103 protein-coding genes and 1 pseudogene (1 of these 104 cut by a window edge) are annotated in these 114,307 nt (G+C 72.9%); 27 read left to right on the plus strand and 77 right to left on the minus strand.

Annotated features, from left to right (window positions below; all coding sequences use genetic code 11):
* Positions 1-154: 154 nt before the first annotated feature.
* The 16 genes from cobA to argC form a co-directional block, all read right to left on the minus strand.
* Positions 155-1,471: a uroporphyrinogen-III C-methyltransferase gene (gene cobA, locus ACIBH3_RS19550; RefSeq protein ID WP_396313254.1), complete on the minus strand. Its 1,317-nt coding sequence runs from the start codon at positions 1,469-1,471 to the stop codon at positions 155-157.
* 97 nt (positions 1,472-1,568) lie between these two features.
* Positions 1,569-5,345, minus strand: a complete 3,777-nt coding sequence (gene cobT, locus ACIBH3_RS19555; protein ID WP_396313255.1) for a nicotinate-nucleotide--dimethylbenzimidazole phosphoribosyltransferase — start codon at positions 5,343-5,345, stop codon at positions 1,569-1,571.
* 499 nt (positions 5,346-5,844) lie between these two features.
* Positions 5,845-7,119 (minus strand): precorrin-6y C5,15-methyltransferase (decarboxylating) subunit CbiE, encoded by a 1,275-nt coding sequence (gene cbiE / locus ACIBH3_RS19560; protein ID WP_396313256.1) that lies wholly within the window; start codon positions 7,117-7,119, stop codon positions 5,845-5,847.
* A 199-nt stretch (positions 7,120-7,318) separates the two neighbouring features.
* Positions 7,319-7,978 (minus strand): GNAT family N-acetyltransferase, encoded by a 660-nt coding sequence (locus ACIBH3_RS19565; protein ID WP_396313257.1) that lies wholly within the window; start codon positions 7,976-7,978, stop codon positions 7,319-7,321.
* Positions 7,979-8,177: 199 nt separating this feature from the next.
* On the minus strand, positions 8,178-9,008 hold the full coding sequence (locus ACIBH3_RS19570) for a MetQ/NlpA family ABC transporter substrate-binding protein (RefSeq protein WP_396313258.1): 831 nt from the start codon (positions 9,006-9,008) through the stop codon (positions 8,178-8,180).
* Between the two features lie 57 nt (positions 9,009-9,065).
* Positions 9,066-9,800, minus strand: coding sequence for a methionine ABC transporter permease (locus ACIBH3_RS19575; protein ID WP_396313259.1), 735 nt, complete (start codon positions 9,798-9,800; stop codon positions 9,066-9,068).
* A complete protein-coding gene (locus tag ACIBH3_RS19580) occupies positions 9,797-10,831 on the minus strand; it encodes a methionine ABC transporter ATP-binding protein (RefSeq protein ID WP_396313260.1) in 1,035 nt (344 codons plus the stop codon). Before ACIBH3_RS19580 ends, ACIBH3_RS19575 begins: the two co-directional genes overlap by 4 nt.
* A 589-nt stretch (positions 10,832-11,420) precedes the next feature.
* On the minus strand, positions 11,421-11,921 hold the full coding sequence (locus ACIBH3_RS19585) for a GNAT family N-acetyltransferase (RefSeq protein ID WP_396313261.1): 501 nt from the start codon (positions 11,919-11,921) through the stop codon (positions 11,421-11,423).
* Positions 11,922-12,202: 281 nt separating this feature from the next.
* Positions 12,203-12,709: a sigma-70 family RNA polymerase sigma factor gene (locus ACIBH3_RS19590; RefSeq protein WP_396313262.1), complete on the minus strand. Its 507-nt coding sequence runs from the start codon at positions 12,707-12,709 to the stop codon at positions 12,203-12,205.
* Positions 12,710-12,826: 117 nt separating this feature from the next.
* The gene (gene argH / locus ACIBH3_RS19595; RefSeq protein WP_396313263.1) at positions 12,827-14,251 is read right to left on the minus strand and encodes an argininosuccinate lyase; all 1,425 of its coding nucleotides are present in this window, start codon (positions 14,249-14,251) and stop codon (positions 12,827-12,829) included.
* A 77-nt stretch (positions 14,252-14,328) separates the two neighbouring features.
* A complete protein-coding gene (locus tag ACIBH3_RS19600; protein WP_396313264.1) occupies positions 14,329-15,522 on the minus strand; it encodes an argininosuccinate synthase in 1,194 nt (397 codons plus the stop codon).
* A gap of 262 nt (positions 15,523-15,784) precedes the next feature.
* Complete coding sequence (locus ACIBH3_RS19605) at positions 15,785-16,330, minus strand: arginine repressor (protein WP_396313265.1); 546 nt, start codon at positions 16,328-16,330, stop codon at positions 15,785-15,787.
* A gap of 17 nt (positions 16,331-16,347) precedes the next feature.
* Entirely contained in the window at positions 16,348-17,562 is a 1,215-nt protein-coding gene (locus ACIBH3_RS19610) for an acetylornithine transaminase (protein WP_396313266.1), read from the minus strand.
* On the minus strand, positions 17,559-18,434 hold the full coding sequence (gene argB, locus ACIBH3_RS19615; protein WP_396313409.1) for an acetylglutamate kinase: 876 nt from the start codon (positions 18,432-18,434) through the stop codon (positions 17,559-17,561). The genes ACIBH3_RS19610 and argB overlap by 4 nt, the downstream gene beginning before the upstream one ends.
* A gap of 71 nt (positions 18,435-18,505) precedes the next feature.
* Entirely contained in the window at positions 18,506-19,660 is a 1,155-nt protein-coding gene (argJ, locus tag ACIBH3_RS19620; protein ID WP_396313410.1) for a bifunctional glutamate N-acetyltransferase/amino-acid acetyltransferase ArgJ, read from the minus strand.
* 14 nt (positions 19,661-19,674) lie between these two features.
* The gene (gene argC, locus ACIBH3_RS19625) at positions 19,675-20,703 is read right to left on the minus strand and encodes an N-acetyl-gamma-glutamyl-phosphate reductase (RefSeq protein ID WP_396313267.1); all 1,029 of its coding nucleotides are present in this window, start codon (positions 20,701-20,703) and stop codon (positions 19,675-19,677) included.
* Between the two features lie 324 nt (positions 20,704-21,027).
* Between argC and ACIBH3_RS19630 the strand changes: the two genes are divergently transcribed.
* The 3 genes from ACIBH3_RS19630 to ACIBH3_RS19640 all read left to right on the plus strand — a co-directional run bounded on the left by ACIBH3_RS19630 (position 21,028) and on the right by ACIBH3_RS19640 (position 23,723).
* Complete coding sequence (locus ACIBH3_RS19630; protein WP_396313268.1) at positions 21,028-22,251, plus strand: beta-ketoacyl-[acyl-carrier-protein] synthase family protein; 1,224 nt, start codon at positions 21,028-21,030, stop codon at positions 22,249-22,251.
* Positions 22,252-22,371: 120 nt separating this feature from the next.
* Positions 22,372-23,175: an alpha/beta fold hydrolase gene (locus ACIBH3_RS19635; protein ID WP_396313269.1), complete on the plus strand. Its 804-nt coding sequence runs from the start codon at positions 22,372-22,374 to the stop codon at positions 23,173-23,175.
* A 173-nt stretch (positions 23,176-23,348) separates the two neighbouring features.
* Positions 23,349-23,723 carry a VOC family protein gene (locus ACIBH3_RS19640; RefSeq protein ID WP_396313270.1) on the plus strand — a complete coding sequence of 125 codons (375 nt, stop codon included), beginning with the start codon at positions 23,349-23,351 and terminating at the stop codon, positions 23,721-23,723.
* Positions 23,724-23,775: 52 nt separating this feature from the next.
* Here ACIBH3_RS19640 and ACIBH3_RS19645 read toward each other — a convergent pair whose 3' ends face one another.
* The 4 genes from ACIBH3_RS19645 to ACIBH3_RS19660 form a co-directional block, all read right to left on the minus strand.
* Entirely contained in the window at positions 23,776-24,975 is a 1,200-nt protein-coding gene (locus ACIBH3_RS19645) for a methyltransferase (RefSeq protein ID WP_396313271.1), read from the minus strand.
* Between the two features lie 133 nt (positions 24,976-25,108).
* Positions 25,109-25,513 (minus strand): SHOCT domain-containing protein, encoded by a 405-nt coding sequence (locus ACIBH3_RS19650; protein ID WP_396313272.1) that lies wholly within the window; start codon positions 25,511-25,513, stop codon positions 25,109-25,111.
* A 163-nt stretch (positions 25,514-25,676) separates the two neighbouring features.
* Positions 25,677-26,186: an FBP domain-containing protein gene (locus ACIBH3_RS19655; protein WP_396313273.1), complete on the minus strand. Its 510-nt coding sequence runs from the start codon at positions 26,184-26,186 to the stop codon at positions 25,677-25,679.
* A gap of 126 nt (positions 26,187-26,312) precedes the next feature.
* Positions 26,313-27,200 carry an SAM-dependent methyltransferase gene (locus ACIBH3_RS19660; protein WP_396313274.1) on the minus strand — a complete coding sequence of 296 codons (888 nt, stop codon included), beginning with the start codon at positions 27,198-27,200 and terminating at the stop codon, positions 26,313-26,315.
* A 176-nt stretch (positions 27,201-27,376) separates the two neighbouring features.
* Between ACIBH3_RS19660 and ACIBH3_RS19665 the strand changes: the two genes are divergently transcribed.
* Complete coding sequence (locus tag ACIBH3_RS19665) at positions 27,377-28,294, plus strand: polysaccharide deacetylase family protein (RefSeq protein WP_396313275.1); 918 nt, start codon at positions 27,377-27,379, stop codon at positions 28,292-28,294.
* A gap of 67 nt (positions 28,295-28,361) precedes the next feature.
* Here ACIBH3_RS19665 and ACIBH3_RS19670 read toward each other — a convergent pair whose 3' ends face one another.
* The gene (locus ACIBH3_RS19670; protein ID WP_396313276.1) at positions 28,362-29,180 is read right to left on the minus strand and encodes an SDR family NAD(P)-dependent oxidoreductase; all 819 of its coding nucleotides are present in this window, start codon (positions 29,178-29,180) and stop codon (positions 28,362-28,364) included.
* 269 nt (positions 29,181-29,449) lie between these two features.
* Between ACIBH3_RS19670 and ACIBH3_RS19675 the strand changes: the two genes are divergently transcribed.
* The 6 genes from ACIBH3_RS19675 to ACIBH3_RS19700 all read left to right on the plus strand — a co-directional run bounded on the left by ACIBH3_RS19675 (position 29,450) and on the right by ACIBH3_RS19700 (position 33,627).
* Complete coding sequence (locus tag ACIBH3_RS19675; protein WP_396313277.1) at positions 29,450-30,319, plus strand: 3-hydroxybutyryl-CoA dehydrogenase; 870 nt, start codon at positions 29,450-29,452, stop codon at positions 30,317-30,319.
* Between the two features lie 154 nt (positions 30,320-30,473).
* On the plus strand, positions 30,474-31,145 hold the full coding sequence (locus ACIBH3_RS19680) for an HAD family hydrolase (RefSeq protein ID WP_396313278.1): 672 nt from the start codon (positions 30,474-30,476) through the stop codon (positions 31,143-31,145).
* Between the two features lie 45 nt (positions 31,146-31,190).
* On the plus strand, positions 31,191-32,375 hold the full coding sequence (locus tag ACIBH3_RS19685) for a helix-turn-helix domain-containing protein (RefSeq protein ID WP_396313279.1): 1,185 nt from the start codon (positions 31,191-31,193) through the stop codon (positions 32,373-32,375).
* Between the two features lie 265 nt (positions 32,376-32,640).
* Complete coding sequence (locus ACIBH3_RS19690; RefSeq protein WP_396313280.1) at positions 32,641-32,886, plus strand: hypothetical protein; 246 nt, start codon at positions 32,641-32,643, stop codon at positions 32,884-32,886.
* A 23-nt stretch (positions 32,887-32,909) separates the two neighbouring features.
* Complete coding sequence (locus tag ACIBH3_RS19695; RefSeq protein WP_396313281.1) at positions 32,910-33,248, plus strand: hypothetical protein; 339 nt, start codon at positions 32,910-32,912, stop codon at positions 33,246-33,248.
* 157 nt (positions 33,249-33,405) lie between these two features.
* On the plus strand, positions 33,406-33,627 hold the full coding sequence (locus ACIBH3_RS19700) for a hypothetical protein (RefSeq protein ID WP_396313282.1): 222 nt from the start codon (positions 33,406-33,408) through the stop codon (positions 33,625-33,627).
* Positions 33,628-34,177: 550 nt separating this feature from the next.
* On the opposite strand, the gene ACIBH3_RS19705 is transcribed toward ACIBH3_RS19700, so the two are convergent.
* The 9 genes from ACIBH3_RS19705 to infC all read right to left on the minus strand — a co-directional run bounded on the left by ACIBH3_RS19705 (position 34,178) and on the right by infC (position 43,839).
* The gene (locus ACIBH3_RS19705) at positions 34,178-34,909 is read right to left on the minus strand and encodes a hypothetical protein (protein WP_396313283.1); all 732 of its coding nucleotides are present in this window, start codon (positions 34,907-34,909) and stop codon (positions 34,178-34,180) included.
* A 98-nt stretch (positions 34,910-35,007) separates the two neighbouring features.
* Complete coding sequence (locus ACIBH3_RS19710) at positions 35,008-35,856, minus strand: chitosanase (protein WP_396313411.1); 849 nt, start codon at positions 35,854-35,856, stop codon at positions 35,008-35,010.
* A 364-nt stretch (positions 35,857-36,220) separates the two neighbouring features.
* Positions 36,221-38,740 carry a phenylalanine--tRNA ligase subunit beta gene (gene pheT, locus ACIBH3_RS19715; protein ID WP_396313284.1) on the minus strand — a complete coding sequence of 840 codons (2,520 nt, stop codon included), beginning with the start codon at positions 38,738-38,740 and terminating at the stop codon, positions 36,221-36,223.
* Positions 38,740-39,861 carry a phenylalanine--tRNA ligase subunit alpha gene (pheS, locus tag ACIBH3_RS19720; RefSeq protein ID WP_396313285.1) on the minus strand — a complete coding sequence of 374 codons (1,122 nt, stop codon included), beginning with the start codon at positions 39,859-39,861 and terminating at the stop codon, positions 38,740-38,742. The genes pheT and pheS overlap by 1 nt, the downstream gene beginning before the upstream one ends.
* Positions 39,862-40,135: 274 nt before the next feature.
* Complete coding sequence (locus tag ACIBH3_RS19725) at positions 40,136-41,239, minus strand: ATP-binding protein (protein WP_396313286.1); 1,104 nt, start codon at positions 41,237-41,239, stop codon at positions 40,136-40,138.
* A gap of 60 nt (positions 41,240-41,299) precedes the next feature.
* Positions 41,300-42,166, minus strand: coding sequence for a TrmH family RNA methyltransferase (locus ACIBH3_RS19730; RefSeq protein WP_396313287.1), 867 nt, complete (start codon positions 42,164-42,166; stop codon positions 41,300-41,302).
* Positions 42,167-42,272: 106 nt separating this feature from the next.
* On the minus strand, positions 42,273-42,668 hold the full coding sequence (gene rplT / locus ACIBH3_RS19735) for a 50S ribosomal protein L20 (protein ID WP_396313288.1): 396 nt from the start codon (positions 42,666-42,668) through the stop codon (positions 42,273-42,275).
* Between the two features lie 104 nt (positions 42,669-42,772).
* Positions 42,773-42,967 (minus strand): 50S ribosomal protein L35, encoded by a 195-nt coding sequence (gene rpmI / locus ACIBH3_RS19740; RefSeq protein ID WP_360264568.1) that lies wholly within the window; start codon positions 42,965-42,967, stop codon positions 42,773-42,775.
* Positions 42,968-43,107: 140 nt separating this feature from the next.
* Positions 43,108-43,839, minus strand: a complete 732-nt coding sequence (infC, locus tag ACIBH3_RS19745; protein WP_396313412.1) for a translation initiation factor IF-3 — start codon at positions 43,837-43,839, stop codon at positions 43,108-43,110.
* Between the two features lie 488 nt (positions 43,840-44,327).
* Here infC and ACIBH3_RS19750 point away from each other — a divergent pair, with 488 nt between their 5' ends.
* Positions 44,328-44,705 (plus strand): DUF1844 domain-containing protein, encoded by a 378-nt coding sequence (locus ACIBH3_RS19750; protein ID WP_396313289.1) that lies wholly within the window; start codon positions 44,328-44,330, stop codon positions 44,703-44,705.
* A gap of 58 nt (positions 44,706-44,763) precedes the next feature.
* On the opposite strand, the gene ACIBH3_RS19755 is transcribed toward ACIBH3_RS19750, so the two are convergent.
* The gene (locus ACIBH3_RS19755; protein ID WP_396313290.1) at positions 44,764-45,555 is read right to left on the minus strand and encodes an SseB family protein; all 792 of its coding nucleotides are present in this window, start codon (positions 45,553-45,555) and stop codon (positions 44,764-44,766) included.
* Between the two features lie 140 nt (positions 45,556-45,695).
* On the opposite strand from ACIBH3_RS19755, the gene ACIBH3_RS19760 reads away from it, so the two are divergent.
* From ACIBH3_RS19760 to ACIBH3_RS19770, 3 genes are all read left to right on the plus strand, one after another.
* On the plus strand, positions 45,696-46,724 hold the full coding sequence (locus tag ACIBH3_RS19760) for a serine hydrolase (protein ID WP_396313291.1): 1,029 nt from the start codon (positions 45,696-45,698) through the stop codon (positions 46,722-46,724).
* 49 nt (positions 46,725-46,773) lie between these two features.
* On the plus strand, positions 46,774-48,021 hold the full coding sequence (locus ACIBH3_RS19765; protein ID WP_396313292.1) for an amino acid deaminase/aldolase: 1,248 nt from the start codon (positions 46,774-46,776) through the stop codon (positions 48,019-48,021).
* 181 nt (positions 48,022-48,202) lie between these two features.
* Positions 48,203-49,165, plus strand: a complete 963-nt coding sequence (locus ACIBH3_RS19770; RefSeq protein WP_396313293.1) for a lytic polysaccharide monooxygenase — start codon at positions 48,203-48,205, stop codon at positions 49,163-49,165.
* Between the two features lie 109 nt (positions 49,166-49,274).
* On the opposite strand, the gene ACIBH3_RS19775 is transcribed toward ACIBH3_RS19770, so the two are convergent.
* From ACIBH3_RS19775 to ACIBH3_RS19785, 3 genes are all read right to left on the minus strand, one after another.
* On the minus strand, positions 49,275-50,441 hold the full coding sequence (locus ACIBH3_RS19775) for a DUF2510 domain-containing protein (protein ID WP_396313294.1): 1,167 nt from the start codon (positions 50,439-50,441) through the stop codon (positions 49,275-49,277).
* Positions 50,442-50,550: 109 nt separating this feature from the next.
* Positions 50,551-51,336 (minus strand): 3-oxoacyl-ACP reductase, encoded by a 786-nt coding sequence (locus tag ACIBH3_RS19780; RefSeq protein ID WP_396313295.1) that lies wholly within the window; start codon positions 51,334-51,336, stop codon positions 50,551-50,553.
* Positions 51,337-51,446: 110 nt separating this feature from the next.
* Positions 51,447-52,832: a glutamine synthetase family protein gene (locus ACIBH3_RS19785; protein WP_396313296.1), complete on the minus strand. Its 1,386-nt coding sequence runs from the start codon at positions 52,830-52,832 to the stop codon at positions 51,447-51,449.
* A gap of 154 nt (positions 52,833-52,986) precedes the next feature.
* Here ACIBH3_RS19785 and ACIBH3_RS19790 point away from each other — a divergent pair, with 154 nt between their 5' ends.
* Positions 52,987-53,724 (plus strand): gamma-glutamyl-gamma-aminobutyrate hydrolase family protein, encoded by a 738-nt coding sequence (locus tag ACIBH3_RS19790; protein WP_396313297.1) that lies wholly within the window; start codon positions 52,987-52,989, stop codon positions 53,722-53,724.
* 124 nt (positions 53,725-53,848) lie between these two features.
* On the opposite strand, the gene ACIBH3_RS19795 is transcribed toward ACIBH3_RS19790, so the two are convergent.
* From ACIBH3_RS19795 to chrA, 3 genes are all read right to left on the minus strand, one after another.
* A complete protein-coding gene (locus tag ACIBH3_RS19795; RefSeq protein WP_396313298.1) occupies positions 53,849-54,712 on the minus strand; it encodes a GDSL-type esterase/lipase family protein in 864 nt (287 codons plus the stop codon).
* Between the two features lie 86 nt (positions 54,713-54,798).
* The gene (locus ACIBH3_RS19800) at positions 54,799-55,062 is read right to left on the minus strand and encodes a hypothetical protein (protein WP_396313299.1); all 264 of its coding nucleotides are present in this window, start codon (positions 55,060-55,062) and stop codon (positions 54,799-54,801) included.
* Positions 55,063-55,194: 132 nt separating this feature from the next.
* A complete protein-coding gene (chrA, locus tag ACIBH3_RS19805; RefSeq protein WP_396313300.1) occupies positions 55,195-56,376 on the minus strand; it encodes a chromate efflux transporter in 1,182 nt (393 codons plus the stop codon).
* Positions 56,377-56,695: 319 nt separating this feature from the next.
* On the opposite strand from chrA, the gene ACIBH3_RS19810 reads away from it, so the two are divergent.
* A complete protein-coding gene (locus ACIBH3_RS19810) occupies positions 56,696-57,739 on the plus strand; it encodes a cation diffusion facilitator family transporter (protein ID WP_396313301.1) in 1,044 nt (347 codons plus the stop codon).
* A 109-nt stretch (positions 57,740-57,848) separates the two neighbouring features.
* Positions 57,849-58,748, plus strand: a complete 900-nt coding sequence (locus tag ACIBH3_RS19815) for a 5'-3' exonuclease H3TH domain-containing protein (protein ID WP_396313413.1) — start codon at positions 57,849-57,851, stop codon at positions 58,746-58,748.
* Between the two features lie 75 nt (positions 58,749-58,823).
* Here ACIBH3_RS19815 and ACIBH3_RS19820 read toward each other — a convergent pair whose 3' ends face one another.
* On the minus strand, positions 58,824-61,682 hold the full coding sequence (locus tag ACIBH3_RS19820) for a DEAD/DEAH box helicase (RefSeq protein WP_396313302.1): 2,859 nt from the start codon (positions 61,680-61,682) through the stop codon (positions 58,824-58,826).
* 407 nt (positions 61,683-62,089) lie between these two features.
* Between ACIBH3_RS19820 and ACIBH3_RS19825 the strand changes: the two genes are divergently transcribed.
* From ACIBH3_RS19825 to ACIBH3_RS19840, 4 genes are all read left to right on the plus strand, one after another.
* Positions 62,090-62,464 carry a hypothetical protein gene (locus ACIBH3_RS19825; RefSeq protein ID WP_396313303.1) on the plus strand — a complete coding sequence of 125 codons (375 nt, stop codon included), beginning with the start codon at positions 62,090-62,092 and terminating at the stop codon, positions 62,462-62,464.
* A gap of 30 nt (positions 62,465-62,494) precedes the next feature.
* Positions 62,495-62,842, plus strand: coding sequence for an ArsR/SmtB family transcription factor (locus ACIBH3_RS19830; protein WP_396313304.1), 348 nt, complete (start codon positions 62,495-62,497; stop codon positions 62,840-62,842).
* 119 nt (positions 62,843-62,961) lie between these two features.
* Positions 62,962-65,043 (plus strand): prolyl oligopeptidase family serine peptidase, encoded by a 2,082-nt coding sequence (locus ACIBH3_RS19835; RefSeq protein WP_396313305.1) that lies wholly within the window; start codon positions 62,962-62,964, stop codon positions 65,041-65,043.
* 312 nt (positions 65,044-65,355) lie between these two features.
* Positions 65,356-67,728, plus strand: coding sequence for an immune inhibitor A domain-containing protein (locus ACIBH3_RS19840; RefSeq protein WP_396313306.1), 2,373 nt, complete (start codon positions 65,356-65,358; stop codon positions 67,726-67,728).
* A gap of 269 nt (positions 67,729-67,997) precedes the next feature.
* On the opposite strand, the gene ACIBH3_RS19845 is transcribed toward ACIBH3_RS19840, so the two are convergent.
* Positions 67,998-68,651 carry a TetR/AcrR family transcriptional regulator gene (locus tag ACIBH3_RS19845; RefSeq protein ID WP_396313307.1) on the minus strand — a complete coding sequence of 218 codons (654 nt, stop codon included), beginning with the start codon at positions 68,649-68,651 and terminating at the stop codon, positions 67,998-68,000.
* A 94-nt stretch (positions 68,652-68,745) separates the two neighbouring features.
* On the opposite strand from ACIBH3_RS19845, the gene ACIBH3_RS19850 reads away from it, so the two are divergent.
* Positions 68,746-70,308: an FAD-dependent monooxygenase gene (locus ACIBH3_RS19850; RefSeq protein ID WP_396313308.1), complete on the plus strand. Its 1,563-nt coding sequence runs from the start codon at positions 68,746-68,748 to the stop codon at positions 70,306-70,308.
* 202 nt (positions 70,309-70,510) lie between these two features.
* Here ACIBH3_RS19850 and ACIBH3_RS19855 read toward each other — a convergent pair whose 3' ends face one another.
* From ACIBH3_RS19855 to ACIBH3_RS19880, 6 genes are all read right to left on the minus strand, one after another.
* Complete coding sequence (locus tag ACIBH3_RS19855; RefSeq protein WP_396313309.1) at positions 70,511-72,901, minus strand: collagenase; 2,391 nt, start codon at positions 72,899-72,901, stop codon at positions 70,511-70,513.
* 110 nt (positions 72,902-73,011) lie between these two features.
* Positions 73,012-74,022: an ABC transporter ATP-binding protein gene (locus ACIBH3_RS19860; RefSeq protein ID WP_396313414.1), complete on the minus strand. Its 1,011-nt coding sequence runs from the start codon at positions 74,020-74,022 to the stop codon at positions 73,012-73,014.
* Positions 73,983-74,990, minus strand: coding sequence for an ABC transporter ATP-binding protein (locus tag ACIBH3_RS19865; protein ID WP_396313310.1), 1,008 nt, complete (start codon positions 74,988-74,990; stop codon positions 73,983-73,985). Before ACIBH3_RS19865 ends, ACIBH3_RS19860 begins: the two co-directional genes overlap by 40 nt.
* A 3-nt stretch (positions 74,991-74,993) precedes the next feature.
* The gene (locus ACIBH3_RS19870; RefSeq protein WP_396313311.1) at positions 74,994-75,980 is read right to left on the minus strand and encodes an ABC transporter permease; all 987 of its coding nucleotides are present in this window, start codon (positions 75,978-75,980) and stop codon (positions 74,994-74,996) included.
* Complete coding sequence (locus ACIBH3_RS19875) at positions 75,977-76,963, minus strand: ABC transporter permease (RefSeq protein ID WP_396313312.1); 987 nt, start codon at positions 76,961-76,963, stop codon at positions 75,977-75,979. The genes ACIBH3_RS19870 and ACIBH3_RS19875 overlap by 4 nt, the downstream gene beginning before the upstream one ends.
* A 34-nt stretch (positions 76,964-76,997) precedes the next feature.
* Positions 76,998-78,746, minus strand: coding sequence for an ABC transporter substrate-binding protein (locus tag ACIBH3_RS19880; protein ID WP_396313313.1), 1,749 nt, complete (start codon positions 78,744-78,746; stop codon positions 76,998-77,000).
* A gap of 342 nt (positions 78,747-79,088) precedes the next feature.
* Between ACIBH3_RS19880 and ACIBH3_RS19885 the strand changes: the two genes are divergently transcribed.
* Positions 79,089-80,492 (plus strand): aminopeptidase P family protein, encoded by a 1,404-nt coding sequence (locus tag ACIBH3_RS19885; protein WP_396313415.1) that lies wholly within the window; start codon positions 79,089-79,091, stop codon positions 80,490-80,492.
* A gap of 107 nt (positions 80,493-80,599) precedes the next feature.
* On the opposite strand, the gene ACIBH3_RS19890 is transcribed toward ACIBH3_RS19885, so the two are convergent.
* Together ACIBH3_RS19890 and ACIBH3_RS19895 are read right to left on the minus strand one after the other, a co-directional pair.
* Positions 80,600-81,232 (minus strand): response regulator, encoded by a 633-nt coding sequence (locus ACIBH3_RS19890; protein ID WP_396313314.1) that lies wholly within the window; start codon positions 81,230-81,232, stop codon positions 80,600-80,602.
* A complete protein-coding gene (locus ACIBH3_RS19895; protein WP_396313315.1) occupies positions 81,229-82,461 on the minus strand; it encodes a sensor histidine kinase in 1,233 nt (410 codons plus the stop codon). Before ACIBH3_RS19895 ends, ACIBH3_RS19890 begins: the two co-directional genes overlap by 4 nt.
* A 213-nt stretch (positions 82,462-82,674) precedes the next feature.
* On the opposite strand from ACIBH3_RS19895, the gene ACIBH3_RS19900 reads away from it, so the two are divergent.
* Positions 82,675-83,748: an FtsX-like permease family protein gene (locus tag ACIBH3_RS19900; protein WP_396313316.1), complete on the plus strand. Its 1,074-nt coding sequence runs from the start codon at positions 82,675-82,677 to the stop codon at positions 83,746-83,748.
* Positions 83,745-84,446, plus strand: a complete 702-nt coding sequence (locus tag ACIBH3_RS19905; RefSeq protein WP_396313317.1) for an ABC transporter ATP-binding protein — start codon at positions 83,745-83,747, stop codon at positions 84,444-84,446. The genes ACIBH3_RS19900 and ACIBH3_RS19905 overlap by 4 nt, the downstream gene beginning before the upstream one ends.
* A 14-nt stretch (positions 84,447-84,460) precedes the next feature.
* Here ACIBH3_RS19905 and ACIBH3_RS19910 read toward each other — a convergent pair whose 3' ends face one another.
* From ACIBH3_RS19910 to ACIBH3_RS19920, 3 genes are all read right to left on the minus strand, one after another.
* On the minus strand, positions 84,461-85,057 hold the full coding sequence (locus ACIBH3_RS19910; protein WP_396313318.1) for a Uma2 family endonuclease: 597 nt from the start codon (positions 85,055-85,057) through the stop codon (positions 84,461-84,463).
* A gap of 111 nt (positions 85,058-85,168) precedes the next feature.
* On the minus strand, positions 85,169-85,882 hold the full coding sequence (locus ACIBH3_RS19915) for a GntR family transcriptional regulator (RefSeq protein WP_396313319.1): 714 nt from the start codon (positions 85,880-85,882) through the stop codon (positions 85,169-85,171).
* 195 nt (positions 85,883-86,077) lie between these two features.
* Positions 86,078-86,959 (minus strand): NAD(P)-dependent oxidoreductase, encoded by an 882-nt coding sequence (locus tag ACIBH3_RS19920; RefSeq protein ID WP_396313320.1) that lies wholly within the window; start codon positions 86,957-86,959, stop codon positions 86,078-86,080.
* Between the two features lie 96 nt (positions 86,960-87,055).
* Here ACIBH3_RS19920 and ACIBH3_RS19925 point away from each other — a divergent pair, with 96 nt between their 5' ends.
* Positions 87,056-87,667 carry a TetR/AcrR family transcriptional regulator gene (locus ACIBH3_RS19925; protein WP_396313321.1) on the plus strand — a complete coding sequence of 204 codons (612 nt, stop codon included), beginning with the start codon at positions 87,056-87,058 and terminating at the stop codon, positions 87,665-87,667.
* 118 nt (positions 87,668-87,785) lie between these two features.
* Here the strand turns inward: ACIBH3_RS19925 and ACIBH3_RS19930 are convergent, their stop codons facing one another.
* The 24 genes and pseudogenes from ACIBH3_RS19930 to arc all read right to left on the minus strand — a co-directional run bounded on the left by ACIBH3_RS19930 (position 87,786) and on the right by arc (position 111,485).
* Entirely contained in the window at positions 87,786-88,790 is a 1,005-nt protein-coding gene (locus ACIBH3_RS19930; protein ID WP_396313322.1) for an ornithine cyclodeaminase family protein, read from the minus strand.
* A gap of 148 nt (positions 88,791-88,938) precedes the next feature.
* Positions 88,939-89,982, minus strand: a complete 1,044-nt coding sequence (locus ACIBH3_RS19935; RefSeq protein WP_396313323.1) for a proline racemase family protein — start codon at positions 89,980-89,982, stop codon at positions 88,939-88,941.
* On the minus strand, positions 89,979-91,352 hold the full coding sequence (locus ACIBH3_RS19940) for an aldehyde dehydrogenase family protein (protein WP_396313324.1): 1,374 nt from the start codon (positions 91,350-91,352) through the stop codon (positions 89,979-89,981). Before ACIBH3_RS19940 ends, ACIBH3_RS19935 begins: the two co-directional genes overlap by 4 nt.
* 95 nt (positions 91,353-91,447) lie before the next feature.
* Positions 91,448-92,449 (minus strand): proline racemase family protein, encoded by a 1,002-nt coding sequence (locus tag ACIBH3_RS19945; protein ID WP_396313325.1) that lies wholly within the window; start codon positions 92,447-92,449, stop codon positions 91,448-91,450.
* Between the two features lie 90 nt (positions 92,450-92,539).
* Entirely contained in the window at positions 92,540-93,403 is an 864-nt protein-coding gene (locus ACIBH3_RS19950; protein WP_396313416.1) for a dihydrodipicolinate synthase family protein, read from the minus strand.
* 154 nt (positions 93,404-93,557) lie between these two features.
* The gene (locus ACIBH3_RS19955) at positions 93,558-95,015 is read right to left on the minus strand and encodes an FAD-dependent oxidoreductase (RefSeq protein ID WP_396313326.1); all 1,458 of its coding nucleotides are present in this window, start codon (positions 95,013-95,015) and stop codon (positions 93,558-93,560) included.
* On the minus strand, positions 94,996-95,310 hold the full coding sequence (locus ACIBH3_RS19960; protein ID WP_396313327.1) for a (2Fe-2S)-binding protein: 315 nt from the start codon (positions 95,308-95,310) through the stop codon (positions 94,996-94,998). The genes ACIBH3_RS19955 and ACIBH3_RS19960 overlap by 20 nt, the downstream gene beginning before the upstream one ends.
* A 107-nt stretch (positions 95,311-95,417) precedes the next feature.
* The gene (locus ACIBH3_RS19965; RefSeq protein WP_396313328.1) at positions 95,418-96,575 is read right to left on the minus strand and encodes an NAD(P)/FAD-dependent oxidoreductase; all 1,158 of its coding nucleotides are present in this window, start codon (positions 96,573-96,575) and stop codon (positions 95,418-95,420) included.
* 130 nt (positions 96,576-96,705) lie between these two features.
* Positions 96,706-97,584, minus strand: a complete 879-nt coding sequence (gene tatC / locus ACIBH3_RS19970; protein ID WP_396313417.1) for a twin-arginine translocase subunit TatC — start codon at positions 97,582-97,584, stop codon at positions 96,706-96,708.
* A gap of 116 nt (positions 97,585-97,700) precedes the next feature.
* The gene (gene tatA / locus ACIBH3_RS19975) at positions 97,701-97,982 is read right to left on the minus strand and encodes a Sec-independent protein translocase subunit TatA (protein ID WP_396313329.1); all 282 of its coding nucleotides are present in this window, start codon (positions 97,980-97,982) and stop codon (positions 97,701-97,703) included.
* A 334-nt stretch (positions 97,983-98,316) separates the two neighbouring features.
* Positions 98,317-98,493: a hypothetical protein gene (locus ACIBH3_RS19980; RefSeq protein ID WP_396313330.1), complete on the minus strand. Its 177-nt coding sequence runs from the start codon at positions 98,491-98,493 to the stop codon at positions 98,317-98,319.
* 108 nt (positions 98,494-98,601) lie between these two features.
* Positions 98,602-98,832: a hypothetical protein gene (locus tag ACIBH3_RS19985; protein ID WP_396313331.1), complete on the minus strand. Its 231-nt coding sequence runs from the start codon at positions 98,830-98,832 to the stop codon at positions 98,602-98,604.
* Between the two features lie 3 nt (positions 98,833-98,835).
* Positions 98,836-99,792 carry a helix-turn-helix transcriptional regulator gene (locus ACIBH3_RS19990; RefSeq protein WP_396313332.1) on the minus strand — a complete coding sequence of 319 codons (957 nt, stop codon included), beginning with the start codon at positions 99,790-99,792 and terminating at the stop codon, positions 98,836-98,838.
* The gene (locus ACIBH3_RS19995; RefSeq protein ID WP_396313333.1) at positions 99,789-100,784 is read right to left on the minus strand and encodes a helix-turn-helix transcriptional regulator; all 996 of its coding nucleotides are present in this window, start codon (positions 100,782-100,784) and stop codon (positions 99,789-99,791) included. Before ACIBH3_RS19995 ends, ACIBH3_RS19990 begins: the two co-directional genes overlap by 4 nt.
* 190 nt (positions 100,785-100,974) lie before the next feature.
* Positions 100,975-101,340 (minus strand): FKBP-type peptidyl-prolyl cis-trans isomerase, encoded by a 366-nt coding sequence (locus tag ACIBH3_RS20000; RefSeq protein WP_396313334.1) that lies wholly within the window; start codon positions 101,338-101,340, stop codon positions 100,975-100,977.
* 161 nt (positions 101,341-101,501) lie between these two features.
* Entirely contained in the window at positions 101,502-102,812 is a 1,311-nt protein-coding gene (locus ACIBH3_RS20005; RefSeq protein ID WP_396313335.1) for an FKBP-type peptidyl-prolyl cis-trans isomerase, read from the minus strand.
* A 186-nt stretch (positions 102,813-102,998) separates the two neighbouring features.
* On the minus strand, positions 102,999-103,982 hold the full coding sequence (locus ACIBH3_RS20010; RefSeq protein WP_396313336.1) for an FKBP-type peptidyl-prolyl cis-trans isomerase: 984 nt from the start codon (positions 103,980-103,982) through the stop codon (positions 102,999-103,001).
* Positions 103,983-104,190: 208 nt separating this feature from the next.
* On the minus strand, positions 104,191-105,552 hold the full coding sequence (gene pafA / locus ACIBH3_RS20015) for a Pup--protein ligase (protein WP_396313337.1): 1,362 nt from the start codon (positions 105,550-105,552) through the stop codon (positions 104,191-104,193).
* 153 nt (positions 105,553-105,705) lie between these two features.
* Positions 105,706-106,461 (minus strand): proteasome subunit alpha, encoded by a 756-nt coding sequence (gene prcA / locus ACIBH3_RS20020; protein ID WP_396313418.1) that lies wholly within the window; start codon positions 106,459-106,461, stop codon positions 105,706-105,708.
* Between the two features lie 82 nt (positions 106,462-106,543).
* A complete protein-coding gene (gene prcB, locus ACIBH3_RS20025; RefSeq protein WP_396313419.1) occupies positions 106,544-107,341 on the minus strand; it encodes a proteasome subunit beta in 798 nt (265 codons plus the stop codon).
* Positions 107,338-107,415: pseudogene (locus ACIBH3_RS20030) on the minus strand (recombination endonuclease VII); the annotation flags it as partial. The pseudogene ACIBH3_RS20030 and the gene prcB, both read right to left, overlap by 4 nt.
* Positions 107,416-107,608: 193 nt before the next feature.
* Entirely contained in the window at positions 107,609-107,827 is a 219-nt protein-coding gene (locus ACIBH3_RS20035; protein WP_396313338.1) for a ubiquitin-like protein Pup, read from the minus strand.
* A gap of 172 nt (positions 107,828-107,999) precedes the next feature.
* Positions 108,000-109,511, minus strand: coding sequence for a depupylase/deamidase Dop (gene dop, locus ACIBH3_RS20040; RefSeq protein ID WP_396313339.1), 1,512 nt, complete (start codon positions 109,509-109,511; stop codon positions 108,000-108,002).
* Positions 109,512-109,718: 207 nt separating this feature from the next.
* On the minus strand, positions 109,719-111,485 hold the full coding sequence (gene arc / locus ACIBH3_RS20045) for a proteasome ATPase (protein ID WP_396313340.1): 1,767 nt from the start codon (positions 111,483-111,485) through the stop codon (positions 109,719-109,721).
* 282 nt (positions 111,486-111,767) lie between these two features.
* Here arc and ACIBH3_RS20050 point away from each other — a divergent pair, with 282 nt between their 5' ends.
* Complete coding sequence (locus ACIBH3_RS20050; RefSeq protein ID WP_396313341.1) at positions 111,768-112,070, plus strand: ferredoxin; 303 nt, start codon at positions 111,768-111,770, stop codon at positions 112,068-112,070.
* A 63-nt stretch (positions 112,071-112,133) separates the two neighbouring features.
* Here the strand turns inward: ACIBH3_RS20050 and ACIBH3_RS20055 are convergent, their stop codons facing one another.
* The 3 genes from ACIBH3_RS20055 to ACIBH3_RS20065 all read right to left on the minus strand — a co-directional run.
* Entirely contained in the window at positions 112,134-112,772 is a 639-nt protein-coding gene (locus ACIBH3_RS20055; RefSeq protein WP_396313342.1) for a hypothetical protein, read from the minus strand.
* 228 nt (positions 112,773-113,000) lie between these two features.
* On the minus strand, positions 113,001-113,957 hold the full coding sequence (locus tag ACIBH3_RS20060; protein ID WP_396313343.1) for a tRNA (adenine-N1)-methyltransferase: 957 nt from the start codon (positions 113,955-113,957) through the stop codon (positions 113,001-113,003).
* Between the two features lie 72 nt (positions 113,958-114,029).
* Positions 114,030-114,307: the end of a site-2 protease family protein gene (locus ACIBH3_RS20065; protein WP_396313420.1), read on the minus strand. 952 nt of this gene lie beyond the right edge of the window; only the last 278 of its 1,230 coding nucleotides appear in the window; the start codon falls outside the window, past its right edge; the stop codon is at positions 114,030-114,032.

Genomic DNA, 114,307 nt, shown 5'->3' on the forward strand with positions numbered 1-114,307 from the left:
TCCCGCGGGGTGGGGCTACTCATTGCGCCGCGCGCTCCGCTCCCGGGGGGGGGGGGGGGTTGGGGGGGGGCTTTCTTGGCCGCGGCCCCCCCGCCCCCCCCCCCACCCGCGGGCCTGCCCGGGGCTCCTCGTGGCGCCCCGGGCGGGTGCCGGTTCAGGCCCGGAAGGCCTCGGCGAGCACGTGGACGACCTCGCCGACCACGATCACGGCCGGCGGGCGGACCTGCTCGGCGGCGACGGTGTCCGCCACCGTGGCGAGGGTGGCGTCGATCCGGCGCTGGGCGGCGGTGGTGCCCTCCTGGATGACGGCGACCGGGGTGTCGGCCGGGCGGCCGCACTCCACCAGCTTCGCCGCGATCGAGCCGATCTTGTCGACGGCCATCAGCAGCACCAGCGTGCCGCTCATCCTGGCCGCGGCCTCCCAGTTCACCAGCGACCGCGGGTCGCCCGGGCCGACGTGGCCGGAGATCACGGTGAACTCGTGCGTCATACCGCGGTGGGTGACCGGGACGCCGGCCGAGGCCGGGACGCTGATGGAGCTGGAGATGCCGGGCACCACCGTGACCGGCAGACCGGCCTCGGCGCAGGCGAGCAGCTCCTCGCCGCCGCGCCCGAAGACGTACGGGTCGCCGCCCTTGAGGCGGACCACGAACTTGCCGGCCTTGGCGTGCTCGATCAGCGTCCGGTTGATCGCCTCCTGGGCCATGAAGCGCCCGTACGGGATCTTGGAGGCGTCGATCACCTCGACATGCGGGGGCAGCTCGGCGAGCAGCTCGCGCGGGGCGAGGCGGTCGGCGACCACCACGTCCGCGTCGGCCAGCAGCCGGCGGCCGCGCACGGTGATCAGGTCCGGATCGCCCGGGCCGCCGCCGACCAGCGCGACGCCGGCGCCGTGCGCGCGGTACTGGCGGGCGGCGAGGGAGCCGTCGCGCAGCGCGCCGACGATGCTGTCGCGCAGGCGGGCGGAGTGGCGCGGGTCCCCGGTGAGGACGGCGACGGTGGTGCCGCCGTCGTGGCCGCTGGCCGGCGTCCAGGCGGTGGCGGCGGCCGCGTCGTCGCTGCGGGAGCAGAAGACGCGTTCGCGCTCGGCCTCGGCGCTGACGGCGATGTTCACGGCCGGGTCGTCGGTGGCGACCAGGACGTACCAGGTGTCCGCGAGGTCTCCCTCGGCGTACGGGCGGGCGTGCCAGGTGATCTCACCCGCGTCCGCCATCGCCTGCACGGCCGGGGTGGTGGCGGGCGATATCAGCTGGATGTCCGCCCCGGTGGCGATCAGCGCGGGCAGTCGGCGCTGGGCGACCTGGCCGCCACCGACCACGACGACGCGCCGGCCGTCGAGCAGCAGGCCGACGGGGTACGGGGTGCGGCCCTCGGTGCTGGGGTGGGGGTGGGGGCCGTCCGGCCCGCCGGCGGGCGGGTTGGGCCCCTCCTGCCCGTTGGCGGGCGAGGAGGGCGGGGTGGGCGCGGTCATGGCTGCGGGCTCCTGAGTGGGGAGATGGTGCGGGTGCGGATGCAGCCCCCGGCACCCGGCGCGCCCTCGGGCCGGGTAGCGGGGGCTGCGTCTGGCGTCAGGACTTCTCGGTGACCCCGGCGGAGTCGAAGGTGGCTACATCGTGCATCGACCGGGCCGCACTCTGCACCAGCGGGAGGGCCAGCAGAGCGCCGGTGCCCTCGCCGAGCCGCAGATCGAGGTCGATCAGCGGACGCAGGCCGAGCTTGGCCAGCGCGACCTGGTGGCCGGGCTCGGCCGAGCGGTGGCCGGCGATGCAGGCGGCGAGCACCTCGGGCGCGATCGCCTTGGCGGCGAGGGCGGCCGAGCCCGCGATCACACCGTCCAGGATGACCGGGGTGCGCAGCGAGGCGGCGCCGAGCAGGAAGCCGGCGATGGCCGCGTGCTCCAGGCCGCCGACGGCCGCGAGGACGCCGATCGGATCCGCCGGGTCGGGCTGGTGCAGGGCCAGTGCCGCCCGGACGACCTCGACCTTGCGGGCGTGGGTCTCGTCGTCGATGCCGGTGCCGCGGCCGGTGACCTCGGCCGGGTCGACGCCCGCGAAGACGGCGATCAGCGCGGCGGACGGGGTGGTGTTGGCGATGCCCATGTCGCCCGTGATCAGCACCTTGTTGCCGGCCGCGACCAGGTCGCGGGCGGTCTCGATGCCGACCTCGATCGCCTTGAGCGCCTCCTCCCGGCTCATCGCCGGGCCCTGGGTCATGTCGTCGGTGCCCGGCTTGACCTTGCGGGGCAGCAGGCCGGTGGTCCGGCCGGACTGGATGGCCTGGGGCAGCTCGGAGGCGACGCCGACGTCCACCACGACGACCTCGGTGCCGATCTGGGTGGCGAAGGAGTTGATCACCGCTCCCCCGGCCAGGAAGTTGCCGACCATCTGGGCGGTGACCTCCTGCGGCCACGGGGTGACGCCCTGGGCGTGCACACCGTGGTCGCCGGCGAAGATCGCCACACAGCCGGGCTCCGGGATCGGCGGCGGGCACTTGCGCGACAGGCCACAGAGCTGGGCGGAGATGATCTCCAGCATGCCGAGCGAGCCGGCCGGCTTGGTCATCCGCTTCTGGCGTTCCCACGCCTTGCCCAGCGCCTTGGCGTCCAGCGGGCGGATGCCGCGCAGGGTCTCGGCGAGCAGGCTGTGCGGCTCCTCGCCGGGCAGCGCGCGGTTGCCGTACTGCTCCTCGTGGACGACCCAGGACAGCGGGCGCTTCTTCGCCCAGCCCTGCTGCTGGAGCTCGGGCTCCTCGGGGAAGGAGTCGACGTACCCGACGCAGAGGTACGCCACCACCTCCAGGTGCTCGGGCAGACCGAGCTCGCGGACCATCTCGTCGTCGTCGAAGAAGCTGACCCAGCCCACGCCCAGGCCCTCGGCCCGGGCCGCCAGCCAGAGGTTCTCGACGGCCAGCGCGGCGGAGTACGGGGCCATCTGCGGCTGGGTGTGCCGGCCCAGGGTGTGCCGGCCGCCGCGGGTACGGTCGGCGGTCACGACGATGTTCACCGGCGTTTCGAGGATGGCCTCGATCTTGATTTCCTTGAACTGCTTGGCCCGGCCCTTGGGCAGCGACTCGGCGAACGCCACCCGCTGGCGCTCCGCCAGCTCGTGCATCCGGCGGCGGGTCTTGGCCGAGCGGATGACCACGAAGTCCCAGGGCTGGGAGTAGCCGACGCTGGGGGCGGTGTGGGCCGCCTCCAGGACTCGGATCAGCACCTCGTGCGGGATCGGGTCGGGGCGGAAGCCGTTGCGGATGTCGCGGCGCTCGCGGATCACCTGGTGGACGGCATCGCGGCCGGCCTCGTCGTAGCCGGGGGCGGCCGGCGGGCGGGGCTCGGCGGGCTCCTCGGCGACGACGGGCTCCTCGGCCTCGGCGGCCCCGTCAGCCGCGGCGGGCCCGGGCTCCGCGGCCTCGGCGGCGATCTCCGCGGGGGCATCCGTCCCGGCGGGCTCGGGGTCGGCGGCAGGGCTGGGCTCGCCGGCGGCCGGCTCCGGGGCGTCGGACGCGTCGGCGGACGCGCCTGCCTCGGGAGCGGGCTCGCCCTCGGGCGCGGCGGTGGCCGCATCGGGCTGCCCGGGCTCGGTCACGGCGTCGGTGGCGGCCGGCGGCTGCTCCTCCTGGACGGGCATGGGCTGCCCGGAGGGCATGTCACCGGTGCCGGCCGCGGTCGGGGAGGTGGCGGGCTCGGCGGTGACCGGCTCGGCGGTGACCGGAGTGCTCTGGTCGGTGGGCTCGGACGTGGTCTTCTCCTCTGCGACCGGCTCCACGACGGGCTCGGCAACCGGCTCGGCGTGCTCGGCGCCGGCGTCGGCGGCCGGGGCCGGCTCGGCGGGCACCTCCTGCTGCTCCGGAGCCGGCGCCGGCTGCTCGGCGGGCACCTCGGCGGGAGCCTGCACGGACGCCTCGGCGGGCTCCGTGGACTCGGCGGACTCGGCAGGCGCTATCGGCACGGACTGTGCCTGGGCCCCGTCGGCCTCCACGGCGGGCAGACCGTGCGGGGCGGGCGCGGCGAGGAACGCCGCGATCCGCCGGGGCTGGGCGGGCGCAGCCGCCGGGGCCTCGGCGGCCGACTCGGTCTCGGCCTGCGGAGCGTCGGCGAGCGGCTCGGCGGCCGGCTCCACCTGGGCGGCCTGGTCGACGGCTGCAACGGCCTCGGCAACCGGCTCAGCCGGCGTCTCGGCGGCAGCCGGCGTCTCGGGCGCCACGGGCTCGGCGGCCAGGCCGGCGGCCTCCGGAGCGAGCTGGACGTCCTGCGGCTGCTCCGGCAGCGCGGCCGGCTCCACCGCGACCTGCGACGGCTCCACGGCAGCCGGCACCTCGGTGGCCTGTGCCTCGACCTGTACCTCGGCGACCTGCACCTCGGCGACCGGCGCCGGCGTCTCCGCCAGGACGGGTGCGGGCGCGACCACCTGCGGCTCGGGCTGCGGGACGACCCGCACGCCGTGCGCGGGCGTGCCGCCCACCGACGGCCCGCGGTCGGCGAGCGAGCGCACCGGCACATGGCCGGTCATCAGCGACGGGTCGGGGATCGGCGGGCCCGCGTGCAGCGGCCGCCGGGGCTGCTGAGCAGCCGTCAGCTGGTCCTGGGCCTGCGGCTGGGCGGGCGCGGCGGCCGGCTCCGTGACGACCGGGGCGGCGGCCTGCACCGGCACCTCGACGCCCTGCGCCACCGATTCGGCGCCGGGCACGCCGGTCTGCGCGTCGGCGGCCGACGGGTTCAGCGGCGGCCAGGACGGCTCGACGGGCGTGCCCGGAGCCGGCTGCGCGGCCTGCTCGTCGGCGTCGCGCAGGACGACGGTGTCCGTCACTCCCGGGACCCCGACGGGGAGCGACTGCTCGGGCGGCGCGCCGAGGACGACGGGCTCGCTCCAGGAGCCCTGCGGGCCGGGCATCAGCAACAGGTCGTCCTCGTCATCGAGCTGGTCCTCGGAATCCGGCTGGTCGAGGAAGGTGAACGCGGGGCGCGGCGCGGCGGCCTCGGCCGTCCATCCCTCGGTGCCCGGCATCCCGACACCGGGCATCCCGGCACCCGGCGCGGCGGCGGCCAGCGGGACCACACCCTGGACGGCGCTCTGCGGAGCGGCCGCCTGGCCGGGGATGGCCACCGCGGGCTCCGCCGGACCCGACGGACCCTCACCGGGCGCCCCTGCCAGCGGTGCACCGAGGCCCGCGGCGCCCGGCACCGGAGCGCCCTGGGCCGGGAATCCCTGCGCCGGGATGCCCTGCACCGCAACGCCCTGCAGCGGGGCGACGGGTACCGCGACACCCTCCGGCCGGCCGAGCGCGTCGGACCCGCCGAGCAGGTGCTCCGGCAGTCCCTCGCTGGGGACGTGGCCGCCATCGGTCATGTCAAAGCTCCTTCCAGGCCGCTGCCGCGCCCTTGGCGACGCGATCACCGACCGCAGCGCCCATCCGCCCACGGGCCGGGCCTGGTTCCGGCCCGCCCCTCAACCACGCACGGCCGCCGCGCCGAAGCGCTGCGGCCGTAGTCCTCCGGCGCGCTGCGGCACCCCGGCCTGCGCACCACCCGTCAGGAGTGGTCCGCCATCTGAAATAACGACAACCTCGGGGAACCGGCACGACCGCACCGGACCCTACGGCATTCTCCCGGTCCGGCATGCGGCCCGTCGAATTGCCCACACTCCGAGCAACAGTGGCTCGCATCACGTCAAAAAGGCGACAAACACACCAGATCGGGCATAGGTCGCCGACAGCCGCAGCCAACCAGGACGTCACACTACCGGCCTGAGGCGGTCCGCTCTCGAATCGGTGTCCGGATGCGACCGGGATCACCGCCACCGGCGCGCAGGCCTCCTGTGCGCCCCCCGAGCGGGAGACGACACCCGCTCAGGGGGCCGGCTCTCCCCAGAGCAGCACCGCCTGCGTCCCCGGGCCGAAGCCGAGCCCGGGAGCCGCGGCGGACGCAGGGCCGGCGGCCGGGCGGAGCGGGGTCTCCTGGAGCAGCGCGCCGTCCGCGCGGTAGCCGGCCGCGGTGATCGCCTGCTGGACGGCCTCCGCCTCGGCGAGCGAGCGGGCGACGGCCACCAGGCGCTCGGGGCGGCGCGCCAGCACCGCGCGCACCACCTCGGGCCCGCCGGACTCCACCACCGCGGCGTCCGGCTCCGGCAGCCCACCGAGCACCTCGGGCCCGCCACCGTGGACGGTCTCCACCTCCACCCCGTACCGGCGGGCGTTGACCGCGATCTGCGCGCAGGCGGAGCGGTCCGCCTCCACGGCCACCACGGCCGCGCCGAAGCGTGCCGCCTCCACCGCGATCGCTCCGCTGCCTGCGCCGACCGACCAGACCAGATCACCCGGGCGTGCGCCCAAACGGGCCAGTATCAGCGCACGGACGTGCGGGGGCAGCGCATCCGGCGCACTCGCGCCCGCTCCCGAGCGCCCGGCGCCCGCGTACGCCTCCGCAGGCAGCGCCCAGCCGCGCTCCGCGCCGGGGTATCCCACCGGCCGACCGGCCAGCCAGCCGGCCGCCTCGCCGACGACGGTGCCGGATTGCGGGCCGTTGCCGCCGATCACCAGCACCACGCTCGGGTCCCGCCAGAGGTGGTCGGCGACCCGGTCGGAGGTGAGCACGGTGACGTCCTCCTCGGGCGTGCCCAGTGCCTCGCACACCACGAACGTCCGGTGCACCCCGCGCAGCATCAGGGCCAGCTCGCCGGGCCCGGCGCCGGGCGCGGTGAGCACCGCGACCTTGGGGTGGGCGCGGCAGATGTTGGCCGCCCGGCGCAGCCGGCCGCCGTGGGCGCTCACCACCTGGGCGTCCTCCCAGGGCATCCCGGCGCGGGCGAACGCGGCGGCCACCGAGGAGACGGCGGGCAGCACCTCCAGTTCGAGCCCGTACTCGGGCCGGCGCAGGGTGCGGACCACACCGAAGAAGCCGGGGTCGCCCTCGGCGACCACCACGGCCGCGCCGCGGTGCTCCGCGATCCGGCGGGCCGCCAGCTGGATGCTGCCCAGGGCGAGCCGCTGCGCGCCGGCCGGGACCGGCAGCGCCTTGAGCTGGTAGGGCGCCCCGGCGACCAGTGTCGCCGCCGCGAGGGCCGCGCTGGCGGCCTCGGTCAGCGGCGTGCCGTCCCACCCGATGACCGTGATCCGGTCAGCCATCTGCGGCTGTTCCCCCTCGTCTGCGCGGCTCGTCTGTCCTGCTCATGGCTCTGCTGGTGGCTCTACTCGTACGGGCTGGCCCGCAGGCGCACACCGCCGGCTGCGCCGCCGGTGACAGGAGCTGAGGCTACCCGGTACGGCCGACCACGTGCCGACATCCCGTACACCTGTACGGCGCGTCGGTACGTCCTGCGGGATCTCAGTCCCGCAGGACGTACCGCTCGCCGGCCCAGACCGGGTCCGGCGCCGGCTCCATGTCCTCGGGCAGCAGGCTCCACAGGATGAGGTCGCTGCGGCTCTCGCCGGCCGGGCGGCGGCCCTGGAGCGGGCCGGGGCCGGGGGTCGCCGCCTCGATGTCGCGCACTATCCAGGCGCTGCGCAGCACGCCCTCGCTGATGCAGCCGATCTTCTGCGCCACCTGTTGGGCGGCGGTGTTGCCGGCCGCCGTACGGAGCTCCAGGCGCAGGAAGCCGCGGTCCTCGAAGAGCCACTGGGCGACGCCGAGGACGGCCTCGGGCGCGTAGCCCTCACCGCGGGCCCAGGGTGCGATCACGTAGCAGATCTCGGTGGAGAGCAGCCGCCAGTCGGTGTTGCGCAGTTCGACCACGCCGACCACCCGCCGGGTGAGGTGCTCGGTGACGGTGAAGGCGATGCCGTACCCCTGGGCGCGGTGGGCGGGCGCCCGGGTGCGGGACCACTCCACGGCGTGCGCCTCGGTGAAGGGCTGGGGGACGTCCGTCCAGGCGTGGACGAGTTCGTCGGCCATCATGGCGACCAGGCCGGGGGCGTCGTCGTCCGCAAGGGGGCGCAGCAGCAGCCGTTCGGTGCTGATGGCGGTCTCGGGGAAGCTCGCTGCCATGCCGTCTCTCCTCGCCGGGTCGTGGACACACCGTACGCCCCGGCGGCGCTGGGGTGTCTCGCGGTGCACGGACCGCACGACGGTACGTCAGAACACCACGCTGCGGGCCCGCACACCTGATACTGCCCGACCGGGCCCCCGCCGCGGTGCGGTGGGGGCCCGGTCGGGCGGCTGCGGGAGCGTCAGGGGGTCCGGCCGGTCAGAAGGCCGGGACGACCGAGCCCTTGAAGGTGTCGTTGATGTACTTCTTCACCTCGTCGGAGTGCAGCAGCTCGGCGAGCTTCTTCACCCGGGCGTCACTCTCCTTGCCCTTCTTCACGGCGAGGATGTTGGCGTACGGGTTGCCCTCGGCCTTCTCCAGCAGGATGGCGTCGGTGGCGGGCTTGAGGCCGGAGTCCAGGGCGTAGTTGCCGTTGATGACGGCGGCGTTGACGTCGTCGAGCGAGCGGGGCAGCTGGGCGGCGTCCAGCTCCTTCCACTTCAGGTTCTTCGGGTTGCCGGTGATGTCGGCCGGGGTGGCGCCGGTGCCGACGCCCGCCTTGAGGGTGATGAGGTTGTTGTCGGCGAGCAGCTTGAGCGCGCGGCCCTCGTTGGTGGCGTCGTTGGGGATGCCGACGGTGGCGCCGTCCGGAAGCTCGGTGGCGGCCTTGACCTTCTTGGAATACAGGCCCAGCGGCTCCAGGTGGACCGTCTCGACGGAGACGATGTCCGTGCCGTGCTTCTTGTTGAAGTCCTCCAGGTACGGCACATGCTGGAAGTAGTTGGCGTCGGCCGAACCGTCCTGCACCGAGGTGTTGGGGGTCACGTAGTCGGTGACCTCCTTGATGGTGAGCTTGAGCCCGGCCTTCTCCGCGAGGTTGTCCTTGACGAACTTGAGGATCTCGGCGTGCGGGGTGGGGCTGGCGACGACGGTCAGCGGCGCGTTCGGGTCCGAGGACCCGGCGGAGCCGGTGCTACTGCCGCAGGCGGCGACCGACAGGGCCAGGCCGGCGGTGGCGAGGACGCTGGTGAACTTCAGGGCGTTGCGCACGAAGAGTGCCTTTCTGCGTGGTGCGGGGAGCCGCGTCCAGGGTCGGACGGCGGGAGGTCAGTGGGCGACGAGGTCCTCGTCGGGGGTGGCCGGCGCGCCGGCGCGCGGGCGCAGCAGCCGGGTGCGGCCGGTGCGGCCACGGTGGGAGAGACGGCGGACGGCGAGGTCGCCGAGCAGCTGGACGAGGGTGACGATCACCACCAGCTCCGCGACGATGACCCACATGAAGGCGGTCTCGAAGCGGTAGTAGCCGTAGTTGATGGCCAGCGTGCCCAGGCCTCCGCCGCCGACCACACCGGCCATCGCGGAGTAGCCGATCAGCGCGATCACCGTGGTGGTGAAGGAGGCGGTCAGCGCGGGCAGCGCCTCGGGCAGCAGTGCCTTGCGGACGACGGTCCAGGTGCTGCCCCCCATCGCCTGGACGGCCTCGACCAGGCCGCGGTCCACCTCGCGCACGGAGGTCTCGACCAGGCGGGCGAAGAACGGGATCGCGCCGATGGTCAGCGGGACGGTGGCGGCCTCCCAGCCGATGGAGGTGCCGACCAGCCACTTGGTGAAGGAGAACAGCGCGATCATCAGGATGATGAACGGCAGCGAGCGGGCCACGTTCACGATCGCGCCGAGCACCTTGTTGACCGTCGGGTTCTGCAGCAGGCCGCCCTTGCCGGTGAGCACCAGCAGGACGCCGAGCGGCAGGCCCAGCAGGACGGTGCCGACGGAGGCGATGCCGACCATCTGGAGGGTCTCCCAGGTGGCGGGCCACATCAGGTCCTGCATCTGGTCCCAGGTCATGCCACCGCTCCGTTCACCGCGTCCAGCACGTCCACCTGAAGGCCCTGTTCGCGCAGGAACCCGATCGGCACCACGTTGTCCTGGTGGCTGCCGGAGAGTTCGACCCGCATCCGGCCGACCATCCGGCCGGCGATGGTCTCGACCGCCGCACCGAGGATGTTGATGTCGATCTGATAGGTACGGGCGAGCTGGGAGACGAAGGGCTGGGCGGAGGTGTCGCCCTGGAAGGTGATCTCCAGTACGGTCCGGCCGACGTGGCCGGAGGCGAACTCGCTGAGCGGGAAGAGTTCGCGGGCCAGCTCGGAGCCGGGCTCGGCGAGCAGGTCGGTGAGCGCGCCGGACTCCACCACCCGGCCGCCGCGCATCAGCGCGGCGGAATCGCAGACGCTCTTGATGACGTCCATCTCGTGGGTGATCAGCAGGACGGTCAGGCCGAGCCGCTCGTTGAGTTCGCGCAGCAGCTTGAGGATGGAGCGGGTGGTCTCCGGGTCGAGGGCGGAGGTCGCCTCGTCGGAGAGCAGCACCTTGGGGTCGCCGGCCAGGGCGCGGGCGATGCCCACGCGCTGCTTCTGGCCGCCGGAGAGCTGGCCGGGGTAGGCGCGGGCCTTGTCACTGAGGCCGACCAGGTCGAGCAGTTCGGCGGCCTTGCGGCGGCGGTCCTGGCGGTCCAGGCCGATGATCTCCAGCGGGAGTTCGACGTTCTCCTGCACGGTGCGCGAGGAGAGCAGGTTGAAGTGCTGGAAGACCATGCCGATCCGGCGGCGGGCCTCGCGCAGTTCGCGGCCGGCCCGGTGCTCCTGGCCGGCGAGGGCGGTGAGGTCCAGACCGTCCACCGTGACGCTGCCGGAGCTGGGACGCTCCAGCATGTTCACGCAGCGGATGAGGGTGCTCTTGCCGGCGCCGCTGGTGCCGACGACTCCGTACACCTCGCCCTCGCGGACGTGCAGGTCGACGCCGGCGAGGGCGGTCACCTCGCGGCCTCGGGGACCAGTGGCCCGATAGACCTTCGTGAGGTCCGTGGTGGTGATCACAGCTGCTTCCGTGGGTCGGGGGCGGGCGTCGTCGTACCGCCGGCCGGGTCACGGTCGGCGGTGGACGGCGGAACGCCGCGATTGGGGGGCACCCCCGGCCCGGTGGGTGGGCGCGGAGGGTGGGTTCGGACCTGCCATCCCCTGATCGTGGCCGCGCGGCGACCGGGCCGCGCGCAGGCGTGGCCCTTACGAGTCAGGCGTGGCCCTCACGGGCCGTCGGTGGGATTCCCGGGCCCGGTGGCGGGCAGACGGGGAGGGTGGCAGGGCAGCACTGCGCCGTTGGCGGCAGTGGCCGGGGTTCTCGCTTCGGGGCGCGAGGAGGGGACGGTGGCCCTCAGCAGTGACACATTCGACGACACATGGCACGCTCACCTGCCGGCATGGTGCCGGTGGGGGTCCAGTTCGTCGTCGCAGTCATGAGAGCCAGTAAATCAGATCGTCCGCATAGGTCCCAATGATCAGGACGAGCAGTCCGGAATGCGGACACGACCCGGTGGTACCAAGGCCGGGGCGCCCGTCACCGCGGTCGATCGGCAGTGGCGGGCGCCCCGGGAGAGCGTCGGGCGGGCTCGTCGGAGCCCGCGGGAGGTCAGGCGGAGGCCGCCAGTTCGACCTGGGCCGGCTTCTCCAGGGTGACCAGGCTCAGCTGCCGGCTGACCGGCTCGACGGACGTCTGCCGGTAGCCCTGGCGCGCGTACAGCCGCAGGTTGCCCAGACTGCGGTGGCCCGTCAAGAGGCTGAACGCCGTGACCGGGCCCTGCTCCAGCAGCCGGCGCTCCATCGCCTCCAGCAGCCGCCCGCCCAGGCCGTGCCGCTGCATCCGCGGGTGCACCACCAGACGCCCTATCCGGGCGAGACCGGCCTCGTCCACGCGGCCGCGCACCGTGCCGACCACCTCCTCGCCCAGCCGGGCCACCAGGACGTGCCGGTCGGCGAGCTCCGCGCGCAGGCTCTCCAGGGACTGGGTCAGCGGCTCGATGCCCCAGTCGCCGTACAGCTCGGCCTCGCTCTGGTACCCGAGGTACTGGAGCTTGAGGATCTGCTCCGCGTCGTCGTCGCCCGCCACCGAGATGATCACGCTCATGCCCATGTGCTGGGGCCTCCCCATCGTTGTGCCCGGCGCGCAAGGTGAGGGTCTCGCACCGGATGCCCTACCGGAGATCAGCCCGGCCGGGGATCGGCCCTGACCGGGGTAGCGCAAGAACGTACCAGCCCGGTGGGCGGGGCCGGGCCCTGGACACCGCGCCGCGCCCGGGCCGGGCCCGGCGGTCCTCGGTGTGCGGGCGTCGCCGCCGTCGAGAGCTACGTTCGCCAGCGCTCTACCCCGGCGTCAGCTGCTCTCAACCTTCCCGGCGCCGGACGTGTCGAGGGTCACGCGCGCTGACCGTGCAGCAGGGTGCGCAGGCAGGACAGGCAGCGCGAGCGGGTCGGGCCGATCGAGCCGCGCGGCAGGCCGAGCCGGGCGGCCAGCTGCCGGTAGCTCAGCTCGGGGCACTCGGCGAGGACGGTGAGCAGCTCGGGGCAGCGGCCGGGCAGCGCGGCGACGGCCGCGGCGACCGCCCTGCGGCGCTGGGCGGCGAGCACCTGGTCCTCGGCGGACGGAGCGTGGGCCTCCCGCCGCCCGGATGGTCGCAGGCCCGCGGGCACCGGATCGGACGGGAGCCCGGGGCCGGCGAGGCGGCGGAACTCCTGGAGGGTCAGCGCGCGCAGCCAGGACGCGGCGTCCCTGGGCACGCCCCGGCCGGCGGCGCGCTCGTACAGCCGCAGCCAGACGCTCTGCTCCAGGTCGCGGACGTCCAGCCGGTGACGGTGCGCCAGGGCGGTGGCGAGCGCGGCGAAGGCGGGGCGCAGCTCGCTGACGGACAGTCGGTGGGGCACACCTCTTCTACGCGGCGGACGGCCCGCCGGACACGCCCGGCCACTCGTACGGGCGACGAGGGGCGCGACGGCTGACCGTCGCGCCCCTCCACCTCGCCGGCAGCGTGCGCCGACGCGTCAGCCCTGCGTCCACTCCTGCTGGAGCGCCAGGTCGGCCTTCAGCTCGGCGAGCTGGGCGGCGACGGCGGAGGGCGCGGTGCCGCCCCGGCCGCTGCGGGAGGCGATCGAGCCGTGCACGCTGAGCACCGAGCGCACCTCGGGCGTCAGGTGCCCGGAGATCTCGGCGAACTGCTGGTCCGTCAGGTCGGACAGCTCGATGCCCAGGCCCTCGCAGACCTTGACGCAGGCGCCCGCGACCTCGTGCGCGACCCGGAACGGCACGCCCTGCCTGACCAGCCACTCGGCGATGTCGGTGGCGAGCGAGAAGCCGGCCGGGGCCAGCTCCTCCAGCCGCTCGCGGTGGACGGTGAGGGTGGCCATCATGCCGGTGAGGGCGGGCAGCAGCACCTCAAGGGTGTCGCAGGAGTCGAAGACCGGCTCCTTGTCCTCCTGGAGGTCCCGGTTGTAGGCGAGCGGCAGGGCCTTGAGGGTGGCCAGCAGACCGGTGAGGTTGCCGATCAGACGGCCGGACTTGCCCCGGGCGAGCTCGGCGATGTCCGGGTTCTTCTTCTGCGGCATGATCGAGGAGCCCGTGGAGAAGGCGTCGTGCAGCGTGATGAAGCCGAACTCCTTGGTGTTCCAGATGATCACCTCCTCGGCGATCCGGGAGAGGTTGATCCCGATCATCGCCGTCACGAAGGCGAACTCGGCGACGAAGTCGCGCGAGGCGGTGCCGTCGATCGAGTTGCCGACCGAGCCGCGCTCGAAGCCCAGGTCGGCGGCGACCGCCTCCGGGTCCAGCCCCAGCGACGAGCCGGCCAGCGCACCGGAGCCGTACGGGGAGACGGCGGTGCGGGTGTCCCACTGGCGCAGCCGCTCGGCGTCCCGGGACAGCGCCTGGACGTGTGCGAGGACGTGGTGCGCGAACAGGACGGGCTGCGCGTGCTGGAGGTGGGTGCGGCCCGGCATGGCGGTGTCCGGGTGCGCCTCGGCGAGGCCGACCAGCGCGTGCTGGAAGTCCAGCAGCAGCCGGCCGATGATCTTCGCGTGGTCGCGCAGGTACATCCGGAACAGCGTGGCAATCTGGTCGTTGCGCGAGCGCCCGGCGCGCAGCTTGCCGCCGAGGTCCGGGCCGAGCCGCTCCAGCAGGCCGCGCTCCAGGGCGGTATGCACGTCCTCGTCGGCGACGGTGCCGGTGAAGGCGCCGGATGCGACGTCGGCGAGCAGCTGGTCGAGGCCGCCGAGCATGCCGCTCAGCTCCTCGTCGCTGAGCAGGCCGGCCTTGTGCAGGACCCTGGCGTGCGCCTTGGAGCCGGCGATGTCGTAGGGCGCCAGGCGCCAGTCGAAGTGCACGGAGGCGGAGAGCCTCGCCAGCGCCTCGGAGGGGCCGTCGGCGAAGCGTGCGCCCCAGAGGCGGACGTCGGCGTTCTGGTCGGACGGCATCGCGGTGGCTCCTTGCTGCTGCGGGTAGGGGGCGAGCCCCGGCCGTGGGGAGGACGGCCGGGGCTCAGAGGGGTGGCTCAGGCCAGGTCGCGCCGGGCGGCGATCTTCGACGAGAGCCCGAAGATCTCGATGAAGCCCTTGGACATCGACTGGTCGAAGGTGTCACCGGTGTCGTACGTGGCGAGGTTGAAGTCGTACAGCGACCGGTCGGACTTGCGGCCGTTGACGACGGCGCGCCCGCCGTGCAGCACCAGCCGGATGTCACCGGAGACGTGCTGGTTGGCCTCGTTGATGAAGCCGTCCAGCGCGCGCTTGAGCGGGGAGAACCAGAGGCCGTCGTAGACCAGCTCGGCCCAGCGCTGCTCGACCTGCCGCTTGTAGCGGGCCAGCTCGCGCTCGACGGTGACGTTCTCCAGGGCCTGGTGGGCGGTGATCAGGGCGATCGCACCGGGGGCCTCGTAGATCTCGCGGGACTTGATGCCGACCAGGCGGTCCTCGACCATGTCCAGGCGGCCCACGCCCTGGGCTCCGGCCCGCTTGTTGAGCTCCTCGATGGCCTGGAGCACCGTCACCTTGCGGCCGTCGATGGCGACCGGGACGCCCGCCTCGAAGGTGATGATCACCTCGTCGGCCTCGCGCGGGGTGGCGGGGTTCTCGGTGTACTCGTACACGTCCTCGATCGGGGCGTTCCAGATGTCCTCCAGGAAGCCCGTCTCGACGGCCCGCCCGAAGACGTTCTGGTCGATCGAGTACGGCGACTTCTTGGTGGTCGCGATCGGCAGGCCCTTGGCCTCGGCGAAGGCGATCGCCTTGTCCCGGGTCATCGCGTAGTCGCGCACCGGGGCGATGCACTTCAGGCCGGGGGCCAGGGAGTTGATGCCCACCTCGAAGCGGACCTGGTCGTTGCCCTTGCCGGTGCAGCCGTGGGCGACGGTGGTGGCGCTGTGCTTCTGCGCGGCGGCGACCAGGTGCTTGACGATGGTCGGCCGGGAGAGCGCGGAGACCAGCGGGTACTGGCCCTGGTAGAGGGCGTTGGCCTTGAGGGCCGGCAGGCAGTACTCGTCGGCGAACTCCTCGCGGGCGTCCGCGACCTCGGCCTCGACCGCACCGCAGTCCAGCGCACGCTGGCGGATCGCGTCCAGGTCCTCGCCGCCCTGGCCGACGTCGACGGCGACGGCGATGACCTCGGCGCCCGTCTCCTCGGCGATCCAGCCGATGCAGACGGACGTGTCCAGACCGCCCGAGTAGGCGAGTACGACGCGCTCGGTCACGGCTTTCTCCTTCACAACAGTGCGAACAGGGCGCAGAGCCGGGATCCCCCATGCGCTGCTAGGTATAAGTATGCACGACACCGTATGAATCTCAAAGCCCGGGCGGGTGCGATCCCACGGCCGGGCGGGGTGTCCGCGCGGCGGCGCGCCCGAGGGTCGGCGGACGGCGCGGGGCCGGCACCGGGGGCCGGCGAGGGCGTACGCGAACGGCCGCCGGCCCGCCCCGGAATCGGGACGTGCCGGCGGCGCGAGCGCGGGGCTGCTAGGAGCGGGCCTGCGCGAGCTGCATCAGGTGGTCGGCCAGCGCCTGGCCGCCGAACGGGTCACGGCTGATCAGCAGCACGGTGTCGTCACCGGCGATGGTGCCGATGATCTCGAACACCTCCGCCTGGTCGATCGCCGAGGCGAGGAACTGCGCCGCCCCCGGCGGGGTGCGCAGCACGACCAGGTTGCCGGAGGCGGTGGCGGAGACCATCAGCTCGCCGGCCAGCCGGGCCATCCGGCCCTCGCTGGCGGACTCGCCCATCGGTGCGCGCGGCGTACGGTCACCGCCCTCGGCCGGGACGGCGTAGATCAGCGCGCCGTCCCGGTTGCGGATCTTGACCGCGCCCAGCTCGTCCAGGTCCCGCGAGAGAGTGGCCTGGGTGACCACCAGTCCGTCGTCGGCGAGCAGCTTGGCGAGCTGGCTCTGTGAGCGCACGGGCTGACGGGTCAGCAGGTCCACGATGCGCCGGTGGCGGGCCGTGCGGGTCTGCGGGACCTGCGACGTCGGACCGGCGGCGGGCTGGTCGGGGCTGGAAGCGGTCATGTGATGATTCTCCCGGACTACGCTCGGCCGTCGACCGGCGGGGCGCCCTCGCGCACCGAGCGCAGGATGCCCGGCAGCGCCGCGAGGAACGCCTGGGCGTCCTGTTCGGCGAGCACCAGCGGGGGCGCGAGCCGGACGGCGTCCGGTACGGCGGCGTTCACCAGGAACCCGGCCTCCTGCGCGGCGGCCTGGACGGCGGCCGCCACCGGCTCTCTCAGCACGATGCCCAGCAGCAGTCCGGCGCCGCGCACGTGGTCCACCAGCGGGTCGCCGATCGCCTCGATTCCGCTGCGCAGCAGCTCGCCGGTCTTCTGGACATGCTCCAGCAGCCCCTCGGACTCGATGGTGTCCAGGACGGCGAGGGCGGCCGCCGCGACCACCGGGTTGCCGCCGAAGGTGGTGCCGTGGTTGCCGGGGTGCAGCAGCTCGGCGGCCGGCCCGAAGGCGACGGTGGCGCCGATCGGCAGGCCCCCGCCGAGGCCCTTGGCGAGGGTGACGACATCGGGCTCGACACCCTCGACGGCCTGGTGGGCGAACCAGTGGCCGGTGCGGCCGATGCCGGTCTGGATCTCGTCCAGGATCAGCAGGGTGCCCGTGGCCCGGGTGATCTCGCGGGCCGCCCGCAGGTAGCCGTCCGGCAACGGGATGGCGCCGTTCTCGCCCTGGACGGGCTCCAGGAAGACGGCCGCGGTCTCGGTGGTGACGGCCGCGCGCAGCGCCTCGACGTCACCGAACGGTACGTGGGTGACATCACCGGGCAGCGGGCGGAACGGGTCCTGCTTGGCGGGCTGGGCGGTGAGCGCGAGGGCGCCCATCGTCCGGCCGTGGAAGGCGCCCTGGAGGGAGACCAGGTGGCTGCGGCCGGTCAGTCGGCTGATCTTGAAGGCGGCCTCGACGGCCTCGGCCCCGGAGTTGCAGAAGAAGACCCGGCCGTCCCCCCTGCCGAACAGCCCGAGCAGGCGCTCGGCCAGCCGCACCGTCGGCTCGGCGAGGAAGAGGTTGGAGATGTGGCCGAGGGTGGCGATCTGCTCGGTGACGGCCTGCACCACGGCCGGGTGCCCGCTGCCGAGCGCGTTGACCGCGATGCCCCCGATGAAGTCGGTGTACTCCTTGCCCTCGGCGTCCCAGAGCTTCACGCCCTCGCCACGCACCAGCGGGATCCGCGGGGTGCCGTAGTTGTCCATCAGCGCGTGCCGCCACCGCTGGGTGAGGTCGCCGTTGCCGCTGCTCATGCCAGTCCCCCGGTCAGAAACGTCTCGTCGTCCGGCACGACCATCGTGCCGATGCCCTCGTCGGTGAAGATCTCAAGGAGCAGCGAGTGCTGCACCCGGCCGTCCAGGACACGGGCGGTGCCCACCCCGGAGCGCACCGCGTTCAGACAGCCCTCCATCTTGGGGAGCATGCCGCTGGCCAGGGTCGGCAGCAGCTCGTCCAGCTCGTCGGCGCTCAGCTGGCTGATCACGTCGTCGGAGTTCGGCCAGTCGGCGTACAGGCCCTCGACGTCGGTGAGGACCACCAGCATCTCGGCGCCCAGGGCGACCGCCAGCGCGGAGGCGGCGGTGTCCGCGTTGATGTTGTAGACGTGGCCGTCGGTGCCCCGGGCGATCGAGGAGATCACCGGGATCCGGCCGTCCGCGATCAGTGCCTTCACCGCGCCGGCCTCGATGTTGACGATGTCACCGACCAGGCCGATGTCGACCTGCTCGCCGTCCACCACCGCGTAGCGCTTCACGGCCGTCATGGTGTGGGCGTCCTCGCCGGTCATGCCGACCGCGAACGGGCCGTGGCCGTTGAGCAGCCCGACCAGTTCGCGCTGGACCTGCCCGGCCAGCACCATCCGCACCACGTCCATGGTCTCGGGGGTGGTGACCCGCAGGCCGTTGGTGAAGGAGGACTCCAGGCCGAGCTTGGCGAGCTGGGCGCTGATCTGCGGGCCGCCGCCGTGCACCACGACGGGGTGCAGGCCGGCGTAGCGCAGGAAGACCACGTCCTGGGCGAAGGCCGCCTTGAGGTCCTCGTCGACCATCGCGTTGCCGCCGAACTTGATCACCACGGTCTTGCCGTGGAAGCGCTCCAGCCAGGGGAGCGCCTCGATCAGGGTCATCGCCTTGGGCAACGCGGTGTTGTTGCGGGCCTGTTCGCCCTTGGGTGCGATCTGCACGGGTGTCCCTCGGCTCAGGTGGAGTAGGCGCTGTTCTCGTGCACGTAGTCGGCGGTGAGGTCGTTGGTCCACACCGTGGCCGCGGCCTCGCCGGCGTTGAGGTTCGCGGTGATGACCACCTCGCGGCCGGTCATGTCGACCAGGTCGCGGTCCTCGCCGACGCTGCCGGCGCGGCAGACCCAGACGCCGTTGATGGCGACGTCCAGGCCGTCCGGGTCGAAGGTCGCGGTGGTGGTGCCGATCGCGGCCAGCACCCGGCCCCAGTTCGGGTCCTCGCCGTGCAGGGCGCACTTGAGCAGGTTGTTGCGGGCGATCGTCCGGGCGACGTCCACGGCCTCGGCCTCGGTGAGGGCACCGGTGACCTCGATCCGGACATCCTTGCTCGCGCCCTCGGCGTCGCCGATCAGCTGGCGCGCCAGGTCGTCGCAGACGGTCCGGACGGCCTCGGTGAACTCCTCGGCGTCCGGGGTGACCCGGGAGGCGCCGGAGGCGAGCAGCAGCACGGTGTCGTTGGTGGACATGCAGCCGTCGGCGTCGATCCGGTCGAAGGTGGTGCGGGTGGCGGCGCGCAGCGCCCCGTCCAGGCCCGCGCCGTCGACGTCGGCGTCGGTGGTGAGCACCACCAGCATGGTCGCCAGGCTCGGCGCCAGCATGCCCGCGCCCTTGGCCATGCCGCCGACCGTCCAGCCCGCTGCGCTGGTGACCTGGGCGGTCTTGTGCACGGTGTCGGTGGTCTTGATGGCGATCGCGGCAGCCTCGCCGCCGTCGGCGTCCAGCGCCTGCGCGGCCCGGGCGACGCCGGGCAGCAGCAGGTCCATCGGCAGCCGCACGCCGATCAGGCCGGTGGAGGCGACGGCCACCTCGCCCGCGCTGAGCCCGAGCTCCTCGGCCACCTTCTCGGCGGTGGCGTGGGTGTCCTGGAAGCCCAGCGGCCCGGTGCAGGCGTTGGCGCCACCGGAGTTGAGCACCACGGCGGAGATCCGGCCACCCTTGAGGACCTGCTCGGACCAGAGCACGGGAGCCGCCTTCACCCGGTTGGCGGTGAAGACGCCGGCCGCCGCGAGCAGCGGGCCGTCGTTGACGACCAGCGCGAGGTCCGGCGCGCCGGAGGCCTTGAGGCCGGCGGTGATCCCGGCGGCGCGGAAGCCCTCGGCCGCCGTCACTCCGATGTTCTCGCTGCTGGTCACGGTGCGACTCCATTCACGGGCAGGCCCAGCTCTTCGCGCAGGCCGAGGGCGATGTTCATGCTCTGCACCGCGCCGCCGGCGGTGCCCTTCACCAGGTTGTCGATCGCGCTGATCGCGATGATCCGCCCGGCGCTCTCGTCGAGGGCGACCTGGACGAGAGCGGCGTTCGAGCCGTAGACCGAGCTGGTCTGCGGCCACCGGCCCTCGGGCAGCAGGTGGACGAAGGGCTCCCCCGCGAACGCCTCGGCGTACGCCTGGCGCAGGCTCTGCGCCGTCACGCCGGGCTTCGCCTTCGCGGAGCAGGTGGCGAGGATGCCGCGCGGCATCGGGACGAGTGTCGGGGTGAAGGACACCGTCACCGGCTCCCCCGCCACCGGGGTGAGGTTCTGCGACATCTCGGGGGTGTGCCGGTGCCCGCCGCCGACGCCGTACGGGCTGACGCTGCCCATGACCTCACTGCCGAGCAGGTGCGTCTTGGCCGCCTTGCCGGCGCCGGAGGTGCCGGAGGCCGCGACGATCACCGCCTCGGGCTCCGCCAGCTTCGCCGCGTACGCGGGGAACAGGGCGAGCGAGACGGCCGTCGGGTAGCAGCCGGGCACCGCGATCCGCGTGCTGCCCTTCAGCGCGGCGCGGTGGCCGGGCAGCTCGGGCAGGCCGTACGGCCAGGTGCCGGCGTGCGGGGAGCCGTAGAACTGCTCCCAGTCCGCGGCCGCCCGCAGGCGGAAGTCGGCGCCGCAGTCCACCACCAGCACGTCCGCGCCGAGCGCCTCTGCGACGGCCGCGGACTGCCCGTGCGGCAGTGCCAGGAACACCACGTCGTGGCCGGCCAGCACCTCGGGCGTGGTCGGCTCCAGCACCCGGTCCGCCAACGGCAGCAGGTGCGGCTGCAACACCCCGAGCCCGACCCCCGCGTTGGAGGCGCCGGTCAGCGCGCCGATCTCCACCTCCGGGTGTCCGAGCAGCAGACGCAGCACCTCGCCGCCCGCATACCCACTCGCTCCGGCTACGGCCACTCGCAATGCCATGGCTTTCCCTTCTAGGACTTGGCATGAATATACGCACCTCGGAACATTCATGCAAGAAGCTCCGGGGGACACCCGGCCCCGCCGGGCGCGGACGGCCGGAGCCGGCCGGGTGCGCGAGGCGCGGCCGACCCGTCACGCGGTGATCACTAGTCGACTCGTGGCGGGTCGAGAATGGAGGAATCCCACAATTCGTAGGCACTCGACTCCGTCAGGCGCCGCACCTGATCGACCGTCACACCCTTGGCAGAGTGGCGCACAGCCAGCCTCCCCGGGCAGATCGCCCGTCCGGGGAGTTGTATCTCCAACACAAGGGGGGACCACTCCATGAACGCGCAGGCCAACGACGTCCTGATCACCGGCCTCGGGGCGACCACGCCGCTCGGCGGGGACGTGACCTCGACCTGGGCCGCGATGCTGGCCGGGGAATCCGGGATCCGCACGATCGAGGAGGACTGGGCGGCCGGCCTGCCCGTACGGATCGCGGGCCGGCTGAAGGCCGAACCCACCGAGGTACTGGACCGGGTACAGGCCCGCCGGATGGACCGCTGCGAGCAGATCGCGCTGATCGCCGCCCGCGAGGCCTGGGCCGACGCCGGCGCGCCCGAGGTCGATCCGCACCGGCTGGCCGTGGTGATCGGCACCGGCACCGGGGGCGCGCTCACCATGCTCGGCCAGGACGACGTCCTGGAGGCCTCGGGCGTGCGGCGGGTGTCCCCGCACACCGTCCCGATGCTGATGGCGAACGGGCCGGCCGCCTGGGTCAGCATCGAACTCGGGGCGCGCGGCGGCGCCCACACGCCGGTCAGCGCGTGCGCGTCCGGCGCGGAGGCCATCGCGCTGGGCCTGGACCTGATCCGGCTCGGCCGGGCCGACGTGGTCGTCGCCGGCGGCACCGAGGCCTGCATCCACCCGCTGCCCCTGGCCGGCTTCGCCCAGGCCAAGGCCCACTCGACCCGCAACGACGAGCCCCGGCGGGCGTCCCGGCCCTTCGACACCGACCGCGACGGCTTCGTCATCGGCGAGGGAGCCGCGGTGCTCGTCCTGGAACGCGCCGGGTTCGCGGCGGCCAGGGCCGCCCGCGTCCACGCCACGCTCGCCGGAGCCGGCGTCACCTCCGACGCGCACCACATCACCGCCGCGCACCCCGACGGCCAGGTCCGCGCGATGCGCCTGGCGCTGGCCGCCGCCGGACTGTCCCCGCTCGCCGTGACGCACGTGCACGCCCACGCCACGTCCACGCCCAAGGGGGATCTGGTCGAGGCCGGGTCGATCGCCGAAGCCCTCGGCACCCACCCGGCCGTCACCGCGACCAAGTCGATGACCGGCCACCTCTTCGGCGCGGCCGGGGCGGTCGGCGCCCTCGCCGCGATCCTCGCCGTCCGCGACGGGATCATCCCGGCGACGCAGAACCTCGACTCGCTCGACCCGGAGGTGAAGCTCGACGTCGTCACGGGCCGGCCCCGGCGGGGGGCCGTGGGGGCGGCACTGACCAACTCCTTCGGTTTCGGCGGCCACAACGCCTCGCTGGTGTTCACCCCCGCCCCCTGACCGCCGGGGCGCCAGGCGCCGGTCCCGTCTCCCACGAGGACCGGACCGGCGCCTGGCGGCTCCCCCACCGGCGCGCGATGGTGGAGGCGGGGGCAGGCTGGGAGGAGGGACGGCGCGGTCATGCTGAACAGGACCCGGACCACCGCCGACGGCTGGGAGCTGTCCGAGAGCGGACCGCCCGACGCCGCACGCACCGCGTTGCTGCTCCCCGGCGCACTCGCCGGCGCCGCCTTCTACGACGACCTGGCCGCCGAGCCGGCGCTCCGCGGCCTCCACCTGGTCGCCACCACCCTGCCGGGGTATGCCGGCACACCTGCCCCCGAGGACCTGAGCATCGAGACCTGTGCCGCGCAGGCCGGGAGGCTGGCCGGCCTGGTCGCCGCCGACGTCGTGGTGGGGCACAGCGTCGGCGCCAACGTCGCCATCGAGATGGTGGCGGCCAGGGAGTTCAGCGGGCCGGTGGTACTGCTCGCGCCCTCGTTCTCCCGCCGCGACGAGTCCAGGGTGCCGCGGGCGCTCGACCGCCTCGCAAGCGTCTTCGGTCATCTTCCGTTCGCCCTGGTCCTGGCGATGGGCGGCGGCATCCTGAAGGGCGAGGTACCCGAGCACCGGCTCGCGCCGCTGACCGCCGAGATCCGCCGGAACGACCCCCGGGTCGTGCGACGGGCGCTCCGCCAGTACCTCCGTCACCTGGACGCCCACGGCTCGGTCGCACCACGGCTGTGCGATTCGGGCGTGCGGGCGTGGGTCGTCTTCGGCACCGACGACGCGGTCGGCCTCTCCGCCGGCGAGCGCCGGACGCTGGACGCCTGCCCGCGGGTCACCCACGTGTCGATCCCCGGCGCCGGCCACTTCACGCTCAACACCCACCCCGCCCGCATCGCCGGGCTGGTCCTGGAGGCACTCTCCGCCCGGGCCGCGTAGCGGCGCCGTACCGCTCGTGGGCGGGCAGCGCCGTACGGCCGGAGCTCGTCCACCCGGACGCTGCGCATTGCAGCGGCTCCCGACGACGCGACACTGGAAGGTGGGGCCGCGCCGCGCGGAGCCCACCGGGGAGGCACCGGAAGGCGGGGGATGGAACCGGAAGGGGAACAGCCATGTTCGGCAGCACCAAGGCGTTCAGCGGCTTCGCCGTCGACGACCTGCAGAAGGCCAAGCAGTTCTACGGCGAGACGCTGGGCCTGAGCGTCTCCGAGGAGTACGACACGCTGCGGCTCAAGCTGGGGAGCGGCGCCAGCGTGTTCGTCTATCCCAAGGCCGACCACGTCCCGGCGGTCTTCACCATCCTCAACTTCTCCGTCGACGACGTCGACAAGGCGGTCGACGAGCTGACCGCGCGGGGCGTGAGCATCGAACGCTTCCCCGGCTTCGAGGCGGACGAGAAGGGCGTGGTCCGGGCGGAGGAAGGCCCGGCCATCGCCTGGTTCAGGGACCCGGCGGGCAACATCCTCTCGGTGCTCCAGGAGCCGTAGCCCGCGGGAACGCAGGGCCGGGCCGGACGCCGGACGGGCCCGGGCGGGCGGGCTAGCTCCCCGACTGCCCGCCCCGGGCCCGGCCCCGGTCCTTGCCCTTGACGGCACGCAGGATGACGAACTTCGGGTCGCTCGCGACGATCTCGCAGTTGCCGAAGAGCCTGCGCAGCTTCACGTGGTAGCCGAGGTGCCGGTTGCCGATCACCCACAGCTCGCCCCCCGGGCGCAGCGCCCGGCGGGAACCGGAGAACATCCGCCAGGCCGTGGCGTCCGTGGTGGCCTGATGGGTGTGGAAGGGCGGGTTGTTGAGCACCAGGTCGACGCTGTCGGCCGGTACACCGGACAGTCCGTCACCGGCCAGGAACCGGGCCTCGGTGTCCGCCGTGGCGGGGTTGGCGCGCAGCGTCGCCTCCGCCGAGGCGAGGGCCTGGTACGACTCGTCGATGAACAGCAGCTCGGCCTCGGGGTTGGCCAGCGCCGCCGCCGTGCCGACCACGCCGTTGCCGCAGCCGAGGTCCACGATGCGCTCGGGCCCGCGGCTGCGGGGAAGGTGGCGCAGCAGGAATCGGGTGCCGATGTCGAGGCGTTCGGCGCAGAAGATGCCGGCGTGGTTGGTGACGGTCAGGCCGGCGCCGGCGCCCGCGTCGGCGGCCAGGGTGTAGCTGCGCGGCCACGGGCTGGCGGCCGGGGCGAGCTGCGGATCGGGCGTGCAGAAGATCAGCCGGGCCTTCTTCACCGCCAGTGAGGTGCGGGTGGGCCCGAGGATCCGCTCGAACAGCTTCAGCGTCGAGGTGTGGATCTCGGTGACCATGCCGGTACCGACGATCACGGTGCCCGCGTGGACGGCCGGGGCCAGCCGGTGCAGCTGGTCCTCCAGGAGCGCGAGGCTCTTGGGCACCCGGACCAGCAGGACGTCGATCCGCTCCGGCACGGTGTCCCTGGTCGACAGCAGCCGGACGGCTCCCGGGGCCACGCCGCCGCGCTCCAGGTTCGCCCTGGTCGCCTGCTGCCCGAGGAAGGAGTCGCTGACCTGGACGGGGCGGTGCTCGGCGATCGAGGTGACCAGCGCACCCCAGCGGTCGCCGACCACGACCACGGTGCCGGACAGCTCGGTGGGCGCTGCGCCGTCGATGCCCTTCAGGTGCCGCAGCAGGTACTCGTCGGCGGCGTCCCAGGCGCGGAGGCTGTCGCGGGGGTCCTCGGGGAAGCGGGTGAGGTCGAAGTCGCCCCAGGGCGTCGTCAGGCAGTTCATCGTGCCCTCAGGCTAGCCGAGTCGGCGCACCTCCCCGTACGAGCCGGCTCGCCCGGCTCGTACAGGGGGACCGGGTGCGTCCGTCCGCCCGCCCGTCACCTCGCGCCGGGGAGCCGGGCGGCGCCGGGGAGAGTCAGGCCAGCAGCCGTGCCTTGGCCTGCTCGAACTCCTCCTGGCTGAGGTCGCCACTGCGTTTGAGCTCGGCGAGCTTGGCGAGCTGGTCCGCCTGGCTGCCGCCGGCCGCTCCCTCGGACGTGGCGGCGGCCTGGCGCACGTACTCCTGGAACGCCGCCTCGCGGTTGCGGGCGTCCTGGAGATCGCGTTCGCCCATCTTGCCGCCGCGGGCGACCAGGTACACGAGGACTCCGAGGAACGGCAGGATGATCACGAAGATCAGCCAGCCGGCCTTGCCCCAGCCGCCCAGGTCGTGGCTGCGGAAGATGTCCACCACGATCCGGAACAGCAGGAACAGCCACATGATCCACAGGAAGAACCACATCATGGTCCAGAACAGGTTCAACAGCGGGTAGTCGTCCATGCCCGTCTCACTCCCGATCGCCGGGCCCGGGGGCCCGGCCGTTCGCACCGGTGTGCTCTCAGTCCGGATCTCACAGATAGCACCCCGGTGGAGGTACGGCATCCGGACCGCGGCCGGACGGGTGCCCGGGGCAGACGGGAGGCAGGCGCGGGCCGGGCGCCGGTCAGGACTGCCCGGCGCCCAGCAGGACCTTGTCGAGGAAGGCGTGCAGGTTCGTCAGGACACGGGCGATCTGCTCGTCCTGGGTGAGCGACTCGTCGGGCCGGCTGACCAGCGCGGACTTCTTGAGGCCGCGCAGGTAGAGGGAGCAGGCCAGGTCGGCGCACATGTAGGTGCCCACCGTGTTGCCCTGCCGGCCGGCCTCACCGGCCCGGCGGGCGGTGAGCAGGGAGACCCCGGAACCGGCATGGGTGCTGATGCAGAAGGAGCAGACGTTGCTCTTGGTGAGGCTCTTGCGGATGTTGGGCACCCGCAGGGTGACACCGACGAGCCCGCCCTCCCGCTCGGCCACCAGGTAGCTGCGGTCGGGCGCACCCTGGTCCCGCCAGCCGAGGAAGTCCAGGTCGGCCCAGGGCAGCTCGGCGAGGCCGCGGGGGAGGTTGAGTCTGCGGGCCTCGCCCTTGGAGCAGTTGACGAAGGAGTTGCGGATGTCGTTCTCGCCGAGCGGGTTCATGATTCTGGAAGCTAGCACCGGCCCGGCCGGGGCGTCGCGCCATTTATGCCTCCCACCTGGGCGGCAGTGCCTCAGGGGTCGACTACGGGCCCGGCTCCCGAGGCGGAGGGTCGGCAGGCCGGTCGGTCAGCTCTTGAACGCGACGCCCGCGTACGCCGACACGTCCTGCCAGCCCTCGGGCAGCTCGTCCTTGTCGGCACGCCACAGCGGGAGCTGCACCAGCCCGGGCTCGACCAGCGTGAAGTCACCGAAGAAGGCCTCGACGTCCGCCCGGGGGCGCAGCACCAGGGGCGCACTGGCCCGGGTGTAGACCTTGGTGCCCGCGGCGGCCACGTCCTCCGGGATGAAGTCCGGGCTGCCGTGCGAGAGGATCAGCGCGCTGCCCGGCGCGAGCGCGTCCCGCAGCGTCCGGACGATCTCGGCGGCGTCCTCCTCGTCCCGGATGAAGTGCAGCACCGCGACCAGCATCAGGGCGACCGGCTCGTCCAGGTCGATGGCCTGCTTGACACCGGGGGCGGAGAGGATCGCCTCCGGGTCACGGAGGTCGGCCTCCAGGACGCTGGTGTGGCCGGCCGGGTGACGGGCCAGCAGGGCGCGGGCGTGCGTGGCCACGATCGGGTCGTTGTCCACGTACACCACCTTGGCGTCCGGGGTGACGTGCTGCGCGACCTCGCTGGTGGAGCCGACCGCCGGGATGCCGGTGCCGATGTCGATGAACTGGCGGATGCCCGCGGAGGCCGCGAAGGCCACCGCCCGGCCGAGGAAGGCACGGTTGGTGCGGGCCAGCAGCGGAAGCGCCGGGTACGCGGCGATGGCGGCCTGGGCGGCCTCGCGGTCGGCCTCGAAGTTGTCCTTGCCGCCGAGGTAGTAGTCGTACATCCGGGCGGGGTGCGGGATCTCGGTGTGCAGTTCGGTCGGGGGCTGCCACTCCTCGGCCCGGGCCCACTGCCAGCGGCCCTCGCCGGCCGCGCCGCCCTCGCCCGCCGACCCGCCCTGTATCGCGTCCTCGCGCATCCGCCCGCCCCCACTGGTCCGACGCCGTCTCCGGTTTGACGCCGCGTCCGGTGCGACGCTGGGTCTGATCCGACGCTGTGTCCGGCGATCGTACCGAAGATCGCCCCGTAGACACACCGGCCTCGGCGCATCCCTCGGATCACGGGGGCATACCCGCCTCTCTATGCTGGCTCGCGATGACTGCCGACCGACGCACCCTGCTGCGCTCCACAGCCAAGCTGGCCGCCATGTCCGCCGTCGGCGCCCTGGCCGCCGCCTGCGGCGACACCCCCGCCCACCGCTCCGGACCGAGCGAACTCGCCGTCCGGCCCGGGACGGTCGAGGTCCAGCCGACCGATCCAGGGCCGGTGGACCCGCCGATCCCCGGGCCGGGGCCCACCACCGCGGCCGCCACCCCGGCGCCGAGCCCGAGCCCCACCGTGACGGCCTCCGGCACCGCGTCCGCCCAGCCGACGCCGCCCACGCCGCCCACGCTGACGCCGCTCGCCGCCGGTACGCCCTTCGAGGTGGTGAACGGGCCGCGCGACCGCAGGCTGGTCGCCCTCACCTTCCACGGCGCGGGCGACCCCGCGATGGCCACCAGGCTGCTGGAGGTCGCCGAGCAGCGCGGCGCCCGGCTCACCGTGATGGCGATCGGCAGCTGGCTCGACCAGCAGCCGCAGATGGCCCGGCGCATCCTGGACGGCGGCCACGAGCTCGGCAACCACACCCAGAACCACCAGGACATCGGTGCGATGAGCCCCGCGCAGGCGCGCGAGGAGATCGCCCGGTGCGCGCAGCGGCTCCAGCAGCTGACCGGCTCGATCGGGCGCTGGTTCCGGCCGTCCGCGGCCCAGTACGCCACGCCGATGGTGCGCGAGCAGGCCAAGGCGGTCGGCTACGAGCACGTGCTCTCGTTCGACGTCGACCCGCGCGACTACAACGACCCGAGCGCCGACACCCTTCAGCGCCGGGTGCTGAGCGGGGTCAGGGGCGGCTCGGTGGTCGCCCTGCACATGGGTCACCAGTGCACGATCGACGCGCTGCCCGCCATCCTGGACGGTCTGGCCAAGTCCGGGCTGAGCGCGGTGACCGCGAGCCAGCTCTGCGCCTAGCCCCCGGCCGCACCGGCCCGCGGCTCGGCACCGCGCGAGGCGCCCGCAGGCCAGGCCCGCGCGGGGCTCAGGCCAGCGGGTCGTCCGGGCCGTACGGGCGCAGCCGCAGCGTCCGGGCGTCCGTCGCGCGGATCTCCTCGGCCCGGGCGACCAGCTTCTCCAGGTTGTCCCGGTCGACGTGGATGAAGCGGCCGTGCAGCGCGTCGAAGCGGCCACGGGCGGCGTCCACCATGACGGCGACCACGTAGGGGATGCTGCCCCAGGTCTTCATGTCCTTGAACATCGGCATTCCCGCCGTCATGTCGGTGGCGACGGCGCCCGGGCTGATGTCGAGCACCACCACACCGTGGGCGGCCAGCGAGTCGGCCATGTTGTCGGAGAGCTGGAGCAGCGCGCCCTTGGAGGTCGCGTACGCGGTGTAGTCGCCGTCGGGGCGCAGCGCGAAGCCCGAGTTGAGGTTGAGCACCCGGCCGCGGCCGCGTTCGACCATGTCCGGCAGTACGCAGCGCATGGTGTTGAACGGACCGCGCAGGTTGGTCTCGACGACCTGCCACCAGTTGCCCGGCTCCGTCTCCCAGAACGGCACCTCGGCCCGGTCGATCTGCCCGGCGTTGTTGACCAGCAGGTCGATCGGCCCCAGGTCCCGCTTGATGGTCCTGACGCAGTCGTGCACCGCGCCGAAGCGGGTCACGTCCACCGTCAGCGCGATGCCGCGGGAGCCGTGCCGCGCGCACTCCTTGAGGGTGTCGATCAGCGTCTCGTGGGTGCGGCCGAGCAGGCAGACGGACATGCCCTCGGCGGCGAGGCCGATGGCGATCTCCCGCCCGATGCCCCGGCCCGCGCCGGTGACCATCGCGACCTGTCCCGCCAGCGATCCCGTCGGCATGTCCGCTCCCTCCGCACCACCCCCGTGGCCCCCGGTCCCCCGCATTGTGTCGGCGCCGGCCGGCCACCGCCCCGGGCCACACGCACACACCCGATCCGGCTCATCCGATCGGAGCAGCGCAGGTCCAGGTGGCCCACCCGGCCGTACGGAGTAGTACCGTCGTCGGGGCGGCGCACCGGAACACCAGACCCGGCGCGCGGCCCGCTGAACAGCAGCATGCTGGGAACACCTGTCGCTGGGCACCCCCAGCACCACCGAAGGGCACCTGAGTGAGTGACATCGCGCGCGTCGGAGTGATCGGCTGCGGCCTGATGGGGTCGGGCATCGCGGAGGTCTTCGCCCGCGCCGGGCTGGACGTCCTGGTCTCGGAGGCCTCCGGCGAGGCTCTGGAGTTCGGCCGCAGCAGGCTGACCAACTCCCTGGAGACCGCCGTCAAGCGCGGCAAGCTGAGCGAGGAGCAGCGCGACGAGGCGCTCTCGCGGCTGACGTTCACCACCGACCTGTCCGACTTCGCCGACCGCGACCTGGTGGTCGAGGCGGTCGCCGAGCGCGAGGACATCAAGGTCCAGATCTTCCAGACGCTCGACAAGGTGATCGAGCGCCGGGACGCGATCCTCGCGTCCAACACCTCCTCGATCCCGATCGTGAAGCTCGCCGCCGCCACCACGCGCGCGGAGCAGGTCATCGGCCTGCACTTCTTCAACCCGGCGCCGGTGCAGAAGCTGGTCGAGGTGATCCCGACGCTGACCACCTCAGCCGAGACCACCGAGCGGGTCGAGACCTTCGCCACCCAGGTGCTCGGCAAGGAGCCGATCCGGGCCCGCGACCGGGCCGGCTTCGTGGTGAACGCGCTGCTGGTGCCGTACCTGCTGTCGGCGGTGCGGATGTTCGAGTCGGGTGTGGCGACCGCCGCCGACATCGACAAGGGCATGGAGGCCGGCTGCGCCCACCCGATGGGCCCGCTGCGCCTGTGCGACCTGATCGGCCTGGACACCATCGTCTCGATCGCCGAGTCGATGTACGACGAGTACAAGGAGCCGCTCTACGCCGCTCCCCCGCTGCTGTCCCGCATGGTCGACGCCGGCCTTCTCGGCCGCAAGTCCGGCCGTGGCTTCTACGACTACAGCACGGGCGCCTGACCTGGGCTTTCTCTTGCCTCGCCCGACCGACGCAGGGAGAGCAGAGCGGCCCGACCAGACCGCAATGGTCTAGTCCGGGCCGCTCCGTGTCAGGCATGCCGCGATCGTATGGGCGGCCACCGATAACGCGCCGGTGCCTATGTAGGCTCGCTGCGTGATCCGATCCGTGGTGTTCGACATCGGCGAGACCCTGACCAGCGACACCCGCTACTGGGCGGACTGGGCCCGGTGGCTCGCCATCCCCACCCACACGATGTCCGCACTGGTCGGCGCTGTCGTCGCACAGGGCCGGGACAATGCGGACGCCATCCGCCTGATCAAGCCGGGCTGCGACGTTGCCGCAGAGTGGCACGCTCGCCGGACCGCTGGACAGGACGAGTACCTGGACGAAACCGACCTGTACCCGGACGTGCGGCCCGCACTTCAGCGGCTGCGGGACGCTGGCCTGTGGGTGGGCGTTGCCGGCAACCAGAACCACCGCGTCGGCGATCTCCTTCGGGGAATGAAGCTCCCGGCCGACGCCATCGGAACGTCCTCCGAGTGGGGCCTGGCCAAACCGGACCGGCGGTTCTTCGACCGGGTCGCAGAGTGGGCGCCCGGCGAGCGGCACGAGATCGTATACGTCGGCGACCATCCGGCGAACGACATCACGCCTGGCCGGGCAGCCGGCCTGCGGACCGCACACCTGCGGCGCGGCCCCCTCGGCCATCTCTGGGCAGACAGCCCGGCCGTGGCCGCAGCCGACTGGCGAGCCATATCCCTGCATGACCTCGCTGACCAGCTGACCAGTAGGCCAGGCGGGGCGGTTCCAGCCCCCAGCATGTGACAACCCGGGTACCGTTCGGAGTGGATGCACGGAACGGAGCCCGGTATGCCCGGAACCACTGCCGTCGACCTCGGGAAGCGCATTGCTGCTGCGCATGGTGCGCGGAAACTGACGCAGCAGAACCTCGCCGATCTCTCGGCAACGTCCCTGAGCATGATCCGCAAGATGGAGCAGGGCCGCCGCACGCCGAGTGACGACGTTCTCCAGGCCGTCGCGGATGCCCTGGTAGTCACACCTGAGCACCTGCTCGACGGCCCGGGCCACAGCGAATGCCGAGTGCACCTCGCGATCCCGGCGATCCAGCAGGCAATTGCCGAGTACGACCTGCCAGAGGACGGGCCTGTACGGCCACTCAACGAGCTCACCGCACTCGTCAAACTCGGGGTCGAGCAGCGTATGAACGCGCAGTACGCCACTCTCGCCGCCGCCCTGCCGCCGCTTCTTGCTGAGCTTGCCCGGGCGGTCGACCAGTGCCGGGGCGCGGATCGGCAATGCTCCGCTGGCCTCCTGACGGCGGTATACCGGTCCGCAGACGCGGTGGCATACAAGCACGGGTACGGCGACCTGTCCGGCCGGTTGATCGAGCTGATGCGCTGGGCGGCAGGTATCGCCGAGGACCCCGCCCTCGATGCGGCCGCAGCCTACGTGCGGACGGAGGTCTTTCTCCTCAGCGGATCCCTGTCGACAGGCCTGCGCGCGCTCCAGCAGGCCATCGACGCCGCACCTCCGCACAGCAGCGCGCAGATGCGCGCTGCTATTGGGTCGCTGCACATGCGGGCGGCTGTCGTTGCGGGCCGGATGCGTGACGCTGGGGCCGCGCGAGACCACCTCGCATCGGCGGCCGGCCTGATCTCCGGTATGCGGGAGGCCACGTATGCGGGTACTGCGGTGGGGCCAGACTCTTTGCAGATCCACACCTTGGCAGTGGCCGTCGAGCTGAACGAGGAACGCGACCTGCGCGAGACGGTTGCCAGCGCCATGCGGTGGGCCCCGCCGTGCGAGCTGCCAGCCGAGCGCCGCTCCCACTACTACATCGACCTCGGCCGCGCGCAGATGCGACTGGGACGGCCTCTGCATGCCCGGGAATCCCTGGAGGTGGCGCGCACCATCGCGCCCCAGCACGTACGTGAGCACGGTCAGGTGCGCGCTGAACTCGCGACGATGGTTCGCCTCAGCCGCGGCCGAGACGAGCGGCTGCTCACGTTCGCCAGGTGGGCGAAGGCCGTCTGAGATGGGTGACACACGTTGTGTCACCCGGGGCCATTTCGGCGGGGAACCATAGAGATGTGACAGCAGAGCAGGTACCAACCCGGGCCGACCTGGCGTTCAGCAAGGTCGTCAGTCCCATACGTCTTCACGGGCAGGCGTGTATCGAGTGCGGTTCGACAGCGCCGCCGCTAGTGCCCGCTGGCCACGCCTACACCCCGACCTCCGGCGGAAATCAGCTCGGCTGGGCCGTCGTCGCCTGCCCGGGGCACGCGCCAGCGGTGGCCGAGTGACGACGGCCGAGCGGATCGCGACCGACAGGTTCGTCATCGAGTTCGACTGCCGGAGGGATGGCCAGTTCATCACGGCGGAGTGCCAGTTCGGCGCTCATTGGGGCTGTCCAGGTGGCATCCGCGACGAGGCGCAGGCCCGGGTGCTCGTGTGTCGGTGCCCGCAGGTGGGCTGCTCGTGCAACCGCCACGGGCGCCGGGCTCCGCCGGCGAACGGCGAAGTTGAAGCTTCCGCCGCCGTGTGAGTTCTGAGACCAAAGGGAGAACGTTGAACACCACCACCATCAAGGACCCCCGGGGCCTCGTCCCGCCCGACGTGTTCGCGGCCGTCGTCGCAACGATGAAGGACAACAACCTCGGCATTAAGGACCAGCTCGCCGAACGCATCGTCGCTGAGGCGCTCAAGTTCGTCGCGGCGTGCGGCCAGTTCCGCGACCGCCGAATGGCACCGTCGCGCGTTGTAGACGAGGGCTGGCACGCCCTGATCCTCCACACCAAGGCGTACGAGGACCTGTGCGCCAAGCTGGGCGGCCCGGTGACCACTTCCCCGAGCGGCCCGACCCCACCCGGTTCAACGGCGTCATCATCCAGCGCACCACCGACCTGATGGCTCAGGCTGGATACTCCGCGGACCTGTTCCTGTGGGGGAACCCGGCAACGGGTGAGATCAACGGCGCGGCGAACTGCCAGCACTCGCCGCCCGACTGCCAGGTGTCGTGTATGAACAAGCCCGGCGCAACTACAGCCGCTGCCATACTCGGCGCATGACAGAGACCAACGCCGCATTCCAGGCCCACAAATGGCTGGAGAACCACGCCGTCGCGATGCGTGCCGTCGAGCTCGGGGAGATCGCCCGAGGCGACCTCGTCCCGGTGCGGGTACCAGTGACGATCACTGAAGCGGGCGCCAACGGCGTGCGCAAGGCGGGTGTCGTCCCCACGACGTTCTACCGGCTGCCAGACGGCTGGTCGGCAAAGCCTCGCTGAGACCGACGCCCCTGGAGCGCCAGGGCTCGGGGGTCTTCTCGCTATCGGCCAACCGCTGCGTCCGGTACAGCCGTCCGGCGGAGTGCTCTCCGTGCGGGTTATCGCGTCTCACGGCCGGGACGCGCGGTGAGGATCCACGGCGAAGGGGCCGGAAACGGTGACGGGGCCCGGGAGCGGTATCCAGCTACCCGGGCCCCTGAGGTGCCACCCAATTGCTTGCGCCGGCACGTTTAAGAGTGCGGGTCATTCTCACAGCATCGTGCTTTGCCATTGAAGCTACCGCGCCATGGAGAGGCGCAGACGGGAGTCGAACCCGTATCCGACGCTTGCTGCCCGTACTCGGTCGATCCGGCGCTCGGCGGCGAATGCTGAGACTAGAGCGAGAGTCTGAGTTTCACAGGGGTGCCTCTGCCGTACTTGGGCTACCCCGGCACGCGGTGCCGGGGGGAGGAGTCGAACCTCCACCGTGCTCCCTGATGTCAGCTTCAACTTCAGTGTCAGCTTGCGCTCTTCGCGCCACCCCCGCTCTCATACGGGGGCGATCATGGGGCTACCCGAACAGGTAGCCGAACACCGCGTCCCCGACCTTGCGGTCGGCGACCTCGGCACTGTTGGCCTCCTCGCGGGCGAACTGGACGGCCTGCTGGAGCTTCTCGACCCGCTCCAGCAGTTCGTTCACCCGGCGGGCCGGGAGGGCGCCGGAGAACTTGACGGTGTTCCAGTACCCGACAGCGATGTCTTCGTAATACACCTCGACCTGCGCCGGGTGCTTCTCCGTGGCCTCGGCCTTGACGTGGTTGCGCGGGACCTTCTTGGTGCGGATGGTGCGCACCGTCTCAGTCTTCCAGGAGTCCGTGGAGGCGTCGTGGTTCCACGACTCGGCAGCGTCCAGGACGGGGAGCTTGCGCACGAAGGTCCGTAGGTCGGTCAGCTGCTTCTCCAGGAAGAGCAGGTAGGTGACCGGGGCGTCGGCGACGAGCGTCCGCCCGTCGAGTACCACGTCCGCGCGGGCGGTGGTGTTCGCCCAGTCCTTGGTCGCGGTGACGTCGAAGAGGCGGGTGAGGGTCGCGGCGGTGGTCCGCAGCACGTCCTCGGCCTTCACCTGGACGCGGGTGGACTCCGGCGGCAGCTGCTCGCCCTCCTCGTCCTTGGGCTGGTACATCCGGGACAGCCCGGCCAGCAACGCGGGCTTCTGCAGGTCCTGGTGGGACTGCGTGAGCTCCTGGAACGACTTGGACTTGACGCCCTTTTCGACGGCGATGATCTGATTCAGCTTTGCCACGTCGCGCACGCTATCAGCCGGGCAGTCGCACTGTCGTCCGGATTCCCACACACCGGTGCGGGGAGACCGGGCACGCGGCCTCCCCGCACCGGGGCCGGTCAGCTGTTGATGCTGTAACTGTCGCCGTAGACCTTCCACTTCAGCGGCGGGTTCAGGTCGAAGTTCCTGGCCTTGAGGAAGACCCGCTGCTCGGTGTCGACCCGGCTGGTGTCGGAGTGCGCCTCCTCGGTCTTCATCGCGGCCTTGCGGGCGTCGAGGAAGGCGTTGAGGTAGGTGGTCTCGTCACCGCCCTGGGCGGGGGTCCTGGCCTTCTTCATGGCCGTCTTGCGGATGCCGCCGAAGCTGACGGAGTCGCTGCCGGGGCCGTGCATCACGATCGCGTCGTAGTAGGCGAACTGGCCGAGCGCGCGCAGGCCGTCGGCCTTGGCCTGGCTGACGGCGGGGTTGAAGTAGACGCGGTCGCGCTCGTCGTTCTGGGCCTGCTGGAAGACGGTGTCCTTGGCGGCGGCGGCCCAGTCCCGCTCGAAGGCGCTGCCGAGGCCCGCGTGCGAGTCGCTGCCGTTGACCTTGCGCAGCGCGGGCAGGTACTCGGCCAGGACGTTGCCGGGCTTGAGGCTGTTGTAGTGCTCGACGAGGTCGAGCATGTCGCCGGTGCCCGAGCAGAAGCCGATGATGCCGGCGGTGTAGCCGCGCTGGTCGCCGATGTCCTCGATGTAGCCGTACTGGGCCTTCCAGTTGAGCGAGGAGTTCTCCGCGCTGGACACCAACTGCATGGCGATGTCCTTCTTGTGCGGGTCGTCGAGCCCGACGCCGGCCTTCGCGGTGACGCCCGCGGGCGCGGCCGCGTGTGCGACGCTCACGGTGGCCAGGCTCGCGGGCGCGGCGGCGAGGAGGACCGCCAGTGCGATCCGGACGGTACGGTGCCCGGAGTGCCTGGCGCGGTGCATGGAACGGTGCTTGGAGTGCATGGAACGCTCCGTCTTCGTTCGACGCCGCCGGGGGTGCGGCGTTGCGGTGGGGTGATGAGCGCGGGCATGGGGGTGCCGATGGCTCAGGTTAGGAAACTTTCCTAACCAAGTGAAGCGTCCATCTCCCGCCTACCGCAAGGGTCTTCACCGGATCTCTTGAACAAGAGCATGCCAACGCCCCTGGGGCGGCTCCCCCGGGGCGTCCCGCCGGTTCGGGCCGCGCGGCCCTCGCCCCAGCTCGGCCCGCCTCGGTCTCCTGCCACCGCGAAGGCGGGTACGGCGAAGGGCCCCGCTCCGGAGTGATCCGGAGCGGGGCCCCCTTCGGGCGCCCGTGCGTGTCGGCTCAGGCGCCGCGCAGCACCGCGCCCGTACGCGCCAGGGCCTCGGCGACCGCCGCCGCGCGCGCGGCGGAGGCCTCGTCGGCCGTCAGCGTACGGTCGGCGGCACGGAAGCGCAGGGCGTACGCCAGCGACTTCTTGCCCGCGCCGGCCTGCTCGCCGGTGAAGACGTCGAACAGCCGGATGCCCTCCAGCAGTTCGCCCGCGCCGGAGCGCAGCGCGGCCTCCACGTCGGCTGCCGGGACGCTCGCGTCGACGATCAGCGCGACGTCCTGGGTGGCCACCGGGTAGGCGGAGACGGCCGGGCCCGAGACCCGCTCGGCGCCGTCGGCGGCCAGCAGGTCGATGTCGATCTCCATCGCGCCGGTACGCTCCGGCAGACCGAGCGACTTGATCACCCGCGGGTGCAGCTCACCCGCGTGACCGACCACCCGGTCGGTGCCGGCGACGACCAGCTCGGCGCAGCGACCGGGGTGCCACGGGGCGACCTGCCCCTGGCGGACGGTCAGCTCCACGCCCGCGGCACGGGCCACCGTACGGGCCGCCTCCACGGCGTCCGCCCAACACGCCTGCGCGCCCTTGCCCCACCAGCCGGACGGCAGCCGCTCGCCCGCCAGCGCGACGGCGACCCGGCGCGGCTGGTGCGGCAGGGCGGCGTCCAGCGCGGCGAGCTCGGCGTCGCTCGGGCGGCGGTCGACGGCCGGGCGCGGCGCGACGGAGAGCTCGTCCTTGGGCAGGAAGACCGTGCCGGTCTCGAAGATCGCCAGGTCGGTGTTGCCCCGGCCGACGTTGCGGCGCAGCGCGCCGAGCAGGCCCGGCAGCAGCGTGGTGCGCAGCGCCGGCTCCTCGTCGTTGAGCGGGTTGACCAGCTTGACCGTACGGCGGCGGCGGTCCCCCGGCTCCAGGCCGAGCCCGTCGAAGGCGCTCTCGCCGACGAACGGGTAGTTGTTGACCTCCACGTAGCCGGCGGCCGCGAGCGCGACGCCGACCCGGCGGTGCATCCGCTGGGCCTCGGTCAGGCCCTTGCCCGGCGGGACGGTGGGCATCCGGGAGGGCACGTTGTCGTAGCCCTCCAGCCGGATGACCTCCTCCGCGAGGTCGTACGGGTCGGTGAGGTCGGGGCGCCAGGTCGGCGGGGTGACCTCCAGGACGTCGGCGCCCGCGACCGAGCAGCCGATCTCCTGCAGGCGCCGGGTGACGGTCTCGCGGCCGTACGCGGTGCCGGCGACGCGGTCGGGCAGGTCCGCGGCGATGGTGATGATGCGCACCGGGTGCGGGGCCGCGATGTCGGTGACCCCGGCCTCGGCGGTGCCGCCCGCGATGAGGACCAGCAGGTCCACCGCGCGCTGGGCGGCGGCGCGGGCGGCCTCCGGGTCGACGCCGCGCTCGAAGCGCTTGGCCGCCTCGGAGGGCAGCTTGTGCCGCTTGGCCGTGCGGGCGACGGAGACGGCGTCGAAGTGCGCCGCCTCGATGATCACCTCGGTGGAGCCGGTGACCTGGCCGCTCTCCGGGTCCAGGACGGCGTCCAGGATCTCGGTGGTGGCACCGCCCATGACACCGGCCAGGCCGATCGGGCCGGAGTTGTCACAGATCAGCAGGTCCTCGGCGGACAGCTTGCGCTTGACGCCGTCAAGGGTGGTGAGCAGCTCGCCCTCCTGCGCGCGGCGGACCTGGATCGGGCCGTCGAGCCGGTTCCGGTCGTAGGCGTGCAGCGGCTGGCCGACCTCGAGCATCACGTAGTTGGTGATGTCGACGGTCAGCGAGATCGGGCGGATGCCGGCCTTCTGCAGGCGGCGCTGGAGCCAGATCGGGGAGTTGGCGCCCGGGTCGATGCCGGTGACCGTGCGGGCCACGAAGCGGTCGCAGCCGGCCGGGTCGGCGACCTTGACCAGGTGACCGTAGGAGTTGGCCGGGGGTACGTCCAGCAGCGCCGGGTCGGCCAGCGGCAGCCCGTACGCGGCGGCGGCCTCGCGGGCCACACCGCGCATGGACAGGCAGTAGCCGCGGTCCGGGGTGACGGCGATGTCCAGCACCTCGTCGACGAGCTCCAGCAGCTCGATCGCGTCGGCGCCGGGCTCGTACTCCGGCGGCAGCACGATGATGCCGTTGTGGTCGTCGCCCATGCCCAGCTCGCGGGCGGAGCAGATCATGCCGGCCGAGGTGTGGCCGTAGGTCTGCCGCTCGGCGATCGGGAACGGGCCGGGCAGCACGGCGCCCGGGAGGACCACGACCACCTTGTCGCCGACGGCGAAGTTGGTCGCGCCGCAGACGATCTCCTGCGGGGCGCCGGTGCCGTTGGCGTCGCCGACGTTGACGAAGCAGTGCCGGATCGGCTTCTTGAAACCGGTCAGCTCCTCGATGGACAGCACCTGGCCGACCACCAGCGGGCCCTTGAGGTCGGCGTTCAGCTGCTCGACGGTCTCGACCTCGAGGCCGGCGCGGACCAGCCGGGCCGCCACGTCGCGGCCGGTCTCGCCGGCCGGCAGGTCGACGTACTCGCGCAGCCAGGAAAGCGGGACGCGCATCAGATCTCCATCCCGAACGGGAGGGTGAAACGGACGTCACCCTCGACCATGTCGCGCATGTCGGCGACGTTGTGGCGGTTCATCAGGATTCGCTCCAGGCCCAGGCCGAAGGCGAATCCGCTGTAGCGGCTCGGGTCCACGCCGGCGGCGACCAGCACGCGCGGGTTGACCACACCGCAGCCGCCGAGCTCGATCCAGCCCTCGGAGGAGCAGGTGCGGCAGGGGCGGTCGGGGTTTCCGATGCTCTCGCCGCGGCAGACGAAGCACTGCAGGTCGATCTCGGCGCTGGGCTCGGTGAACGGGAAGTACGAGGGCCGCCAGCGCAGCTCCAGGCCGTCCCCGATGAGCTTGCTGACCAGCAGCTCGATGGTGCCCTTGAGGTCGGCGAAGGTGATGCCCTCGTCGACCGCGAGGCCCTCCAGCTGACGGAAGACCGGGGTGTGGGTGGCGTCCAGCTCGTCCGTCCGGTAGACCCGGCCGGGACAGATCACGTACACCGGGGGCTCGCGGTCGAGCATGCTGCGGATCTGGACCGGCGAGGTCTGGGTGCGCAGCACCACGCCGCTGTCCGGGCTGCCGTCGGGAGCGGCGACGAAGAAGGTGTCCTGCATCGAGCGGGCCGGGTGGTCCGGGCCCAGGTTGAGGGCGTCGAAGTTCAGCCACTCGGCCTCGACCTCGGGGCCCTCGGCGACCTCGTAGCCCATGGCCACGAAGGTGTCCTCGATGCGCTCGGCGAGGGTGGTCAGCGGGTGGCGGGCGCCGCGCGGGGCGCGGTCGTACGGCAGCGTGATGTCCACCGCCTCCTCGACCAGGACGCGCGCGTCGCGCTCGGCCTCCAGCTCGACCTGGCGCGCGGCGAGCGCCTTGTTGACGGCGCCGCGGGCCTGGCCGATCAGCTTGCCCGCCGCGGCCTTGGCGTGCGGGGGCAGGGCGCCGATCTCGCGGTTGGCGAGGGAGAGCGCGGAGCGGTCACCGGTGTGGGCGACCTTGGCCTGCTTCAGCTCGTCGAGGGTGCCGGCGGCGGCGAAGGCCGCGACGGCCTCGTCCCGGGCGCGCTCGACCTCTTCGGGCTTGAGTGCCTCGACCTCTACCGGGTCGTACGACTTATTGGGTGCCGACATCTCTATCTTTCCCGTGCTCCTGCTCGTCCGTGCTCAGGTATGGGGCTGGCTCGCTCCCCCTGCCCGCCGTCGGGCTGGGGGCACCTCCCGGCCGCCAGGCTGGGGGCGAGGGGCCGGCGCGTTACGCCCGGCGTGGCCGGGGCACGGTCAGCCGATCTCCGTCCGGGAGGAAGGGTGTCCGCGGCTCAGCCGCACAGGGCGTCCCACAACGCCAAAGGTCGAGTGTAGTCGCCTGTACTTCCAGGCTCGCTCGCCCGCCGGGGCGGCCTGCGACTCACAGCATGAAGTCGGGCACCGCGGCGGGCAGGATGAATCGGAAGCGGGCGCCGCCGCCGGGCGCGCGGTCGACCCGGATGGTGCCGCCGTGGGCCTCGACGATGCCCTTGACGATGTAGAGGCCCAGGCCCGTGCCGCCGCGCTTGGAGCCGCGCCAGAAGCGGGTGAAGACGCGCGGCATCGACTCCTCGGGAATGCCACTGCCCTCGTCGCTCACGGTGACCGCTGTTCCTTCCAGGACTCGGGGCGGGGTGCCGGGGCGCTCCCAGACGGGGGCCTCGATGACCTCCTTGGCGGGTGCCACCTCGATCGTGACAGTTCCCTCCCCGTGCCGCACCGCATTTTCCAGCAGGTTGGCCAGCACCTGGTCGATCTTGTCGGGGTCGGCCCAGAGCTGGGTGAGCGGCTGGGTGATCCGGATGTCGAAGCGGTTCTCGGGGATACCGGCGGCGACCTTGCCGTCCACGTGCCGGCGTACGGCCGCCGCGAGGTCGACCACCTGCTTGCGCAGCTCCAGCCGGCCCGCGTCGATCCGGGAGATGTCCAGCAGTTCGGCGATCAGCCGGGTGACGCGGTCGGCGTCGGCGTCGACGGTCTCCAGCATCAGCCGCTTCTGGCCGTCGGTGAACCGCTCCCACTTGGCCAGCAGCGTGGCGGTGAAGCCCTTGACGCTGGTGAGCGGGGAGCGCAACTCGTGCGCGACGGTGGCGATCAGCTCGGCGTGGCTGCGTTCGGTGCGGCGTCGGGCCTCGGTGCCGCGCAGGGCGACCACAACCCGCGCCGGGGGCTGCTGCGGGTTCTCACGGACGTACCGGGCGGAGACCAGCACCTCGCGCCCGCCCGGCAGCAGCAGGTTGCGTTCGGGCTGGCCGGTGCGGATGGCCGGGCCGCCGTACGGGTCGGTCAGCTGCCACCAGCGCCGGCCGTCCAGGTCCTCCAGCGGGAGGGCGTCCTCCAGCGGGCTGCCGAGGGCGGCGGCGGGGCGGATGCCGGTGAGCCGGCCCGCGGCGCGGTTGAAGCACACCACCCGGCCCCGGGCGTCCGCGATCACCAGGCCGTCCGGCAGCTCTTCCGGGTCCAGCTCTACCCCGATGCCGGCCATGGGCGTCCTCCCCGATTACCCACCGTGTACTTCCCCCCACCGAGGCTGACCCTAGCGTCCCTACCCCCGTGCGCGACACCCTTCCGGCGAGCGCTGGGCCCGCGCGGAGGCGTAGAGGCAGACGGCGGCGGCCGTCGCGAGGTTGAGGCTCTCGGCGTGCCCGTGGATGGGTACGCGCACCACCTCGTCCGCGAGTGCGCGGGTCTCCTCCGGCAGACCCCAGGCCTCGTTCCCGAAGACCCATGCGCCGGGAGCGCCGAGGGTGCCCTCGTCCAGCTCCTGGTCGAGGTCCCGCTCCCCCGCCCCGTCGGCGGCCAGCACCCGTACGCCGGCCTCGCGCAGCCGGGCGACGGCCTCCTCGACCGGGACGCCGACGGCGACCGGGAGGTGGAACAGACTGCCGACCGAGGCCCGGACGGCCTTGGGGTTGTAGAGGTCCACCGAGGCGTCGGTGAGCACCACGGCGTCCGCGCCGGCGGCGTCGGCGGTCCGCAGGACGGTGCCGGCGTTGCCGGGGTCGCGCACGTGCGCGAGCACGGCGACCAGCCGGGGGCGGGCCTTGAGCACCTCCTCGAACGGCGTGTCGATGAACCGGCAGAGCGCGACGATCCCCTGCGGGGTGACGGTGTCGCAGATCTCGGCGATCACCTCGTCGGTGGCGGTGAGCACCGGCAGCGACTCGGCCCGCGCGGCGGCGACGATCTCGGCGTGCCGCTCGGCGGCGTCCTGGGTGAGGTAGATCTCGACCACGGCGTGCTCGGAGGACCCCGGCAGCTGCCCGAACGCGATCGCCTCGCGAACGGCCTGCGGGCCCTCGGCGAGGAACCGGCGCTCCTTGCTGCGCTGGTTCCGCTTGGCGAGCCGGCGGGCGGCGACCACGCGCGGCGAGCGCAGGGAGGTCAGCAGGGGGGTGTCGGTGCTCTGCATGTTCTCGTCTCTGGGGCGGAGGGTGCCGTGGAAGCAGTCAGACCCGCAGGCAAGCCTGCGGGTCTGACAACTCAGCTGCGGTGCCGGGGCACCTGATCCGGGAGGATCAGGCGGCGTCGGCGGCGGCCTTGGGGGCGTTGACGTCAGTCGGCAGAGCCTTCTGAGCCACCTCGACGAGCGAGGCGAAGGTGCCCGGGTCGTTCACGGCGAGGTCGGCCAGCATCTTGCGGTCGATCTCGACGTTGGCAGCCTTCAGACCCTGCACGAAGCGGTTGTAGGTGATGCCGTTGGCACGGGCCGCAGCGTTGATGCGCTGGATCCAGAGCTGACGGAAGTCGCCCTTGCGCTTCTTGCGGTCGTTGTAGTTGTAAACGAGCGAGTGGGTGACCTGCTCCTTGGCCTTGCGGTACAGGCGCGACCGCTGGCCGCGGTAACCGCTGGCCCGCTCGAGGATGACCCGGCGCTTCTTGTGGGCGTTTACTGCCCGCTTGACGCGTGCCACTTCATTACTCCTTGGGTTGGACCACGGACTACTTCACGTGGTCCGTCATTCGAATGGGTCGGGAAGGATCAGCTGGTCCCACGGCTTGCGCCGAGGGAGGGCGATCACTTACCGAGGAGCTTCTTGATCTTCTTGGCGTCGGCCGGGGCGACCTCGACCGTACCGGCCAGCTTGCGGGTCAGCGTCGACGGCTTGTGCTCAAGCAGGTGGCGACGGCCGGCACGCTCGCGCAGCACCTTCCCGGAGCCGCTGATCTTGAAGCGCTTGCTGGCGCCGCTGTGCGTCTTTTGCTTCGGCATGTCGCCGTCTCTCCTCATCGGTCCGTCCCCGCCCGCGCGCCATTGCCGCGCGGGACGGGACTGGATTGAACTGGTGGCCGGGGCGGCTGCCCCGGCACCTTGGTGGCCGGTTCCCTCAAACTGCCAGGAGCCCTGGGGGCTCAGGCGTCCTGAGCAACCTCGGCCGGCTGCTCGACCTCGGCGTCGGCCTCGTCACCCTCGTCCGCGGCGTCGGCCTCGTCGGCCTCCGCCTCGGCGGCGGCGTTCTCGGCCTCGAGCGCCGCGTCGTCGGCCGCGGTGTCGTCGGAGCCGGTGTTCCGGCCCTGACGCTCAGCCTTGCGGGCGTCCGCGATCGCACGGGCCTCGGCCATGGCCTCGGTCTTCTTCTTGTGCGGGCCAAGAACCATGATCATGTTACGGCCGTCCTGCTTGGCCGAGGACTCCACGAAGCCCAGGTCCTGGACGTCGTTCGCCAGCCGCTGCAGCAGTCGGAAGCCCAGCTCGGGCCGGGACTGCTCACGACCGCGGAACATGATCGTGATCTTGACCTTGTCGCCCTGCTTGAGGAACCGGACGACGTGACCCTTCTTGGTGTCATAGTCGTGCGGGTCGATCTTCGGCCGGAGCTTCATCTCCTTGATGACCGTGTGCGCCTGGTTCTTGCGCGCCTCACGGGCCTTCATGGCCGACTCGTACTTGAACTTGCCGTAGTCCATGAGCTTGCACACCGGCGGCCGGGCGGTCGCCGCGACCTCAACCAGGTCGAGGTCGTACTCCTGCGCGAGCTCCAGCGCCTTGGCAAGCGGCACAATGCCTACCTGCTCGCCGCTGGGACCGACGAGTCGCACCTCGGGGACGCGAATCCGGTCGTTGATGCGGGGCTCGGTGCTGATGGGGCCTCCTCGGTTGCACCTTCTGCGATGCGGCCGTCGGACGGCGGTCGCACGTAGTGGACTCGACCACTGGGCGGGGCTTCATTCGTGCTGCGCTGCCTACTCGCTGGTTGGCTGCATGCACCGCGACACGAAAAAAGCCCCGCTCGGTACACAAGCGGGGCTCCACACGACCGGGGGCGGCGCCCTGGTGAGGAGCGCTGCTGGCGACTACCGGACCTTGCGGCCGGTGTCGCGGACCGGGACCCGTCGACCGTTAGGCCGATCAGGTGGGAGACTTTCGCGGTTGCCCTCTCGGGCCTCCTGAGTGGAGCCTCCACTTGCTGGCCGGGATCCCCTGGGGGTTCCTGGCCGGTCAGTCTCGAAGCATACAGCGTTTGTCCCCCCGGCGGTATTCCGCCCCCGGCGACCTCGCGCCCCGCGGCTCGCACCCGCCCCCTTGTACGCTCCCTGGTGTACGTACACCGGCACGACGGAGTGAGTCCCCCTTGAGCAGCGAGCCCACCGAGAACACCGCCTCCGGCGACGAGGCGATCGGTTTCGACGACCTCACCCGCGACATCGCCGAGGTCCCGGCCGTCGAGGTGATCACCACCGTCGCCGTGCACCTGATGAGCGCCGCCGCCGTGAAGTGCGGTCTCGCCGAGGGCGGCGCGGCCGACAAGGACCTCGACGAGGCCCGCAAGCTGATCACCGCGCTGGCCGGCCTGGTGACCGCGGGCGCCCCCGAGATCAGCAACTTCCACGCGGCGCCGCTGCGGGACGGCCTCAAGTCGCTCCAGCTGGCCTTCCGCGAGGCCTCCACCGTCCCGGACGCCCCCGGCGCCGGCCCCGGCGAGAAGTTCACCGGGCCCGTCTACTCCTGAGCCGCCCGGCGGCGGTACGCCCGCCCCGCCCGGGCGGGGCGGGCGTACCGGCGCCGGCTCAGCGCCGGTAGAGCGGTTCGGCCGGCAGCTCGGCACCGGGGCCGGCACCGCCCATCATCGCCAGGCTCAGACCACGGTCCAGCCGCACCCGCAGCAGCGGCTCCGAGCTCACGGCGCGGCCGATCCGCTGCGCGCTCTCCTGGAGCGCGGCACCGTCCAGCCCCGGGTCGGTGTAGACGGCGAGCAGCCCGTCCGCGCCGTCCGTGGGCTCCAGCAGGGCGCACACCACCTCCGGCTGCGCCCCCAGCACCCGCCGGACGGCCTCGCGGACCTCCGGGTCGCCCAGCGGCGGCAGGTACACCCGGTTCTCCGCGACGGCCCGCATCCGGGCGCCCGTCAGCTGGTACGTCACCGGGCCGGCCGGGTCGATCAGCAGGGTGTCGGCCCGCTCCGAGTAGGCGGCCAGCACGGCCTGCGGCGCGGCCACCGGGGCCGGCCGGGCGTCGGCGCGCCAGCGGGCCAGGGTCTCCAGCGAGGTGAAGGCCGGCAGAGCGCGACGGCCGTCGGCGGCCTCGATCACCGGGACGGCCATGTCGCTGGTCTTCTCGTGCCGCAGCCCTCCCCCAGCCTTCGCCCGGGGGGACCCCCATCCCGCTTCGCTCTCGTCCGTCTCCACCTCGCCCAGCAGGGCCACGATGGGCACCATCAGCCGGCTGGGCGTCAGCGCCCGGAGCAGCTCCGGCTCCGCGGCGCGGTCCTCGGACCAGGCGGTCAGGGCCTGCGCGAGGCGCGGGTCGGCGGTGCCGTCGTCGGCGGCGAAACCTGGGTTCGGGATGTTCTTGCGGTCCACCCGCCGAGCCTATGTCACGCCGCCGTGCCGGCTCCTCGCCGCCGCCCTGCGCGGACCCGGCGAACTCCCCCGCGATTGCGCGGCGATTGCCCGGTGCAGGGGTGGTGACGTGGCCAGGGGCCAAGGACGATCATGGACGCATGACATCGCGATACCGAATGGGCCGGCCCCAGGGCCGCAGGCGGCTGCGAACCGGTGTGCTGCTCGCCCTGGTGGTCGCGGTGATGCTGGCGTTGGGCGTCGGCGGCCTGTCCCACCACGCCCCGGGCGCCGCCGCCCGCGCCGCCACGGACTCCGGCCCGGACATCACCCCGCTCCCCGCGCCGTCCGGCGTGGGGCCGGCGCCCGGCACCCCGGGCACGCAGGCCGTCACCCTGGCCGTCGAGCAGGCACTGCGCACCACGCCCGCCGCGGCGCCGGGCGCCGTCTCGCTCGCGCTGCTGGACCTCACCTCGGGCAGCACCGCCGTCGCCGGTGCCGACGGACACCGGTTCGTCACCGCCAGCATCGTGAAGGCGGACATCCTGGCCGCGCTGCTGCGCCAGACGGGCTCCGCCCTGACCGAGGAGCAGGAGCAGCAGGCCACGGCGATGATCGAGGACAGCGACAACGACGCGGCCGGCGAGCTCTTCGAGGAGATCGGCGGGGCCGAGGGCCTCGACCGCGCCAACCAGGCCTTCGGACTGACCGCCACCACGGCCGGACGGGACGGCTACTGGGGACTGACCACCACCACGGTCGAGGACCAGCTGAGGCTGCTCCGGGTGATCTTCGACCGGCACTCGCCGCTCGACCCGGCCGCCCAGGACCGCATCCGCGGGCTGATGGCCGCGATATCCGAGGAACAGGCCTGGGGCGTCTCGGCCGCCGCCTCCCCCGACGGCGGCTGGATGCTGAAGAACGGCTGGCTGGAGCGGGACCAGGACGGACTCTGGGTGGTCAACAGCATCGGCCAGGTCACCACCGGGGCCGGCCACCGGGTGCTGGTCGCGGTGCTGTCGGACGGGAACGTGACGGAGGAGGACGGCGTCTCGGTGGTGGAGTCGGTGGCGGTCGCTGCGGTGCAGGCTCTGACCTCGGGGCAGGCTCTGACCTCGGGGCAGGCCGGGGCCGCCGCCGGGGCCGCCGCGGCCGTGGGGTCCGTCGCCGGGTCGACCGGACGGGAATGAGCCTTCCCGGGCCTACCCACCGGTAGGCGGGGTATGGCACTCTGCGCGCATGGCCACGCCCGCAGCTTCCGCCCGTGCCCTCGCCGTCCACAGCACCGCGCCGCCCTCGCCGGTCGCCGACCGGGCACGCTACGACCGGGCGACCGCACAGCTCGACGCGCCGCTGGCGATCGTCGACCTGGCCGCCTTCGACGCCAACGCCGCCGACCTCGCCCGCCGCGCGGCGGGTAAGCCGATCCGGGTGGCGAGCAAGTCGGTGCGCTGCCGGGCCCTGCTGGAGCGGGTGCTGGCGATGGACGGCTTCGCCGGGATCATGAGCTTCACCCTCGCCGAGTCGATCTGGCTGGCGCGCTCCGGCTTCGACGACGTCCTGCTGGCCTACCCGAGCGCCGACCGGTCCGGCTTCGCCGAGCTCACCTCCGACGCCAAACTGGCCGGCGCCGTCACCGTCCTGGTGGACGACCCCGTCCAGCTCGAAGTGATCGACCGGGCCCGGGAGGGCACCGAGGAGGTCCGGATCTGCCTGGAGCTGGACACCTCGCTCCAGTTGCTCGGCGGCCGGGTGCGGATCGGCGCCCGGCGCTCGCCGCTGCGCACGCCCGGTCAACTCGGCGCGCTCGCCGAGCTGGTGCAGCGGCGCCCCGGGTTCCGGGTGGTCGGGCTGATGGCGTACGAGGGGCACATCGCGGGCGTGGGCGACAGCATCGCCGGGCGGCCGGTGCGCTCGCGCACCATCCAGCTGATGCAGAGCAGGGCCCGTACCGAACTGGCCCGGCGGCGGGCGGTGGTGGTGCGGGAGCTGCGGACGGTCGCGGACCTGGAGTTCGTCAACGGCGGTGGCACGGGCAGCGTCGAGTCGACGGTGGCCGAGCGGGCGGTGACGGAGGTGGCGGCCGGCTCCGGCCTGTACCTGCCCCGGCTGTTCGACAACTACCGCTCGTTCCAGGGCCGTCCGGCGGCGCTGTTCGCCCAGCCTGTGGTCCGGCGGCCGGGGCTCGGCGTGGTGACGGTGCTCGGCGGCGGCTACCCGGCCTCGGGCGCGGCCGGCCCCGACCGCTCGCCCGTGCCGTACCTGCCGCAGGGGCTGAGGTACGACCCGCAGGAGGGCGCGGGCGAGGTGCAGACTCCGCTGCTCGGCCCGGCGGCCGACGACCTGCTGATCGGCGACCGGGTCTGGTTCCGCCACGCCAAGGCCGGCGAGCTGTGCGAGCGCTTCGCCGAACTCCGCCTGGTCGAGGGCGAGCGGGTGGTGGAGAGCGTCCCCACCTACCGGGGTGAGGGCAAGACCTTCCTCTGAGCGCGCCCGCGCACCGGGGCTCGCGCGCCTCTTCCTCACCGCACACGGCGTCAGAAACTGTGCGGGGCTTCGGTATTGCCACTTGGTCCAGACCAATCGTACGCTCAGGCCGGGTCGCGACCTCGGGCAGACGTGCCCGCCCCCACACAGCCCGACCCGAAGCGTGCCAAGGAGCCCCCACATGCCCTCCCCCCACCGCAGAGTGCTCGCACTCGCCGTCACCGGGTCCACCCTGCTGCTCACCGCCCTGGCGGCGGCCGGCACCGCGAACGCGCACGGCGCGATGCTCGGCCCGGTGAGCCGGATCGCCGCGTGCTACGCCGAAGGCCCCGAGAACCCCAGGTCCCAGGTGTGCAAGGACCTCGTCGCCATGAGCGGCACCCAGCCGCTGTACGACTGGAACGAGGTGAACATCGCCGACGCCAACGGCCGGCACCAGGCGCTGATCCCGGACGGCAGGCTCTGCTCCGCCAACCGCGACAAGTACCGGGCGCTGGACACGGCGAGGACCGACTGGCCGGCCACCGCCGTCAGCCCGGGCGCGTTCAGCTTCAGGTTCAAGGTCACGGCGGCGCACGTGGGCACCCAGAGCGTGTACATCACCAACGACGGCTACGACCCGGCCAAGCCGCTGAAGTGGTCGGACCTGGACCCGACGCCGGTCGCCCAGGCCTCCGTGACCAGGACGGCGACGGACGGCTACTACACCTACGGCGGCACGCTCCCCAGCCGGACCGGCCGGCACCTGCTCTACATGATCTGGCAGCGCAGCGACAGCCCCGAGGCCTTCTACAGCTGCTCGGACGTCGTCTTCGGCCAGCCGGCCGCTGCGGGGGCGGCAGCCGCGGCCGCACCGGCAGCGGGAGCGGCGGCAGCCGACACCCCGGCCGCCACGGCGCCGTCCGCCCCGACGGAGCAGCAGATCGCGGCGGGCGCGGCGAAGTCCACCGTCGGCCACCACGGTCACGGCGGCGACGAGGCCCCGGCACCCGCCGCACCCGCCGTGCAGATCCGCGCCGCTGCCATCGGCGCCGGCTCACCCGCCGGTCCGCTGCTGCTCACCGGCGCGGCGGCGATCAGCGCCGGCTGGGCGGTGATGGTGCTGCGCCGGCGCCGGGTGGCCGCCGGGCGCCAGGGGGGTTGAGACGCGGCCGACCCGGGCGGGCGGTCCCTTAGGGGGCGCCCACCCGGGCCGGTGCCCGGCGCCGCGCGTTGGGTGCGACGCGGCGGCGCCGCGCGCAGAACCGTCAGGTTCAGGTGGTGGTGCCGCCGTCGGCGCCGCCGGGCAGGCCCTTGCCGGAGTAGGCGCCGATGCCCTTGACGATGGTGTCCATCACGGAGATGTCCGGCGCCTTGGGGTCGACGTCGAAGCCGAGGTGGACGGCGACCAGGGCCTTGCTGTCCTTCTGCCCGGCCGGGAAGACCACGGTCTCGACGTACCCGTCGTTGCCCTGCGGCGCGTCGACCTTCCAGCGGACCAGGTAGCCGTCACGGCCGTCGACCTTGACCGCCTCCGACTTCAGCTCCTCGTGCGACGCGACCTCACCGTAGGACTCCTTGGCGGCCTTGGCGATGTCGGCCTTGGCCGCCGCCTCGACGTCGGGGCCGGTGATCCGGCTGGTCGTCGCGCCGCCGAGCGAGCACTCGCCGCCACCGGAGCCGGGGCAGGAGTACGAGCCGATGGTCAGCGCCGCGAAGCCACCGGGCGTGGTGCCGCCCTCCCAGCCTGCGGGGATGGGGAGGGTGATCCGGTTCACCAGATCGGCCGCGGTGGTCGAGGAGGACCTGCCGTCGTTGGAGCCGCCGTTGCCGTTGCCCCGGCCGTTGCCCTTCCCGCCCGGCCCGTTGCCCGGCCCGTTGCCCGGCCCGCCGCCGCTGCCGTCGTCGCCCTTGCCGCCCTGGCCGTCGCCGGGTGCGTCCGGGCCGCCCCAGAGGCCCTTGCCCCCGGGGAACTGGAACGCGCCGCTGCGGTGGCCGGCCCGCTTCTGTGCGTGGTCGCCCATCGCCAGGTAGGTGACGCCGGACCCGACCGCGAGGCCGAGCAGCGCCGCCACGGCGGCCGTCACCAGCACCGGCCGGGAGGGCCGGCGCAGCGTCCGCCTCTTCTTCGCCGGCGCCGCGCCGATCAGCGGGGGCGGCTGGGGGAAGCGCACCGTCGGCCCGTCCTGGAGGACCTGGCCCTCCAGCACCCGGGTCTCCTCGCCCTCCGGCGCAGCCGCGGACGGGGTCTCGGTGGTCGAGGCCTCGGCGGCCGGGGTCTCGGCGGCCGGGGCTCCGGGGAGCTGCGGCGGCGGTGCGTCCAGCGGCGCGGGCCGGGTGCTGCCCGTCCAGCCCTTGCCGTCCCACCAGCGCTGTGGTCGGGGGGTCGTGGTGGTGTCCTGCGGATCCGGGTACCACCCGGCGGGAATCTGCTCGCTCACGCTTGAGAATGTAAGCGGACGCGGATAAGCGGGAAATCAGAGCGGCGTCCAAATCGCCCGATTTTCGATGAGTATTCGATGAGACTCCTGAAGGCCACCTCCCGGCGGGCTACAGCGGGGTGACATACGCCCCCGAGATCCCGCCGTCCACCAGGAACTCGCCAGCCGTGATGAAGGAGGAGTCGTCGCTGGCCAGGAAGGCCACGGCGGCGGCGATCTCCTCGGGCCTGGCGAAGCGCCCGAGCGGGATGTGGACGAGCCGGCGGGCCGCTCGCTCCGGATCCTTGGCGAACAGCTCCCGGAGCAGCGGGGTGTCCACCGGCCCCGGCGAGAGCGCGTTGACCCTGATGCCCTCGCGGGCGAACTGCACACCCAGCTCACGCGACATCGCCAGCACCCCGCCCTTGGAGGCCGTGTAGGAGATCTGCGAGGTCGCGGCGCCCATCCGGGCCACGAAGCTGGCCGTGTTGATGATCGAACCGCGCCCGTGCCGCCGCATGTACGGCAGTGCGGCCCGGCAGCAGAGGTAGACGGAGGTGAGGTTCGCCTCCTGTACCCGGTGCCAGACGGCCGGTTCGGTGGTGAGGATGGAGTCGTCCTCCGGCGGGGAGATGCCGGCGTTGTTGAACGCCACGTCGACGCTGCCGTAGGTCTCGTACGCCTCGTCGAAGAGCGCCTCGACCATGTACGGGTCGGTGACGTCGGTGTGCACGAAGAGGCCGCCGACCTTCTTGGCGGCCGCCCGGCCCGTGCTCTCGTCGATGTCCGCGCAGACCACCTTCGCGCCCTCGGCGGAGAGCCGGCGGGCGGCGGCGAGCCCGATGCCGCTCCCGGCGCCGGTGATCACGGCCACCCGCCCGACCAGTCGGCGGCAGACCGGGGTGTCGTCGGTCATACGAACTCCTGCTCCTCGGTGCGTTCCTGGACGTTCCTGCCCCGGCGCGGCGGCCCGGCAGGCGTTCGGCTCGGGCTCACCTCACGCTCGGCCCCGGGCCCACCTCGCGCTCACAGCCGCTCGAAGGACCGGTAGCGCTCCCAGTCGGTGACGGCGCCGTCGTACGCCGCCTGCTCGACCCGGGCCATGGTGAGGTAGTGCTCGACCACCTCGTCACCGAAGGCCGACCGGGCGAGCGCGCTGCTCCCCCAGAGGTCGGCCGCCTCGCGCAGCGAGCCCGGCATCCTCGGGAAGTCACCGGCGTGGGCGTTGCCGGTGCAGGCCTCGGACAGCGGCAGCTTCTGCTGGATGCCGTAGAGCCCGGCGGCGAGCATCCCGGCCACGGCCAGGTACGGATTGACGTCCCCGCCGGGCACGCGGTTCTCCAGCCGCAGGCTGCGGGCCCGCCCGACCACCCGGTAGGCGCAGGTGCGGTTGTCGGGGCCCCAGGCGACGGCGGTGGGGGCGAAGGAGGCGGCACGAAAGCGCTTGTAGGAGTTGATGTTCGGGGCGTAGAGCAGACTGAACTCGCGCAGCGCGGCGAGCTGCCCGGCGAGGAAGTACCGCATGGTGTCGGACATCGTGCCCTGCGCGTCGGCGAAGGCCGGGGTCGCCTCGGGATCGCGCAGCGAGAGGTGGATGTGGCAGCTGTTGCCCTCGCGCTCGTCGTACTTGGCCATGAAGGTCAGCGAGCAGCCCTGCTGGGCCGCGATCTCCTTGGCGCCGGTCTTGTACACGCTGTGCTGGTCACAGGTGGTGAGGGCGTCGGCGTACCGGAAGGCGATCTCGTGCTGGCCGAGGTTGCACTCCCCCTTGGCGGACTCCACCGTCAGACCGGCCGCGCCCATCTCGTTGCGGAGCCGGGCCAGCAGCGGCTCGACCCGCGCGGTGCCGAGCATCGAGTAGTCGACGTTGTAGAGGTTGGCCGGGGTCAGCTCGCGGTACCCCCTCCGCCAGGCCTCCTCGTACGCGTCCTGGAAGATCATGAACTCCAGCTCGGTGCCCACGTCGGCGGCGAGGCCGTGCTCCGCGAGCCGCTCGATCTGGCGGCGCAGCATCGCACGCGGGGAGGCCGCGACCGGGCTGCCGTCGTGCCAGGCCAGATCGGCGGTGACCTGCGCGGTGCCGGGCTGCCAGGGGGTGAGCCGCAGGGTGGCGAGGTCGGGGTGCAGCGCGAAGTCCCCGTAGCCCGTGTCCCAGGAGGCCAGCGCGAAGCCGTCGACGGTGTTGAGGTCCACGTCCACGGCCAGCAGGTAGGCGCAGGCCTCGGCGCCGTGCTGGGCGACCTCGTCGAGGAAGAAGCGGGCGGCGAAGCGCTTGCCCTGGAGGCGGCCCTGCATGTCGGTGAAGGCGACGGCGACGGTGTGGATCTCGCCGGTGTCCACCAGGCTGCGCAGCTCGCCCATGGTGAGCGGGGCCCGCGGCGGCGGGCCGAAGGGGGCCGTCCGGTCGGCCATGACGGCCCTCCTCGATGACTACTCAGCGGGATCGATCGGTTACAGGGAACGCTAAGGCCTGGCGCCGACAGTGCGGAAGAGGGCCACTCCCCGCGTGGCGCGCCGAGGCTCGCGCCTCACCGCCGCGAAGCCCCGGCTGGTGAAGAATTCGTGCATGGACCGCAGGCCTTTCATCGGCGTCAGCACCTACGTGGTCGACGCGAGTTGGAGCGACTGGCGCGATCGCCGGGTGGCTCTGGTGCCCGAGTGCTACACCGCCTTCGTACAGGATTCGGGCGGCTTGGCCGTACTTCTGCCGCCGGACGCGCCGGAGCGCGCGCCCGAGATGCTGACCAGGCTGGACGCGCTGGTCATCGCGGGCGGACCGGACATGGATCCGGCGTACTACGGCCAGCCGCCGCACCCGCTGACCGACGCGGACTGCCCGGACCGGGACCGCTGGGAGTCGGCGCTGGTACGGGCCGCGCTGGCGGTGGGCATGCCGCTGCTGGGCATCTGCCGGGGTATGCAGGTGCTGAACGTGGTCTGCGGCGGCTCGCTGATCCAGCATCTGCCGGACGTGGTGGACCCGGACACGCACGCCGGCACGCCCGGCAAGTACGGCCGGCACACCGTGCGGCCCGTCCCCGGGACACTGCTCGGCGGGCTGCTGCCGGAGTCGGAACTGACCGTGCCGACCTTCCACCACCAGGCGGTGGACCGGCTCGGCGAGGGTCTGCGGGTGAGCGCGCTGGCGGCGGACGGGACGATCGAGGGGGTGGAGGGTCCGGGCTTCACCGTGGGTGTGCAGTGGCACCCGGAGCAGAGCGAGGACCTGCGGGTGATGCGGGCCCTGGTGCGGGCGGCGACCGCCGCCCCGGCGACGGTCCCGCTGGTCCCGGTCGCGGGCTGAGCGCCGGCCTCGCGGGCGAGCGGGTACGAAGGAGGCGGGCACCCGGCTGTGCGGGTGCCCGCACAGCCGGGTTGTCCGGCCGGCCCGGCCCGGCCGCCCGGTGTTCGACCGTCGGCCCCCGGGGTCAGTCCTCGCCCGCCGGTGCGGACGGCAGGGCGATGGCCAGCGCCTGGGAGACGTGCAGCCGGTCGGCGGCGGCCGACAGGCCGGGCAGCATCCGCCGCGCGTGCTCCGCGTAGCCCCGGGCCGAGGGATGCCTGCCGTCGGCGCTGAGCAGCTCGGCGGCGCGGTCGCGGAACTCGTGCTCGGACCAGGGCGCGATCAGCGCGCCGCTGCGCAGCGCGGCACGGGTGTGCAGGCGGGCCAGCCGCCCGGCCCGGTAGGACAGCAGCCGGCGGAACACCGCGCGGATGCCGGGCGCGTGCCCGGGGTCGGGGCACGGCACGACCACCACCTCCCACCGGGCCTCGCGCAGCAGCGCCACGGCGCGCGCGAAGAGCCGGGCGGAGCGGCCGATCGGCAGCGGGAGCATCACGTCGTTGCCGCCGATGACCACCACGGCGATGCCAGGTGAGCCGAGGGAGCTCACCCGCAGGGCCTGGCGCTGTACCGAGCGCGCCGTCGCGTCCGCCCGGGCGAGCACGCGCAGCGAGACGGGCCGGCCGGTCCGCCCGGCGAGGTCGTTCGCGAGCAGCGCGCCCATGGTCTCCTCCCCGGCCTGCACCCCGAGGCTCTGCGCGAGGGAGTCGCCGAGCAGCAGCAGAGGCACGGGACGGCCCTCCGCACATCCGTACCGGCCGTCGGGCGAGGGGACGTGCCAGTTGGCCGGGGGCCGCTTCATCAGCAGCGTGGTGTGGAGCCGGGCGGCGGTGAGGAGTAATTGCCGGCGGGCGGGCCGGGCACCCGGACGGCGGGCGGGCAGCTCGGGCGTCGGCGGGTCGGCGAGAGGCCGGACGGATGGCGGGGCCGACTGGGAGGTCGCGGGCATGGGGGTGCTCCTGAGGGGTCAGGTCGGGACGGGGGGAGGCGGGCCGGTCGGGACGGCTCGGGACAGGGCGGTGGAGGTGGGGCAGGTCAGACGGCGGTGAGGACGAGGACGGCGTTCTGACCGCAGCCGGCCGAGACGATCCCGTCGTACGGGTGCTCGGGCCGGTGCTCCTGCCGGTTCCACGGCGCTGCGCCGAGCGGGCCGTCGAAGTCCCGCCCCCGGCCGAACGGGACGTACTGGTGCGGGAACCACTCCCGGGCCGCTGCCATGTGACGATTCATCAGGTAGGCGGCGGTCGGCTCCGGTTCGACGAGCCGGCCCGCCCCGGGGGCCGTCGTAGTGATCTTCACGGGAAGTGATCGTCACCTAATCGTCCGTACCCGTGCAAGCTCCGCTCACCCGATTGGCTCATCGCCCGGGCAAGGTCGGAACGGCTCGGCGGCGACTCCCGGACGACCCCGGGGCGGCTCTCCCCGGCGGCCTCAGGTCAGCGGCAGCCCGGCCGTCACCGCCAGCGCGCCGAGCGTCCCGGCAGCCAGCAGCGCGGTCACCGCACCCCTGCGGGCCGCCACCAGCCAGAGCAGCGCCGCCGCCAGCAGCACCCACTGCCAGCCGGCCCCCAGCGAGGCGGCGAGCGGCACGGTCGAGCCGGCGATCGCGCCGATGACGGCCGGGCCGGCCCCGGTGAGGAAGTCCTGGACCCGGCGGTCGACCCTGATCCGGTCGAAGTGCGCCGCGCCGAGGATCACGAACAGGAAGGAGGGCGCGAAGGCCACGCCGGCCGCGAGCAGCCCGCCGGCGAGCCCGGCGGCCGCGTAGCCGACGGCGGCCACGGTCTGGACGACGGGCCCGGGAGTGACCTGCCCGAGGGCCACCGCGTTGAGGAACTGACCGTCCGTCATCCAGTGGTAGCGGTGCACCGCGTCGCTCTGCATCAGCGGAATGATCACGAAGCCACCACCGTAGGAGAGCGCACCCACCTTGAACGCCACCCAGGCCACCGCCCCGAGCCCGCCCAGCGCGGGCACCGCGGCTGCGAGCGGCAGCGGCGGCAGGGCCGGGCGCCGCACACCCGGGCCGGTGGGGGCGGCTCTCCCCCGGACGACGACCTCGGCCAGCCCGGCCGCGAGCAGGACCAGCACCAGCCAGGGCCCGGTGAGGATCGCGGCCACCGCGCCCGCCAGTGCGTACAGCACCCACCGGGTACGGGCCGCCGGCGCCCGACCGGCCCGGGTGAGGCTGCCGGGCACCAGCGTGGTGGCGGCCTGGAGCGCGACGGCGGGGACGCCCGCGCCGGCGCCGGCCGCCGCGCCGAGCACCCAGCGCGGCGGGTCCGCGGCGAGGAACAGCGCCGACAGCGCCAGGATCAGCAGCAGCCCGGGGACGATGAAGCAGACTCCGCCGACCACCGCGCCGACCGGGCCGCGCAGCCGCCAGGCGGTGAAGATCGCCAGCTGGGTGGAGGCCGGGCCGGGCAGCAGGTTGGTGGTCGCGATGCCGTCCTCGAACTCGGCGCCCGTCAGCCAGCCGCGCTGCTCCACGCAGAGCCGGCGCAGCAGCAGGATGTGCGCGGGCGGTCCGCCGAAGCCGAGTACGCCGATCCGCCCCCACTCCCGGGCGATGGTCCGCAGCCGGACCTCGTCCTGGTCCTCCCGCTCCGTCACTGACGCTCCCTCGCTCGCTCCGCCGGTGCCCGCGCCGTCCGTGCCGACAGCGCCTGCCCGCCCGCCGGCAGGGCGGGCGGGCGGGCGGGCGGCGCGAACCCTACCGGAGCCGGGCGAACAGCCGGCCACCCGTCCGGCCCAGACCCCTGGCCCGTCCGGAGCCCTTGCGGCGCCTGGACGGGAACGACAACGGTCACCAGTGCAGCCTTTGGATCTTCGTTCGATCTGCGGTTCACTTCGGGTGCGGGGCGGCCACGCGGCGGCCCCGCCCAGTCAGCGCTCGCCCGCCCATCCGTGCACGGCTCAGGAGAGGACTTCGATGGCCGGCCACGACCACCGTCACAGCGACCGCCAGCACGAGCCGCACGACCACGGCGTGAAGGGCCACGGCGGCCACTCGCACGGCGTGGCGGCCGACGCCGACCGCCGCTGGCTGCTCGGCGCGCTCGCACTGATCGTGGTGTTCATGGCGGGCGAGGTCGTGGCCGGCTTCGCCGCGCAGTCCCTGGCCCTGATCTCGGACGCCGCGCACATGCTCACCGACGCGGCCTCGATCGTGCTCGCCCTGGTCGCGATGCGGCTGGCCGCCCGGCCCGCCAGGGGCGGCTACACCTACGGGCTGAAGCGGGCCGAGATCCTCTCCGCGCAGGCCAACGGCGTCACCCTGCTGGTGCTCTCCGCCTGGCTCGGGTACGAGGCGGTCACCCGGCTGCTCAACCCGCCCGAGGTGACGGGCTCGCTGGTGCTGATCACCGCACTGATCGGGATCGTCGTCAACCTGGCGGCGACCTGGTGCATGTCCAAGGCCAACCGCACCTCGCTGAACGTCGAGGGCGCCTTCCAGCACGTGCTGACCGACCTGTACGCCTTCATCGCCACCGCCGTGGCCGGCCTGATCATGCTCACCACCGGTTTCGAACGGGCGGACGCGATCGCCTCGCTGTTCGTGGTGGCGCTGATGCTGCGGGCCGGGATCGGCCTGGTCCGCGACTCCGGGCGGATCTTCCTGGAGGCCGCCCCCGCCGGGATCGACCCGGACGTGGTGGCCGACCGGCTGATCGCGGCCGAGCAGGTGGTGGAGATCCACGACCTGCACATCTGGGAGATCACCTCCGGCCAGCCCGCGCTGTCCGCACACATCCTGGTCGCCCCGGACGGCGACTGCCACGCCGTGCGGCGCGGGCTCCAGCGGCGGCTGCGGGAGGACTACCGGATCACCCACGCCACCCTCCAGGTCGACCACCTGGGCGAGGACGACGCGCAGGAGCTGCTCCAGATCGGCACCGCGGGCCCGCCCTCCCCCGAGCACTGCGGCGGCGACTCCCACGGCCCGGTCCACCGCAGCGGCCCGCACGAGCACTGAGCGCGCCCACGAGCACCGAGCACCACGCATCGAGCGCCGCACGCCGAGCGCCACGCGCACGCTGTCACCGCGGTACGGCATGATCGGAGGCGTGACCGCACCGCGACTGATGCTGCTCGACTCCGCCAGCCTGTACTTCCGCGCCTACTACGGGGTGCCGGACTCCGTGAGGTCCCCGGCCGGTGAGCCGGTGAACGCCGTCCGGGGGCTGCTGGACTTCATTGCTCGCCTGGTCCAGGACCACCACCCGGACCAGCTGGTCGCCTGTATGGACGCCGACTGGCGCCCGCAGTGGCGGGTCGACCTGGTGCCCTCGTACAAGACGCACCGGCTCGCCGAGGCCGCCGTCGACGGCGAGGAGGAGATCCCGGACACGCTGGCCCCGCAGGTGCCGGTGATCGAGCAGGTGCTCGACGCGCTGGGCATCGCCAAGGTCGGCTCGCCGGGCTTCGAGGCGGACGACGTGATCGGCACCCTCACCGCCCGCGCCGAGGGCCCGGTGCAGATCGTCACCGGCGACCGCGACCTCTTCCAGCTGGTCGACGACGCCCGGCGGGTCGAGGTGCTCTACCCGGTCAAGGGCATGGGCAACCTCCAGCGCACCGACGACGCGCTGCTGCTGGAGAAGTACGGCGTCCGGGGCGCCCAGTACGCGGACATGGCGGCCCTGCGCGGCGACCCGAGCGACGGCCTGCCGGGCGTCAAGGGCATCGGTGAGAAGACCGCCGCCCAGCTCATCAACGAGTACGGCGACCTCGCGGGCATCCGCGCCGCCGCGCACGACTCCCGTTCGCGGCTCACCCCGGCCCGGCGCAAGAACATCATCGAGGGCGCGGCCTACCTGGATGTCGCGCCGACGGTCGTCCGGGTCGCCGCCGACGCGCCGCTGCCGGCCTTCGACCCGGCGCTGCCGCGCGAGCCGCTCGACCCGATGACGCTGGAGGAGCTCTCCGCCCGCTGGGGCCTGGGCCACTCGCTGGAGCGGGTGCTCGCGGTGCTGGCCGGCTGAGCGGACACCACACCCGGCACGGCGCGGGGGCCCGGGCGGCGCACCGCCCGGGCCCCCGTCGTACCCGCGGCGGGGTCAGCCCACCGAGGAATAGGCGATGATGCCGCGCCGCAGCCCGTCCACCGCCTTGCGGGCGGTGCCGCGCAGCTGCGCGTCCTCGCCCGCGGCGTCCTGGATCTGGCCGAGCACGTCGATCAGCTGCTTCGTCCAGCGGACGAAGTCACCGGCCGGCATGTCGGCGTCGCGCAGGACCGAGTCCAGCCCGTGCCCGAGCGCCCAGCGGTAGGCGACCCAGGCGAAGCCCAGGTCGGGCTCGCGCTGGCCGACGCCCTCGGCGGTGTTGATCCGGTGCTGCTCCTCCAGGGCGTCCAGGTGGCCCCAGATCCGGACCATCCGGCCGAGCGCCTCCTTGGCGTTGCCCTCCGGCACCCGGGGTGCGGCCGCGTCGTCGGCCTGCCGGGCCTCGTACACCAGCGCCGAGGCGCAGGCGGCGAGTTCGGCGGCGGCCAGGCCCGCCCAGACGCCCTCGCGGATGCACTCGGAGGCGAGCAGGTCGAGCTCGCCGTAGAGCCGGCCCAGGCGCTTGCCGTCCGGGGTGACGGTGTCGCCCTCCAGGTAGCCGAGGTCGGTGAGCAGGCCGCAGACCCGGTCGAAGGTGCGGGCGATGGTGTGGGTGCGGGAACGCATCTTGCGCTCCAGCACTTCGGTGTCGCGGTGCAGCCGGTGGTAGCGCTCGGACCAGCGGGCGTGGTCCTCGCGCTCGTCGCAGCCGTGGCACGGGTGCTGGCGCAGGGCGGCGCGCAGCCGGGTGATCTCCGGGTCGTCGGCGGCCGCCGCGCGGCCCTTGCGGAACCGCTCGGGCTCCAGGTGGCCCGCCTTGGTGCGCAGCGCGGAGGCGAGGTCACGCCGGGACTGCGGGCTGCGCGGGTTGAAGGACTTGGGGATCCTCACCCGCTCGACCGCGGTGACCGGATGCGGGAAGTCGATCATCGCGAGCCGCTTGACCTGCCGCTCGGCGGTGAGCACCACCGGGCGCGGCCCGTCCTGGTAGTCCGGGTGGCGGGTGCCGCCGCGCGGTGAGCGGCTGCCGGGCGGCAGCCCCGGGTCGAGCACCAGGGCCAGGCCCGCGAACTTGCCGGTCGGCACATGGATGACGTCGCCCGGCTTGAGCTGCTCGATGGACTCGATCGCGGCGGCCCGGCGCTGGCCGGTGCCCTCGCGGGCGAGCTCGTTCTCCCGGTCCTTCAGGGCCCGGCGCAGCCCCATGTACTCGTCGAAGTCCCCGAGGTGACAGGTCATCGACTCGCGGTAGCCGTCCAGGCCCTCCTCGTTGCGCTGGACCTGCTTGGCGATGCCGACCACCGAGCGGTCCGCCTGGAACTGCGCGAAGGACGTCTCCAGCAGCTCGCGCGAGCGGTGCCGGCCGAACTGGGAGACCAGGTTGACGGCCATGTTGTAGGACGGCCGGAACGAGGACTTCAGCGGGTAGGTGCGGGTGCCGGCGAGGCCGGCCAGGGCCTCCGGGTCCAGGCCGCGCTGCCAGAGCACCACCGCGTGACCCTCGACGTCGATGCCACGCCGGCCGGCCCGGCCGGTGAGCTGGGTGTACTCGCCGGGGGTGATGTCGGCGTGGGTCTCGCCGTTCCACTTGACCAGCTTCTCCATGACCACCGAGCGGGCCGGCATGTTGATGCCCAGCGCCAGCGTCTCGGTCGCGAAGACGGCCTTGACCAGACCCTTGACGAACAGCTCCTCGACGACCTCCTTGAAGCGCGGCAGCATCCCGGCGTGGTGGGCGGCGATGCCGCGCTCAAGGCCGTCCAGCCACTCGAAGTAGCCGAGGACGTGCAGGTCCTCGTCCGGGATGTCGGCGCAGCGCTCCTCGACGATGGCCCGCACCTGGGCGCGGTCGGCGTCCTTGTTGAGCCGCAGGCCGGAGGAGAGGCACTGCTGGACGGCGGCCTCGCAGCCGGCCCGGCTGAAGATGAAGGTGATCGCCGGCAGCAGGCCCTCGGAATCCAGCCGGTCGATGACGTCGACGCGGCCCGGCGTCCAGACCCGGCCCGGGCGGCCGTTCGGCATCGAGCGGCCCCGGCCGCGCGCGAAGCGGTCACCGCGCGGGCCCGGCACCTGCTCGGAGCGGGCGAGGCGGACCAGCTCGGGGTTGACGGCCTTGGCCGGGTTGCGCGGGGCGTCCTTGGGGCGGCCGTCGCGGTCCGGGTTGGCGAACAGGTCGTACATCCGGTTGCCGGCCATCACGTGCTGCCAGAGCGGGACGGGCCGGTGCTCGGAGACGATCACCCTGGTGCCGCCGCGCACGGTGTCCAGCCAGTCGCCGAACTCCTCCGCGTTGGAGACCGTCGCGGAGAGCGAGACCAGCGTGACGGACTCGGGGAGGTGGATGATGACCTCCTCCCAGACCGCGCCGCGGAAGCGGTCGGCGAGGTAGTGGACCTCGTCCATCACCACGTAGCCGAGGCCGTCGAGGGTCTGCGAGCCCGCGTAGAGCATGTTGCGCAGCACCTCGGTGGTCATCACCACGACGGGCGCGTCCCCGTTGACGGTGTTGTCACCGGTGAGCAGGCCGACCTTGGCGGCGCCGTAGCGCTTGACCAGGTCGCCGTACTTCTGGTTGGACAGGGCCTTGATCGGCGTGGTGTAGAAGCACTTGCGGCCACCCTGGAGCGCCAGGTGGACGGCGAACTCGCCGACGATGGTCTTGCCGGAGCCGGTCGGGGCGGCGACCAGCACTCCCTCACCGCCCTCCAGGGCCTTGCAGGCCTCGATCTGGAACTCGTCCAGCGGGAAGTCGTAGAGCTGCTGGAAGCCGTACAGGGCGGTGGCCTGCTCCTTGGCCCGGCGGCGGAAGGCCGCGTAGGCCTCGGCCGGGCTGAGCTCCTGATCGTCGGGGCGCTCGGGCATGCTGCTGCTCATCTGCGTCACCTCTTCTTCCCGTGGGAGTACGGCCCTGCTGGGCGAGACGGGGGCGCAGACGGCGACGCCTGCGGCTGCGGGGCCGGGCCGGCGAGGGCCGGGACCGGGGCGCAGCGGTTGTGGTTGATGTGGTGATCGTGCATCTCAGCGAGAGATTACCCGTCACGGCTGACATCGATAGCACCGTTTTCGGAGAGAGCCCGGGATCACCGTTCAATCAGATCCATAGTTGCAAATGTCTTCAATCGATCATTGGCACAGCACACTTCGATCGCACTACGGCCAGCTTCGGTCACCTCTGGTCATCAGGTAGGCGACGGCGGATGTCCTCCCTAGATTCGTGACCGACCGCAACCGGACCGTGACCCACGGGCCGGTTCACCACGCAGAGCCACAGGAGGATCACCATGGCGAATCTGGAGACGACCCTCAAGGAAGCCATGACCATCGAGGGCGCGATCGGCATCGCGCTGGTCGACTACAGCAGCGGGATGGCCCTGGGCTCCCTCGGGGACGGCGCCGAGCTCGACCTCAACATCGCGGCGGCCGGCAACACCGACCTGGTGCGGGCCAAGATGCGCACCATGGAGATGCTCAACCTCCACGACAACGAGATCGAGGACATCCTGGTCAGCCTGACCAGCCAGTACCACCTGATCAGGCCGCTCACCACGAAGAACGGCCGCGGCCTGTTCCTCTTCCTCGCACTCAACCGCACCCGCTCCAACCTCGCGATGGCCCGGCACCAGCTCAAGCGGATCGAGGTCGGCCTCGAAATCTGACCGGGCGAGCCGTGCGAGGGGACCGACACCGTGCCAGAGCTGTACAAGACCAAGGCCGAGTTCTTCCGGATGCTCGGCCACCCCATCCGCATCCGCGTCCTGGAGCTGCTCCAGGACGGGCCGACCCCCGTGCGCGACCTGCTCGCCGCACTCGACATAGAGCCCTCCAGCCTCTCCCAGCAGCTCGCCGTCCTGCGCCGCTCGGGCATCGTGACGGCCACCAGGCAGGGATCCACGGTGATGTACGCGCTGGCGGGCGGGGACGTCGCGGACCTCCTGCGGGCGGCCCGGCGGATCCTCACCGAGCTGCTGTCCGACCAGGGGGTGCTGCTCGCGGAGCTGCGGGCGACCTCGGAGCAGGCGGGCCACGGCCCGTAGGCCCGGCGGGGCGGGCAGCCGGGGGATGCGGCGGGAGTCACGGAGGGGATCACTGGTGTGTGACATTTCACACGTCATGCTACTGGTCGGAGGGCTCCCTCCGGCGCAACCATCGGCCCGTGACCACCACCGACCCCTTCCTCGCCCTCAGTGCCCGCACCGGCCGGTTCGGCTACGGCTCCCCCCGCGCCGTCACCCTCGCCGAGGACGGCACCCGCCTGCTGTACCTGCGTTCCACCGGCCCCGAGGACCCGGTCGAACGCCTCTGGCTGCTCGACCTGACCACCCGCCACGAGCGGCTGGTCGCCGACCCCATGGTCCTCGCCCCCGGGCGCACCGGCGCACCCGCGGACCTGCCCGTGCTCGAACGCCGGCTGCGTGAGCGGATCCGGCTCCGGGCCCCCGGCATCGGCTCCTTCGCCGCCACCGCCGACTGCTCCGTCGCCGTCCTCGCCCTGGACGGCCGGCTCCTCCGGGTCGACACCGCGACCGGCCACGCCACCGAACTGCCCACCGCCGGGCCCGCGTTCGACCCCCGCCCGGACCCGGCCGGCCACCGCACCGCGTACGTCGCGGACGGCGCCCTGCACCTCACCCCCGCGCCGGCCCTGCACCCGGGCGGCGCGCTGAGCCCCGCCGACGGCGCCGTCTGGGGCGTCGCCGAGTTCGCCGCCGCGGAGGAGCTCGGCCGCTCCCGGGGCCACTGGTGGCGCCCTGACGGCGCCGCCGTCCTGACCACCCGGATCGACGAATCCGCCCTGCCGCAACGCCACTTCGCCGACCCGGCGGACCCCGCGCGGCCGGCCGAGTCCTTCGCCTACCCGCAGGCCGGCGGCCCCAACGCCGACCTCCAGCTCTGGGTGCTCGCACTCGACGGCCACAAGGTCCGCATCGACTGGGACACCGCCGCCTTCCCGTACCTGTGCGCGGCGGGCTGGGAGGGCAACGGCGAGATCCTGCTCACCGTCGCCGACCGCCTCCAGCAGCACGTACTGCTGCTCAGCGCCGACCCCGCCACCGGCACCACCCGCGAACTCTCGCGCACCGTCGACGAGTTCTGGGTCGACGATCTGCCCGGCACCCCCGCCAGGCTCACCGGCGGGCGGCTGCTCACCGCCCATGACACCCCCGGGGCCCGCGGCCTCGCCCTGGACGGCAAGCCGCTGGACACCTCCGGCCTGCAGATCCGCCGGGTCGTCGGGCGGCTGCGCGGGCGACTGCTGGTGGAGAGCGGCGAGGGCGACCCCGCCGACCAGCACGTCCACCTGATCGACCCGGAGGGCGGCGCCCCCGAGCGGCTCAGCGACGGCCCCGGCGTCCACAGTGCGCTCGCCGCCGGTGACACCCTGCTGCTCAGCTCGGCCGGCCCGGACGGTGTCCGCCGCCAACTGCACTTCCGGGATACCCGGTTCGCCCTCACCGACCTGGCCGCCGCACTGCCGTACCGGGTCGCCCCGCAGCTCGCCAAGGTCACCGAGCACGGCCTGCCGACCGCCGTGGTGTACCCGCGCGGCCACCTGGCCGGGCAGCGCCTGCCGGTGCTGCTGGACGTCTACGGCGGGCCCGGGTACCAGGCGGTCGCGAACGAACCTCGGCGCTGGCAGCTCCGCCAGTGGTGGGCCGACCAGGGCTTCGCCGTCATCACCACCGACAACCGGGGCACGCCCTTCGTCTCCCCCGCGTTCAGCCGGGCGATCTTCCGGCGCTTCTCCCGGGTCGCGCTCGACGACCAGGTCGCGGCCCTGCACGCGCTCGCCGAGCGCCACCGCGACCTGGACCTCGCCCGGGTCGGCGTACGCGGCTGGTCCTACGGCGGCTACCTCGCCGCACTCGCCGTGCTGCGCCGCCCCGACGTCTTCCACGCCGCCTGCGCGGGCGCCCCGCCGACCGACTTCCGCTGCTACGACACCGCCTACACCGAGCGCTACCTCGGCCTGCCGCAGGACAATCCCGCCGGCTACGCCGCCGACGACCTCATCCCCGACGCGCCCTCGCTCAGCCGCCCGCTGCTGCTGATCCACGGCCTCGCGGACGACAACGTCCACCCCTCGCACACCCTCCGGCTCTCCCGGGCCCTCACCCTGGCCGGCCGCCCGCACAGCGTCCTGCCGCTGCCGGGCGTCACCCACATGACCCCGGACGGCATCAACGAGCGCATCACCGAGGCCGAACTCGCCTTCCTGCGCGCCGCCCTGAGCTGACGGCGCCCTGCCGCCGGAGCGGCCCCGCACCGGCGGCCGCACACCGACCGGGCGCAGTGGGAAGTCGGTCGGCCCGACTTCCCACTGCGCCGAGCCGCGTACCGGGCCCGCAGGACGTCCGGGAGCCGCCCAGGATGACCGCCGCCGACCCGCCGCCGGAGGGCGACCGCGCGCCGCCGGAGGGCGAACAGCCCGACGCCGGACGGGAGTCGACCGCAAGCCGATCACGACCCGAGCCTTCCGTGTGACCCATGACATGTGAAATATTACCTGCGCTCACCCGACCACCCCCGTCCGGAAAGGACCGGTCAGTTGCGCAGACTGTCCGCGGTACTCGCGGCGGCGCTCACCACGAGCGCGATAGCGGCCACCCTCCTCGGCACGCCCGCCCAGGCCGCACCCCCTCTCCCCCAGGTCAGCACCGCCGCGCAGGGCGCCGAAGGCGTCAGCGAAGGCCGGGAGGCCCCGCCCCAGCCGCCGGCGCCGCAGGAGCGCGAGCGGCAGGCGCTGCGCAGCAAGGCGCTGGAGCAGCTCAACCAGGGCGCCGTCGCCAGGACTTCGGACGGCCGCGCGCCGGCCAAGGTCAAGATCGGCAACGACTACGTCCAGCTGGCCCAGCAGCGTCACGACAAGGTGTTCGTGATCCTCGCCCAGTTCGGCGACGAGGTCGACAACTCCACGCTGTACAACGGGCAGGTGCGCTACGGCGGCACCCCCGGCCCGCAGCACAACCGGATCCCGCAGCCGGACCGCAGCGACACCCACACCTTCTGGAAGAGCGACTTCAGCCGCGACTACTACCAGCAGATGTTCTTCGACGGCTCCCCCGGCGCCAACTCGATGCGCAACTACTACCGCACCCAGTCCTCGGGCCGGTACGACCTCGACGGCACCGTCAGCGACTGGGTGACCGTGCCGTACAACGAGGCCCGCTACGGCAGCAACAAGGGCCCGCAGGGCAACGGCGCGTGGACCCAGGCGCAGGAGTTCGTCCGGGACGCGGTCAAGGCCTGGTACGACGGCGAGGTCGCCAAGGGCCGCAGCGCCGCGGACGTCCGGGCCGAGCTGGCCCAGTACGACGTCTACGACCGCTACGACCACGACAAGGACGGAAACTTCGAGCAGCCCGACGGCTACCTCGACAACGTCATCGTGGTGCACGCCGGCGTCGACGAGACCTGGGGCGGCGGCCAGCAGGGCGCGGACGCCCTGTGGGCGCACCGCAGTTGGACCTTCCCCGACCCGGCCGGCCGCACCGGCCCGGACGGCAACAGGATCGGCGGCGCACCGGTCGGCGACTCGGGCCTGTACGTCTACGACTACGTCCAGGCGGGCGAGAACAGCGGAGTGGGCCTGTTCTCGCACGAGTTCGGCCACAACCTCGGCCTGCCGGACCTCTACTCCACCAACGGCGGCGACAACGCCGTCAACTTCTGGTCGCTGATGTCCTCGGCCTCGTACCTGGGCAAGGGGAAGAACACCACCGGCGAGTACCCGGGCGATCTGGACGCCTGGTCCAAGCTGCAGTTCGGCTGGCTGAACTACGACGAGGCGCAGGCCGCCACCAGGTCCAGCCACGCGCTCGGGGTCAGCGGCTACAACACCGACCAGGCGCAGGCCGTCCTGGTGCACCTGCCGCCGTCCCGGACCACCACCACGCTGGCCGAGCCGTACCAGGGCGGCGCGCAGTGGTGGAGCGACACCGGCGACAACATGGACGCCTCGCTGAGCCGCACCCTCGACCTGACCGGGCGCACCGCCTCGGCCGCGCTGGACGCCGCCGCCTGGTACGACATCGAGCAGGACTACGACTTCCTCTCGGTGGACGCCTCCGCCGACGGCGGCAAGACCTGGAAGCCGCTGCACGGCACGGTGAACGGCGCGCCGATCGGTGACACTCCCGCCCTCACCCCCGGGCTGAGCGGGACGTCGGCCGGCTGGGCGCAGCTGCACATCCCGCTGGACGCCTACCTCGGGCAGCGGGTCCAGGTGCGCTTCCACGTCACCTCGGACGGCAACACCCACGGCAAGGGCGCGCTGGTCGACGCCGTGCGGATCAGCGCCGACGGGGTGCAGCTGGTCGACGACGGGGCGGAGAACGGCCCCGGGGACTGGGCCAGTACCGGGTTCACCGTCATCAAGGGCCGGGACGCCGTCAAGGACCACCCGCGCGCGTACCTGGTGGAGAACCGCCGCTACGTCGGCTACGGCGCGTTCCTGAAGACCGGCCCGTACAACTTCGGGTACTCCGGGATCGTCGGCAAGGCCAACATCATCGACACCTACCCGTACCAGGAGGGTGTGCTGGTCTGGCTCTGGGACACCGCCTACGCCGACAACAACACCCGTGACCATCTCGGCGGCGGCCTGATCCTGCCGGTCGACGCACACCCGCAGTCGATCCGCTTCCAGGGCGGCGCGCTCGTCAACGCCCGGGCGCAGAGCTACGACGCGCCGTTCTCGCTGAAGCCCACCACGGCGTTCACCCTGCACAGCGTCGGTGTGGCGACCAGGTTCGCGGCCGAACCGGCCGTGCCGGTGTTCAACGACCGGACGGGGGTCTACGCCGACCCGGCCAACCCCGAGCTCGGGGTGAAGGTCCCGGACACCAACACCAGGATCGAGGTCGTCCGCGAGACCCGCGGCGGCCAGCTGACCACCGTCAAGGTCGGTCCGGCATCCTGAGCGTCATGATCTGGCCCAGGGCCACCGAGCCCCGGCCCCGCCACCGGGGGGCCGGGGCTCCGGCGCGTGTGCCGGCTTCCGGGCGCCACCTCGCCGGGTTGCACGAAGCCACCCACACGACGATGTGACGCCGGGTCGGCAATGCTTCCAGCCCGCCGACGCGACCGTCGGCCCATCGCCGTTCCGTGACCGATCCGGCACACAACGTCGATGCTCGGGGTGGGGCCCGGGCCCGCGCCGGCCGCCTTCGGCGGCTGCCCGGCTGCGGGTCAGTAGCCCCGGGCGGCCGCTCCGCCGGCGAGCAGGGCGAAGGCCCGCTCGGCTTCGGCCACCGCCCGGGGGTAGGTCTGCTCGGCGCTCTGGCCGGCCGCCAGCCGGACCCAGTTGGCCTGGGTGAGGATCTGCCGCGCGGCGACGTACTGGGCGGCCACCAGCCGGGGCGTCATGGTGTCCGCCGCGGCGCCCTCCGGCCCCTCCACCGCCTCGGTCAGCGCCTGCGCCAGCGCCTCGGTGTCGGCGGCGACGAAGTCCCGCAGGTGGGAGCTGAGGCTCGGGGTCTCGAAGACCAGCCGGTGGAAGGCCACGACCTCGGGCTCGTCGCACAGGCCGGTCGCCGGGTCCCGGTGCTCCAGCCGGTCCAGGAAGTGGTGGCGCAGCGCCTGGAGCGGCGACTGCCCGGCCGGGCGCGCGCCGACCACCCGCGCGGCCTCGCCGCGGTGGTCGGCGATGCGGTGCAGGACCAGCGCCTCCTTGCTGGCGAAGTAGCGGAACAGAGTCGGCTTGGAGACCTCGGCCGCGGCGGCGATCTGCGCGACCGAGACCTGGTCGAAGCCGTGGGCGAGGAACAGGGTGATAGCCGCGTCGGCGAGGGCCTGGCGCGTGCGCTCCTTCTTCAGGGTCCGCAGACCTCCGGGCTCACTCATACACCGATCCTAACCCAGGAACTTTCGTTACTCGGTTGCATTCATTACCAGGTTGCTGTTTCATGGTCTCAAGACCTGAGAGAGAGGCACGACCATGGCATCCGTACTGATCGTCGGCGCCGGCCCGACCGGACTCACCCTCGCCTGCACGCTCGCCCGCCAGGGCACCGCCGTCCGGATCATCGACCGGTCGGCCGAGCCCCACCGGATCTCGCGCGGCAAGGGCCTCAACCCGCGGAGCCTGGAGGTGCTGGCCGACCTCGGGCTCGCCGAGCGCCTGGCCGGGGCCGGCCGCACCGACCTGGTGTTCCGCAAGTACTTCGCCGGGGAGCACATCAGCGACAGCGATCCCTTCGCCGACGTTCTCGCCACCCCCGACGTCCCGTACCCGCGCTCGCTCACGGTGCCGCAGTGGCGGGTCGAGGAGCTGCTGCGCGAGCGGCTGGCCGAGTTCGGCGTCCGGGTCGAGTACGGCGCGGAGTTCGCCGCGCTCACCCAGGACGAGCAGGGCGTCACCGTCACGCTGGCCGACGGCGGGCGGATCGAGGCCGGTTACCTGGTCGGGTGCGACGGCGCCGGCAGCCGGATCCGCAAGCAGCTCGGCGTGGCCTTCGAGGGGACGACCGACCCGGAGCAGGTGATGTTCTGCGGGGACGTGGAGGTGGATGGCGAACTCGACCCCACGCTCTGGCATCAGTGGTTCGACACCGACGGCGCCGTGCTGCTCTGCCCCTTCGAGGGGTCACCCGTCTGGCAGATCCAGGCCACCCCGGAGTTCGCTGCGGACGGCACGATGCTGGAGCCCACACTGGAGGGCTTCCAGCGGCTGTTCGACAAGTACGCCCGGGTGCCCGGGATCAGGCTGCGCAACGCGACCTGGCTCTCCACCTGGCGGGCCAACATCCGGATAGCCGACCGCTACCGGGTCGGCCGGGTGTTCCTCGCCGGGGACGCCGCCCATGTGCACCCCTTCGCGGGCGGGCTGGGCATGAACACCGGCATCCAGGACGCCTGGAACCTCGGCTGGAAGCTCGCGCTGGTGCTGGCCGGCCGGGCCGCGCCCGGGCTGCTCGACAGCTACCAGGAGGAACGGCTGCCCATCGCCGCCTGGACGCTGGACTTCAGCAGCAGCGCGCTCGCCAGGGTGATGGCGGCCGTCAGCGTGCCGGGCGTCGGGGTGGAGTCGATCGCCACGCCGGACACCCGGGGGCTCGGCATCGGCTACCCGTGGAGCCGGCTGGCGGCGGACGGCTCCTTCGACGGCGGGCCGCGCCCGGGTGAGCGCGCACCCGACGCGCCCTGCCACGACGCCGACGGCAGGCCCGTCCGGCTCTTCGAGCGGTTCGCCGGCGACCACTTCACGCTGCTCGGCTTCGGCGCCGCCACCCTGCCGGCGCTCGCCGGGCTGAGCGCGGCGGACGCCGGAGGTCCGGCGCTGCGCCCGGTGGCCGTGGACGCCGCCGGCCCCGGCGGGCTCGGCGACACCGGCGGGCTGAGCGACACCGGCGGCCACGCCCGGCGCGCGTACGGGATCACCGGCGACGCGCTGGTGCTCGTCCGCCCGGACAACCACATCGCGCTCAGCGTGCCGCCCGAGGCCGGGCAGCTGGTCCGCGACTACCTCGCCCGGCTCGGTGAGCAGCGCCCGCAGCCGTGACCGGACCGGGCAGGCCGGGCAGGCAGGCAGGACATGTCGGATCCGGCGGACATGGCAGAGCCCGTACGGGCCGGCCGCGGAAGCGGTCAGGACGGCCGGCCCGTACGGGAGTCGGGGGAGGAGGCGGGAGGAGGCGGGTGGTGGTGCCCGGCCGGGCGCGGCCCTCGTGAGGTTCCCCGCCGCGCCCGACCGGAGTCGGGTGCTACCTGCGCAGCGGGCCCTCGCAGGTGTAGTCGGCGGTGCCGGCCCGGCCGGAGGGCCAGACGTCGACCTTGCCGAACGTGCAGTTCATGTCGTTGAGGTTGTTGGCGATGTCCTTGGTCCGGGTCAGGATGAAGTAGTCGACCGTGTCGGACATGTCCTTGAACACCCGGTCCGGGCTGCCGGAGTCGGCCAGGTTGGCGGTGATCCGGCCGGTGCAGACGAAGCGCATCGGCTTGTTGGCCCAGTCCCCGTTGTCCTTGCAGGACGGCGTGATCTGGGTCGCCTTGGCGAAGGCGGCCTGCACCTCGGACGGGTAGGCGTAGTCGAGGTAGCCGTTGGGCGTGAAGCTGGTGCTGGGCACGTACAGGTTGGCGACGTTGCGGATCTGGGCGTCCAGGAAGGCGCCGTACTCGGCCTGGAGCGCGCCGTCCGAGCCGACCCGGCTGCGCCAGGCGTCGAAGCCGGCCGGATCGTCGGCGCGCTGGTAGCCGTACATCTCGCGGATCAGCGAGGGGTGCCTCTGCCAGAGGAACTCGAAGAACGTGCCCGCGTAGTTGTAGAAGTGGAACGCCGGGGTGTCGTCGTACCGGGCATGGATCAGCTGGTCGATCGTCATCCGGGGGATGCCGTTGGCCTCGTCCTGGGCGAGCTTGTTCACCAGTGACCTGCGCACCAGGATGCCCTGGTCGCGGGTCGCGCCGTCGAAGAACTCGGCGGTGCCCTCGTCCATCGCGGTGGTCCTGTCGCCGGCGTACCAGCGCGGGTCGCCGAAGTAACCCGGCGTCGCCCAGCGGCCGTTGAGGTAGTGGGTGTACTCGTGCCGGAAGAGCTCCTCCAGCGTGAGGGTGGAGTCCTGCGGCACCCGGCGCTGGTAGGTGTAGAAGGTGGCGCCCTTCTCGATGTAGATGCCGCCGTTGTTGGTGGAGTAGCCGGTGAGCAGCGGGTGGTACACCTCGTAGTCCGCGCGCGAGGCGTAGAGGTGGATGTGCAGCGTGCTGTTGGTGTCGCCGGCCAGCGGGACGTCGGTGCCCAGCACCCGGAAGAACTGGCTCTTCACCTGCTTGCTGGCGTAGTACATCTGGTCGACGGTCGCCTTGTCGAGGGCGGTGCGGACCTCGATCGCGCCGTTGTCGTAGCGGTAGGTGTTCGGGAAGAGCTTGGCCTCGATCTGGTCGGTGCAGACGCCGTACTGGGCGCAGCTGCCGTACGTGTTGGCCCAGCCGACCACCTTCACCCAGGGCGCGGAGTACTCGCCGAAGGTGCTCGCGGTGATCCTCAGCAGGTCGCCGAGCTCGGCGACGATGCCGGACTTCAGCGCGGGTATCTGGCCGAAGCGGCCGTACTCGGCCACCGCGTCGCGGGCCACCCAGGCGTTCTTGGTGCCCTTGAGGTGCCCGTAGCCGGCGAAGGCCCGGAACGAGGCGCGGTAGTCGGCGGAGGCGGCGACGGCGGCCGTGAACGCCGGGTCCTGGTTGTAGATTCCGAGGTAGTTGACGTTGAGCGCGGCCAGCGCGGCATTGCCCCACTGGGCGCTGTCGCCGAGGGTGGTGCCCGGGGCGAGCTTGGCGAGGATCCTCCGGACCAGCGGGAGGTTGTTCTGGCGCAGGCCGGTGCTCCCCGAGGTGATGGTCATCTCGCGCATCACCGCGCCGGCGCGCTCGGTGGTGTCGAACGCGTGCGGGGAGGCCGCGTACGCGTCGATCGCCTGCTGGATGGCGGCCAGCGTCGGGGCGTCGGTGACGTCGATCTCGGTGTGGTTGAAGTCGAAGTAGACGGTGGCGTGCAGGAACGTCCACAGCTCGTAGAGGTGCGAGGCGCCGGTGCCGTCGTCGGCGGCGGCGAGCCGGCTGATCCGGTTGGCGACGGCCTGGACGTGGGCGTCGTCCATGGTGGTGGCGTAGCGGGCGTCCCAGGTCCAGAGGAACTTCAGGCAGCCGTCGGCGCTGACCGCCGGATCGGTGAGGAAGGTGACCAGCTGGGCGGGGCTCAGTGCGGTCATGCCGTCCACCGTGCAGGGCACGCCGGCGGCGGGGGCGGCGGGGGCCTGCGTCGTGCCGGCCGTCGCGCCGGCGGCGGGGGCGGGCGCGCCGACGCGCTCGGGCAGCAGACCCGGGATCAGGGAGGCGCCGAGCGAACCGCCGCCGGGGGCGGGGGCGGCGGTGCCGGTCCGCGCGGCGGCGTCGCCCAGGTGGTCGACCTCGTCGTAGCCGGTCGCGCTGGGGGCGTCGGCGGTGAAGGCGGGGCCGGCGGCCGGGGCGGTCACCGGGGCTGCCGGGGCCGTCGGGGCCCCGGTCGAGAACGCGTTGGCGGTCTCGATGGCGGGCAGCGTGAGGGTCGCCGCGAGGGTGGCGGCGAGCAGAACCCGACGCGCGGTGCGGGGAGTTGACACCTGTGCTCCAGATGGGGTGGAGGAGTGGGGGTGGGCGGAGCTGGTGGTGCGTTGGTGCGGACGGGCACGCCCGTCGGGCACGCCCGGGGCTGTACCGCCGTCTGTGGGGGTCAGGCTTCGGGGAAGTGGCAGGCCGCCTCGCGGGTGCCTGGGCCGGCGATCCGCAGCAGCGGCTGCTCGCTGCGGCAGATCTCCTGCGCCCTGGGGCAGCGCGGGTGGAAGGTGCAGCCGGTGGGCGGGTTGGCGGGGCTGGGCGGATCGCCCGGCAGGACGATCCGTTCCCGGGCCCGCTCGGCGGCCGGGTCGGGCAGCGGTACGGCGGAGAGCAGCGCCTTGGTGTACGGGTGGGCGGGGTTGCCGTAGACCTCGTGCTTGTCACCGATCTCGACGATCCGGCCGAGGTACATCACCGCGACCCGGTCGCAGACCCGTTTGACCACCGAGAGGTCATGGGCGATGAAGATGTACGCCAGGCCGAGTTCGTCCTGGAGCCGCTCCATCAGGTTGACCACCTGGGCCTGGATGGAGACGTCCAGCGCGGAGACCGGCTCGTCCGCGACGACCAGGCGCGGGGAGGTGGCCAGCGAGCGGGCGATGCCGATCCGCTGGGCCTGGCCGCCGGAGAACTCGTGCGGGTAGCGGTCCAGGTGTTCGGGGATGAGGCCGACCAGCTCCATCAGTTCGGCGGCCCGCTGGCGGGCCTCGGCGGCGCTGCTGCCCTGGACGAGCAGCGGCTCGGAGACGATCCGGGCGACGGTCTGGCGGGGGTTCAGCGAGGAGTGCGGGTCCTGGAAGACCATCTGGAGGTGCCGGCGGTGCGGGCGCAGCTGGGTGGGGTTCAGCCGGCCGATCTCGGTGCCGTCGAAGGTGATGGTGCCGTCGGTGGGCTCCAGCAGCCGCACGATCATCCGGCCGGTGGTGGACTTGCCGCAGCCGGACTCACCGACCAGCCCGAGGGTCTCCCCGGGGGCGACGTCGAAGCTGACGCCGTCCACGGCCCGGATCGGGCTGCCGGCCCGGCCGGTGCGTCCGCGTTTGCCGGGGAAGGTCTTGACCAGGTCCCGGACGGACAGCAGGGTGCTCACGAGAGGGCTCCTTCCGGGACGAGCGGCAGGTGGCAGGCCGCCAGGTGGCCCGGGCCGAGCGGGCCGAAGCCGGGGCGCTCGGCCAGGCAGCGGGCGTGCTGGTCCTGGCTCGCGCCGGTGGTGCGGGTGCAGCGCGGGGCGAAGGAGCAGCCGGGGGCGGGGGCGATCAGGGACGGCGGGCTGCCGGGGATGGCCCGCAGCGGGGCCTGGTCGGTGTCGTCGAGCCGGGGCAGGGAGTCCAGCAGGCCGCGGGTGTAGGGGTGCGCGGGCCGGCCGAACAGCCGGTCCACGTCGGCCTGTTCGGCGGCCCGGCCGCCGTACATCACCAGCACCTCGTGGGCGACCCGGGCGACCACGCCCAGATCGTGGGTGATCATGATGACGCCCAGGCCGCGGTCCTGCTGGATCCGGGCGATCAGGTCGAGGATCTGCGCCTGGACGGTGACGTCGAGGGCGGTGGTGGGCTCGTCGGCGATCAGCAGGTCCGGCTCGCAGGCCAGCGCCATCGCGATCATCACGCGCTGGCGCATGCCGCCGGAGAACTGGTGCGGGTACTCCGCGACCCGCCGGGCCGGCTCGGGGATGCCGACCTCGCCGAGCATCTCGACGGCCCGCTGCCGGGCGGCCTTGCGGGAGGCCCGGAAGTGCACCCGGTAGTGCTCGGCGATCTGCTCGCCGACGGTGTAGAAGGGGTGCAGGCTGGAGAGCGGGTCCTGGAAGATCATCGCGATCCGCCGGCCGCGTACGGCGCCCAGCCGCCGTTCGGACAGCCCGGTCAGCTCCTGGCCGGACAGCTTGACCGACCCGGTGACGGCGGCGCCGCGGTGCAGACCCATCAGGGCCAGCGAGGTGACGGACTTCCCGGAGCCGGACTCGCCGACCAGGCCGAGCGTGCGGCCCGCCTCGACGGTGAAGCCCAGGCCGTCCACCGCCCGGACCACGCCGCGCGGGGTGTCGAAGGAGACCTTGAGGTCGCGGACCTCCAGCAGGGGGCTGCTGCTCATGGGTCAGTACCTCACTCTCGGGTCGACGTACGCGTACAGCAGGTCGACCAGCAGGTTCGCCACGACGATGAAGAAGGCCGCGAGCAGGGTGACGCCGAGGATGACCGGCTGGTCGGAGCGGACCAGGGCGTCGTAGAAGAGCCGTCCGACGCCGGGCAGTCCGAAGATGGACTCGGTGATGACCGCGCCGGCCAGCAGGCCGCCGAGGTCGATCCCGAAGATGGTCAGGATCGGCGTCATCCCGGAGCGCAGCCCGTGCTTGACGGTGACCGTCCTGGCCGGCAGCCCCTTGGCGCGGGCGGTTCGGATGTACGGCTCCGCCATCGTCTCGATCATCGAGTTGCGGCTCTGCCGGGCGTACATCGCCGCGTAGAGCAGCGCCAGTGCCAGCCACGGCAGCAGCAGGTTGGACGCCCAGCCGGCCGGGTCGTCGGTGAACTCGGTGTACGCCGGGTAGGGCAGCAGCCCGGCGGTTCTGACCACGCCCCAGATCAGCATGATCGAGGTGAAGTAGACCGGCAGCGAGGCGGTGGCGACGGAGACCACCATCAGCGACCGGTCCGTCAGGCTGCCCTTGCGCAGCGCGGAGACGACGCCGGCGCTCAGGCCCAGCAACAGCCACAGCACGGCCGCGCCGAGGGCGAGCGAGACGGAGACCGGCAGGCGGTCGGCGAGCAGCGTCCAGACCGGCATCGAGTACTCGTAGGAGTAGCCGAGGCAGGGGAAGGCGCAGTGCAGGGTGCCGGTGCCGCTGCCGTACTCGCGGCCGGCGAAGATGCCGACCAGGTAGTCGGTGAACTGCCGCCAGACCGGCTGGTCCAGGCCCATCGCCGTCCGGACCTCGGCCAGCCGTTCGGGGCTGCAGGTCTTGCCGCAGGCGGCGCCGGCGGGGTCGTTGGGCAGCAGGTAGAAGATGGTGAAGGTGATGGCGCAGATGGCGAGCAGGATGCCGGCCACGCCGAGCAGCCTCCGGCCGAGGTAGAGGATCACGACCGGCCTCCCCGGGGGTCGAGGATGTCGCGCAGGGTGTCGCCGAGCAGGGTGAAGGCGAGCACCGCGAGGAACAGGAAGAGCGTGGGGATCAGGAAGTACGCCGGGTCGGTCTCGTAGAAGTTGATGCTCTCGGCGATCATCTGGCCCCAGGAGGGGGTCGGCGGGCGGACGCCCACGCCGAGGTAGCTGAGCGCGGCCTCGGTGCTGATCATGCCGGGGATCAGCAGGGTGGTGTACGCGATGACCGGACCGGAGACGTTGGGCAGGATCTCCCTGCTGAGGATCCGCCACGGGCGGGCGCCGCCGACCTTCGCCGCCTCGACGTACTCGCGGTGCTTGAGCGAGAGCGTCTGGCCGCGCACCACCCGGGCGATGCCGGGCCAGGTGAACAGGCCGATCACGGCGGTCATCAGCAGCACCCGGTTGACGTCCCTGGCCACCGACATCATCGAGATCATGAAGATCAGTGAGGGGAAGGACATCGTCAGGTCCATGATCCGGGAGAGCAGGGCGTCCACCCGGCCGCCGAAGTAGCCCGCCGCGATGCCCGCCAGGGTGCCGGTGACCACCACCGCGGCGGTGGCGGCGAAGGCGATCAGCAGCGAGACCTGCCCGCCGTGCAGGACCCGGGCGAAGAGGTCCCGGCCGGTGACCGGCTCGACGCCGAACCAGTGGTCGGGGCCGATCCCGCCGGCGGCGCCGATCGGCGTACCGCCCAGGTAGGGGTCGATGGCGCTCTTGTCGAACTCCTCGGGAGTCCAGCCCTCCAGGGCGCTCAGCGGGGTGGCGAGGGCGGCCAGCAGGACCAGCAGGGCGACCATCGCCAGGCCGAACCGGGCCGATCCCTTGGCCCGGAGCTGGTCCCAGACCAGCCGCCAGGGGCCGCGGCCGGCCCGGCCGGGCCCGGTGGCCGGCCCGGTGGCGGGCTCGGGACCCGGGGCCGGGGCCGCGCCGCCGCGCGAGGCGGGGCCCGAAGCCACGGATTCAGTGGATGGAGTCATCGGTGACTGTCCCTCAGCCCTGGCTCTTCGAGGGGTCCTTGAGACCGATCGTGGCGAAGTCGAGCATGCCGGTCCACACCGGGTGGCCGTAGGCCCCGGCGATGTTGGTGCCGACCAGGATGGCGCGGCGCTGCCAGAGCGTCGGGACGGCCGGGGCCTTCTTGAGCAGGTCCTGGTCGAGGGCGAGCCAGGCCGCGTTGGCGTCCTTGACGTCGGGCATCGCGGCGATCTGATCGATCCGGTCCATCGTCGGCTGGTCCCGGAACTGGCTGTAGTTGCCCTGGTTGCCCTTCTCCTTGATGGTGCGTCCGTCGAAGACGAACGGCAGGAAGGTCGCGCCGGAGGGGTAGTCGGGACACCAGCCGGTCATCGAGAGGTCGGGGGCGTTCTTGGTGTCGCCGATGGTGTCGTAGTAGACCGACGGGTCGGCGGTGTTGATGGTGACCTGGATGCCCGCCTTGGCCAGCGACTGCTGGAGTGCCTCGCCGCGGGTCTTGTCGCCGGTGGAGACGGTCAGGGTGACCTTGAGGTCGCTCTTGCCGGTTGCCGCGAGCAGTTCCTTGGCCTTGGCCGGGTCGCCGGCCGGGGCGATCTTCAGCGGGTCGGCCCGGACGCCGTTCGTGAGCGCCGGTGGCAGGTAGGAGGTCGCGATGTCGGTCAGCGCCGGGCCGCCGAATGCGGTGACCTGGGCCTCCTTGTCCACGGCGTACATCATCGCCTCGCGGACCTTGGGGTCGTCGAACGGCGCCTTGGCGTTGTTCAGGTAGAGCATCTCGGTGCAGCCGGTCATCTCGGCCACCAGCCGGGACTTCACGTCCGTCTTCGGCAGCACCTTGGCCACCGACTCGGGGCGGATCTGCGGCCACTCGACGGCCGAGGCATCCGCGCCCTCGCTGGCGATCAGCCGGTCGTCGACCTGGCCGCCCTTGAGACCCTCGACCACCACGATCTTGTCCGGGTAGGCCTTGCGGACGGGGTCGGTGGCGGCGTCCCAGTTGGCGTTGCGCACCAGCGTCAGCTGCTTGCCGCGGTCGTACGTCTCGATCTTGTACGGGCCGGACGAGAACGGGCGCAGGTCGTACTGGGTGCCCTTCTCCTGCGACTGCGGGACGGCGGAGAACGTCGGCAGCGTGGCGGTGTAGGAGAACTCGGCGACCGGGCGCTTGAGGTGGAAGACGATGGTCTTCTCGTCCGGCGTCTCGATGGAGCCCAGGTGCTGGCCCGTCAGCGGGCCCTTGTAGCCGTCGGCGTCGGCGAGGTACTGGGCGGCGTAGTCGGGCCCTCCGGTGAGGTCGGGGGCGAAGGAGCGCTCGACGTTGTACTTCACGTCGGCGGCCTTGATGGGGTTGCCGTCCTCGTACTTGAGGCCGTCCTTGAGCGTGAACGTCCAGGTCTTGCCGCCGTCGGAGGAGCGGCCGAGGTCGGTGGCGAGGTCCGGCACGAGGTCGCTGCCGGCCGCGCCGGGCTCGGCCTTGAAGGTCACCAGGGTGCGGTAGAGCAGCCGGATGCCGAAGTCCATGTTGGGCATGGTCCAGTTGCGGGCCGGGTCGAGGTGGGCGAAGTCCTGGTTGGAGAGCACGGTGAGGGTGCCGCCCTTGACCGGCGAGCCGCCGACGATCGAGCCGGACGCGGCGCCCGGGGCCTTGGTACTGCCGCCCACGCCGCCGGCGCTGTCCTTGGTGGTCTTGCTGCACGCCCCGAGGCCGAGGGTGAGTGTCGCTGCGATCGCCGCCGCGAGGGCGGCATGGGTGCGCCTGGTCATGTGCAACTCCGCAGTGGGGGGCCAGAGTTCTCGGCCCGTGGTTCGCCCCGGGGCTGATCCGGGGCCATCGGGGGCGGCGACCGCCGGGGTCTAGCCGCTCCTCCGATGTGACCCGTAACATAGTAATGTGAAATTGCACTGGCAAGGGGTGGAGCGGCCCGTTACCGAGCTGTGTCCCTTCGATCCCCCAAATCCCGTGCACCGCAAGGAACATCAGCGCAGATCAGCAGCCCCCCGACCACCAAGGAGCCCGCAGCCGTGACCTCCTCCCCCCGACAGACCCCCGCCGTCCTCAACACCGGCAGCCACGATCTGCCCGTCTCCACCGCGCTGGACGCCTTCATGGGCACCGCCTGGGCCGCCACCCCCCTCCCCGCCGACCGGCGCGTCCCCGGCCACCAGCTCACCCCCGCCCGCCGCGCCCGGCTCTCCGCCGTCTTCCCCGGCGAGCGGATCGTCGTCCCCGCCGGGGAGTTGAAGGTCCGCAGCAACGACGAGGACTACCGCTTCCGCCCGCACAGCGGCTACGCCTGGCTCACCGGCCTCACCGGCGAGGACCAGGTCGGCCACGTCCTGGTCCTCGAACCGACCGGCCCCGAGGGCCACGAGCCCGTCCTGTACCTGCGCCCCCGCTCCCCACGCGGCGGCGACTCCCGCTACCGCGCCGAGTTCTACCGCGACCGGCGCTACGGCGAGTTCTGGGTCGGCCGGCGCCCCGACCTCGCCGAGGCCGGCCGGCTCACCGGCCTGCGCACCGAACACCTCGACGACCTCGGCAAGCTGCTGACCGGCCCTCAGCCCGCCACCCGGGTGCTGGCCGGCGTCGACCCCGCCCTGGACGCCGCCACCGCCCGCCCCGGCGACGAGCACGACCGCCAGCGCGACGGCCGGCTCGCCGCCGTCCTCTCCGAGCTGCGCCTGATCAAGGACGACTGGGAGGTCGCCCAGCTCCAACTCGCCGTCGACCACACCGTCAACGGCTTCGAGGACGTCATCCGCGCACTGCCCGCCGCACTGCGCCACCCGCGCGGCGAACGCTGGATCGAGGGCGTCTTCAACCTGCGCGCCCGCGCCGAGGGCAACGGCCCCGGCTACGACACGATCGCCGCCTCCGGCGCCCACGCCTGCGTGCTGCACTGGATCCGTAACGACGGCGCGCTCGACCCCGGCAAGCTGCTGCTGCTCGACGCAGGCGTGGAGACCGACACCCTCTACACCGCCGACATCACCCGCACCATCCCGCTCAGCGGCACCTTCTCCCCCATCCAGCGCCAGGCGTACGAACTCGTCCTGGCCGCCCAGGACGCCGGCATCGGCGCGCTGCGCCCCGGAGCCAGCTTCCGTGACTTCCACCGCGCCGCCATGCGGGTCATCGCCGAGGGCCTCGCCGACTGGGGCGTCCTGCGGATCTCCGCCGAGGAGGCCCTCCAGGAGGACAGCGGCCTGTTCCGCCGCTACACCCTCTGCAGCACCGGCCACATGCTCGGCATGGACGTCCACGACTGCGCCAGGGCCCGCGCCGAGACCTACCTCGACGGCGTCCTGGAGGAGGGCCAGGTGCTCACCGTCGAGCCCGGCCTCTACCTCCAGCCCGACGACGAGACCCTGCCCGTCGAACTGCGCGGCCTCGGCATCCGCATCGAGGACGACCTCGTCATCACCGCCGACGGCGCCCGCCTGATGTCCGGCGCACTCCCCCGCTCGGTCGCCGCGATCGAGGAGTGGATCGGCACCCTGCTCGGCTGACCGCACCGCGGCGCGGCGGACGCGGGAACGGGGAGGGTGTCCACCCTCCCGGGCGACGGAACCGGCGGCGGCGCGCGCCCCCGGGCCGGGGGTGCGCGCCGGGCGGATCAGGCCGGGCGGATCAGGCCGCTGCTCAGCCCGGCCGCGATCGCGGAGGTGCGGCTGTCCACGCCGAGCTTGTCGTAGATGTGCACCAGGTGCGTCTTGACCGTGGCCTCGCTGATGAACAGCTGCTTGGAGATCTGCCGGTTGGCCAGTCCGGAGGCCAGCAGCTGGAGGATCTGCGTCTCGCGCGGGGAGAGCGTCGGCCGGCCTGCCCGGACCCGGCCCAGCAGGCGGGCGGCGACCGGCGGCGCCAGCACCGTCTCACCGCGCGAGGCGGCCCGGACGGCTGCCGCGACCTCCTCGGGCGGCGCGTCCTTGAGCAGGTAGCCGGTGGCCCCCGCCTCGACCGCCGACAGGATGTCCGCGTCCGTGCTGTACGTGGTGAGGATCAGCACGGCCGGCGGGTCGGGCAGCGCGGTGATCCGCCGGGTGGCCTCCACCCCGTGCATCCCGGTACCCATCTGGAGGTCCATCAGCACCACGTCGGGCCTGGCGTCCAGCGCCTCCAGCACCCGCAGCGCCTCCGCCCCGTCGGCCGCCTCGCCGACGGCCTCCAGTTCGGGCAGATCCTCGACCATCGCGCGCAGGCCGCGCCGCACCACCGGGTGGTCGTCCACCAGCAGGACCCGGATCACCGGCCGCCCGCCTCGGTGAGCACCGGCTCCGCCGTCCCGATCGCCCGCAGCGGCAGCGAGACGGCGACGGCCGTCCCCTCCCCCGGGGCCGACTCCACCGTCAGGCTGCCGCCGAGCGCGGCGATCCGCTCGCGCATTCCGTGCAGGCCGAAGGTCGGGCGTCCGCTGCCGCGCGCCGCGTGCGGGTCGAAGCCGATCCCGTCGTCGAAGACGTCCAGGGTCACCTCGTCGTCGAGGTAGGTCAGGGTCACAGCCAGGCGCCGGGCCTGTGCGTGCCGGACGGCGTTGCCCAGCGCCTCCTGGGTGAGGCGCAGCAGGGCGACCTCCGCCTCGACCGGCAGCGGGTAGGGCTCCCCGTCCAGGTGCAGTACGGCGCCGGAGCCGGCGGCCAGCCGCCGCAGCGCCTCGGTGAGGGTGGCGTCGTCGAGCGCGGGCGGGGTGAGGGCGTGGACGAAGCGGCGGGCCTCGGCGAGGTTCTCGGAGGCCGTCCGGCCGACCTCGCGGATGCGTTCGGCGGCCGTCGCGGGGTCGGCGGGCAGTGCGGTGTCGGCGGAGCGGGCGAGCAGCACGATGCTCGACAGGCCCTGCGCGAGGGTGTCGTGGATCTCGCGGGCGAGGCGCTGCCGCTCGGCGAGCCGGCCGGCCTCGCGCTGAGTGGCCGCCAGTTCGTCGCGGGTGCGCATCAGGTCGTCGATCAGGCGCTGCCGCTCGCGGCTCTCGCGGTAGAGCGCGGCGTAGCCGTACGCGGTGAGCAGGGCGACCACGGCGCCGGCGACCGGGCCGATGACCTTGGCGGTGGTCAGGCCGCCGGGGGTGCCGGTCTGCGCGGCGACCACGATGGCCGTCAGCGCCAGCACCGCCGGGACGGCCAGGCGCACCGGGAGCAGGTGCAGGCAGACGAAGTAGAGCGGGAAGGCGAGGTAGCTGAACTCGGGGTGCTGGAGGGTCAGCGATATCCACAGCGCCGACACCGCGACCAGCCACACCCCGGCGCACAGGCGGGCCGAGCGGACCCGCTCGATCAGCCCGCCGGTGGCGTAGACGGCGGCGAGCACCACGGCGGCGGCCAGCCCGGGGCCGTCGAGGTCACCCCGGAGCACGGCCCGGACCAGCAGCACACCGAGCAGGGCGAAGAACAGCCCGTGCAGGGCGAGGTTCATCAGCCGCAGGGCGGGGGTGCGGGCGATGTGGCCTGGCCCTTCGGGCGCCGGCGGGTCGGTACTCGTCACGCCTTCCGAGGGTACGGGGTGGGGTGGGTGCCGCTGACCGGCGTGGCATCAATCGTTCGATGGATTCTGCGGTGCATCCCCCGCAGGGGGGCGGGCCCAGTCCTCTCCCTGATGGATCACGCGCCCCGTGCCGACAAGGTGGGAGTGCACTGCCCGACTCCCGCCCCACCAACCCTCCGCTCTCCTCACCGCCCCTTCCCGGGAAGGTCCCCCGTGTTCGTCGCTCTGCGTGACATCCGCTTCGCCAAAGGCCGGTTCGCCTTGATGGGCGCGGTGGTCACCCTGATCACCACCCTCGTCGTGTTCCTGTACGGCCTGACCGGCGGCCTCTCCTCGGCCGCTTCCTCCGCCGTCGCCGAACTGCCGGCGGACCGGATCGTCTTCGGCGCCCCCGCCGGGGCCTCGGCCACCGTCTCGTTCAGCAACAGCGCCGTCTCGCCCGCCCAGACCTCCGCCTTCACGGGTGCGCCCGGAATCCGCTCGGCACTGCCGCTCGGCATCTCGATGACACGGCTGACCGCGAGCGAGGCGGCGGCCGCGGTGAGCGTGCTCGGCGCCCCGGCCGAGCTGCTGCCGCCGCTGCGTTCGGGCTCGGCGCCGGCGGACGGTCAGGTCGCGGTCGGTGCCGCCACCGCCGCGACGTACCACCTGGCGGTCGGCGGGCCGGTACGGGTCGGGCCGCTGACGCTGACCGTCTCCGGCATCACCGAGGACCGCTCGTACAGTCACGCGGCGAGCGTCTGGACCGGCCTGGCCACCTGGGAGCGACTGAGCGGGCAGAACCAGCCGACCGTACTGGCGCTCGTCCTCTCCTCCGGCGCCGACCTCGGCGCACTGGACGCGGCGCAGGGCACCGCGACCGTCCCGCTGTCCGACGCGCTGAGCGGCATCAACGGCTACTCCGCGGAGCGCGCCAGCCTCCAGCTGATCCAGGGCTTCCTGTTCGCGGTGAGCGCGCTGGTGGTCGGGGCCTTCTTCACCGTCTGGACGGTGCAGCGCAGGCCCGACATCGCGGTGCTGAAGGCGGTCGGCGCGAGCAGCGGCTACCTGGTACGGGACGCGCTGGCGCAGGCGGCGGCCGTCCTGCTGGCCGGGGCGCTGCTCGGCGGGGCACTCGGCGGGGTCGGCGGGTTCTTCGCCTCCGCCTCGGTGCCGTTCGCGCTGAGCCCTGCGAGTGTGACCGTGCCGGTGGTGGCCATGGTGCTGCTGGGCCTGGTCGGGGCCGCGCTCGCCGTCCGCCGCATCACCTCCGTCGACCCCCTGGCCGCGCTTGGAGCGAACCGATGAGCACCACCACCGCCACCACCCGGATCCGTACCGGTCTCGCCCTGCGCGACGTCACCCTGACCTACCCGGACGGGGAGAGTCGGCTGACCGCGCTGGACGGCGTCTCGCTGGAGGTCGCCCCGGGCGAGTTCGCCGCCGTGGCCGGGCCCTCGGGCTCCGGCAAGTCCAGCCTGCTGGCGGTGGCGGCGACGCTGCTGCGGCCGGACCGGGGGCAGATCGTGATCGACGGCCAGGACGCGGGCGCGCTCGACGACCGGGCCCGTACCGCGCTGCGGCGCGAACGGCTGGGGATCGTCTTCCAGCAGTCCAACCTGCTGGCCTCGCTGACGGCGCTCGAACAGCTGCTCGTCCTGGAGGACATCCGGGGCGGCCGGCCCCGTGCCGCCCAGGAGCGGGCCCGCGAACTGCTCGCCTCGGTCGGCCTGGACGCCGCCAAGCAACAGCGCCGCCCGCACCAGCTCTCCGGCGGCGAACGCCAGCGGGTGAACATCGCCCGCGCCCTCTTCGGCAGCCCGTCCGTCCTGCTGGTCGACGAGCCGACCTCGGCGCTGGACCACGAGCGCGGCGCCCAGATCGTCGACCTGCTCGCCGCCGTCACCCGCACCCACCGCACCGCGACCGTGATGGTCACCCACGACCGCGACCTCCTCGGCCGCGTCGACCGCGTTCTGACCATGCAGGACGGCCGCCTCGGCTGAGCGGGCCGGGCCGGCTACTTCTCCGGGCCCAGCACGCTGTCGACGACGAGCGTGACCGGTGCCCCGACGGACTCCGGGAGGGTGAGCGACTGCCCTGGGTGGTGAACCGCGTGAACGCGATACTCGCCGTCACGAGGGTCCGTCAGCACCATGACCTTGCGGTTCTTCCGGTCCACGATCACATAGACGGGGACACCGGCACTGGCGTAGCCAGCGGGCTCGACCTTCAGATCATGGATGTGGTTGGAGGATGTGACCTCAAGGACCAACCGGAAGATCGACGGGTCATAACAGTTGTACTCAACGAGATGATCGCCAAAGTCTGCATCGACCACCGCGAGATCCGGGATCGCGTAGTCGGAAGGACCGTCGGGCAACCAGAGGCCGATCGCCTGGATTACGCGCGAGTCCTCACCGTGCAGCCCGGCCGCGATGAACGGGATCATGATGTCGGTCAACGACGCGCCGTGTGAGCCGTCGGGAGGTGGCGCCACGGTGATCTGTCCCCCGATGATCTCGACTCGGTAGCCGGCGAACCGGTCGGCGATCTGCTCGGCCATTTCGAGCAGGGTCGGCTGCTCGAAGGGCTCTTCCACTGCTGCGGCGGACATGGAATTCCTCCTGGCTGCCAGTGTCGAGACCATCATCGTAGGCTGCGGAACGGGCTGCGGAACGGGCTGCGGCCGGTCCCCCGCCCGTTCACCCGAACGGGTTTCGCAGCGTCAGCGGGCGCCGAGGCGCAGGGCGGGGCGTTCCTCGGCGGCGGCTTCCTCCCGGCCGGCGGCCCAGAGGGAGCGGACGTGGCCGAGGTGGCGGGTCATGCACGCCTCGGCCGCCTCGGCGTCGCCAGAGATCATCAGGTCGAGCAGTTCGAGGTGCTCCTCGGCCGAGGAGACGAGCTCCCCGCGCTGGTCGAGGCGGGTGAGGCCGTACAGGCGGGAGCGCTTGCGCAGGTCGCCGACGGTCTCGACCAGGCGGGCGTTGCCGGCCAGCGCCAGCAGGTCGAGGTGGAACTGCCGGTCGGCCTCCAGGTAGCCGATCAGGTCGTGCTTGCGGGCGGCCGTGACGATCGCCTGGGCCTGCGGGCGCAGGGCCTCCAGCTGTTCGGGGGTGGCCGTGCGGGTGACCCGGCCGACGGTCGGGACCTCGATCAGGGCGCGGATCTCGGTGAAGTCGTCGAGGTCGCGCTCGGTGAGCTCGGTGACCCGGAAGCCCTTGTTGCGGACGGCCTCCACCAGGCCCTCGCGGGCGAGGTCGAGCATCGCCTCACGTACGGGGGTGGCGGAGACGCCGAAGTCGGCGGCGAGCGCGGGGGCCGAGTAGACGACGCCGGGGCGCAGTTCGCCGGAGATGAGTGCGGCCCGCAGGGCATGGGCGACCTGGTCGCGCAGCCGCTCCTGGACGGAGATCAGGGTGCGGGCTTTGAGGTCGGCCATGGTGTTCCTCCGGATGGTTGCAGGACACCAGTGTACAATGTCACGTTACGTTGATTCTGCAACATTTCACGATTCGGACGGATCGTCAGAGAAGCCGACAAGCCCCCATGGTGACAGCACGCACCGCCCGCCACAACAGTCGCGCCCGCGCCGCCGGCGCCGAGCGGGGCGTGCGATCCGCCCGGCGCCGGGGCGCTACGCGGCGGCCTTCCCGATGACCTCGATCAGGCTGGTGACGCTGTCCGCGCCGCGCCCGGCCGCCATCCCCCGCCGGAAGAGCTCCAGTACGGCCGCCGGCAGCGCCCGGTCGACGCCCGACGCCTCCACGGTGTGCAGCACATGCTCGACGCTCGCCACCCCCATGGCCAGGCGGTCCACGTCCCCGCCGTGGTCACCGGCGTCGATCCGGGGCGCGTAGAACGCCAGGAAGCCCGGCATCAGCGACATCGTCGAGGTCGCGTACGGCAGGAACTCCCCGGCCGAGATTCCGTTGGCCCGAGCGAGCGCCACGGCGTGCAGATAGCCGAGCAGGCCGGTCCAGAACATGTCCATCTGGATCTGGTAGTACAGCGCGGCCAGCCCGGGGTCGACTCCCCGGTAGTCGGCCCCGGTGAGCACCTCCAGGGTGGCGCGGTGGGTCAGGAAGGCCTCCTCGGGGCCGCTGTAGAAGGTGGCGGACTCCGGCTTGCCGATGCCCGACGGAGGCACCTGAACCCCGCCGGTCAGGTGGACGGCGCCGTGCCCGGCCATCCAGTCGGCGGCCGCGCGGGCCTGCTGCGGGGTGTCCGAGCTGAGGTTGACCACCGTCCGCCCGGCCAGCGCCCCGGCGGCCGGCCGCAGGATCTCGTACATCGCCCGGTAGTCCGTCAGGCTCAGCACGACCAGCTCGTTGGCCGCCAGCGCAGCCTCCGCGGTGGGCGCAAGGACGGCGCCCCGGGCGACCAGCGGCTCGGCCCGGCTCGCCGTCCGGTTCCACACCGTCACCGGGTGGCCCGCGTCGAGGAACGCGGCCGCCATCGCCTGGCCCATCGGGCCGAGTCCGATCACGGTCAGCGACTGCTTGAAGCGCTTGGACATGGGAATCCCCTCCTCTAGAACGAACGCTCTATCTAGAAAGGAAGCTAGCACAGCCCTAGAACGAACGCTCTATCCGATTTCCGATAGAGTCCGGGTGTGAAGACGACCACCGGGCAGGACGACAGCACCGCCACCGCCGCGGCGCCGGGCACCCGCGAACGGCTCGTCAGGGCGACCTCCCGACTGCTGCAACGCCAGGGGTACGAAGGCACCGGGATCAAGCAGATCGCCCGGGAGGCCGAGGCCACGCTCGGCTCCGTCTACCACTTCTTCCCCGGAGGGAAGCAGGAGTTGGCCGCCGAGGCGATCCGGCACGGCGACCAGGAGTTCGCCGACCTGCTGCGGCAGGGCCTGGGCAGCGTCCAGGACCCGGCCGAGGCGGTGGCCGCCACCGGCCGCCTGCTCGGGCACCACCTGCGCGAGTCCGACTGGCTGGACGGCTGCCCGATCACGGCGACCGCGCTGGAGACCATCGGGCGCACGCCCGACATCCAGCAGGCCGTCGCCGAGGCCTTCGAGAACTGGCGCGGCATCGTCCAGGGCAAGCTTCGCGACTCGGGCCTGGCGGAGCAGGACGCCCACGAGCTGGCCTGGACGGTGATCAACACCCTGGAGGGCGCCGAGCTGGCCGCCCAGGTCTCCCGCAGCGAGCAGCCGTTGGAGGTCGCCGGCCGTCACCTGTCCAGGCTGATCGCGTCCTACTGCTGACCCCGACTACCCGCTACCGAGCCACCCGCTGACCCGCGCGAGGCCCACCGGGTACGCGAGCGGCCGGCCCGCCGGGGAGTCGCCCCCGGGCGGGCCGGCCGTACGTCGGGCCGCCGGACTAACCCCGCGCCCGCGCACGCCGGTAGAGCTCGGTGGCCACCGCGAGGTCCTGCCAGGCCATGCCGACGCCCTTGAACAGGCGCGGCCGGTCCATCGGCACCGGCGCCCCGCCGCCGACCAGCTCCGACAGGTTGTGCCAGGTGCCCGCGGCCGAGCCGGCCAGCAGCAGGTCCCCCGCCTCGCGGAGCGCCGCCGTCCGGGCCTCGACGTAGCACGCCGAGCGCCGGACGAGGGCGGTGTCGACCTCCCGGGCGTCCGGCTCGTGGGAGCCGACGGCGGCGACCGCCGCGTGGTCGGGCACCAGCCCGCCGTCGAACAGCGGGGTGCGCGCCGTGGTGCAGCACACCACCACGTCCGCCTCGGCCACCGCCGCGGGAAGGCCCGCCCGGGCGGCAAGACCCAGCGAACGGGCGTACGCCACCAGCTCCCCGGCGGGCCCGGCACTGCGCGAGACGACGGTGAGCCGGGTCAGCGGGCGGACGGCCAGCAGCGCGTCCAGGTGCCCGTACGCCTGCGGGCCCGCGCCGAAGAGCACCAGGTGCGAGGCGTCCGGCGCGGCGAGCCGGCGCAGCGCGAGGGCCGTCACCGCCGGGGTGCGCAGCGCGGTGAGCGCGGCGCCGTCGAGCAGGGCGAGCGGTTGCAGGGTGGGCCCGTCGAACAGCAGGTAGCTCCCGGTGATCCGGGGCAGGCCGCGTGCGGGGTTGGCCGGGGCGACGCCGGCGATCTTGACGCCCACGTAGGCCGCAGAGCCGGCCGGCATCAGCAGCAGCTCCCCCGCCGGGACGGGCACCGCGGAGCGGGCCGGGCACTGCTCGGGGTCGAGACCGTCGAGCAGCACTCGCTCCACGGCGTCCGCGGCCTCGGCCGGGGTGATGCGCACCTCCGGCGCGGGGGCGGCCTCCGATGTGGGGGCGGCCTCCGCCGGCGAAGTGCCCGGCGCCATCCGCAGGAGCGGCACGGCGACGGCGCCGGGCACGTAAGGGGTGGGACGGTCTGCTGTCATACCGCTGGGTCTCTTCCGCCGGATCGCTTCCGCTGGGTTCTCATGGTGCCCTGCACAACGCCTCGTGCCACGTCTGTCACGGCATCTCTCACGATCTCTCCCCCGGTGGCCCGCAGCTGCCCGCAGGGGTGGCCCTCAGCGGTGGCCCTCAGGTGAGCAGGAATCCGGTGCCGAGCGTGTCCTGCGGGTCGAGGAGGAAGCGGTGCTCCCCCGTCCGGTGGGCCGTGCCCGTGACCTCGGTGAGCAGGCCGTGCGGGTGCTCCCCGGCAAGCCGTCCGTGGAACACGCTGCCGATGATCGACTCGTGCCGCAGCTCCTCTCCGGGCGCCAGCATCCCCTCGGCGGCGAGCAGCGCCAGCCGGGCGGAGGTCCCGGAGCCGCACGGGGAGCGGTCGACCTGCCCGTCCGCGAACACGGTGACGTTGCGCTGGCTGGGCCCTGACGGGGTGTCGGGCAGGTCGTCGTACAGGATGACCCCGTAGACGCCGGACAGCCTCGGGTCCCGTGGGTGCCGGGTGGCGGGCTCACCGGCCAGGGCGGCGCGGATCTCCCGTGCGACGGCGGTGAGTTCGGGCAGCCGGCCGGGAGTGACGGACAGGCCGAGGGCGGCGGCGGGCAGCGCGGCGTAGCAGGCACCGGCGTGCGCGAGGGAGACCTCGACGGGCCCGCGCGAGGTGGCCACCGGCAGCTTCAGCGCGCTGACCGAGGCCGGTACGTTGCGGAAGGTCACGGCGGTGGTGCGCCCCGCCGCGCGGTGGACGGCGGCGGTGACCCGCCCGGACGGCACGTCGATGCGCACCCGGGCGACGCCGTCCTCGGGGGCGGGGACGAGCCCGGAGTCGACCGCCCAGGCGCCGAGTGCGATGGTGCCGTGGCCGCAGGCGGTGGAGTAGCCGTCCCGGTGCCAGAACAGCACGCCGAGGTGCGCCTCGGAGTCGTCCGGCGGCACCACGAAGCCGCCGTACATCCCGGCGTGGCCGCGCGGCTCGCGGGTCAGCAGCCGGCGGATGTCCTCCAGCGGGCCCGTCCGGGGCGCTGCACCGAGCACCGATCCCGCACCGCCCGTGCCACCCGTGCCGAGCGCGATGGCCCGGCGTTCGGCGACGCTGTCGCCGGGGATCGCGGGCAGGCCGGCGGTGACGATCCGGAAGGGCTCGCCCGCGGTGTGGTAGTCGACGGCGTCGATCCTCACCGGGCGCCCCCGGCCGGCAGCAGCGTGACGGTGCGCTCGGCGGTGTAGAAGTCCAGCGCGGCCCGGCCCTGCTCACGGGAGCCGTAGCCGGCGGCCTTGGCACCGCCGAAGGGCAGGTGGAAGTCGACGCCGCTGGAGGGGGCGTTGACGCGGATCATCCCCGCGTCGAGCCGGTCGGCGGCGGCCAGCGCGGTGTCCAGGTCGCGGGTGTGCACGGAGGTGGCGAGGCTGTGCCGGGTGTCGTTGGCGAGTTCCACCGCCTCGTCCAGGTCGGCGGCGCTCAGCAGGACGGCCACCGGGCCGAAGAACTCCTCGGTACGCAGCGGGTGCCCGGCCGGGACGTCGGCGAGCAGGGTCGGCTCGATGAACCAGCCGGCCCCCTCGGGCACGCCGCCGCCGGCGAGGACGGTGGCCCCGGCGGCCAGGGCGGAGTCGATCGCGGCGGTCAGCCGCTCACGCGCGGCCGAGGAGATCACCGGGCCGCAGACGGCGGCCAGCGCGGACGGCTCGGCCAGCGCGGTCAGGGCCTTGGCGAGGGCCTCGCGCAGCGGCTGGTGGGCGGCGCCGACTGCGATCACCCGGCTGGTGGCGGTGCACTTCTGCCCGGCGTACCCGGCGATGGCGTAGGCGAGCTGGCCGGCGGCCTGCTCGATGTCGGCGTCGGGCAGCACGAGGGCGGCGTTCAAGCCGCCCATCTCGGCCTGGACGGGGACGCCGCGGGCGGTGGTGGTGCGGATCACCGCCTGGCCGACGGCGGTGGAGCCGGTGAAGGAGACCACGTCGGCGCCGGAGATCAGCGCGTCGCCCTCCTCGGCACCGCCGGGCACGACGGTGAGGACGTCCGCGGGCAGGCCCGCGAGCTCGGCCAGCCGCAGCGCGCAGGCGGTGGCCTCCGGCGCGGGCTTGAGCACCACGGCGTTGCCCATGGCGAGCGCGGGGGCGGCCTTCCAGACCGGGATCGCCAGCGGGAAGTTCCAGGGGGTGATCAGCCCGGCCACGCCGTGCGGGCGGCGCCGGGTGAGCAGCAGGCCCTCGCCGGCGGCCGTCTCGTGGGTGGCGCCGGAGGGGCCGTACGGCGCCTGGGCGTAGTAGCGCCAGATCGCGGCCGTCCTGGCGACCTCGCCGCGGGCCTCGGCCGGCGGCTTGCCGACCTCACGCACGACGAGGTCGGCGAGCTCGTCCGCGTGGGCCTCGATCGCCTCGGCGGCCCGGGTGAGCGCGGCCGAGCGGGCGGCGGCGCCGGCGGCCAGCCAGCCGCGCTGGGCGGCGCGGGCCCGCTCGACCACGGCCCGGACGGCGGCTGCGCCGGGGGCCTGGACGGACACCACCAGGTCGGTGGGGTCGGCGGGGTTGTGGGACGTGACGGTCACAGCGGGAACCTTCCGGGGAACGGGACGGCGAGCAACGGGGCGGGCGGCAGCAGGGCATCCGGCGTCGGGACGTCCGGCGTCGGCGCGGCGGCCGGTCAGAGCAGGAAGCCGGCCGGGAACGGGTCGCTCGGGTCGAGGAAGTACTGCGCGGTGCCGGTGACCCAGGCGCGGCCGGTCACGGTGGGCACCACCGCCGGACGGCCGGCCACCGTGGTCTCCTCGACCAGGCGCCCGGTGAAGGTGGTGCCGATGAAGGAGTCGTTGCGGAAGTCCCGCCCGAGCGGGAGCTCGCCACGCGCGTGCAGCTGCGCCATCCGGGCGGAGGTGCCGGTGCCGCACGGGGAGCGGTCGAACCAGCCGGGGTGGATGGCCATCGCGTGCCGCGAGTGCTCGGCGGTGGAGCCCGGCGCGAGCAGCTGGACGTGGTGGCAGCTGTGGATGGACGGGTTCTCCGGGTGGACGGGCCGGTCGGCGGCGTTGATGGCGTCCATCAGGGCGAGCCCGGCGTCCAGGATGTCCTGCTTGCGCTCGCGCTCGAAGGGCAGGCCGAACTCGGCGAGCGGCAGGACGGCGTAGAAGTTGCCGCCGTACGCGAGGTCGTAGCCGACCGGGCCGTATCCGGGGACGTCGATCTTCTGGTCGAGCGCGACGGCGTACGAGGGCACGTTGCGGATGGTGACCGCCGTGGCGGCGCCGTCCCGGACGTGGACCTCCGCGGTCACCAGCCCGGCGGGGGTGTCCAGCCGGACGGTGGTGACGGGCTCGACCACCTCCACCATGCCGGTCTCCACCAGCACGGTGGCCACCCCGATGGTGCCGTGCCCGCACATCGGCAGCAGGCCGGAGACCTCGATGTAGAGCACGCCGAAGTCGGCGTCCGGGCGGGTGGGCGGCTGGAGGATGGCACCGCTCATCGCCGCGTGGCCGCGCGGCTCGTACATCAGCAGGGTGCGGAAGTGGTCCAGGTGCTGCTGGAAGTGCACCCGGCGCTCGGCCATGGTGGCACCTGGGATGACACCGAACCCGCCGGTGATGACGCGGGTCGGCATGCCCTCGGTGTGCGAGTCGACGGCGTGGAAGACGTGGCGGCTGCGCATGGATACGGCTCCGGTCGGTTGGGTGGCCGGGCCGGCTGCCCCCGCAGCCGGCCTCTGACTGGGCGTGGCACGGTGTGCCCGGGCCCGGTGTTACACGAGGCCCTCCGCCAGCGCCTTCTCGGTGGCGGCGCGGACGGCGGCCTCGATCTCCGGGGAGAGCGGCCCGCGCGGGGCGCGGGTGGGGCCGCCGGGGCGCCCGGCGATGTCCATCGAGAGCTTGATGGCCTGGACGAACTCGGTCTTGGAGTCCCAGCGCAGCAGCGGGTGCAGCGCCCGGTAGAGCGGCAGCGCGGTGTCGAGGTCCCCGGAAACCGCGGCCCGGTAGAGCGTCACGCAGGTCTCGGGCAGGGCGTTGGGGTACCCGGCGATCCAGCCGACGGCGCCGGCCAGGGCCAGCTCCAGCAGGACGTCGTCGGCGCCGATCAGCAGGTCGAGTCCGGGAGCCAGCTCGGCGATCTCGTACGCGCGGCGGACGTCGCCGCTGAACTCCTTGACGGCCACGACGGAGCCCTCGCGGTGCAGCTGCGCGAGCAGCTCGGGGACGAGGTCGACCTTGGTGTCGTAGGGGTTGTTGTACGCCACGACGGGCAGGCCGGCGGCGGCCACCTCGGCGTAGTGGGCGCGCACGGTGGCGTGGTCGGCGCGGTAGGCGTTGGGCGGCAGCAGCAGGACCGAGCCTGCGCCGGCCTCGGCGGCCTGCTCCGTCCAGCGGCGGGACTCCGCGCTGCCGTACGCCGCCACGCCCGGCATGACGCGGGCGCCGTCGCCGGCGGCCTCGACGGCGGTGGTGACGATCCGGGCGCGCTCCTCGGCGGTGAGGGTCTGGTACTCGCCCAGCGAGCCGTTGGGGACGACGCCGTCGCAGCCGGCGTCGATCAGGGCGCGGACGTGCTCGGCGTAGGCGTCGTAGTCGACGGAGAGGTCCTCGCGCAGCGGGATCGTGGTGGCGACCATGATGCCGCGCCAGGGGCGGGTGGTGTCGTGCTGGGTGAGGGACACGAGGTAACTCCCTTGGTGAGGTGTGACATTTTATAAGATGGCACAGACAGTGACAAGAGCCTGCGGGAAGTCGGCCGGGTCCCGGCGCCGTCCCCCGCAGGCCCGGGGTTCAGGTGGTCGGCTCCGCCGCCAGCTGGGACAGCGGGACGGGGCAGGCCAGCGGCCGGCTGTCGGCGCCCGGCCGGGGGTCACCGGACAGACAGGCCACCGCGGGGCCGCACATCCGGCCCTGGCACCAGCCCATACCGGCCCTGGTCAGCAGCTTGACCGTACGGGCGTCGCCGGCGCCGAGCTCCTCCACGGCCGCCCGGATCCGCTCGGCGGGGACTTCCTCGCAGCGGCAGACGTCGGTGTCCGGGTGCAGCCAGTGCGTCCAGCCGGGGCCGGGCCGGTGGGCCGCGGCCATCAGCTCGGCGAAGGCCCGCAGCCGGCTCCGGCGGCGCAGCAGCCCGGCGCGCGGCGCGCGGCCGGCGACGGCGTAGGCGGACAGCTCCCCCTCGGCGATCGCCAGGTCCGCGCCGCCCACGCCGCAGGTCTCACCGGCCGCCCAGAGGCCGGGCAGGCTGGTGCGCAGCCGGGCGTCGACCTTGAGCGCGACGGCGCCGTCCGGCGTGGCCCTGGTCTCGGCACCGAGTTCCGTGGCCAGCTCGATCTGCGGCACCAGGCCGTGGCCGACGGCGAGCGCGTCGCAGGCGATCCGCCGCTCGGTGCCGGGCACGGGCCGCCAGTTCGCGTCCAGCCGGGCCACACTCACCGCGGTCACCCGGTCGGTGCCGTGCGCCTGGACGACGGCACTGCGCCGCCGCAGCCGGCCGCCGTGGCGCAGCAGCGCCGCGCCGTGCACGGCGCCCTCGGTGAGCTTGCCGGGCACGGCGGCCAGCACGCCGGGGCGGCGGGCGTACCCGAGGTAGTCGGTGGCCTCCAGTACCGCGGGCACCTCGGCCCCGGCGGTGACCAGCGAGGACGCGGCGGCCAGCAGCAGCGGGCCGCTGCCGGCCACCACGATCCGCCGGCCGGGCAGGACCAGGCCCGCCTTGAGCATGGCCTGCGCGCCGCCGGCCGTGACCACGCCCGGCAGCGTCCAGCCGGGGAAGGGCAGCTGCCGCTCGTACGCGCCGGTGGCGAGCAGGACCGCCCGGGCACGGACGGTGGCGCGGGCGGTGGCCTGCGGGCCGAGCGTGGCGTGCAGCAGCCAGCTGCCGGCCGCAGGCTCGGCGCCTCCCGGACGCTCGGGGTCACCCGCACGCTCGAGGTCGGTGACGCGCTCCGCCGTCCAGATGTGGTGCTCGCGCAGGAAGTCGATCCGGCCGGCCGAGACCTGGGCCTCCAGCCGGGCGGCGAGCGCGGCGAAGACCGGCCAGCCGTGGTGCAGCCGGTCGGGTCGGGTGGCCCCGAGCCCCGGGGCCGGGTGGCGGTAGTACTGGCCGCCGGCCTGCGAGCCCGCGTCCAGCAGCGCGCAGCGCAGGCCCAGGTCGGCGGCGGTGACGGCGGCGCAGAGTCCGGCCGGGCCGGCGCCGATCACGGCGAGGTCGTAGTGGGGCGGACGCTCAGACGGCGAGGTCGGCACGGCCGTGGCCCTCCTGGCTGGTGACGCGGTCGCCGGGGCCGGCCGGGAGCAGACAGGTGCGCTGGTTGGGGCGGCCGTTGACGGTGGCGAGGCAGTCGAAGCAGGCGCCGATCCCGCAGAACGCGCCGCGCGGGCGGCCCCCGACCCGGGTGGTGCGCCAGGCCAGGATGCCCTGGGCCCAGAGCGCGGCGGCGATGCTCTGGCCGGGCAGCGCGGGGATCGGGCGCCCGTCGAACTCGATGGTGTGTGCGGGCTGGGGTTGCGCCCTGACCAGGGCGGCGGGGGTTCGGCGCATGGGGGCGTGGTCCGTTCCGGTCGGGGACGGCGGGGTCCGGTGGCGGTGGGCAGACGGCGGGCGGGTGGGCGACGACGAAGCGGGAGAGCGGACGGGCGGACGGGCGCTCAGGCCGCGGCGGGGAACCGGTCGGCCCGGAACGGGGTGAGGTCCAGCTCCGGCTGCTTGCCGGTCAGCTGCTCGGCGATCAGCAGCCCGGTCGCCGGGGCCAGCCCGATGCCCGCTCCCTCGTGGCCGCAGGCGTGGTAGAGCCCCGGCACCCTGGGGTCGGCGCCGATCGCGGGCAGATGGTCGGGCAGGTACGGGCGGAAGCCCCGGTAGGCGCGCAGCACCGACACGTCGGCGAGCACCGGGAACAGCTCGGCGGCCTGCGCCGCGAGCCGGCGCAGCACCTCCACCGACAGGGTGCGGTCGAAGCCGACCCGCTCGCGGCTGGCGCCGATCAGTACCGGTCCACCCGGGGTGCCCTCGACCACGGCCGAGGTCTGCAGGGCGGCCGAGCCGCTGGCCACGTCCGCGACGTAGTCGGCGGCGTAGACCTTGTGCCGGACGATCCTCGGCAGCGGCTCCGTCACCAGGACGAACCCGCGTCTGGGCAGGACGGGCAGGGCGACCCCGGCGAGGGCCGCCAGCTCACCGCCCCAGGTGCCGGCCGCGTTGATCACGGCGGGGGCGTCAAGCTCGCCGCGGTCGGTGCTGACGCCGGCCACGGCGCCCGCCCGGTCGGTGCGGACGGCGCGCACGCTCTCGCCGGTGCGCAGGACGGCACCGGCCTCGCGGGCCGCGCGCAGCAGATGCGCGGCGGCCAGGGCGGGCTGGACCTGCGCGTCCTGGGGGTAGTGGAAGCCACCGGCGAGGCTGGGCGCGAGGTGCGGTTCGAGGTCGTGCAGCCCGTCTCCGGGGATCTCCTGCGCGCTGACGCCGGCCACCCGCTGGGCGGCTGCGAAGGCGCGCAGGGCGTCCAGCCGGGCCGGGTCGGCGGCGACCACCAGGCCGCCCTTGGGCTCGTACTCCGTCGCGGGGCCGAGCGTCCCGGCCAGCTCGCGCCAGAGGCGGGTGCTGAGCAGCGCGAGGTCCAGCTCGGGGCCCGGCTCCTTGTCCGAGACCAGCAGGTTGCCCTCGCCCGCGCCGGTGGTGCCGCCGGCGACCGGCCCCCGGTCGAGGACGGTGACGCTGAGGCCGGCGAGCGTCGCGTAGTAGGCGCAGGCGGCGCCGACGACTCCGGCACCGACCACGACGACATCAGGGTGGGCTCTCTTGAACACGCCAGTAATATGTCACATTGCCATCGCCTTGCCAAGGCTCCCGCGTGCTCGGCCGCCACGCACGGCAGGAAGCCCCCGCCCCGCCGGTCGAACGGCGGAACAGGGGCTTCCGGGCGGGTGGCGCCGTCCGTCAGGTGATGTCGTCCATCTGCTCGGTGCGGGCGGCCGGCACCGGCGCGGCGGAGGCCGCGACCGGCTCCGAGGAGGCGATGTCCTCGACCGAGAGGTCCAGCTTCGAGGCCTCCTCGTCGTCCAGCCCGAAGTCCGGGTTACGCCGCGCCCTGCGGCGGTCGTTCAGCAGCGCGATGCCGACCGCGACGAAGTACAGCACCCAGAGCGGCGCGGCCAGTGCCAGCATGCCCAGCGGGTCCGCGCTCGGGGTGGCGAACGCCGCGAACACGGTAATGCCCATCACCATGCCGCGCCACCAGCCACGCAGCCGCTGGCCGGGCAGGACGCCGACGAAGTTGAGCATCACCAGGAACAGCGGCAGCTCGAAGCCCAGGCCGAACACCAGGACCATCCTGGTCACCACGTCCAGGTAGTCCTCCACCGGAAGGATCGGGGTCACCCCGGTGCCGGCGAACCCGATCAGCACCTGCGCCGTCACCGGCATGACCAGGTACGCGAAGGTCGCGCCGGCCAGGAACAGCGGCGTGCCCGCGGCCAGGAAGCTCAGCGAGTACCGGCGCTCGTGCTTGTGCAGGCCGGGCGCCACGAACTGCCACAGCTGGTACAGCCAGACCGGGGTCGCCGCCACCAGGCCGGCCGTGAGGCTGACCTTCAGGACGACCGTGAACGGGGTCAGCAGGCCGATGTTGGCCACGCTCGCGCAGTGCGTGTCACCGGGCAGCGGGCTGCCGTCCGGGCCACAGCGGGGCAGCGGCGCGGTGAGGAACTGGAGCAGCGGCTTGTTGAAGTACGCCGCGACAGCTGTGAACAGCAGGATCACCAACAGCGACTTCACCAGCCGGTTGCGCAGCTCGCGAAGGTGCTCGGCGAGGGCCATCCGCCCCTCAGGGTCCTTGGGCGACTTCGCCGCCTTGGAAAACTTGCTCAACCCCGGTCCTCAACTCGTGCGTCGAAGCCCGCCGGTCGGCGGGCTCCAGCTGTGCCGCGCATCGCTCAGCGGGGCGGTGCGGCGTCCTGCGGCTCGGCCACCGGCCGGGCGTCCGTACCGGCGGCACCCGGCGCGGCCTTGATCGTCTTCGGTGCGGGCACCACGGGCTCCTCGGCCGGCGCCGCGGACCCGGCGTCCGCCCCCTCGGCGCGCATCGCCTTGGTCTCGCTCTTCAGGATCCGCATCGACTGGCCCAGCGAGCGCGCCAGGTCCGGCAGCCGCTTGGCGCCGAAGAGCAGAATGGCAAGAACCACGATCACCAGGATCGCGGTCGGCGAGATCCGCATGCTCGACCACCTTCCTCATCGCGGCGGCACCCGGCCGCCACTACTGATGGAACGGGGCAGGCCCGGACCCCGCGCCCGCCGCGGGCGATGGTAACCGCCACGGGTGACACCGGGACGACCTCCGCCCTCCCAAGGACAACGGCCCCCTGCACAACCGGAAGCCACCGTCAGAGCGTAACGCGCCCTCACCCGGGCGCAGCAGCCCCGGGGCCACGTGCAGGTGAAGTTTGGCCGCCACCGGGCGGACGAGGCCGCCATCCGCGGGACACCACAGGCCTCACCCGCGCCAGGCCGTCACAGGCGCCGGCATCCGCACGGGCGCCCGCTCCCGCGCTCAGCGCACCGGCGCGGCGGCGGCCAGCTGCCCGGCCGCCTCCGCCAGCGCCCGCGAGGCGCCGTCCACCTCCCGCGCCAGCGCCCGGACGTCCAGCCACAGCCGGCAGGCGAGCACACCCAGCACCAGCAGGCCGGCGGTGGCGAGGAGAACGGCGCAGACAAGGGTCCAGGACATGGCCGACAGCCTATCCGGGCCGGCCCACGGCGCCCGCCCGCGCCCGCGCCGCATCCGCCCGCGCCACCAGGGCAGCGGCCCGCGGGCCCGGCGGCCGCCGGGCCGCCACTACCCCTCGGCCGGGACGAGCCGCATGGTGCGCACACCCGCGGCGCTCAGCGCGGCGACGATCTTCTCCCCGGCCGGCTTGCGGACCCCCGCGTCACAGAGCGGGCAGGCGAAGCTGTAGTACGCGTGCGCCGGCGTGCGGCCGAGCGTCAGGCGGAAGTCCTCCACCGGGAGCTCCACCTTCTCCCGGCACTCCGAGCAGTAGACCTTGAATCTGGTGCCCGGTTCCATCGCTCAGACCTGCCCGTCCCGGTAGCCCGCCAGTGCCTCCAGCGCCGCCGCGCGCGCCTGCTCGGCGAGCTCCGGCGGGGAGACGATCCGCCCGTCCCGGCCCAGCCGCAGCGCCAGCGGCCGCAGGCCCGACGGGTCCGCGCTGCGCAGCGTGATCCGCAGGCCGCCGTCGGGCAGCTCCTCGGCGCTGTCGTGGGTGTAGTACTCGGCGACCCAGCGCCCGCCGGAGCCGACCTCGACGACCACCTCGGGATCGTCGGCGGACGGGTTGACCAGGCCGCCGGAGAGGTCGCGCGGCTCCAGCCTGGGCGGGTCGGAGGGGGTGTCCAGCACCTTGATCTCGGCGACCCGGTCCAGCCGGAACATCCGGCGGTCCTCGGAGACCCGACACCAGGCCTCCAGGTAGGTGTGGCCCTCGGTGACCAGGCGGATCGGGTCCACCTCGCGCTCGGTCATCCCGCCGCGCCCGTGCGAGTAGTAGCGCAGCCAGAGCCGGCGGCCCTCGCTGAGCGCGCGGTCGATGTCGGCGAAGACGTGGCTCTCGGCCTCGAAGGTGACGCCGACCCGGGCGCTGCCCTCGGCGCTGTCCCCGGCCGCGTTCTCGATCTTGGCCACGGCCCGGGTGAGCGCCTCGCGGTCCCGCTCACGAAGCCCCGGCAGGCCCGCCACCGCGCGGGCGGCGACCAGCAGCGCCGTCGCCTCGTCGGCGGCCAGCCGAAGCGGCTGCGCCACGTCGTCGACGTTGTGCCACCAGATCCGCTCACCGTCGGTGTCGATGTCCAGCAGGTCGCCGCCGCGGAAGCTGGTGCCGCACATCGGCAGCACGTTGAGGTCGCCGATCAGCTCGCGCTCGGTGATGCCGAAGGCACGGGCCACCTCGGCCACCTCCGCTCCCGGGCGCTCGCGCAGGTACGTGACCAGCGAGAGCATCCGGCGGGTCTGGTCGATCGCGTTGCTCATGCCTGCTCTCCCACGGTCACAGCACCGGTTGATTCCAGTCCGGCCACCGCGCGCAGCCGGTCGATGACGTCCGCCCGCAGGTCGTCCGGGCCGAGCACGACCAGGTCCGGGCCGAACTCCGCGAGGTCGGCGCCGAGCCCGTTGCCGTACGGGATCTCCAGCTCGTCCCACACCTCGTCGATCCGACGGGTGCTCAGGGCCTTGGTGCGCAACGGGAACCCGGCGCCACGGCGCAGCCGCACGGTGGCGGTGGCGGTGGCGCCCTCACCGGCGAAGGTCGCCACGTACGCGCGCACGTCCACGTGCTCGGGCACCTTGCCGCTGAACGCGCCGTTGCGGGAGCGGACCTTGCCGGTGATCCGGCTGAGGCGGAACACCCGGGCGTCCTCGCGGTCGCGGTCCCAGCCGGCCAGGTACCAGTGGCCGCGCCAGCACTCCAGCGCCCAGGGCTCGACCGCACGCTGCTCCACGGCCGAAGCGCCGGCCTTGCGGTACTCGAAGCTGACCGGGCGTCGGTCGCGGGCGGCGGTGAGCAGCGGCTCGAAGGCCGCCTCGCGGGCGGGGATGCGCGGCTCCAGGGCGCTGTGGCCCTCCCCCTCGGTGAACGGGATGCCGGCCGCGCGCAGCTTCTGCAGCGCGCCGCTGGCCGCGCCGGACATCTTCGCCTGCTGCCAGACCCGGGCCGCCAGCGTGAGCGCGGCGGCCTCCTCGGCGTCCAGCGCGATCTCGGGCAGCCGGTTGCGGTCGGGGCGGGCGAGGTAGCCGAGCTCGCCGTCGAGCGAGTTCTCGTCCACGTCGATCACCAGGCCGAGTTCGCGCAGGTCGTCCTTGTCCCGCTCGAACATCCGGTTGAAGGCGTCCTCGCTGCCGTTCTGCCAGGCTTCCCGGTAGGCCTCGACGGACTCGCGCAGTTCCTTCTTGGAGAGCGGTCGTCTCGTGTTCATCAGGCACAGGGCGAGATTCATCAGCCGCTCTGCCTTGGCGATCGCCATCGCTGACCCTTCCGGTGTGCCGCGCAGCGCGCGGGGTGCGCCCGCCGGGCCTGCTGTGACCCGGCGGACCCGACCGTACCGGTAGCGGCACCGGCGGCGAAAGCCGAGCCCGAAATCGCCGCGGGGCCGCACCCCGGCGAGCGGGGTACGGCCCTGCGGCTGGTCAGACGCCCGAGGGGCCTCGGACACCTCAGACGCTGATCAGGTCCACGACGAAGATCAGCGTCTCGCCCGCCTTGATCAGCGGGGACGGCGACTGGTTGCCGTAGGCGAGGTGCGCCGGGATGGTCAGCTCGCGCCGGCCACCAACCTTCATGCCGACGACGCCCTGGTCCCAGCCCTTGATGACGCGGCCGCCGCCGAGCGGGAACTTGAAGGTCGAGCCACGGTTCCAGCTGGCGTCGAACTCCTCGCCGGTGCTGAAGGAGACACCGACGTAGTGCACCTCGACGACCTGGCCCGGCTTGGCCTCCGCGCCGTCGCCGACCTTGATGTCACGGATCTGCAGGTCGGCTGGCGGGTCGCCGACGGGGAAGTCGATCTCAGGCTTGCTCACAACTGCCTCTTCTCACGATGCGTTCAGTTCATGACGGAGCGGCGGACACCCGCACCCGGTCCCTTCCGGAACCACCGTACGGGCGCCCGCCGCCCGTTCGAGCACAGGCCACGCGGCCGCGCTCAAAGGTCACACACGCTCCATTGTCACCCGAAAGTGGATCAGCCGACGCCCGCGTCCAGGATGTCCACCACGAAGACGAGGGTGGAGTTGGCCGGGATGGAGCCCTGGGCCTGGTCCTTGTAGCCCAGCGAGGCGGGGATGACCAGCTCGACCCGGCTGCCGACCGTCTGGCCCGCCAGACCCTTGTCCCAGCCCTCGATGACCTGGCCGCCGCCGACCGCGAAGGAGAACGCCTGGCCCTTGTCGAGCGAGGAGTCGAACTTCTTGCCGTCCTTCCAGAGCGCGCCGGTGTACTGGACGAGGACCTTCTCGCCGCTCTCCACCACCGGCCCGGTGCCCTTGATCAGGACGTGCGACTTCAGCTCGGTGGGCTCCGGGGCGTCCTTGACCGGGGTGATGTCGGCGGCCTTCTTGCCGTTGTCCTTCACCTGCGGGAAGTCCGCCGGCGGCGGGGTGACGGTGCCGCCGACCACCGCGTCCGGGGCGTTGGCGCGCTGGACGTCGATCACGAAGACCAGGTTGTCCTTGGCGCCGATCGCCATCTTCTCGTTGCCCTGGGCGCCGAAGGCGGCGGCCGGCGGGGCCACCACCAGGACCCGGCTGCCGGCCTTCTTGCCCACCACGGCCTGGTCCAGCGCCGGGATCAGGGCGTCGGTGCCGGCCTGGAAGATCTGCGGCTTGCCCTTCTCGTCGTACGAGCTGGGGATGTCCTTGCCGGTCGTCCAGTCCTTGGCGGTGTAGTCCACCGACACCCAGGAGTTCTTCTCCACCACCGGGCCGGTGCCCTCGGAGAGCACCTTCACCACGAAGGAGCCGTCCGCGGCCTCCTGCGGCACCTCGATGGTGGCCTTCTTGCCGAACTCACCGGTGACGTTCGGCAAGATCTTGGCGTTGTCCTTGATCGGCGGCACCGGCTCGGCGCTGGGCGCGGCAGGCGGCGTGCTCTTCACGGCGTCGGCCTGGGTGGTCGAGCCCTTGGAGTTGTCCTTGTTGGCGACGTACAGCGTCACCCCGCTGCCGACCAGCAGCACGGCCAGCACGGTGCCGAGGATCATGCCGAGCTTGCCGACGCCGGGCGGGTTCTCGTCGTAACCCGCCTCGGACATGTCCTGCCTGCGCACGTTGGAGGCGAAGATCTGCGGCGCCTCGTCCGCCGGCGCACCCGTCCTGGGCGCGGACGTACCCTCCGGCCGGCCCCAGCCGGCCGACTGCTTCAGGATCGCGGGCGGTACGACGATGGACTCGCCGTCGCCGGGCAGCGGGCCGCCGGGCCTGGAATCGGCCGGGTCTTGGCCGGAACTGCCGTTCGCGGTGCCGGCCCCGCCCGGGCTCGACGCTTTCTCAGACATGACTCCCCATCCATCTCACCACGAGGTCTTCGAGGTCTACGGCCGGCTTGCTGGTCGCCGAGGTGCTGCCGTACTACGGCCCGCACCCGGACGCGACGACGCTTACCACAGTGCGGAAGGGCAGTATGACAGGTCAGGATGAGGGCGGGCGCTTCTGGTGTGCGAGCGCCCGCCCAAGCGTACGAGTCAGACCGCCTCCAGGATGTCGATCACGAACACCAGGGTGGAGTTGGCGGGCACCGCGCCCTGCGCCTGGTCCTTGTAGCCCAGCGCGGGCGGCACCACCAGCTCGACCCGGCTGCCCACCGTCTGACCCACCAGCGCCTTGTCCCAGCCCTCGATGACGCTTCCGGTGCCGATCTGCAGGGCCTGCGCCCCGCCGTGGCTCCACGAGGAGTCGAACTGCTGCCCGTTGCTCCAGAGCACCCCGGTGTACTGCACCACCAGGGTCTGGCCGGCCTTCACCTGGTTGCCCTCGCCCTTGATCAGCACGGCCTGCTGCAACTCGGTGGGCGGCGCCTCACCGGCCGGGATGGTGATCGTCGGGGCCGCCTTGCCGTTGTCCTTGACCTGCGGCAGGTTGGCGGGCGGCTGGGTCATCGTGCCGGTGAGCGAGGAGTCCTGCGGGATGTCCTCCATGATGTCCAGTACGAACACCACGGTGTCCCCGGGGTTGACCCCCAGTGTGGTGCTGCCCTGACTGCCGAAGGCGGCGGCCGGCGGGGCCACCACCAGCAGCCGGCTGCCCGTCTTCTTGCCCACCACGCTCTGGTCGAACGCCGGCACCAGCTGCCCGCTGCCCGCCTGGTACAGCTGCGGCTTGCCGCCCGCGTCGTAGGAGCTGGGCAGCTCCTTACCGGTCGTCCAGTCCTTCGCCGAGTAGTTGACCGTGACCCAGTCGCCCTTGTTGACCGTTCCCTTGTCGCCCTCACTCACCGTGTTCACCACGAACTGGCCACTGGGCTGGGCGTCCGGGATGGTGATGGTCGCCTTGCTGCCGAAGCTCCCCGAGACCGTCGGCATCGGCGCGGCCTCGCTCACCGGCGCCGGCACGGTCGGCGCCGCGCTGGACGCCGTGGACGAGGGCTGGCTCGGCGCCTTGGCGGAGCTGCTGCAGGCGACCGCCAGCAGCAGGGGCAGGGTGAGAAGCAAACCGGCGGTGCGGCGCACGGTGGTCCTAACTGTCGGTCAAGTGCGGCTGTTCGGAACTCGTCCGACAGCGTATGCCCCGTCGGGGCCCCGTCCCGGTAGGCACCGCCGCCCGCACCCCGGGACCGCACCGTTCAGCGCACCCGCCCGCTCCCGTGCCCGGACATGCCGATGTGCCCTCCCCCACGCCCGGGGAGGGCACACCCGGCCGGCCCGGCCGCGCCGCGGGCTACATACCCGCGATCAGCTTCTCCACCCGCTCGTCCACCGAGCGGAACGGGTCCTTGCAGAGCACCGTGCGCTGCGCCTGGTCGTTCAGCTTCAGGTGCACCCAGTCGACGGTGAAGTCCCGCCGCTGCTCCTGCGCCCGCCGGATGAAGTCCCCGCGCAGCCTGGCCCGGGTGGTCTGCGGGGGGACGGACTTCGCCTCGAAGGTCTTGAGGTCGGTCGTCACCCGCTGTGCCTGCCCCTTGCCCTGGAGCAGGTAGAACAGTCCGCGCCGGCGGTGGATGTCGTGGTAGGCCAGGTCGATCTGGGCGACCCGGGGGTTGGACATGCTCATCTGGTGCTTCTCGCGGTACCGCTCGATGAGCTTGTACTTCATGATCCAGTCGATCTCGGTGCCGACCCGGCCGAGGTCCTCGGTGCGCACCGCCTCCAGGGTCCGGCCCCAGAGCTCCAGCACCCTGGCGATGGTGCCGGTGTTGATGCCCTTGCGGTCGGCGAAGTCCAGCGCCTTGGTGTAGTACTCCTCCTGGATGTCCAGCGCGCTGGCCTCCCGGCCGTTGGCCAGCCGCACCTGGTGGGTGCCGGTGAGGTCGTGGCTGACCTCGCGGATCGCCCGGATCGGGTTCTCCAGGGTGAGGTCGCGCATCACCACGCCGGCCTCGATCAGCCGCAGCACCAGGTCGGTGGCACCCACCTTGAGCAGGGTGGTGGTCTCCGACATGTTGGAGTCACCGACGATCACGTGCAGCCGGCGGTAGCGCTCGGCGTCCGCGTGCGGCTCGTCACGGGTGTTGATGATCGGACGGGAGCGGGTGGTCGCCGAACTGACGCCCTCCCAGATGTGCTCGGCCCGCTGGCTGACGCAGTACACCGCGCCACGCGGGGTCTGCAGCACCTTGCCGGCGCCGCAGATCAGCTGCCGCGTCACCAGGAAGGGGATCAGCACGTCGGCCAGCCGGGAGAACTCGCCGTGTCGGGCCACCAGGTAGTTCTCGTGGCAGCCGTAGGAGTTCCCGGCCGAGTCGGTGTTGTTCTTGAAGAGGTAGACGTCGCCGGCGATGCCCTCCTCGTGCAGCCGCCGTTCGGCGTCCACGAGCAGGCCCTCCAGGATCCGCTCACCGGCCTTGTCGTGCGTCACCAGCTCGGTGACGTCGTCGCACTCGGGGGTGGCGTACTCGGGGTGCGAGCCGACGTCCAGGTAGAGGCGTGCACCGTTGCGCAGGAAGACGTTGCTGCTGCGGCCCCAGGAGACTACGCGGCGGAAGAGGTACCTGGCCACCTCGTCCGGAGACAGACGTCGTTGTCCCCGGAACGTACACGTGACCCCGTACTCGTTCTCCAGCCCGAAAATTCGGCGGTCCATGAGGCATCCATTCTCTGATTGGAGCTGTCCGAAACCGCCTCCGCGGTGGCAGTCCGATCACGACCGTTCGTGGTCGGGCCGTCAGTTCACCGCAGGGGCACACGGATCCCGTACGGCGGCTGCCGCAGGCCGCACGGGATCCGCCCACAGGTACTACTCCGGCGGCGTGGCCGGGGGCTTCTCCTCGTCGTCCACCTCGGCGCTCTGGTCGCCGTCGAGCAGCCGGCCGAGCTGGCCGCCCAGGACCCGCTTGAACTTGCGCTGCTGGAAGCGCTGGCGGTCCAGCACCGCCACCTCCAGCTGCTCGGGGGTCAGGCTGCGCGGCGAGCCGCCGTTGGGATCCCGGGCGAGGGAGTCCACGGCCAGCCGCAGGGCCTCCGTCAGGCTCAGGCCGGCCCGGTGGCGGGTGCCGAGGTAGTTGCCGATCGAGTCGGCGTTGCCACCGACCACCACGTAGTTCTGCTCGTCCACGACGGAGCCGTCGGGGGTGAGCCGGTAGATCTGGTCGTCGTCGGTGGCCTTGCCGACCTCGGCGACGATCAACTCGACCTCGTAGGGCTTCTCCCCGACCGAGGAGAAGATGGTGCCGAGCGTCTGGGCGTAGACGTTGGCCAGGCCCCGGGCCGTGACGTCGGCCCGGTCGTAGGAGTAGCCGCGCAGGTCGGCGTAGCGGACGCCGCCGATGCGCAGGTTCTCGAACTCGTTGTAGCGGCCGACCGCCGCGAAGGCGATCTTGTCGTAGATCTCGGAGACCTTGTGCAGCGCCCTGGAGGTGTTCTCCGCGACGAAGACGATGCCGTCGGCGTAGGTCAGCACCACCACGCTGCGGCCACGCGCGATGCCCTTGCGGGCGTACTCCGCGCGGTCCGCCATGGCCTGCTGGGGCGAGACGTAGAACGGTGTGGACACCGGCGGGTCATCCCCTTCCGTCATGGGCCCCTCCTGCCCGATGGCGGCAGGAAGGGATAGTTGGGACTGGATCGGGCGGAGCTCAGAGCAGCGGGGCCTGCGGGCCGTTGGGGTGCTCCAGGCGCTGGTCGGTGATCGAGTGCGCGATGGCCGAGACCTCGGACTCGGTGAGCCGGCGGAAGCCGTCCTCGGTGATCAGCGAGACGATCGGGAAGATCTTGCGGGCGAGGTCCGGGCCGCCGGTGGCGGAGTCGTCGTCGGCCGCGTCGTAGAGCGCCTGGACGACCAGGGTGGACGCCTGCTGCGCCGAGAGGTCGTCCCGGTAGAGCTTCTTCATGGAGCCGCGGGCGAAGACCGAGCCGGAGCCGGTGGCCGCGAAGCCGCGCTCCTCGGAGCGCCCACCGGTGACGTCGTAGGTGAAGATCCGGCCGCGGCCGAGGTCCAGGTCGTAGCCGGCGAACAGCGGGACGACGGCCAGGCCCTGCATCGCCATGCCCAGGTTGCCCCGGATCATCGTGGTGAGCCGGTTGGCCTTGCCCTCCAGCGAGAGCACCGTGCCCTCGATCTTCTCGTAGTGCTCCAGCTCCAGCTGGAACAGCCGGACCATCTCGACCGCGAGACCCGCCGTGCCGGCGATGCCGACCGCGCTGTACTCGTCGGCCGGGAAGACCTTCTCGATGTCGCGCTGGGCGATCACGTTGCCCATGGTGGCGCGGCGGTCACCGGCGATGACCACCCCGCCGTCGAACACCGCCGAGACGATCGTCGTACCGTGCGGCGCCTCGATGGTGAGCCCCTCGGGGAGGCTGCGACGGCCCGGGATCAGCTCCGGCGAGTGCTCGGCCAGGAAGTCGATGAACGACGAGGATCCGGGGGTCAGGAAGGCAGCCGGTAGACGCCCGGTGCCACGAGTGTTGGCTTCCACACGATTCCTTCCAGGTAGCTTGAAGCGCGCGCTGCCCGCACCCTACCCGCCCGGTGATCATTCTCAACCCGTGGAGGGGAACGGACTGCCGAGGGGTCGGACCGGGCGGACGGGAGGCCCGTGGCCACCCGTCCGCCCGTGGCGGTCGCAACCGTGAATTCGGTGAATTTCGCAGGGCCTTCCAGGACCCGTGCCGTGCCTTCGGCCCGCCGCCGCCGGCCGCTACTGCCCGCCCTTCTGGACGAATTGCCGCACGAAATCCTCGGCATTCGACTCGAGTACCTCGTCGATTTCGTCCAGGACGGCATCGACGTCGTCGCTCAGCTTTTCCTGGCGCTCCTTGAGCTCCTCGGAATTCTCGGCCTCGACGGCCTGCTCCTCGACCTCCTCGGAGGAGCGGTTCGCCCGCTGCTGGCCGCCGCCGGTGTCCTTGCTCGCCATTTCCCTCACCCCGCTCATTCGTCTGGCACGGCTTGGTCGTCGCTGCTGCCTCGACCCTATCCAACGGGTGCGGCAGCCGCTCCCGCTTTGCGTGTGGCGCTTCCTGTCCAACGTCCGGCGCTCCCCCGGATGATTCCCATTCGGGGAGCGTTCACCCGTGGTGATCGAAAAGTTACCCGCCGGCGAGGACGCGCAGCAGGTCCTCGGCCGTGCGGCAGCGGTCCAGCAACTCCTTGACGTGGTTGCGGGTACCGCGCAGCGGCTCCAGCGTGGGCACCCGCTGGAGGGAGTCCCGGCCTGGCAGATCGAAGATCACCGAGTCCCAGGAGGCGGCCGCGACATGCTCGGCGTACTGCTCCAGGCAGCGCCCGCGGAAGTACGCCCTGGTGTCCTCCGGCGGCTTGGAGACGGCCCGCTGGACCTCCTCCTCGCTCACCAGCCGCTCGAAGCGCCCACGGGCCACCAGGCGGTTGTAGAGGCCCTTCTCCGGCCGCACGTCGCTGTACTGGAGGTCGACCAGCTGGAGCCTGGAGTTGTCCCACTCCAGCGCGTCACGGCTGCGGTAGCCCTCCAGGATCTCCTTCTTGGCGATCCAGTCCAGCTGGCGCGACAGGCTCATCGGATCGCGCTCCAGCCGGCCCAGCACGTCCTCCCAGCGGGTCAGGACGTCCAGGGTCTGCTCGTCGGCGTCGGTGCCGTAGCGGTCCTCCACGTACTTGCGGGCCAGCTCGCAGTACTCCAGCTGGAGCTGGACGGCGGTGAGCCGGCGGCCGCTGCGCAGGGTGATCAGGTGCTTGAGGGAGGGGTCGTGGGAGACCCGGTGCAGGGTGCGCACCGGCTGGTCGACGGCGAGGTCGGAGGCGATGAAGGCGTCCTCGATCATCGCCAGCACGAGCGAGGTGGTGCCCAGCTTGAGGTAGGTGGAGATCTCGGAGAGGTTGGCGTCCCCGATGATCACGTGCAGCCGGCGGTACTTCTCGGCGTCGGCGTGCGGCTCGTCGCGGGTGTTGATGATCGGGCGCTTGAGGGTCGTCTCCAGGCCGACCTCGACCTCGAAGTAGTCGGCGCGCTGGCTGATCTGGAAGCCGTGCGCGGAGCCGTCCTGGCCCACGCCGACCCGCCCGGCGCCGGTGACCACCTGCCGGGAGACGAAGAACGGGGTGAGGTGGCGGACGATGTCGGCGAACGGTGTCGCCCGCTTCATCAGGTAGTTCTCGTGGGTGCCGTAGGAGGCGCCCTTGTTGTCGGTGTTGTTCTTGTAGAGGTGGATGGTCTGCCCGTTGGGCAGTTCCAGGGCGCGGGCGGCGGCCGCCGCCATGATCCGCTCGCCGGCCTTGTCCCAGAGCACGGCGTCGCGCGGGTTGGTCACCTCGGGCGAGCTGTACTCGGGGTGCGCGTGGTCCACGTAGAACCGGGCGCCGTTGGTGAGGATGATGTTCGCGAGGCCGATGTCCTCGTCGGTCAGCTGGCTGGCGTCCGCGACGTCCCGCGCGAGGTCGAAGCCCCGGGCGTCGCGCAGCGGATTCTCCTCTTCGAAGTCCCAACGAGCCCGCCTGGCCCTGTGCATCGCCGCCGCGTAGGCGTTGACGATCTGGGACGAGGTGAGCATGGCGTTGGCGTTGGGGTGCCCGGGTACGGAGATCCCGTACTCGGTCTCGATGCCCATCACGCGCCGTACGGTCATGCGGCCCTCCTTGCCCGGTGCACCGCCCCCCACGGGCGGAGCACACTGACGTACCGCTTCACATCACCGTCGTCGACGAGCCGCCTCGAACGGTGGTTAGAGCCTAGAACGATCCACCGACAGAGCCGTCCCCAGACGCGCCGTCCGGCTGCGGGGCCGCGAGGCGCCACAGCCGGACGGGTGCGAGGTTCGGACGGGGACCGGCTCCTACAGGTACTGCCCCGTGTTCGCCACGGTGTCGATGGAACGGCCGGACTCCGCGCCCTGCTTCCCGGTGACGAGCGTGCGGATGAAGACGATCCGCTCGCCCTTCTTGCCGGAGATTCTGGCCCAGTCGTCCGGGTTGGTGGTGTTGGGCAGGTCCTCGTTCTCCTTGAACTCGTCCACACAGGCGGCGAGCAGGTGGGAGACGCGCAGGCCTCGCTGGCCGTGGTCGAGGAAGTCCTTGATGGCCATCTTCTTCGCCCGGTCCACGATGTTCTGGATCATGGCGCCGGAGTTGAAGTCCTTGAAGTACAGGACCTCCTTGTCACCGTTGGCGTAGGTGACCTCCAGGAAGCGGTTCTCCTCCGTCTCGGAGTACATCCGCTCCACCACGGACTGGATCATCGCATCCACGGTGGCCTCGACGGAGCTGCCGTGCTCCTTGAGGTCGTCCGGGTGGAAGGGCAGCGTGCCCTTGAGGTACTTGGAGAAGATGTCCTTCGCGGCCTCGGCGTCCGGGCGCTCGATCTTGATCTTGACGTCCAGCCGGCCGGGCCGGAGGATCGCCGGGTCGATCATGTCCTCGCGGTTCGAGGCGCCGATGACGATGACGTTCTCCAGGCCCTCCACGCCGTCGATCTCGGCGAGCAGCTGCGGGACGATGGTGTTCTCGACGTCCGAGCTGACACCGGAGCCACGGGTACGGAAGAGCGACTCCATCTCGTCGAAGAAGACGATGACGGGTGTGCCCTCGCTGGCCTTCTCACGGGCCCGCTGGAAGACCAGGCGGATCTGCCGCTCGGTCTCGCCGACGTACTTGTTGAGCAGCTCGGGGCCCTTGATGTTGAGGAAGTAGCTCTTGCCCTGGGGCCGGCCGGTGACCTCCGCGACCTTCTTGGCCAGGGAGTTCGCCACCGCCTTGGCGATCAGCGTCTTGCCGCAGCCGGGCGGGCCGTACAGCAGCACGCCCTTGGGCGGGCGCAGCTCGTACTCCTTGAAGAGGTCGGCGTGCAGGTAGGGCAGCTCGACCGCGTCGCGGATCTGCTCGATCTGGTTGCTGAGGCCGCCGATCTGGCGGTAGTCGATGTCCGGGACCTCTTCGAGGACGAGCTCCTCGACCTCGGACTTCGGCACCACCTCGTAGACGTAGCCGGAGCGGGGCTCCAGCAGGAGGGCGTCGCCCGCGCGCAGGGTGATCTCGCGCAGCGGCTCGGCGAGCCGGACCACCCGCTCCTCGTCGGTGTGGCCGATGACGAGCGCCCGCTCGCCGTCCTCCAGGATCTCCTTGAGGGTGACGATGTCGCCGATGCTCTCGAAGGCCATCGCGTCCACGATGTTGAGGGCCTCGTTGAGCATCACCTCCTGGCCGCGGCGCAGCTCGTCGAGGTCGACACTGGGGCTGACGTTGACGCGGAGCTTGCGCCCGCCGGTGAAGATGTCGGCGGTGCCGTCCTCGTTCTGGCTGAGGAAGGTGCCGAACCCGGCTGGGGGCTGTGCCAGCCGGTCCACTTCCTCCTTGAGGGCCACGATCTGGTCGCGGGCCTCTCGCAGGGTGGAGGCGAGCCGTTCGTTCTGGGCGGTCACGCCGGCCAGGTTGGTCTGGAGCTCGACGATCCGCTCTTCGAGGATTCTCGAATTGCGCGGCGAGTCGGCGAGCTTGCGGCGCAGGACAGCGATTTCCTGCTCAAGGTACGAGACCTGTGCGGCCTCGTCTGAACCACGAGCGGGCCTGCCGGTGCTGCGGTTGTAGTCGTCATCGTGGGCTGCCACGGTCCTCACCTCCTCCGGGGAGCTGGACGCTTCCAGACCCTACCTGGGACCAGGGGTCCGTAAACCCCTAGATCAGAAAGATGGAACGGGCGTGTCCGATCTTCGCCCTCGCGTGCTTCCCCTCTGCTAAGGAGATACCCACCGCGCACCACCCAAAGCGGACCAGATGTATCGTCGAGCGAGTCGATATCCGATCGCGACCATCAGTACCGGTCGGATCGTTGTACGAATGGCGGGAATGCTCTCAAAAGGGGGCGACCCGGGACAGAAACGGCAGGGGACATGTCCGTGACGGGCGAGACGGCGGCGGCCGAGCCGCTGGAAGTGTGGATCGACCAGGACCTGTGCACGGGCGACGGCATCTGTGTGCAGTACGCCCCGGAGGTCTTCGAGCTCGACATCGACGGCCTGGCGTACGTGAAGGGCCCGGACGACGAGCTGCGCCAGCAGGCGGGCGAGACCGCGCCGGTGCCGCTGACCCTGCTTCAGGACGTGGTGGACTCCGCCAAGGAGTGCCCGGGCGACTGCATCCACGTGCGCCGGGTGGCCGACCAGGTCGAGGTGTACGGGCCGGACGCGGACTGAGGCCGCTGTGCCGCCTCCGCCCGGCGGGGCGCGCGGGGCGGAGGCGGCGCAGCGGACGGAAGGTCAGACCCCGGTGGGCGGTGCGGCCACCGGGGCGTTCGTCTGGGTGCGGGCCCACCGGCCGCCCTGGCGGGTCCAGGTGAGGTCGAGTGAGACGTCCGGGCTGAAGCGTGGCACGTCGTCGCTGGAGTAGCCCTGGACGTGCGCGGTGATGACGCCGCCGCTGCGCAGCGCCAGCCGGCTGACGCTCAGGTTCTCCTGCTCGGAGAGCAGCGTGGCGAGCACCACGGGCCTGCCGTCGGGGCCCTGGCCGAGCAGGAAGACGGCGTCCGGCGGGGTGCCGTTCTCTGCCGCGCAGTGCGCGGCGACGACCGTGCCGGGCTTGCCGTCGCCGAGGTCGGCGCCGAGGTGCCCGGCGATCGCGAGCGGGAAGGGGCCGCACTCCAGCGGGAGTTCGGCCCTGGCCGGGTCGGGTGCCTGCTCGGCCGGCAGGGCCTTGGCGACCGGGTGCAGCGGCGCGGTGGTCCCCGTCGCCGGGGTGGCGGCTATCGCGCCCGCCACGACGGCCGCGCAGCTCGCGGCCACGATCGCCCAGTGCCGCCACGCCGGATGGGCGTGCGTGTGGCCCGAGGCGGGCGCCGGGCCGCCGGTGTTCGCCTCGTCGCCCCGTTCAGCCATCGCCGTCCCGATTGCCGCGTCCACCAGGCATTCCCCTCCACCGGTACGGTGCCTCGATCGGCACGGTGGGTCTCGTGTGAGCGAGCATCGTCCCACATCGCGGAGGTGTCCGGGACGCCGGGTGGCGTGCCCGGCACGGGCCCCGCGCCACCGCCGCCGGTGGACGGCCACGAGGGGCGGTACGGCGGGCGCGAGCCCGGCGTACCGCCCCTCGGGCGGTGCTCTCGCGAGGTGCTCTCGCGGTCGGTGGCGTCAGCCGAGGTCGGGTTCCCCGGCGCTCGCGCGGGCGGCGGCGCGGGCCGCGGCCCGCTCCTGCAGGGTCTGCTCGGGCGCCCCGTTGTCGTAGTCCTCGCCGTACGCGCCCTTGGCAGGGCGGCGGCGACGCAGCGGCGGCTCGACGCCGTCCGCGAGCCGGCGGGCGGTGAGCAGGAAGCCGGTGTGCCCGATCATCCGGTGGTCCGGGCGCACGGCCAGGCCCTCCAGGTGCCAGGTGCGGACCATGGTCTCCCAGGCCTGCGGCTCGGTGAAGGTGCCGTGCTCGCGCAGTGCCTCGACGGTCTTCGACATCTGCGTGGTGGTGGCCACGTAGCAGCAGATCAGGCCGCCGGGGACGAGTGCCTTGGACGCGACGTCCAGGCACTCCCAGGGGGCGAGCATGTCGAGGATGACGCGGTCGACGTCGGTCTCCACCAGGTTGTCCTGGAGGTCGCCGACGGTGAGCTTCCACGCCGGGTGGGGGCCGCCGAAGTAGCGCTCGACATTGCCCTTGGCGATGTCGGCGAAGTCCTGGCGGCGCTCGTAGGAGGCGAGCAGGCCGGTGTCACCGACCGCGCGCAGCAGGTAGCTGCTGAGCGCGCCGGAGCCGACGCCGGCCTCGACGACGCGGGCGCCGGCGAAGATGTCGGCCATCGCCAGGATCTGCCCCGCGTCCTTGGGGTAGATCACGGCGGCGCCGCGCGGCATGGACAGGACGTAGTCGGGGAGCAGGGGGCGCAGCGCGAGGTACGGGACGTTCCCCGTGGTGCGCACGACCGTGCCCTCGGGGGCGCCGATCAGCTCGTCGTGGGGGAACGCACCCTTGTGGGTGTGGAACTGGTTCCCGGCCTGGAGCGTGAACGTGTAGTGGCGGCCCTTGGGGTCGGTCAGCTGGACCTGGTCCCCGACCTGGAAGGGCCCGCGTCGGCGGGTGGCACCGGTCGGTTCGGACATGCGGACAATCCTAAGGGCAGTGGAACGTCCCGCTGACCACGATGATCACAGCAGCCCCTGCGGTGTCGTGGTTCAGCGTCCGGCCACGGCCGCGCTGAGCCGCCGCTCGATGTCGCTGAGCGCCACCACGCCGTACGCCGAGCCGTCCGGGCCGACCACCAGGTACTCGCTGGCGGGGGTCGCCCGCAGGGCCTTGAGCAGGTCCTCCCCGGTCAGGTCGAACGCCAGGCGCAGGCCCGGCTCCAGGTCGCGGGTGAGCGCGCCGACGGCGACCCAGGGGCGGCGGTGCTCGGGCACCTCGCGCACAGCGGACTCCCGGACCAGGCCGATCGGCTCGCCGCGCCCGTCGA

The organism is Kitasatospora sp. NPDC050543, assembly GCF_044457565.1.
In the GTDB taxonomy this organism is placed as follows: Bacteria; Actinomycetota; Actinomycetes; order Streptomycetales; family Streptomycetaceae; genus Kitasatospora.

Bases quoted from the DNA above. Each gene is read 5' to 3' on its own strand.
- cobA (WP_396313254.1), bottom strand. From the start codon at position 1,471: ATGACCGCGCCCACCCCGCCCTCCTCGCCCGCCAACGGGCAGGAGGGG.
- cobT (WP_396313255.1), bottom strand. From the start codon at position 5,345: ATGACCGATGGCGGCCACGTCCCCAGCGAGGGACTGCCGGAGCACCTG.
- cbiE (WP_396313256.1), bottom strand. From the start codon at position 7,119: ATGGCTGACCGGATCACGGTCATCGGGTGGGACGGCACGCCGCTGACC.
- ACIBH3_RS19565 (WP_396313257.1), bottom strand. From the start codon at position 7,978: ATGGCAGCGAGCTTCCCCGAGACCGCCATCAGCACCGAACGGCTGCTG.
- ACIBH3_RS19575 (WP_396313259.1), bottom strand. From the start codon at position 9,800: ATGACCTGGGACCAGATGCAGGACCTGATGTGGCCCGCCACCTGGGAG.
- ACIBH3_RS19585 (WP_396313261.1), bottom strand. From the start codon at position 11,921: ATGGGCATGAGCGTGATCATCTCGGTGGCGGGCGACGACGACGCGGAG.
- argH (WP_396313263.1), bottom strand. From the start codon at position 14,251: ATGCCGTCCGACCAGAACGCCGACGTCCGCCTCTGGGGCGCACGCTTC.
- ACIBH3_RS19605 (WP_396313265.1), bottom strand. From the start codon at position 16,330: ATGACCGCTTCCAGCCCCGACCAGCCCGCCGCCGGTCCGACGTCGCAG.
- ACIBH3_RS19610 (WP_396313266.1), bottom strand. From the start codon at position 17,562: ATGAGCAGCGGCAACGGCGACCTCACCCAGCGGTGGCGGCACGCGCTG.
- argB (WP_396313409.1), bottom strand. From the start codon at position 18,434: ATGACCCTGATCGAGGCGCTCCCCTGGCTGGAGCGCTTCCACGGCAAG.
- argC (WP_396313267.1), bottom strand. From the start codon at position 20,703: ATGGCATTGCGAGTGGCCGTAGCCGGAGCGAGTGGGTATGCGGGCGGC.
- ACIBH3_RS19630 (WP_396313268.1), top strand. From the start codon at position 21,028: ATGAACGCGCAGGCCAACGACGTCCTGATCACCGGCCTCGGGGCGACC.
- ACIBH3_RS19635 (WP_396313269.1), top strand. From the start codon at position 22,372: ATGCTGAACAGGACCCGGACCACCGCCGACGGCTGGGAGCTGTCCGAG.
- ACIBH3_RS19640 (WP_396313270.1), top strand. From the start codon at position 23,349: ATGTTCGGCAGCACCAAGGCGTTCAGCGGCTTCGCCGTCGACGACCTG.
- ACIBH3_RS19645 (WP_396313271.1), bottom strand. From the start codon at position 24,975: ATGAACTGCCTGACGACGCCCTGGGGCGACTTCGACCTCACCCGCTTC.
- ACIBH3_RS19650 (WP_396313272.1), bottom strand. From the start codon at position 25,513: ATGGACGACTACCCGCTGTTGAACCTGTTCTGGACCATGATGTGGTTC.
- ACIBH3_RS19655 (WP_396313273.1), bottom strand. From the start codon at position 26,186: ATGAACCCGCTCGGCGAGAACGACATCCGCAACTCCTTCGTCAACTGC.
- ACIBH3_RS19660 (WP_396313274.1), bottom strand. From the start codon at position 27,200: ATGCGCGAGGACGCGATACAGGGCGGGTCGGCGGGCGAGGGCGGCGCG.
- ACIBH3_RS19665 (WP_396313275.1), top strand. From the start codon at position 27,377: ATGACTGCCGACCGACGCACCCTGCTGCGCTCCACAGCCAAGCTGGCC.
- ACIBH3_RS19670 (WP_396313276.1), bottom strand. From the start codon at position 29,180: ATGCCGACGGGATCGCTGGCGGGACAGGTCGCGATGGTCACCGGCGCG.
- ACIBH3_RS19685 (WP_396313279.1), top strand. From the start codon at position 31,191: ATGCCCGGAACCACTGCCGTCGACCTCGGGAAGCGCATTGCTGCTGCG.
- ACIBH3_RS19700 (WP_396313282.1), top strand. From the start codon at position 33,406: ATGACAGAGACCAACGCCGCATTCCAGGCCCACAAATGGCTGGAGAAC.
- ACIBH3_RS19710 (WP_396313411.1), bottom strand. From the start codon at position 35,856: ATGCACCGCGCCAGGCACTCCGGGCACCGTACCGTCCGGATCGCACTG.
- pheT (WP_396313284.1), bottom strand. From the start codon at position 38,740: ATGCGCGTCCCGCTTTCCTGGCTGCGCGAGTACGTCGACCTGCCGGCC.
- pheS (WP_396313285.1), bottom strand. From the start codon at position 39,861: ATGTCGGCACCCAATAAGTCGTACGACCCGGTAGAGGTCGAGGCACTC.
- ACIBH3_RS19725 (WP_396313286.1), bottom strand. From the start codon at position 41,239: ATGGCCGGCATCGGGGTAGAGCTGGACCCGGAAGAGCTGCCGGACGGC.
- ACIBH3_RS19730 (WP_396313287.1), bottom strand. From the start codon at position 42,166: ATGCAGAGCACCGACACCCCCCTGCTGACCTCCCTGCGCTCGCCGCGC.
- rpmI (WP_360264568.1), bottom strand. From the start codon at position 42,967: ATGCCGAAGCAAAAGACGCACAGCGGCGCCAGCAAGCGCTTCAAGATC.
- ACIBH3_RS19760 (WP_396313291.1), top strand. From the start codon at position 45,696: ATGACATCGCGATACCGAATGGGCCGGCCCCAGGGCCGCAGGCGGCTG.
- ACIBH3_RS19765 (WP_396313292.1), top strand. From the start codon at position 46,774: ATGGCCACGCCCGCAGCTTCCGCCCGTGCCCTCGCCGTCCACAGCACC.
- ACIBH3_RS19770 (WP_396313293.1), top strand. From the start codon at position 48,203: ATGCCCTCCCCCCACCGCAGAGTGCTCGCACTCGCCGTCACCGGGTCC.
- ACIBH3_RS19780 (WP_396313295.1), bottom strand. From the start codon at position 51,336: ATGACCGACGACACCCCGGTCTGCCGCCGACTGGTCGGGCGGGTGGCC.
- ACIBH3_RS19785 (WP_396313296.1), bottom strand. From the start codon at position 52,832: ATGGCCGACCGGACGGCCCCCTTCGGCCCGCCGCCGCGGGCCCCGCTC.
- ACIBH3_RS19790 (WP_396313297.1), top strand. From the start codon at position 52,987: ATGGACCGCAGGCCTTTCATCGGCGTCAGCACCTACGTGGTCGACGCG.
- ACIBH3_RS19795 (WP_396313298.1), bottom strand. From the start codon at position 54,712: ATGCCCGCGACCTCCCAGTCGGCCCCGCCATCCGTCCGGCCTCTCGCC.
- ACIBH3_RS19810 (WP_396313301.1), top strand. From the start codon at position 56,696: ATGGCCGGCCACGACCACCGTCACAGCGACCGCCAGCACGAGCCGCAC.
- ACIBH3_RS19815 (WP_396313413.1), top strand. From the start codon at position 57,849: ATGCTGCTCGACTCCGCCAGCCTGTACTTCCGCGCCTACTACGGGGTG.
- ACIBH3_RS19820 (WP_396313302.1), bottom strand. From the start codon at position 61,682: ATGAGCAGCAGCATGCCCGAGCGCCCCGACGATCAGGAGCTCAGCCCG.
- ACIBH3_RS19825 (WP_396313303.1), top strand. From the start codon at position 62,090: ATGGCGAATCTGGAGACGACCCTCAAGGAAGCCATGACCATCGAGGGC.
- ACIBH3_RS19845 (WP_396313307.1), bottom strand. From the start codon at position 68,651: ATGAGTGAGCCCGGAGGTCTGCGGACCCTGAAGAAGGAGCGCACGCGC.
- ACIBH3_RS19850 (WP_396313308.1), top strand. From the start codon at position 68,746: ATGGCATCCGTACTGATCGTCGGCGCCGGCCCGACCGGACTCACCCTC.
- ACIBH3_RS19865 (WP_396313310.1), bottom strand. From the start codon at position 74,990: ATGAGCAGCAGCCCCCTGCTGGAGGTCCGCGACCTCAAGGTCTCCTTC.
- ACIBH3_RS19880 (WP_396313313.1), bottom strand. From the start codon at position 78,746: ATGACCAGGCGCACCCATGCCGCCCTCGCGGCGGCGATCGCAGCGACA.
- ACIBH3_RS19885 (WP_396313415.1), top strand. From the start codon at position 79,089: ATGGGCACCGCCTGGGCCGCCACCCCCCTCCCCGCCGACCGGCGCGTC.
- ACIBH3_RS19905 (WP_396313317.1), top strand. From the start codon at position 83,745: ATGAGCACCACCACCGCCACCACCCGGATCCGTACCGGTCTCGCCCTG.
- ACIBH3_RS19910 (WP_396313318.1), bottom strand. From the start codon at position 85,057: ATGTCCGCCGCAGCAGTGGAAGAGCCCTTCGAGCAGCCGACCCTGCTC.
- ACIBH3_RS19915 (WP_396313319.1), bottom strand. From the start codon at position 85,882: ATGGCCGACCTCAAAGCCCGCACCCTGATCTCCGTCCAGGAGCGGCTG.
- ACIBH3_RS19920 (WP_396313320.1), bottom strand. From the start codon at position 86,959: ATGTCCAAGCGCTTCAAGCAGTCGCTGACCGTGATCGGACTCGGCCCG.
- ACIBH3_RS19930 (WP_396313322.1), bottom strand. From the start codon at position 88,790: ATGACAGCAGACCGTCCCACCCCTTACGTGCCCGGCGCCGTCGCCGTG.
- ACIBH3_RS19945 (WP_396313325.1), bottom strand. From the start codon at position 92,449: ATGCGCAGCCGCCACGTCTTCCACGCCGTCGACTCGCACACCGAGGGC.
- ACIBH3_RS19950 (WP_396313416.1), bottom strand. From the start codon at position 93,403: ATGGTCGCCACCACGATCCCGCTGCGCGAGGACCTCTCCGTCGACTAC.
- ACIBH3_RS19960 (WP_396313327.1), bottom strand. From the start codon at position 95,310: ATGCGCCGAACCCCCGCCGCCCTGGTCAGGGCGCAACCCCAGCCCGCA.
- tatC (WP_396313417.1), bottom strand. From the start codon at position 97,584: ATGGCCCTCGCCGAGCACCTTCGCGAGCTGCGCAACCGGCTGGTGAAG.
- tatA (WP_396313329.1), bottom strand. From the start codon at position 97,982: ATGCGGATCTCGCCGACCGCGATCCTGGTGATCGTGGTTCTTGCCATT.
- ACIBH3_RS19980 (WP_396313330.1), bottom strand. From the start codon at position 98,493: ATGTCCTGGACCCTTGTCTGCGCCGTTCTCCTCGCCACCGCCGGCCTG.
- ACIBH3_RS19985 (WP_396313331.1), bottom strand. From the start codon at position 98,832: ATGGAACCGGGCACCAGATTCAAGGTCTACTGCTCGGAGTGCCGGGAG.
- ACIBH3_RS19990 (WP_396313332.1), bottom strand. From the start codon at position 99,792: ATGAGCAACGCGATCGACCAGACCCGCCGGATGCTCTCGCTGGTCACG.
- ACIBH3_RS19995 (WP_396313333.1), bottom strand. From the start codon at position 100,784: ATGGCGATCGCCAAGGCAGAGCGGCTGATGAATCTCGCCCTGTGCCTG.
- ACIBH3_RS20005 (WP_396313335.1), bottom strand. From the start codon at position 102,812: ATGTCTGAGAAAGCGTCGAGCCCGGGCGGGGCCGGCACCGCGAACGGC.
- pafA (WP_396313337.1), bottom strand. From the start codon at position 105,552: ATGGACCGCCGAATTTTCGGGCTGGAGAACGAGTACGGGGTCACGTGT.
- ACIBH3_RS20035 (WP_396313338.1), bottom strand. From the start codon at position 107,827: ATGGCGAGCAAGGACACCGGCGGCGGCCAGCAGCGGGCGAACCGCTCC.
- dop (WP_396313339.1), bottom strand. From the start codon at position 109,511: ATGACCGTACGGCGCGTGATGGGCATCGAGACCGAGTACGGGATCTCC.
- ACIBH3_RS20050 (WP_396313341.1), top strand. From the start codon at position 111,768: ATGTCCGTGACGGGCGAGACGGCGGCGGCCGAGCCGCTGGAAGTGTGG.
- ACIBH3_RS20060 (WP_396313343.1), bottom strand. From the start codon at position 113,957: ATGTCCGAACCGACCGGTGCCACCCGCCGACGCGGGCCCTTCCAGGTC.